Source organism: Schaalia sp. 19OD2882, from assembly GCF_018986735.1.
Classification (GTDB): Bacteria; Actinomycetota; Actinomycetes; order Actinomycetales; family Actinomycetaceae; genus Pauljensenia.
The window spans coordinates 115,344-230,686 of record NZ_CP065521.1 but is presented as its reverse complement, the minus strand read 5'-3'; the positions used below and the strand labels follow the sequence as shown (position 1 = coordinate 230,686).

Annotated in this window: 89 protein-coding genes, 2 tRNA genes, 1 other RNA gene and 1 pseudogene (2 of these 93 cut by a window edge); 44 read left to right on the top strand and 49 right to left on the bottom strand. The window is 68.3% G+C overall.

Annotated features, from left to right (window positions below):
• From I6B53_RS00955 to I6B53_RS00900, 12 genes are all read right to left on the bottom strand, one after another.
• Positions 1 to 1,115, bottom strand: the 5' portion of a protein-coding gene (locus I6B53_RS00955) for a cell wall metabolism sensor histidine kinase WalK (protein WP_253953909.1). The gene continues 718 nt to the left of window position 1, outside the view; only the first 1,115 of its 1,833 coding nucleotides appear in the window; the start codon lies at positions 1,113 to 1,115; the stop codon falls past the left edge of the window.
• The gene (locus I6B53_RS00950) at positions 1,112 to 1,849 is read right to left on the bottom strand and encodes a response regulator transcription factor (RefSeq protein ID WP_216764432.1); all 738 of its coding nucleotides are present in this window, start codon (positions 1,847 to 1,849) and stop codon (positions 1,112 to 1,114) included. The genes I6B53_RS00955 and I6B53_RS00950 overlap by 4 nt, the downstream gene beginning before the upstream one ends.
• A 92-nt stretch (positions 1,850 to 1,941) precedes the next feature.
• Positions 1,942 to 2,538 (bottom strand): recombination mediator RecR, encoded by a 597-nt coding sequence (gene recR, locus I6B53_RS00945; protein WP_216764431.1) that lies wholly within the window; start codon positions 2,536 to 2,538, stop codon positions 1,942 to 1,944.
• A gap of 6 nt (positions 2,539 to 2,544) precedes the next feature.
• Entirely contained in the window at positions 2,545 to 5,721 is a 3,177-nt protein-coding gene (locus tag I6B53_RS00940) for a DNA polymerase III subunit gamma and tau (RefSeq protein ID WP_216764429.1), read from the bottom strand.
• Between the two features lie 146 nt (positions 5,722 to 5,867).
• The gene (locus I6B53_RS00935; protein ID WP_216764428.1) at positions 5,868 to 7,616 is read right to left on the bottom strand and encodes a sodium:proton antiporter; all 1,749 of its coding nucleotides are present in this window, start codon (positions 7,614 to 7,616) and stop codon (positions 5,868 to 5,870) included.
• Positions 7,617 to 7,738: 122 nt separating this feature from the next.
• Positions 7,739 to 11,761, bottom strand: a complete 4,023-nt coding sequence (locus tag I6B53_RS00930) for an SdrD B-like domain-containing protein (protein ID WP_216764427.1) — start codon at positions 11,759 to 11,761, stop codon at positions 7,739 to 7,741.
• Positions 11,762 to 12,002: 241 nt separating this feature from the next.
• Positions 12,003 to 12,098: signal recognition particle sRNA small type (ffs, locus tag I6B53_RS00925), an RNA gene on the bottom strand.
• Between the two features lie 175 nt (positions 12,099 to 12,273).
• Positions 12,274 to 16,860, bottom strand: coding sequence for an SdrD B-like domain-containing protein (locus I6B53_RS00920; protein WP_216764426.1), 4,587 nt, complete (start codon positions 16,858 to 16,860; stop codon positions 12,274 to 12,276).
• A gap of 398 nt (positions 16,861 to 17,258) precedes the next feature.
• Positions 17,259 to 20,273 (bottom strand): SdrD B-like domain-containing protein, encoded by a 3,015-nt coding sequence (locus tag I6B53_RS00915; protein ID WP_216764425.1) that lies wholly within the window; start codon positions 20,271 to 20,273, stop codon positions 17,259 to 17,261.
• Between the two features lie 270 nt (positions 20,274 to 20,543).
• Positions 20,544 to 20,628: transfer RNA gene (locus I6B53_RS00910), tRNA-Ser, on the bottom strand.
• A gap of 109 nt (positions 20,629 to 20,737) precedes the next feature.
• Positions 20,738 to 21,493: a glutamine amidotransferase gene (locus I6B53_RS00905; protein WP_216764423.1), complete on the bottom strand. Its 756-nt coding sequence runs from the start codon at positions 21,491 to 21,493 to the stop codon at positions 20,738 to 20,740.
• A gap of 73 nt (positions 21,494 to 21,566) precedes the next feature.
• Entirely contained in the window at positions 21,567 to 21,998 is a 432-nt protein-coding gene (locus I6B53_RS00900) for a hypothetical protein (RefSeq protein WP_216764422.1), read from the bottom strand.
• A gap of 173 nt (positions 21,999 to 22,171) precedes the next feature.
• Here I6B53_RS00900 and I6B53_RS00895 point away from each other — a divergent pair, with 173 nt between their 5' ends.
• Positions 22,172 to 23,548, top strand: a complete 1,377-nt coding sequence (locus I6B53_RS00895; RefSeq protein ID WP_216764420.1) for a uracil-xanthine permease family protein — start codon at positions 22,172 to 22,174, stop codon at positions 23,546 to 23,548.
• Between the two features lie 29 nt (positions 23,549 to 23,577).
• Here the strand turns inward: I6B53_RS00895 and I6B53_RS00890 are convergent, their stop codons facing one another.
• The 5 genes from I6B53_RS00890 to I6B53_RS00870 form a co-directional block, all read right to left on the bottom strand.
• Complete coding sequence (locus I6B53_RS00890) at positions 23,578 to 24,234, bottom strand: LytR C-terminal domain-containing protein (protein WP_216764419.1); 657 nt, start codon at positions 24,232 to 24,234, stop codon at positions 23,578 to 23,580.
• Between the two features lie 109 nt (positions 24,235 to 24,343).
• Positions 24,344 to 25,570 carry a hypothetical protein gene (locus I6B53_RS00885; RefSeq protein ID WP_216764418.1) on the bottom strand — a complete coding sequence of 409 codons (1,227 nt, stop codon included), beginning with the start codon at positions 25,568 to 25,570 and terminating at the stop codon, positions 24,344 to 24,346.
• 117 nt (positions 25,571 to 25,687) lie between these two features.
• Positions 25,688 to 26,374, bottom strand: coding sequence for an anaerobic ribonucleoside-triphosphate reductase activating protein (locus I6B53_RS00880; protein WP_216765263.1), 687 nt, complete (start codon positions 26,372 to 26,374; stop codon positions 25,688 to 25,690).
• A 65-nt stretch (positions 26,375 to 26,439) separates the two neighbouring features.
• Entirely contained in the window at positions 26,440 to 28,281 is a 1,842-nt protein-coding gene (locus I6B53_RS00875) for a ribonucleoside triphosphate reductase (RefSeq protein ID WP_253954047.1), read from the bottom strand.
• Between the two features lie 494 nt (positions 28,282 to 28,775).
• Positions 28,776 to 29,906 carry a phosphatase PAP2 family protein gene (locus I6B53_RS00870; RefSeq protein WP_216764416.1) on the bottom strand — a complete coding sequence of 377 codons (1,131 nt, stop codon included), beginning with the start codon at positions 29,904 to 29,906 and terminating at the stop codon, positions 28,776 to 28,778.
• Between the two features lie 372 nt (positions 29,907 to 30,278).
• On the opposite strand from I6B53_RS00870, the gene I6B53_RS00865 reads away from it, so the two are divergent.
• From I6B53_RS00865 to I6B53_RS00855, 3 genes are read left to right on the top strand one after another with little or no spacing between them, the layout of a single operon-like run.
• Entirely contained in the window at positions 30,279 to 30,707 is a 429-nt protein-coding gene (locus I6B53_RS00865; protein ID WP_253953908.1) for a YbjN domain-containing protein, read from the top strand.
• Positions 30,704 to 31,309, top strand: a complete 606-nt coding sequence (locus I6B53_RS00860; protein ID WP_367880386.1) for a YbjN domain-containing protein — start codon at positions 30,704 to 30,706, stop codon at positions 31,307 to 31,309. The genes I6B53_RS00865 and I6B53_RS00860 overlap by 4 nt, the downstream gene beginning before the upstream one ends.
• Positions 31,303 to 33,936 (top strand): DEAD/DEAH box helicase, encoded by a 2,634-nt coding sequence (locus I6B53_RS00855; protein WP_216764414.1) that lies wholly within the window; start codon positions 31,303 to 31,305, stop codon positions 33,934 to 33,936. The genes I6B53_RS00860 and I6B53_RS00855 overlap by 7 nt, the downstream gene beginning before the upstream one ends.
• 263 nt (positions 33,937 to 34,199) lie before the next feature.
• Here I6B53_RS00855 and I6B53_RS00850 read toward each other — a convergent pair whose 3' ends face one another.
• From I6B53_RS00850 to I6B53_RS00825, 6 genes are all read right to left on the bottom strand, one after another.
• Positions 34,200 to 34,598, bottom strand: coding sequence for an Rv3654c family TadE-like protein (locus tag I6B53_RS00850; protein ID WP_253953907.1), 399 nt, complete (start codon positions 34,596 to 34,598; stop codon positions 34,200 to 34,202).
• The gene (locus I6B53_RS00845; protein ID WP_216764413.1) at positions 34,595 to 34,921 is read right to left on the bottom strand and encodes a hypothetical protein; all 327 of its coding nucleotides are present in this window, start codon (positions 34,919 to 34,921) and stop codon (positions 34,595 to 34,597) included. The genes I6B53_RS00850 and I6B53_RS00845 overlap by 4 nt, the downstream gene beginning before the upstream one ends.
• A gap of 35 nt (positions 34,922 to 34,956) precedes the next feature.
• Entirely contained in the window at positions 34,957 to 35,232 is a 276-nt protein-coding gene (locus I6B53_RS00840; RefSeq protein ID WP_253953906.1) for a DUF4244 domain-containing protein, read from the bottom strand.
• A gap of 187 nt (positions 35,233 to 35,419) precedes the next feature.
• Positions 35,420 to 36,712 carry a type II secretion system F family protein gene (locus I6B53_RS00835; protein ID WP_216764411.1) on the bottom strand — a complete coding sequence of 431 codons (1,293 nt, stop codon included), beginning with the start codon at positions 36,710 to 36,712 and terminating at the stop codon, positions 35,420 to 35,422.
• Positions 36,709 to 37,989 (bottom strand): TadA family conjugal transfer-associated ATPase, encoded by a 1,281-nt coding sequence (locus I6B53_RS00830; RefSeq protein WP_216764409.1) that lies wholly within the window; start codon positions 37,987 to 37,989, stop codon positions 36,709 to 36,711. Before I6B53_RS00830 ends, I6B53_RS00835 begins: the two co-directional genes overlap by 4 nt.
• Positions 37,986 to 39,008, bottom strand: coding sequence for a hypothetical protein (locus I6B53_RS00825; protein WP_216764408.1), 1,023 nt, complete (start codon positions 39,006 to 39,008; stop codon positions 37,986 to 37,988). Before I6B53_RS00825 ends, I6B53_RS00830 begins: the two co-directional genes overlap by 4 nt.
• A 175-nt stretch (positions 39,009 to 39,183) precedes the next feature.
• Here I6B53_RS00825 and I6B53_RS00820 point away from each other — a divergent pair, with 175 nt between their 5' ends.
• Entirely contained in the window at positions 39,184 to 39,984 is an 801-nt protein-coding gene (locus I6B53_RS00820; protein WP_216764407.1) for an HAD family phosphatase, read from the top strand.
• A 20-nt stretch (positions 39,985 to 40,004) separates the two neighbouring features.
• Here I6B53_RS00820 and I6B53_RS00815 read toward each other — a convergent pair whose 3' ends face one another.
• Positions 40,005 to 40,832 (bottom strand): hypothetical protein, encoded by an 828-nt coding sequence (locus I6B53_RS00815; RefSeq protein ID WP_216764406.1) that lies wholly within the window; start codon positions 40,830 to 40,832, stop codon positions 40,005 to 40,007.
• An 84-nt stretch (positions 40,833 to 40,916) separates the two neighbouring features.
• On the opposite strand from I6B53_RS00815, the gene I6B53_RS00810 reads away from it, so the two are divergent.
• The 3 genes from I6B53_RS00810 to I6B53_RS00800 all read left to right on the top strand — a co-directional run bounded on the left by I6B53_RS00810 (position 40,917) and on the right by I6B53_RS00800 (position 45,734).
• Positions 40,917 to 42,002: a hypothetical protein gene (locus I6B53_RS00810; protein WP_216764405.1), complete on the top strand. Its 1,086-nt coding sequence runs from the start codon at positions 40,917 to 40,919 to the stop codon at positions 42,000 to 42,002.
• Positions 42,003 to 42,158: 156 nt separating this feature from the next.
• A complete protein-coding gene (locus I6B53_RS00805; RefSeq protein ID WP_216764404.1) occupies positions 42,159 to 44,876 on the top strand; it encodes a hypothetical protein in 2,718 nt (905 codons plus the stop codon).
• Between the two features lie 174 nt (positions 44,877 to 45,050).
• Complete coding sequence (locus I6B53_RS00800) at positions 45,051 to 45,734, top strand: Crp/Fnr family transcriptional regulator (RefSeq protein ID WP_216764403.1); 684 nt, start codon at positions 45,051 to 45,053, stop codon at positions 45,732 to 45,734.
• Positions 45,735 to 45,937: 203 nt separating this feature from the next.
• On the opposite strand, the gene I6B53_RS00795 is transcribed toward I6B53_RS00800, so the two are convergent.
• Together I6B53_RS00795 and I6B53_RS00790 are read right to left on the bottom strand one after the other, a co-directional pair.
• Entirely contained in the window at positions 45,938 to 46,102 is a 165-nt protein-coding gene (locus I6B53_RS00795) for a DUF4177 domain-containing protein (protein WP_216764402.1), read from the bottom strand.
• Positions 46,103 to 46,169: 67 nt separating this feature from the next.
• Positions 46,170 to 46,505, bottom strand: coding sequence for a WhiB family transcriptional regulator (locus I6B53_RS00790; protein ID WP_216764401.1), 336 nt, complete (start codon positions 46,503 to 46,505; stop codon positions 46,170 to 46,172).
• A gap of 217 nt (positions 46,506 to 46,722) precedes the next feature.
• Between I6B53_RS00790 and I6B53_RS00785 the strand changes: the two genes are divergently transcribed.
• The 8 genes from I6B53_RS00785 (at position 46,723) to I6B53_RS00750 (ending at position 55,699) form a co-directional block, all read left to right on the top strand.
• Entirely contained in the window at positions 46,723 to 48,834 is a 2,112-nt protein-coding gene (locus I6B53_RS00785) for a transglycosylase domain-containing protein (RefSeq protein WP_216764399.1), read from the top strand.
• Between the two features lie 88 nt (positions 48,835 to 48,922).
• Entirely contained in the window at positions 48,923 to 49,930 is a 1,008-nt protein-coding gene (locus I6B53_RS00780; protein ID WP_253953905.1) for a metallophosphoesterase, read from the top strand.
• 132 nt (positions 49,931 to 50,062) lie between these two features.
• Positions 50,063 to 50,136: transfer RNA gene (locus I6B53_RS00775), tRNA-Pro, on the top strand.
• Positions 50,137 to 50,608: 472 nt separating this feature from the next.
• Positions 50,609 to 51,580, top strand: a complete 972-nt coding sequence (locus tag I6B53_RS00770) for an ABC transporter ATP-binding protein (RefSeq protein WP_216764398.1) — start codon at positions 50,609 to 50,611, stop codon at positions 51,578 to 51,580.
• A gap of 63 nt (positions 51,581 to 51,643) precedes the next feature.
• Positions 51,644 to 52,627 carry an ABC transporter permease gene (locus I6B53_RS00765; RefSeq protein ID WP_216764397.1) on the top strand — a complete coding sequence of 328 codons (984 nt, stop codon included), beginning with the start codon at positions 51,644 to 51,646 and terminating at the stop codon, positions 52,625 to 52,627.
• Positions 52,628 to 52,819: 192 nt separating this feature from the next.
• Positions 52,820 to 54,055: a sensor histidine kinase gene (locus tag I6B53_RS00760; RefSeq protein WP_216764396.1), complete on the top strand. Its 1,236-nt coding sequence runs from the start codon at positions 52,820 to 52,822 to the stop codon at positions 54,053 to 54,055.
• A complete protein-coding gene (locus tag I6B53_RS00755) occupies positions 54,052 to 54,735 on the top strand; it encodes a DNA-binding response regulator (protein ID WP_216764395.1) in 684 nt (227 codons plus the stop codon). The genes I6B53_RS00760 and I6B53_RS00755 overlap by 4 nt, the downstream gene beginning before the upstream one ends.
• A 40-nt stretch (positions 54,736 to 54,775) precedes the next feature.
• Complete coding sequence (locus tag I6B53_RS00750) at positions 54,776 to 55,699, top strand: YwiC-like family protein (protein WP_216764394.1); 924 nt, start codon at positions 54,776 to 54,778, stop codon at positions 55,697 to 55,699.
• 50 nt (positions 55,700 to 55,749) lie between these two features.
• Here the strand turns inward: I6B53_RS00750 and hisC are convergent, their stop codons facing one another.
• Positions 55,750 to 56,811: a histidinol-phosphate transaminase gene (hisC, locus tag I6B53_RS00745; protein ID WP_216764392.1), complete on the bottom strand. Its 1,062-nt coding sequence runs from the start codon at positions 56,809 to 56,811 to the stop codon at positions 55,750 to 55,752.
• 68 nt (positions 56,812 to 56,879) lie between these two features.
• Positions 56,880 to 57,272 carry a phage holin family protein gene (locus tag I6B53_RS00740; protein WP_216764390.1) on the bottom strand — a complete coding sequence of 131 codons (393 nt, stop codon included), beginning with the start codon at positions 57,270 to 57,272 and terminating at the stop codon, positions 56,880 to 56,882.
• 173 nt (positions 57,273 to 57,445) lie between these two features.
• On the opposite strand from I6B53_RS00740, the gene I6B53_RS00735 reads away from it, so the two are divergent.
• From I6B53_RS00735 to I6B53_RS00715, 5 genes are all read left to right on the top strand, one after another.
• Positions 57,446 to 58,420: an ABC transporter ATP-binding protein gene (locus I6B53_RS00735; RefSeq protein ID WP_216764389.1), complete on the top strand. Its 975-nt coding sequence runs from the start codon at positions 57,446 to 57,448 to the stop codon at positions 58,418 to 58,420.
• A 62-nt stretch (positions 58,421 to 58,482) separates the two neighbouring features.
• Entirely contained in the window at positions 58,483 to 59,292 is an 810-nt protein-coding gene (locus I6B53_RS00730) for an ABC transporter permease (protein ID WP_216764388.1), read from the top strand.
• 88 nt (positions 59,293 to 59,380) lie between these two features.
• Positions 59,381 to 60,637, top strand: coding sequence for a sensor histidine kinase (locus I6B53_RS00725; protein ID WP_216764387.1), 1,257 nt, complete (start codon positions 59,381 to 59,383; stop codon positions 60,635 to 60,637).
• 100 nt (positions 60,638 to 60,737) lie between these two features.
• Positions 60,738 to 61,397 (top strand): response regulator transcription factor, encoded by a 660-nt coding sequence (locus I6B53_RS00720; protein WP_216764386.1) that lies wholly within the window; start codon positions 60,738 to 60,740, stop codon positions 61,395 to 61,397.
• Between the two features lie 126 nt (positions 61,398 to 61,523).
• Entirely contained in the window at positions 61,524 to 62,726 is a 1,203-nt protein-coding gene (locus I6B53_RS00715; protein ID WP_216764384.1) for a histidine kinase, read from the top strand.
• A gap of 15 nt (positions 62,727 to 62,741) precedes the next feature.
• Here I6B53_RS00715 and I6B53_RS00710 read toward each other — a convergent pair whose 3' ends face one another.
• From I6B53_RS00710 to I6B53_RS00680, 7 genes are all read right to left on the bottom strand, one after another.
• Positions 62,742 to 63,482: an HNH endonuclease family protein gene (locus tag I6B53_RS00710; protein ID WP_216764383.1), complete on the bottom strand. Its 741-nt coding sequence runs from the start codon at positions 63,480 to 63,482 to the stop codon at positions 62,742 to 62,744.
• A 144-nt stretch (positions 63,483 to 63,626) separates the two neighbouring features.
• Entirely contained in the window at positions 63,627 to 65,042 is a 1,416-nt protein-coding gene (locus I6B53_RS00705) for an amino acid permease (RefSeq protein ID WP_367880406.1), read from the bottom strand.
• 276 nt (positions 65,043 to 65,318) lie between these two features.
• Entirely contained in the window at positions 65,319 to 66,092 is a 774-nt protein-coding gene (locus I6B53_RS00700) for an SOS response-associated peptidase (protein ID WP_216764381.1), read from the bottom strand.
• 6 nt (positions 66,093 to 66,098) lie between these two features.
• A complete protein-coding gene (locus tag I6B53_RS00695; protein WP_253954046.1) occupies positions 66,099 to 66,788 on the bottom strand; it encodes a trimeric intracellular cation channel family protein in 690 nt (229 codons plus the stop codon).
• Positions 66,789 to 66,847: 59 nt separating this feature from the next.
• On the bottom strand, positions 66,848 to 67,987 hold the full coding sequence (locus I6B53_RS00690; RefSeq protein WP_253953904.1) for a VIT1/CCC1 family protein: 1,140 nt from the start codon (positions 67,985 to 67,987) through the stop codon (positions 66,848 to 66,850).
• Between the two features lie 11 nt (positions 67,988 to 67,998).
• A complete protein-coding gene (locus I6B53_RS00685; protein ID WP_216764379.1) occupies positions 67,999 to 68,325 on the bottom strand; it encodes a YtxH domain-containing protein in 327 nt (108 codons plus the stop codon).
• A 67-nt stretch (positions 68,326 to 68,392) separates the two neighbouring features.
• On the bottom strand, positions 68,393 to 68,950 hold the full coding sequence (locus I6B53_RS00680; protein ID WP_216764378.1) for an ASCH domain-containing protein: 558 nt from the start codon (positions 68,948 to 68,950) through the stop codon (positions 68,393 to 68,395).
• A 117-nt stretch (positions 68,951 to 69,067) separates the two neighbouring features.
• Between I6B53_RS00680 and I6B53_RS00675 the strand changes: the two genes are divergently transcribed.
• The gene (locus I6B53_RS00675; RefSeq protein WP_216764377.1) at positions 69,068 to 69,838 is read left to right on the top strand and encodes an alpha/beta fold hydrolase; all 771 of its coding nucleotides are present in this window, start codon (positions 69,068 to 69,070) and stop codon (positions 69,836 to 69,838) included.
• A 189-nt stretch (positions 69,839 to 70,027) separates the two neighbouring features.
• On the top strand, positions 70,028 to 71,503 hold the full coding sequence (locus tag I6B53_RS00670) for an RNA-binding domain-containing protein (protein ID WP_216764376.1): 1,476 nt from the start codon (positions 70,028 to 70,030) through the stop codon (positions 71,501 to 71,503).
• Between the two features lie 25 nt (positions 71,504 to 71,528).
• Here I6B53_RS00670 and I6B53_RS00665 read toward each other — a convergent pair whose 3' ends face one another.
• Complete coding sequence (locus I6B53_RS00665) at positions 71,529 to 72,710, bottom strand: PfkB family carbohydrate kinase (protein WP_216764375.1); 1,182 nt, start codon at positions 72,708 to 72,710, stop codon at positions 71,529 to 71,531.
• Between the two features lie 145 nt (positions 72,711 to 72,855).
• Between I6B53_RS00665 and I6B53_RS00660 the strand changes: the two genes are divergently transcribed.
• Positions 72,856 to 73,053 (top strand): hypothetical protein, encoded by a 198-nt coding sequence (locus I6B53_RS00660; protein ID WP_216764373.1) that lies wholly within the window; start codon positions 72,856 to 72,858, stop codon positions 73,051 to 73,053.
• A gap of 184 nt (positions 73,054 to 73,237) precedes the next feature.
• Here the strand turns inward: I6B53_RS00660 and I6B53_RS00655 are convergent, their stop codons facing one another.
• Together I6B53_RS00655 and I6B53_RS00650 are read right to left on the bottom strand one after the other, a co-directional pair.
• Complete coding sequence (locus tag I6B53_RS00655) at positions 73,238 to 74,446, bottom strand: macrolide family glycosyltransferase (protein WP_216764372.1); 1,209 nt, start codon at positions 74,444 to 74,446, stop codon at positions 73,238 to 73,240.
• Positions 74,443 to 74,673, bottom strand: a complete 231-nt coding sequence (locus tag I6B53_RS00650; protein ID WP_216764370.1) for an AbrB/MazE/SpoVT family DNA-binding domain-containing protein — start codon at positions 74,671 to 74,673, stop codon at positions 74,443 to 74,445. The genes I6B53_RS00655 and I6B53_RS00650 overlap by 4 nt, the downstream gene beginning before the upstream one ends.
• 102 nt (positions 74,674 to 74,775) lie before the next feature.
• Here I6B53_RS00650 and I6B53_RS00645 point away from each other — a divergent pair, with 102 nt between their 5' ends.
• The 3 genes from I6B53_RS00645 to I6B53_RS00635 all read left to right on the top strand — a co-directional run bounded on the left by I6B53_RS00645 (position 74,776) and on the right by I6B53_RS00635 (position 81,867).
• Positions 74,776 to 76,038 carry an alanine and proline-rich secreted protein Apa gene (locus I6B53_RS00645; protein ID WP_216764368.1) on the top strand — a complete coding sequence of 421 codons (1,263 nt, stop codon included), beginning with the start codon at positions 74,776 to 74,778 and terminating at the stop codon, positions 76,036 to 76,038.
• 258 nt (positions 76,039 to 76,296) lie between these two features.
• Positions 76,297 to 81,345, top strand: a complete 5,049-nt coding sequence (locus tag I6B53_RS00640) for a DUF3418 domain-containing protein (protein ID WP_367880405.1) — start codon at positions 76,297 to 76,299, stop codon at positions 81,343 to 81,345.
• Between the two features lie 60 nt (positions 81,346 to 81,405).
• Positions 81,406 to 81,867, top strand: coding sequence for a SprT-like domain-containing protein (locus I6B53_RS00635; protein WP_367880385.1), 462 nt, complete (start codon positions 81,406 to 81,408; stop codon positions 81,865 to 81,867).
• On the opposite strand, the gene I6B53_RS00630 is transcribed toward I6B53_RS00635, so the two are convergent.
• The 3 genes from I6B53_RS00630 to I6B53_RS00620 are packed head-to-tail and all read right to left on the bottom strand — an operon-like array spanning position 81,857 to position 86,984.
• Positions 81,857 to 84,595 carry a transglutaminase domain-containing protein gene (locus tag I6B53_RS00630; RefSeq protein ID WP_216764365.1) on the bottom strand — a complete coding sequence of 913 codons (2,739 nt, stop codon included), beginning with the start codon at positions 84,593 to 84,595 and terminating at the stop codon, positions 81,857 to 81,859. The genes I6B53_RS00635 and I6B53_RS00630 overlap by 11 nt on opposite strands.
• Positions 84,588 to 85,997 (bottom strand): DUF58 domain-containing protein, encoded by a 1,410-nt coding sequence (locus I6B53_RS00625; RefSeq protein ID WP_216764364.1) that lies wholly within the window; start codon positions 85,995 to 85,997, stop codon positions 84,588 to 84,590. Before I6B53_RS00625 ends, I6B53_RS00630 begins: the two co-directional genes overlap by 8 nt.
• The gene (locus I6B53_RS00620; RefSeq protein ID WP_253953903.1) at positions 85,998 to 86,984 is read right to left on the bottom strand and encodes a MoxR family ATPase; all 987 of its coding nucleotides are present in this window, start codon (positions 86,982 to 86,984) and stop codon (positions 85,998 to 86,000) included.
• Positions 86,985 to 87,339: 355 nt separating this feature from the next.
• On the opposite strand from I6B53_RS00620, the gene I6B53_RS00615 reads away from it, so the two are divergent.
• Positions 87,340 to 88,473 carry a 6-phosphofructokinase gene (locus I6B53_RS00615; protein WP_216764362.1) on the top strand — a complete coding sequence of 378 codons (1,134 nt, stop codon included), beginning with the start codon at positions 87,340 to 87,342 and terminating at the stop codon, positions 88,471 to 88,473.
• Positions 88,474 to 88,570: 97 nt separating this feature from the next.
• Positions 88,571 to 89,119, top strand: a complete 549-nt coding sequence (locus I6B53_RS00610; protein ID WP_216764361.1) for a phosphoribosyltransferase — start codon at positions 88,571 to 88,573, stop codon at positions 89,117 to 89,119.
• 68 nt (positions 89,120 to 89,187) lie between these two features.
• Here I6B53_RS00610 and I6B53_RS00605 read toward each other — a convergent pair whose 3' ends face one another.
• The 4 genes and pseudogenes from I6B53_RS00605 to I6B53_RS00590 all read right to left on the bottom strand — a co-directional run bounded on the left by I6B53_RS00605 (position 89,188) and on the right by I6B53_RS00590 (position 92,054).
• The gene (locus I6B53_RS00605) at positions 89,188 to 90,126 is read right to left on the bottom strand and encodes a hypothetical protein (RefSeq protein WP_216764360.1); all 939 of its coding nucleotides are present in this window, start codon (positions 90,124 to 90,126) and stop codon (positions 89,188 to 89,190) included.
• Positions 90,127 to 90,239: 113 nt separating this feature from the next.
• Positions 90,240 to 90,704: pseudogene (locus tag I6B53_RS00600) on the bottom strand (low molecular weight protein-tyrosine-phosphatase); the annotation flags it as partial.
• A 52-nt stretch (positions 90,705 to 90,756) separates the two neighbouring features.
• Entirely contained in the window at positions 90,757 to 91,491 is a 735-nt protein-coding gene (gene mtnN, locus I6B53_RS00595; protein ID WP_301554146.1) for a 5'-methylthioadenosine/S-adenosylhomocysteine nucleosidase, read from the bottom strand.
• An 89-nt stretch (positions 91,492 to 91,580) separates the two neighbouring features.
• A complete protein-coding gene (locus I6B53_RS00590) occupies positions 91,581 to 92,054 on the bottom strand; it encodes an S-ribosylhomocysteine lyase (protein ID WP_253953902.1) in 474 nt (157 codons plus the stop codon).
• A 505-nt stretch (positions 92,055 to 92,559) separates the two neighbouring features.
• Here I6B53_RS00590 and I6B53_RS00585 point away from each other — a divergent pair.
• The gene (locus tag I6B53_RS00585) at positions 92,560 to 93,606 is read left to right on the top strand and encodes a hypothetical protein (protein WP_216764358.1); all 1,047 of its coding nucleotides are present in this window, start codon (positions 92,560 to 92,562) and stop codon (positions 93,604 to 93,606) included.
• Between the two features lie 234 nt (positions 93,607 to 93,840).
• Positions 93,841 to 95,682, top strand: a complete 1,842-nt coding sequence (locus I6B53_RS00580; RefSeq protein ID WP_216764357.1) for an L-serine ammonia-lyase, iron-sulfur-dependent, subunit alpha — start codon at positions 93,841 to 93,843, stop codon at positions 95,680 to 95,682.
• Here the strand turns inward: I6B53_RS00580 and I6B53_RS00575 are convergent.
• Positions 95,669 to 95,986, bottom strand: a complete 318-nt coding sequence (locus I6B53_RS00575) for a hypothetical protein (RefSeq protein ID WP_216764355.1) — start codon at positions 95,984 to 95,986, stop codon at positions 95,669 to 95,671. The two genes, I6B53_RS00580 and I6B53_RS00575, sit on opposite strands and share 14 nt — an antisense overlap.
• A gap of 52 nt (positions 95,987 to 96,038) precedes the next feature.
• On the opposite strand from I6B53_RS00575, the gene msrA reads away from it, so the two are divergent.
• The 6 genes from msrA to I6B53_RS00545 all read left to right on the top strand — a co-directional run bounded on the left by msrA (position 96,039) and on the right by I6B53_RS00545 (position 104,028).
• Positions 96,039 to 96,548 carry a peptide-methionine (S)-S-oxide reductase MsrA gene (msrA, locus tag I6B53_RS00570; RefSeq protein ID WP_216764354.1) on the top strand — a complete coding sequence of 170 codons (510 nt, stop codon included), beginning with the start codon at positions 96,039 to 96,041 and terminating at the stop codon, positions 96,546 to 96,548.
• Positions 96,549 to 96,651: 103 nt separating this feature from the next.
• The gene (locus I6B53_RS00565) at positions 96,652 to 98,703 is read left to right on the top strand and encodes a hypothetical protein (protein ID WP_216764352.1); all 2,052 of its coding nucleotides are present in this window, start codon (positions 96,652 to 96,654) and stop codon (positions 98,701 to 98,703) included.
• Positions 98,704 to 99,185: 482 nt separating this feature from the next.
• Positions 99,186 to 99,794 carry a 2-oxoacid:acceptor oxidoreductase family protein gene (locus I6B53_RS00560; protein ID WP_216764350.1) on the top strand — a complete coding sequence of 203 codons (609 nt, stop codon included), beginning with the start codon at positions 99,186 to 99,188 and terminating at the stop codon, positions 99,792 to 99,794.
• Positions 99,787 to 101,073, top strand: coding sequence for a pyruvate ferredoxin oxidoreductase (gene porA, locus I6B53_RS00555; RefSeq protein WP_216764349.1), 1,287 nt, complete (start codon positions 99,787 to 99,789; stop codon positions 101,071 to 101,073). Before I6B53_RS00560 ends, porA begins: the two co-directional genes overlap by 8 nt.
• Positions 101,070 to 102,395 (top strand): thiamine pyrophosphate-dependent enzyme, encoded by a 1,326-nt coding sequence (locus I6B53_RS00550; protein WP_216764347.1) that lies wholly within the window; start codon positions 101,070 to 101,072, stop codon positions 102,393 to 102,395. Before porA ends, I6B53_RS00550 begins: the two co-directional genes overlap by 4 nt.
• Before the next feature lie 7 nt (positions 102,396 to 102,402).
• On the top strand, positions 102,403 to 104,028 hold the full coding sequence (locus I6B53_RS00545; RefSeq protein WP_216764345.1) for an NAD(P)-binding protein: 1,626 nt from the start codon (positions 102,403 to 102,405) through the stop codon (positions 104,026 to 104,028).
• Positions 104,029 to 104,104: 76 nt separating this feature from the next.
• Here I6B53_RS00545 and I6B53_RS00540 read toward each other — a convergent pair whose 3' ends face one another.
• Positions 104,105 to 104,785, bottom strand: coding sequence for a TetR/AcrR family transcriptional regulator (locus I6B53_RS00540; protein WP_216764343.1), 681 nt, complete (start codon positions 104,783 to 104,785; stop codon positions 104,105 to 104,107).
• A gap of 361 nt (positions 104,786 to 105,146) precedes the next feature.
• Here I6B53_RS00540 and I6B53_RS11205 point away from each other — a divergent pair, with 361 nt between their 5' ends.
• Genes I6B53_RS11205 through I6B53_RS00510 form a run of 7 tightly spaced genes read left to right on the top strand, consistent with a single transcriptional unit; the run spans position 105,147 to position 113,909 of the window.
• Positions 105,147 to 105,278, top strand: coding sequence for a hypothetical protein (locus I6B53_RS11205; RefSeq protein WP_301554136.1), 132 nt, complete (start codon positions 105,147 to 105,149; stop codon positions 105,276 to 105,278).
• A 4-nt stretch (positions 105,279 to 105,282) separates the two neighbouring features.
• Positions 105,283 to 107,406 carry a YcaO-like family protein gene (locus I6B53_RS00535; RefSeq protein ID WP_216764342.1) on the top strand — a complete coding sequence of 708 codons (2,124 nt, stop codon included), beginning with the start codon at positions 105,283 to 105,285 and terminating at the stop codon, positions 107,404 to 107,406.
• The gene (locus tag I6B53_RS00530) at positions 107,399 to 108,511 is read left to right on the top strand and encodes an iron ABC transporter permease (RefSeq protein ID WP_216764341.1); all 1,113 of its coding nucleotides are present in this window, start codon (positions 107,399 to 107,401) and stop codon (positions 108,509 to 108,511) included. The genes I6B53_RS00535 and I6B53_RS00530 overlap by 8 nt, the downstream gene beginning before the upstream one ends.
• Positions 108,508 to 109,290, top strand: coding sequence for an ABC transporter ATP-binding protein (locus I6B53_RS00525; protein WP_216764339.1), 783 nt, complete (start codon positions 108,508 to 108,510; stop codon positions 109,288 to 109,290). The genes I6B53_RS00530 and I6B53_RS00525 overlap by 4 nt, the downstream gene beginning before the upstream one ends.
• Before the next feature lie 12 nt (positions 109,291 to 109,302).
• On the top strand, positions 109,303 to 110,337 hold the full coding sequence (locus I6B53_RS00520; protein ID WP_216764338.1) for an ABC transporter substrate-binding protein: 1,035 nt from the start codon (positions 109,303 to 109,305) through the stop codon (positions 110,335 to 110,337).
• Positions 110,338 to 110,364: 27 nt separating this feature from the next.
• Positions 110,365 to 112,164, top strand: a complete 1,800-nt coding sequence (locus I6B53_RS00515; protein WP_216764337.1) for an ABC transporter ATP-binding protein/permease — start codon at positions 110,365 to 110,367, stop codon at positions 112,162 to 112,164.
• Positions 112,161 to 113,909 (top strand): ABC transporter ATP-binding protein, encoded by a 1,749-nt coding sequence (locus I6B53_RS00510; RefSeq protein WP_216764336.1) that lies wholly within the window; start codon positions 112,161 to 112,163, stop codon positions 113,907 to 113,909. The genes I6B53_RS00515 and I6B53_RS00510 overlap by 4 nt, the downstream gene beginning before the upstream one ends.
• Positions 113,910 to 113,929: 20 nt before the next feature.
• Here the strand turns inward: I6B53_RS00510 and I6B53_RS00505 are convergent, their stop codons facing one another.
• Together I6B53_RS00505 and I6B53_RS00500 are read right to left on the bottom strand one after the other, a co-directional pair.
• Positions 113,930 to 115,036 (bottom strand): glycerate kinase, encoded by a 1,107-nt coding sequence (locus I6B53_RS00505; RefSeq protein ID WP_216764335.1) that lies wholly within the window; start codon positions 115,034 to 115,036, stop codon positions 113,930 to 113,932.
• A 139-nt stretch (positions 115,037 to 115,175) separates the two neighbouring features.
• Positions 115,176 to 115,343: the final stretch of a GntR family transcriptional regulator gene (locus I6B53_RS00500; RefSeq protein WP_216764334.1), read on the bottom strand. Its footprint extends 525 nt past the window's final position; only the last 168 of its 693 coding nucleotides appear in the window; the start codon falls outside the window, past its right edge — the gene reads right to left on this strand; it ends in the stop codon at positions 115,176 to 115,178.

The window sequence follows — 115,343 nt, the reverse complement described above, 5'->3', positions numbered from 1 at the left end:
AGCTGCGTGTAGCCCTGGATGGAGGCCAGTGGCGTGCGCAGTTCGTGTGAGGCGTCGGCGACGAATTGACGCAGGGTCCGCTCGGACTCCATGCGCGCTTTCAGGGCGCCCTCGACATTGTCGATCATCGTGTTCAGGGCGTGCCCCACGTCCCCGACCTCGGTTCCCGGGCGCGCCAACGAAGGGTCCAGGCGGGCGAAGGGCTCGATCTCTTCGGAGCGCAGGTCGCGTCGGCCGATCCCACGTGCCGTCGAGGCCACGACGTCCAGGGGGCGCATCTCGCGCTTGACCCACCAGCGGCCGACGAACAGGGCGATGAGCACGACGACGACTGCCACACCCAGGTCGGTGGCCAGCAACTGGGTCATCACCCAGTCGGTCTTGCCCAGCGACTGCCCGACCACCACGATCGCACCGTCGGCGGTTTTCAGTGCCGCGACCCGGAATGCTCCGTGGCCCTCCAGGTGGACGGTGCGCACCCGGCGGTCGGTGGGTTGGGCGAGCAGTGTCTGCTGGTCCCGGCTGGAGATGGGCACGATCGAGAACTTGTCGACCACACCCGCCGTGACGACCCCGTCGTAGCTGACCAGTTCAAGCAGACCGTCATTGGCTCCTGGGCCACCGAGTCCCTGCGGGGCGCCGCCGCTCGGCGGATGGTCGCCCCACTCTTCGCCGGGCGCGACTTGGCCACTGGAACCCTGTCCGCCGCTTCCTTGACCATCGTTTCCTTGGCCCGGCGTACCGGGCGCTGCGCCCTCTGCCGACTGCGTCCCTGCGGAGTCGGCGCCCTGCCGGCCGCCGGGCCGGCCCGCTTGCCCGCCCTGCCTCGTGCCGCGCGTGGACTGGCCGGCATCCGGCCCCTCGGCATCCTGGGAGGCGGCAAGCGCCTCGTCCGAGATGGATCCGGTTCGGCCGATCGCGTGGGTGACGGAACGCTCCACCTGAGCGATGGTCTCGCGGACACCGTCATCGACTTCACGTCCCATCCACCCACGCATGACCAGGACCGCGGCGGCAGCGGTGATCGCCAAGGCGACGATGACCAGGACGGCCAGGAAGATGCTCAGTCGGTTGGCCAGGCTCTGCCCGCGCCGATGGGGACGGGGCCCGCTCACGACGGGTCTGGGGCGGGACGCAGGATGTAGCCGGCGCCACGCACGGTGTGGATCATGGCAGGACGGTCGCCCTCGATCTTCTTGCGCAGGTACGAGATGTACAACTCGACGACATTGGCCTGCCCGCCGAAGTCGTAGGACCACACGCGGTCAAGGATCTGCGCCTTGGACAGGACGATGTTGGGGTTCTCCATGAGGTAGCGCAGGACCTCGAACTCCGTGTTCGTCAGGAGGACGGGTTCGCCCGCCCGGGTGACGTCATGGGAGTCCTCGTCCAGGACGAGGTCGCCCACGGTGAGCACGTGCCTGACGGTCTGGCTGGCCATTCCCGAGCGGCGCAGCAGGGCGTCGATGCGGGCGGCGACCTCGTCCAGGTCGAAGGGTTTGGTCACGTAGTCGTCGGCTCCGGCACGCAACCCGGCGACGCGGTCGGCGACGGCGTCACGGGCGGTGAGGAACAGGACGGGCAGGTGCGGCCGCTTCTTGCGCAGACGTTCCAGGGTTTCCATGCCGTCCAGGCCGGGCATCTGGATGTCGAGGACGACGACGTCGGGGTCGAATTCGTCGGCAGCGTCGAGCGCCTCCCACCCGTTGGAGGCAGTGCGCGTCTCCCAGCCGGTGTGCCGAAGGGCGGCGGCAAGCAGGTCGGCGAGGAAGACCTCGTCATCGACGACGAGGATGCGCGCGGGAGTGCCGTCGGGGCGGACGTACGGGGAATCGTTCTGGGGGCTCACATGGGTGATTCTTCCATGGTGAGGGCATGCACAGGCAGTGCATTGCCTGTGTGGGCGCTGTGGACCCGGGCCGGCCGGTTGCGCCGGGCGGGTCAGCCGAGTTGGCGTCTGCCTTCGAGGGCGCGCCCCAGGGTGAGGGAGTCGGCGTACTCCAAGTCCCCGCCAACGGGCAGACCGGTGGCCAGTCGCGTGGTCTGGACCCCGATGGTGCCCAGGGTGCGTGCCAGGTACGAGGCCGTGGCTTCGCCCTCGATGTTCGGATTCGTGGCCAGGATGACTTCGGTGACCGCGCCGTCCTGGAGACGTGAGAGCAGCTGCCGGATACGCAGCTGCTCGGGTCCGACTCCGCGGATCGGGTCGATCGCCCCGCCGAGCACGTGGTAGCGGCCGCGGAAGACTCGGGAGTTCTCGATGGCCTGGATGTCCTTGGGTTCCTGGACCACGCAGATCTGCGAGGGGTCGCGGCGCACGTCTCGGCAGATGCTGCAGATCTGGTCCTCGGTGAGGTTTGCGCACACCTCGCAGTGGTGGACGCGGGTGCGCACCGCCTGGATGGCATCCGTGAGTCGGGCGACGTCCTCGGGTTCGGCTTCGAGGAGGTGCAGTGCCATGCGCAACGCGGACTTGGGCCCGACTCCCGGCAATTGGCCGAGTTCATCGATGAGGTTCTGCAGGGCGCCTTCGTACACGCCGTGTCACACTCCCTGGTCGTAGGTGGTGTCGATGACTTTGCCGCCCAGGATCTCCAACACGGCCGGCACACCACTGGTCATGGTGACATCCACGTCCTGGTCGTCGAGGCTGGCGGAGTCGTCCTCGGCGGCACTAGGCCTGTTGTCGGCCATGGGGCTGTGCTGACCCGCGGTGCCGTGCTCGCCCGCACGCGCAGGCCGACCTTGGGAGGCCGGACCCGTGGAACGGCCCATGGCGCGCATTGCGGCCCCACGGCCCCGGGAGTGCGGCGTGTCCTCCCGGCCCTGACCAGCAGGAGTCGCGAATGGGTCGGCGTCGGGGGAATCGTCGAAGGAGACTTCGGCCTGTCCGCCCGGCTGGGCCACGGCCTCGGCCCAACCGTCGGGCCCGGGGGCGCTCCCACCCGCATCCGGCGCAGGACCGGCAACACGGGTGGGGGCCGCGAAGGAATCGCCGCCTCGGCTCCGGTCGAGGCCGTCCCAGTCGGCTTCACCAAAGGGATCATCGTCGGCCGGGGCGGCGTAGGGGTCGCCGACGTCGAAGGGGTCGTCTTCGCCGACAGGTGCTTCGTCGGCGGGGACCACGTCCGCGAAGGGGTCCTCCGGGGTGGGCGGATCATCGACCGGGACGGCGGAGTCGACCCGCAGGTCCTCACGCTCATCGCACGCGGGCAGCACGTCCCCGTGCCCCTGCGCCTCGTGGGAGGGGGAGTGTCCTCCTGCCGCTCGGGCGTGGACGGGGGCGCCGTCGAAGGGGTGCCATTGGGCGTCGGGGTCACCCGGCAGGTAGGTGGCGTAGAGCTCTGCGGGTGTTCGGGCGGCATCGGCCCGGGGGGGCGAGGACGGGGCCGGACCACTGTCCGCCACACGCGAGTCCGCCGAGTCGGTCGCCGCGTGGGTCTGCGAGGGTGCAGTGGCGGGTGACTGGGGAACGGGGGCGGGCTCGGGCCAATGTGCCGATCCGGCCGAGTGCCCGTGGGCGGCCTCCACGGCCTGCGCCATTTCGGGAGCGCGCGGAGCGCGGGAGTGGGCCGGGGCAGGGTCCCGGTCTGCGCGAGCCCGAGAGCCCCCCGCCTCACCGCCGCGTGGGCTCCGGCCTCTCGCCTCACGCCGCGCCTGTGCGGCGGGAACGGGCTGCTGGCCGGATGCTGCTCCGCTCGGGGGCGGATCATTCACGGGAGCCGACGCAGTGGTGACAGGGCGTCCACCACCCGCCTGGCCGACCTGGGCGACGACGCTGCGTCGAAGTCCGGTGACCTCGTAGATCGCGGTGGCCAGGACCTCTCCCCTGCCCGCATTGGTGAAGTGGTCCACGTGGCCGGCCGTGGGCAGCACCAGGACGGCCACCTCGGCGTCCACAGCCCCCAACTGTCCGTGTTGACGGACCATCGACCAAGCGGCTCGGCTGAGGCCGGCCAAGCGCTCGACGACCTCCTCCCACCGGCCACGAAGGACGTCTGCGTCATGACCGATCCCTCCCCGGGGGGCAGGGGCGGGGGCAGGATCCTGGACCGCATCCGCATGTGCCACGGCCGGCTCATCGACAAGCACCGCAGCCTGCGGGGCCCGTTGGTCGTCAACAGGCGGGATTCCTTCAGCCGCAGTGGCCGCAGGCGCGCTGCGTGAGGTGTCCGCCTCACCCACAGGCGCCACGGCCTCGTCGCCCCCACTCTCCTCGGAAGGGGCCCGCGCACCGGCTGCCGCCTGGGAGCCGGGTTCCCTCACCTCCCAACCCGGGGTCGCCTCCGACGCCCACTGGCCGGGAGTCTGCGCCGACTCCTCGGGGGTCGCAGCTGCGAAGGGGCGCCCCTGCGGCTGAGTCCTCGGCTCCGCCGCTGAGCCGGTCCCGGGCGCGCCGGCGCGCGAGGCCTCCCGTGCACGACGGGCCCTTGCCAGCTCTTCACGCGCCTGGGCCGCTCCGAAGCGGCCTCCCTCACCTGACACGCCCGGCCCCACATGGTGACCGGCCTCGTCCTCGAGGGGCGCCCCTCCCCTGACCATCCCGGCCGTGCGGGGCATGGGGGCCGACTGCCCGCCGGGCCCGTCCTTGGCGGAGGGGTCGGCGCCTGCGGCCCAGTTCTGGGCGGGGACCAGGATCCGTCCGAGCAGCAGCTCCAGTTGCAGGCGTGGAGAAGTCGCCCCGGTCATCCCCCGCAGGGCCTCATCCGTCAAGTCGGCCGCACGTGAGAGCTGACGCGGGCCCCAGTTGCGGGCCTGGACGAACATGCGCTCGACCTGGTCCGATGGTGTGCCGGCAAGGACCTCCGCTGCCCCGTCTCCCGCCACGGCGATGATGAGCAGGTCCCGCAGACGCCGCAGCAGGTCCTCGACGAATCGACGGGGGTCGTGACCCGACTCCACCATGCGTTCAACCACCCTGTAGGCGGCGGCTCCGTCCCCTCCCGCCAAGGCGTCGACGCTCTGGTCCAGCAGTGCGGAGTCCGTGTAGCCCAGCAGTGCGACCGCCGTGTCATAGGCGACGACCCCGTCGATCGAACCGGCCATGAGCTGGTCCAGGACGGACAGGGAATCGCGCACGGACCCGCCTCCGGCACGCATGACCATGGGGACGACCCCCTGGTCGACGCGGATGTGCTCCTCGTCGCACAGGTGCGACAGGTAGGGGCCCAGCACGTCGGGCGGCACCAGACGGAAGGGGTAGTGGTGGGTGCGCGAGCGAATGGTGCCGATGACCTTCTCCGGCTCGGTGGTGGCGAAGACGAACTTCACGTGTTCGGGAGGCTCTTCCACCAATTTCAGCAGCGCATTGAAACCCGCGGCCGTGACCATGTGCGCCTCGTCGATGATGAACACCTTGTAGCGGTCGCGCACGGGGGCGAAGGTGGCGCGCTCGCGCAGGTCGCGCGCATCGTCCACGCCGCCGTGGGAGGCCGCGTCGATCTCCACGACGTCCAGCGACCCGGGCCCGCCCGTGGCCAGTTCACGGCAGGAGTCACAGTGCCCGCAGGGGGTGTCCGTGGGGCCCTGCGCGCAGTTGAGACAGCGCGCGAGGATACGTGCCGAAGTCGTCTTCCCGCAGCCGCGTGGCCCCGAGAACAGGTAGGCGTGGGTGACCCTGTTGGCCCGCAGGGCGGCGCGCAATGGGGCCGTCACGTGGTCCTGCCCGATCACCTGGGCGAAGGAGTCCGGCCGGTACCGTCGATACAGGGCTGTGCTCACCCTTGAACTCTACGGCCAGGCGCCCCCATTTGGCGCCCTGCCCCACGGGGTCGAGGGTTTCACCACAGGGACCCCGGGTCAGCGCAGGCCGAGCACCCCCGCCCCGCCCTCGCCGGAGTGCCCTCCGACCTCGTCACCGGGGTCGCTCAGTCCTCGACCAGATCCTCACACCCGGCCCGCAGCGCCTCCAGGCGGATCTCGATACGCGCCTGGTCCGCATCCAGCAGGGCCAGACAATGCGCGTACAGGCCCGCATCCAGGCTCCCCGCGTCGCGGGCATCCAGCACGGTCTCACGTTCGGCGCGGATACGGCGAAGGGCCCATTCGAACAGGGCCACTTTGAGGAACGCCCTGCGCCCCGTCTCCGCCTCACGATCAATCGCGTTGCTGGTCGAGTCCAGAAGGAGGCGCGGGCCCGGATTCACGAAGGGCCGAATCTCCTCGGGCATGGGCACTTGCGCCCCGGCTTCGTGGATGAGGCGGCGAACCTCGTCATGCTCCTCCAGACTCGGGACACGGGCGAGCCTGGGACGCACCCACTCCACGAAGGTCGACAAGGTGGCTCCCTGGAGGATCAGCGAGCCCGCCGCCACCGCGAAGGCGAGAAAGACCAGGACGTCACGGCCCGGGGTGTCCAGAGGCAGGGTCTGGGCGGCGGCCAAGGTGATTCCACCGCGCATCCCCGCCCACCACATGACGGCTCCGTCGCGCAGCCCCAGCTGCGAATCCTCGAAGTACTGGACGTCGGCCATCCGCTTGGCGGCCCGTGCACGCAGGTGTTCGACGGTCCCCGGCTTGACGGGGTCCAATGTGCTGCTGGGTCTTTCACGCAACAGCACGTGCTCGTCCAACCGCCTGGTGTGCGTCTCCAGCTTCTCCCGCTTCTTGGGAAGCAGCCTCGCGGCATTGTGTTTGATGTGGAGGATCAGTGGGACCACCACCAGGAAGCGCAGCACCATGACGGCAAGAATCGTCACCGCCGCCACTGCGAAGACCCAGGGCACGGAGGTTCCGGACAGTCTCAGGCGGTCAAGGAGAGCGTCCATCTGCAGTCCGACCACCAGGAAGACCAGCGATTCGAGGATCAGACCCATGCTCTGCCAGGTCTGACGAGTACTCAGACGCTGAGCGGGCGGCAGGCGCCGGGCAGCCTCCCGAGAATTCACCAGACCCGCCACGACCGCGGCCACCAGCCCGGAGGCGTGGAAGTGCTCGGCGGGAAGGGACGCCAGGAAGGGCACCGTCAGGGAAATGACAGTGCCCGTCGCCGGCTCGTGCGCCATCGAGCGCAGGTGCAAGCCGATCTTTCCCGCGATCCACCCGAAGACCAGGGCTCCGCCGACGGCCCACAGGAACGAGGCGCCGATGTCCAACAGGGTGACCGAACCGACCGTTGCAGCCAGCGCGGACCTCAAGAGGACCAGGGCGGAGGCGTCGTTGATGAGACCTTCACCTTCGAGAATCGTCACCACTCGTTCCGACACGCCCATCTTCTTCACGATGCCGGTGGCCACCGCGTCCGTGGGGCTCATGATCGCGCCCAGGGCGATGGCCAGCGGCAGGCTGATGTCGGGGATCAGCACGTGGAACATCAGGCCGAGCGCCAGCGAGGAGACGACGACGAGGACGACGGAGAGGACGGAGATCGATCCGAAGTTGCGTCGGAAGTCCTTCACGGGCATGGCAACCGCCGAGGAGAAGAGCAGAGGCGGAAGGATTCCGTGAATGATGATCTCCGGATCCACGGAAACCTCGGGCACCTGAGGCAGCACGCCGACGAGGGCACCGATGACGAGCAGGAGGACAGGAGCGACCAGTCCGACGCGTTCGCCCAAGGGTTCGGACAGGGCGATGACGAGCAGGGTGGCCACCCCGAGCAGAAGCAGGGTGGTCATGGGCTCATTGTCCCAGATGGGGGCCACATGTGCTCGTGGCACCAGATCGCGGACGCGGGACAGGCCCCGCCCCCGGGTGGGGCAGGGCCTGTCCGTGCACCTACTCGCTGTTCGTCAGGGCATCAACCCCGGCGCCGACGCAGCGCCATTGCAGCGCCGCCAGCAAGCAGGGCCAGTACTGCGGCTCCAGCCACGACGGAGGTCGGTGAACCGGTGACGGGCAGCTTCGGCTCCTTCGGTGCCGGCTGCTTGGGTGCCGGAGGCTGGTTGGGGGCCGGAGGCTGGTTCGGCGCCGGCGGGACGTTGGACTGGGGGGACTTGACGAAACCGAAGTCCAGGGTCAGGTCCTTGTCACCGTCCTTCGTCAAGGCGGCGGAGATCGCCGAATCGGTGGACGAGTCAGTTGCCGGGTCACCCACATTCGGGGTGGTCGGCTCGTAGCCGGACGGCGCAGTCACCGTCACCACGTACTTGACGCCGTCGGGCGGGACCTCCAGGCCGTCGAAGACGTACTTGCCATCGGCATCGGTGGTGGTCGTCGTCACGGTGGCGCCGCTGACGTTGGTGACCGGCTTGCCGTCGGTGCGGCCAACCGTCAGGGTCACGTCCTTGATGCCGGGCTCGCCGGCGTCCTGGGTGCCGTTCTTGTTGGTGTCCTCCCACACGAAGTCGCCCACGGCGACGGCCGGCTTGATGAACCCGAAGTCGAGCGTCGGGTCGTTGGCGCCGTCGGCGGTGAGGTCCGTCGACTCGGCGGAACCGGTCGAGGAGTCCTTCGCCGTGTCGCCACCGGCACCTGCTGCCGTCGGCGCAAATCCGGCGGGCGCGGTGACCGTGACGACGTAGTGGGTGCCGGCAGGCAGGACCTGCAGGTCGGTGAAGGAGTACATGCCGGTGGCGTCGGTGACGGTGGTCAGCGTGGTGCGGTCAGTGCCGTCGGCGTTCTTCACCGGGGCGCTGTCGCTGCGTGAGATCGTCAAGGTGACGCCTTCGAGCGGCTGGTCGGTGGCGTCCTGGACGCCGTCCTTGTTCGCGTCGAACCAGACGTAGTCACCGACGCTCACGCGCGGGCGGACGAAGCCGAAGTCCAGGGTCAGGTCCTCGTCGCCATCCTTGGTCAGGTCCTTCGAGGTCGCCGAGTCCGTCGACGAGTCCTTTGCAGGGTCGCCCACATTCGGTGTGGTCGGCGTGAAGCCGTCGGGAGCGGTGACGGTGACCACGTACTTGACACCCTTGGGCAGGACCTCGAGGTTCTCGAAAAGGTACTTGCCGTCGGCATCGGTGGTCGTGGTGGAGACAGGGTTGCCGCTGACGTCCATGACCGGCTTGCCGTCGGTGCGGCCGACCGTCAGGGTCACGTCCTTGATGCCGGGCTCGCCGGCGTCCTGGGTGCCGTTGCGGTTGGTGTCCTCCCAGACGTAGTCACCGATGGTGACCTTGGCCTTGACGTAGCCGAAGTCCAGGGTCAGGTCCGAGTCGCCATTGGAGGGGAGCTCCTTGGCCTGGGCCTTGCCGGCCGAGGAATCGGTGGCCGGGTCGCCGACATTCGGCGTGGTGGGCACGTAGCCCTCCGGGTCGGTGACGGTCACGACGTAGGTGACACCAGCCGGCAGGATCTCAAGGTCCTTGAACAGGTACTTTCCGTCGGCGTCGGTCTTGGTGGTGGTCAGGGTGTTGCCCTGGACGTCCATGACCGGCTTGCCGTCGGTGCGCGAGATCGTCAGTGCGACCCCCTCGATGCCGGGCTCACCGGCGTCCTGGGTGCCGTTCTTGTCGGAGTCGACCCACACGTAGTCACCCACGGAGACCTTGCCCTTGACGTAGCCGAAGTCCAGGGTCAGGTCCTGGTCTCCGTCGCCGGGCAGTTCCTTGGCTTCGGCGCTGCCGGTGGACGAATCCTTGGCAGGGTCGCCCGCATTCGGTGTGGTCGGCGTGTAGCCGGCCGGGTCGGTGACGGTGACGACGTACTTCACGCCCTGGGGCAGGACCTCCAGGTTCGTGAACTGGTACTTGCCGGCGGCGTCGGTCGTGGTGGTGGACACCGGGTTGCCCTCGGCGTCCTTGACCGGCTGGGAGTCGGTGCGCGAGATCGTCAGGGTGACGCCCTCGATGCCCTTCTCGTCGTCGTCCTGGATGCCGTCGGCGTTGGTGTCGAACCACACGTAGTCACCCACGGAGACCTTGCCCTTGATGAAACCGAAGTCCAGGGTCGGGTCGCTGGCGCCGTCGGTGGTCAGGTCCGTCGACTCGGCAGAGCCGGTCGACGAGTCGCGTGCCGTGTCACCGGCATTGGCGGTGGTGGCCATGTGACCGGCAGGAGCGGTCACGGAGACCACGTAGTGGACACCGGCGGGCAGCGCCGGCAGGTCGGTGAAGGCGTACTTGCCCGAGGCGTCGGTCTTGGTGGTCGTCTGGTAGGCGCCGCCGTCGAGGGCGGTGACACTGGCGTTGTCGCTGCGCGCGATCGTCAGCGTGACGCCTTCGATGCCGGGCTCGCCATCGTCCTGCAGGCCGTCCTTGTTGGTGTCGAACCACACGTAGTCACCGACGGAGACCTTCTTGTGCTCCGCGGCGTTGGTCAGGTTGACGTTGGTGACGGCTCCACCATCGACGGTGAAGACACCGTTTGCCGTGGTGTCGGTCGCCGCGCCGATCTTGAAACGGGGGTTGTCCCAGCGGATCGTGGGCAGGTCGGAACCTGCCAGGTCCTCGGTCAGTTCGATCTGCGTTCCGGCCGGGAAGGGCAGGGGGTTCGGGAAGTAGGTGGCGGTGCCACCGACGAGCACCTCGATCTCGAAGGGGTTCGAGGCCGGGGCCGTCCAACCGGGGAAGTCGGCCGCGCTCTTGCCGCCGGGCAGGGCCCACTTGACCTTCACCTTGACCTTCGTGTTGGCCGGAACCGTGTTGGCGGCGGTGCCGTCAGCGATCTTGTTGATCGAGAAGGTGCCGTAGCCGGGCTCCATGCGGGCGGTGCCGCCGGCCGCAACGCTGTAGGTGGCCTTGCTGGTCACCGTGGTGTTGGTGTCCTTGAAGGTCGCCTTGTTGGAGTAGGTGCGGGACTGGTCGACCAGGCCGTTCTCGGTGTCCGGCACGGAGGAGTAGCGGATGACGTAGTTGGTGTCCGGCTCCCAGGTGCCGGGGGCGTTCGGGGAGATCTTCAGCGTCATCGTCTTGCGGTCGGCCGACAGCTCGCGTTCGATCGTGAAGGTCGTGTGACCGGCCTCGTTGAGGAGGCGCGCCTTGGAAGTGTCGCTGGAGCCCACGCGGATGGTCGCCGGGGGGACCGGGATGGCCGGGCTGTTGATGATGTCGAGCACGACGGGGCGTTGGTCTGAGAACAGCTGTCCGTCGGAGAGGGTGTCGGTCAGGACAAGGGGCGTCGGGATGGCGCCGCCGTAGACCTCGGCCAACTTGCCGGAGCCGAAGACGACCTTCCAGTTGATCTCCTTGGTGGTGGAGCGAATGCCGTCGTTCTCCTTGACGGGGACGCGAGGACGGTAGGTGCCCACACCCGGGGCGATCGGCTCACCGCCGGGGTTGGGGACCGGTGTGGCGGTTCCGTTGAGGTTGAAGTCCGCGGTGGTCGAGTCGAGCTTCTCGCGAACGTAGGCGGCCAGCCAGCCGTCGCCGACGAGGTTGATGTTGCCCAGCTTCTGGGCGTTGGTCAGCCCCTTGTCGAAGGTGCAGGTGATCCTGGCGGGATCGGTGGCAGTGCGCGCCACGGAGGTGCAGGTGCCGACCTTCATGTCGGTGGTCGTACCCGCGGCCAGGTCGGTGACCGGGGCCATCAGGTCGTAGGGGGCCACGTCGAGCAGCTGGAACTGGGTGGGCAGGCCGAGGAAGAAGCTGTCGCCTTCCTTCGGATTGGCGTTGCGGGCGTCCCACTTCCATGTGATGCACAGCTTCCAGTAGAGGAAGACCTTTCCACTCTGGCCGCAATTCGGCGGGGTTCCGCCGACGTTCCACGCCTGGGTGTGCACGTCGCTGACGACGATGGCGGGGTTCGGCGTGCTGGTGGCGACCGCGTCCTCCGCTTGGGCGGCAGGTGCCTGGGACAGGCTGAGGCCCAAGCCCGTCACTGCAAGTGCCAGTGTCGAAAAAGCGGCGATCAAGCGATTCGTCGCGCGTTTTCTGAAATGAAGCATGGGTTCTCCGTGTCGCTCCGTTGATGCCGGGGGCGTGCGAGCGCGCGCCAAATGGACTCCTGTCCAAGAACTTATACTCACGCGAGCTTCAGGGCAAGCCTCTTCGCCCTCGTGTGGGAAGAAAATCTGGGACACGCCCTCGGATCCCAAAGCCCTTGCGAGCCCTCCGTGCGCCATCTCACGCGCGGGTACCGGTCCACCGAAAAGGGATTCCGCAGCCGATCAGCATTTTGCGCGGAGAACCAAGGATCCTCCGCGCACCCGGCAGCGCGCCCTTATCCTTGCTGCCTTCCGGCCCTGGGGAGGTTCGGACGATACCGTCACGCGGAGGATCGACGACAAGTCTACACGTCGCAGCCCCCCGGTTCGCACTGGCACCTGCAGGCGCACACGCGCCGCATCGCCCTCGTCCCCGGACCTGCTGACGACAAGAGGGCCCCGGGACGTTCGAGGACGTCCCGGGGCCCTTCCTGGCCACTCACCCGGCCGTCAACCAGGTGGGCGCTCCAGCGTCAGGCTCGGCGGCGGCGCAGGCCCACGGCCAGCGCACCCACTGCCAAGGCGACGACAGCACCCACAAGGGTCATTCCGGTGGCAGCACCCGTGACGGGCAGCTTCGGAGTTCCAGGCGTGGTCGGCGGCACCTCGGGCTTGACGAATCCGAAGTCCAGCGTCATGTCCTCGTCCCCGTCGCCGGGCAGCAGAACCGAGATCTCCTTGCCCGTGGAGGAGTCCTTGTCGCGGTCAGTGGCGCCGGCCTTGGTGGGCTCGTAGCCGCTCGGGGCCTTGGTGACCGTGACGACGTACTTCTTGCCCGCGGGCAGGTTCGGGAACTCGTAGTAGCCCTGGCCGTCGGTCACGACCGGCGCGACGGGCACGTCGAACACGTTCGTGACGGGGTTTCCGGCCTCGTCGGTCAGCGTCAACTCGACGCCCTCGATGCCGGGCTCACCATCGTCCTGGACGCCGTTCTTGTTCTGGTCGAACCACACGTAGTTGCCCACCTTGACCTTGGGACGCGGCTTGGCGTGCCAGTCGTCCTTGTCGCTGACAGCCATGCCGGAGGCCACGGTGACCGCCTCGACGGAGGCCGTGTCCGAGTGCAACTTCACCTCGCCCAGCGCCGGCAGGGTGCCGGTGCAGGAGAAGGAGGCCTGCGGAACGAAGACCCACGCGGGATCAATCGTCACCACGCCGGAGGCATCGGCCTCGTACGCGGTCCCGTTGACCGTGCAGACCACGCCGGCAAGGGCCGGCCCGTTCGTGGTGGCGTCGGAGACGACCACCTTGGTCAGGTCCTCCAGGCCGGTGTTGGTCACCGTGAAGGTGACGGGCTGTTCCGCGTCACCCTTGACGACCAGCGCCGTCTCAGCGGTGTCGCGGTCACCTGCGGGCAGGTCGGCGGGCTGGCCGTTGGTCAGCTTGGCCTCGCCGTTGACGAAGCCCACGCCGTCCCAGGAGCCGTCGAACTTCTCGATGTCCACGCCCGGCTTCTCGATGTGGTAGCCGAAGTCCAGGGTGAGGTCCTTCGCGCCGTCGACCAGCAGGTCGGTGGACTCGGCCTTGCCGGACTTCGCGTCGGAATCGAGGGCGCGGTCGTCATCGTCCCTCTCGATGGTGGGAACCATGGCCTTGGGGCCGGTCTTGACGGTGACCACGTAGTGGACTCCCTGGGGCAGGACCTGCAGGTTCTCGAAGAGGTACTTGCCGCTGGCGTCCGTGGTGGCGGTCAGCTCCTTGCGGGCGGTGCCGTCAGGGTCGTTCACGGGCTGGGAGTCGGTGCGGGAGATCTCCAGGACGACCCCTTCAATCGGGCGGTCGGTGGCGTCCTGCAGTCCGTCGCGGTTGACGTCCTCCCACACGTAGTCGCCGACGGCGACCTTGGGGAAGGGCTTCGCATGCCATTCGTCCTCGTCGGTGACGGGTTCGCCACCGGCGGCAGGCGTGGCCTGCACAGAGGCCTTGTCGGCGTGCGCTTCGCCGATGGCCTGCAGGGTTCCGGTGCAGTCGAAGGACGTGCCGGGCTTGAACAGCCATTCGGGGTCGATCGCATCACCGGCCACCTGCGCACCGGCGACGGTGCACATGACATCGACGAGGGCGGCGCCCTGGGTGGTCGAATCGGTCACGCGGACCTTCTTCAGGTCCTCGTTGCCGGTGTTGGTGACGGTGAAGGTGACGGTTGCCTGCGCGCCTTCCTTGAGGACCAGGGCATCCGCGGCGGTGTCGCGGTCGCCGACGGGCAGGGTGGCCGGTTGGCCGTTGCCGTCGAGGGCCGCCCGGCCCACACCGTCGAATGCCACGCCGTCCCAGGTGCCGTCGTACTTCTCGATGTCGATGCCCGGGACTCGCTTGACGAATCCGAAGTCCAGCGTCGGGTCGTTTGCGCCGTCATCGGTCAGGTCCGTGGACTCGGCCTTCCCGGCGATCGCGTCGGAGTCGACGGAGCGGTCGCCACCGGCGCGGTCGGGCGTGGTCGGCTGGAAGCCCTGCGGAGTGGTGACCGCGACCACGTAGTGGATGCCCTGCGGGAGGGCCTCAAGGTCCTTGAAGGCGTACTTGCCGGAGTCGTCAGTGGTGGTGGTCAACTCCGTGCGGGCGGTGCCGTCCCAGTTCTTCACCGGTGCGTTGTCGCTGCGCGACAGCGTCAGGGTGACACCTGCGATGGGCTTGTCGGTCGCGTCCTGCAGGCCGTCCTTGTTGACGTCTTCCCACACGTAGTCGCCCACGGACACCTTCGGGTTGGGGGAGGCGTGCCAGGAGTCCTCGTCGGTGACGGGCTGGCCACCGTACACGGGGGTTGCCTGGACCTTGGCGGTGTCGGCGTGAGCCTGCGTGATCGAGGGCAGTGTGCCGGTGCACTCGAAGGAGGTACCCGACTTGAAGACCCATTCGGCGTCGATGGCGTCACCGGCAACCTGGGCACCGGCGACGGTGCACGTGATGTTGGTCAGAGCATCACCTGCGGTGGTGGAGTCGGTGACGGAGACCTTCTTGAGGTCGGCCTTGCCGGTGTTGGTGACGGTGAACTTCACGGTCGCACCCTGGGCGCCGACCAGCAGCGCGTCGGCCGCAGTGTCACGGTCGTTCTGCGGCAACTTGGCGGGCTGTCCGTCGCCGGACAGGGATGGCACACCGTTGATGAATTCCACTCCGTCCCAGGCGCCGTCGTACTTCTCGATGTCGATGCCGGGGACCAGTTCGACGTATCCGAAGTCCAGGGTCAGGTCCTCTTCCCCGTCATTGACGAGGTCGACTGACTCGGCGAAGCCCGCCTGGGCGGAGGAGTCGTTCGGACCGGTGCCACCGTTCTTCGTCTCGGTGGGCTCCAGGCCCGCGGGGATGCTGGTCGGATCGATGGTCACCACGTAGTGGACGCCTGCGGGCAGGGTCTCCAGGGCGTCGAAGCGGTACAGGCCCTGGGCGTCGGTGGTCGCCGTCAGTTGGGCGCGTGGCGTTCCGTCGGCATTGTTGACGGTGGTCTTGTCGCTGCGCGAGAGGGTCAGCTTCGCGTTGGCGATGGGGACGTCGGTGGCGTCCTGGAGGCCGTTCCGGTCCTTGTCGATCCACACGTAGTCGCCGACCCTGACCGCGCCGGCGGAGCGCTCGGCGGTGTTCGTCAGCTGGATCGCGTTGACCTTGCGGTCAGCGATCTGGAAAGCGGTGACGTTGAACTTCGGCGTTCCCCAGGTGACTCCGGGTTGCTGAGCCTGCGCCGCAGGGTCTTCCGCCAGGTTCACCACGGTGTTCATGGGCAGGGTGATGAGGGGGTCGAAGTAGGTGTTCTTGCCCAGGATGACCTTCATCTTGCCGCGGAAGGTCTTCCCGTCGGCGTCCATGGTGTAACCGGCGGGGGGCGTCCAGTGCGGGTTGTACTGGTCGTAGTTCTTGGGCAGGACGAACTTCACGTCCAGGGTGAAGGTCGACTCCGCGGCCACATGTGCGGCGGCATCACCTTGGACGAACTTGCCGACCTTGAAGGTGCCGAAGCCCGGCTGCATGGACACGGTGATCTCTGCGGCCTCGGTGTACCACTCCTCGGCGTAGGCCTTGTGGTCGGTCGCGCCGATGAAGGCCGAGTTCTGGTACTTCACACCGGCCTTCGCGCCGCCGTCGAAGGTGATCGGAACGGTGATGAAGAAGTTCGTGTCCTTGGGCCACGTGCCGGTGATCGTGATGTCGACATGATTGCCGTCGGCCTGCGTGGTCTTCAGGGTCCAGCCATTGGCGAAGGCGTGCTTGGCGCCGGTGCCGTCCAGGAGCAGGGTCCTGGCGGGAACGCCCTGAGCGCCCGTGGTGAAGGTCGACAGTTTGACCGTGGCGCCGTCTGCAATGTTCAGCGTCTGTCCTTCGCCGAGGACGTCCCGCAGCACCAGGGTGGAGACGGTGCCATCGGTCGTGAAACCGGGCATCTTGCCTTCCATGTAGTTCGAGGAGAACTGGATCTGCCAATTCTTGTCGACCTCGCCGACGTTCTTGATCGTGTTGAGGTCCTTGGTGAATCCCCAGGCGTAGTAGGGCTCGGGGCCGATCGGCTTGTTGCCGGGCAGCGGGACCTGGGTGATGGTGCCGTTGAGGTTCAGGGGAACGGTGGTCGAGTTGGTCGTCTGGACGTTGGAGAGCTTGACCTTTCCAGCGCCCTTGATCTGGTTTCCGTGTCCCGCGTCAATGGCCGCCTGCAGACCGTCGTCGAATGTGCACACCATCCCGGTCTTGCTCACGACACATGAGCCGACCTTTTTCTCACCGCCGGCCGTGTTGGCCTTCATCTCGATGGTCTGGGTGGTCAGGGCGTTGAACACCGGGTCGAATCCGACGCCGAAGGAGTCGCCGACCTTGGGATTGGCAGCCGAAGCGTCCCAGTTGAAAGTGAGGACCGCACCGTTTTGGTAATAGATCGGATTCACGCTCGACTCGTCCGCGGTCAGCAGGGTGGCGTTGGTGATCTTGATCGCCGGATTCGGTGCGGCTTGGGCGGGAATGACCTGGGCCGGCGCGACCAGCCCGGCCACTGCGAGAACGGCGACCAGCACGGCACGCAATGACGCTCCGGTCCACGTACGGGGTGCAGCTCCTTGTGGGGGCGCTGAGACTCGCATCGAAACTCCTTGTGTCGGGACACTCACGCGCATGGGGAACACGGGCGAATCCCCGGTCCGAAGCGCAGCATGAACGCAGGCAGAACCCGCGCATCGTACAGGCCACGATAGTGATCCGATCCGGGTCGGAACAATCCACAGGAGTGCCATTTCTTGTATCGGGAAGCCCAATTCCTCACGGAAGCTACGAGACCTCAGTCACAGGTGGACAAAATGGGCGGAAAGCCACGAGTCGCCCGCCCCCATGATGGTGCGGAAATCGACTCACAGAATGCGCCCCTCATCAATTCCCTGCGAATTCTGGAACAAGCGCGCATGTGCGGAGCGAGATTCTTCACAGGCACACAAGGTGTGACGGGGGACAACGCTTTCGCACGAAAAGGCCGTGCCCGTGGGGCTCAGCGCATGCGGCGACGCATGAGGAGCACCAAGCCGCCGGCGAGTGCGGCCATCACGGCTGCCGCCAGGACGACGGCGGAGGCGGACCCGGTGACAGGCAGCTTCGACGCCTTCTGGCCCTGGGCCCGCTCCGGTGCCGGCTGGACCTGACCCTGGGCGGGCTGGTCGGTCTTCGGTGCGGGCGCGGGGTTCGGCGAGGGCGCCGGGCTCGGCGAAGGCGCAGGTGCCGGAGCGGGCGCAGGGCTCGGCGAAGGCGCAGCAGGTGCCACGAAGCCGAAGCCGAGCGACATGTCCCGAGCCCCGTCCTCGGACAGGGAACGCGAGGTGGCCGAACCGGTCGAGGAATCCTTGTCCGCATCCCCCGCACCGGCAATCGTCGGCTCCATGCCCTGCGGCGTCGCAACGGTCACCGTGTAGGTCTGACCGGCAGACAGTGCAGGCAGCTTGTCGAAGACGTAGGTGCCGTTGTCGACGGTCACGGCATCAGCGACCTCGTGCCCGAACACGTCGGTCACAGGTCCGCCCTGCGGGCCAGTCAGGGCCACACCGACTCCCTTGATGCCGGGCTCGCCCTCGTCCTGGATTCCGTCCCGGTCAAGGTCGTTCCACACAAGACCACCAACCGCGACGGAGGGGGCCGGCCGCGCATGCCACAGGCTGGAGGCCGTCAGCGCCTCGCCACCGCCGGCGGGCACGGCTCGGACGGTGACCCTGTCGGAGTGGGGCGCGGTGATGCGCGGAAGCGCCGCAGAGCAGGCCACACGGGCCTGCGGGCGAAGCACCCACGCGGGGTCCAGCTTGCCCGCGGGGACGGAGACCCCGTCGACCACGCATGAGAGGTTGCCCAAGGGCTCCCCCGCCAAGGTCTCGCTGGTCAGCTGCAGACCATGCAGATCCACGGTGCCGGCATTGGTGACGATGACATTGAGCGTGACACCTTCGGACCCCTGGACGATGTAGGGCCCCTCGGCGCCACTGCCACTTTGAGGACTCGATGATGCGTCCGGGTCGGCGGCCTCGTCCACGGCGGCCCTGGCGACCGGGTCCGGACGCTCGCCGACACGGGTTTCGACCTCGATCCGTGCCTCATTGCGCACATAGCCGAAGTCCAGACTCATGTCGGCGTCCCCGTCCGAGGTCAGGGGCACCGCACGCGCCCGGCCTGCGACGGCGTCGGAGTCCTTGCCGCGGTCGGCTCCGGCACGATCCTGCGGAGTCGGCTCGTAGTGGGCGGGCAGGGAGGCCGCGTCCACCGACACCACATAGCTCACGCCCGCCGGAAGGACCGGCAGGTCGGTGAAACGATAGACGCCTTGAGCATCCGTGGTCGTGGTCGGATCCGTGCGCTCGGTCCCGTCCGAACTCATGACCGCAAGGCCGTCGGATCGCGAGACGGTCAGTCGGACATTCGCGATGCCCGGCTCCAGCTCGGCATCGGCCTGGATGCCGTCGCGGTCGAGGTCCTCCCAGACGCGATCACCGACGCTGACCAGGGCCAGCTTGGAGGCCGAGGTGGTCAGATGCACCTGGGTGACCTTCCGGTCCGCGACGACGAAGGTCCACGTGTCCTGGAACTTGCCGGCGTCGGTGGTGGCCACCGACATGCTCGGGGCCTCCCACGCGACCCCGGCGGGAGTCGAGGAGGGGCGCACCTTGTCGGTCAGAGTCACGCGGGTACCTGCCGGCACGGTGACCAGCGGGTCGACAAGGACGTCGCTTCCCAGCAGAACTCGCATGCTTCCGGTGACCGTCACTGCGTCCTCGCCGATGGTGAAGCCCTTGGGGGCGACCCACGCCGGCGTGTAGGAGTCTGCACGACGCGGCAGAACCATGGTGACGTCCACGTCGAAGGGGTGGGCGTTGGGCACCAGGTAGGCGCCGTTGCCGGTGATGAAGGTGCGCACCTTGAAGGTGCCTTGGCCGGGGGCCATCTGCGGGGTGGCCTCAGCAGCGCCCGTGTACCACTCGGTTGCAGTGGTCTTGAGTGAGGACCCTTCGATCGAGACGGTGTTCGTGTACTTCAAACCCGCCTGGGCGCCACCGACGAAGGTGATCGGCAGCTGCAAAGTGAGGTTCGTCGACGGGGGGAAGGCACCGGTGGCCTCGACGTCCAGGGATCCGTCCGGGTTGACCTGGGCGGCGAAGGTCCAGTCCTTCGCATACTGGTGGCGGTAGCCCGACAGGTTCATGAGGCGGGTACGGGGCGGAACCCCGGGTGCGGCCGTCTGCCAGGTGTTCAGGCGCAGCATTGTCGGATCCGACAGGTCGAAGACCTGACCCTCGCCCAGTTGCGCATGGACACGCAGAGTGGACACGGAACCATCTGTGGTGAATCCTTCGACCTTCTGGGCCAGAAGGTCAGTGGGCAGAGCGACGGCCCACACGTTGTTCGTCTGACCCACCCGCGTGATGGTGAGCAGGTCCGTACCGAATCCCCACTGGTAGTAGGGAGACGGGACGATCGGCTTTCCGCTGGGCAGGGGAACCTCCGTGCTCTCCCCGTTGACAACCATCGGCGCCGTGGGACCCTCCGTGGGTTTCACGGCCTCGACCTTGACGAAGATCGATCCTTTCAGGGTCGCCTTGGCCCCCGTCTCCACAGCCTTGGTCAGACCCTCGTCGAAGGTGCAGGAGACATCCTCCCAGGACACGGCGCACTGACCGACTGACACCTGGCCACCGGCGGTGTTGACCTCCATTGGCAGCTTCTCGCGGTTGACCGCACGGAAGTGGGGAGCGAAGACGACCCGGAACGAGTCTCCTGCGACAGCGGCGGCTTCGGTGGCGTCCCAGTCGAAGGTGAGCTGCGCCGCATCCCACACGAAGATCTGCTTGGTGGCGTCCGCGTCCCCAGCAGCGGCCGGCTTCACATTGGCCACGACCACCTTGGAGTTCACTTCGGCGAAGGCGGGAGCAAGGGAGGCGACACCCGTGAGGACGGCCACGAGGGCGAGTCCGATGAGCGCGACGATTCGCATGCGCAGTGTCGAGTCGCAGGCAAACGCCCTGTGCATGTCGTGTCCTCTCGGAGGTGAGTGTGACGGGATGTGCGGAACGTCGGGAAAGCAACCGCAGGTTGTGCGATGCAGGGACACTTACTCGCACATTGCGTACATGGTACTACCCCGGCTGGTCGGCCAGGACCGCCTTGCGACGAGCCCCGAGCGGCATGGACGCACAGGGCGGGCTGCGGTTGCCGACCGAAGCGACAATGCGACCGCACTCGCCCCACGAGCACGAAGAAGTCCCAGGACACCGACTCGACGTCCTGGGACTTCCCGCTGCGGAGGATGGGGGATTCGAACCCCCGAGGGCTTGCACCCAACACGCTTTCCAAGCGTGCGCCATAGGCCACTAGGCGAATCCTCCGGTGCACTCGCGTGAGCGACGTGCCGGGACAGCTTATACGCTGGCACGCCTCCTGCGCCAACTCGCGGGGTTCGCCAGCACGTGGGTTGGCTCACCGGCCCCGCCCTCGTCAATCCCGGCGGGCGAAATCCCCTTGGGTGCACATGCGAAGGAAGTTGCGGACCAACTGGCCGGCTTGGTGTTCGCAGGACCCGTGACGTCCGACGAGGAGCAGCGACTCGATGTCGTCGGTCCCCGGGTAGCCCGCATCCTCGAATGCCTGCAGGCGTCCGTTGATGGCGTCGGAGTCCAGCTCCGGGTTGAACTGGGTGGCCCAGATGCGCCGGTCCAGTCGAATCACCTGCGCCGGGCAGGAGATGGACCCGGCGAGGACCACCGCCCCCTCGGGCACTTCCTCGACCGCCTCCCGGTGGTCGACATAGGCATGGAACTCGGCGGGGAATCCGTCGAGCAGCGGATCGTGGCGCCCCTGCGGGGTCAGGAGGATGTCAACCATTCCCGGGCCTTCGCGCCACTTGCGCGAGACCACTCCGCCACCGGTGAGTGCGGCGACCTCAGTGCCGAATCCGGTGGTCAGGCAGGGCACCTCATGGTGTCGGAGGTCGTCGAAGATGTGGACCAGTTCCTGCTCGGTGCGCACCTGGGTGGCGGACTTGCGCGCGGCGGGCGTGGTCGTGCCGTAGGGGGATCCGGCGACGAGGACGCCGCGGTAGTCCCGCACGTCGACCTCGGGCAGGCCCAGCATGTCCAGGCGCAGTTGTTCGAGCTCCGACTCCTCCAGGCGCGTGACCTTGAGGAAGGTCTGGTATTCGGCGTCCAGGGCCTCGTCCTCGGGGCGGGTGGAGACAAGCAGGAAAGGTTTCATGTTTCAAGGGTAAGCAAAGAATCGGTAGGGAGCATGTCCCGATGGTCCCAGGTCAACATCAGGCGGCCTCCGGTCACAGGTGGCGGAGGACCAGGTAGATCAAGATCCACAACAGCAGGCACACGGCGCTGATGATGATGGCGGCGAGGGATTGACGGCGACCCACGCCCCCACGGGAGACCGACTGGAACAGGGCGACTCCCCCCATGCCGGCACTGAGGACCAGCAAAGGCGGCAAGAAGATGAACAGGACCGTCAACCACAAAGTGGTTGTCGCCAGAGGATTCCTCGGAGCCGGAGGGCTCCAATAGCCGGGACCGGCGAACACGCGGGAAGGGTCGATGTCCTCAGTACCCGGGAACAAGCCGCCAGAGGGCTGCCCGGAGCCACCTCCGGAGGCACCTGCACGCGCGAAACCGTCTCCGATGCCACGCCGGGCCGCACCCGGTGCCTGGATCGGAGCGCCCGCTGTCGCCTGTGCGGGTGGGACCTCACTGTTCGCCACGTGATCCTCCCTTTCGGTACCGGGCCCTGCTGACCAGGGTGCGGCTCGTCAAGCATGTCACAAGCACCATCGCCCGACATCCGCGTGGGCGGGCAGGGCGCCCTCGCGCACACGGTACCCTGAGATTCCGACCGGTTCATCGGCCACGCCCATCAACTGATCGGAGAGCTCGCATGAGCAACAGCCCGTCCGGAATGCTGACCTGGAAACTCCACGGGGACGGCACCCACATCCCGCCGGGCGAGGTCGTCGCCGCCGGTGAGCGCCTGTCCTGGCCGCGCACCATCGGCATCGGCGCCCAACACGTCGTCGCCATGTTCGGCGCCACCTTCCTGGTCCCGCTGCTCACGGGCTTCCCGCCCTCGACCACCCTGTTCTTCAGCGCGGTCGGCACGCTGTTGTTCTTCCTCATCACCGCCGGACGCCTGCCCAGCTACCTGGGGTCCTCCTTCGCGCTCATCGCGCCAATCACGGCCGTCTCGCAGACCCTGGGCGCCGGCCACGCCCTGGGCGGCGTCATCGCCACCGGCGCGACCCTGGCCGTGGTGGGCCTGGTCGTCCACTTCGCCGGAGTGCGCTGGATCGATGCCCTCATGCCGCCGGTCGTCACGGGCGCCATCGTGGCCCTCATCGGGTTGAACCTGGCGCCCGCCGCGTGGAACAACGTCAAGGAAGGGCCTGTGACGGCCCTGGTCACCATCATTGCGATCTGCCTGGTGACCGTTCTGTTCAAGGGCATCATCGGCCGACTGTCGATCCTCGTGGGTGTCCTCATCGGCTATGTGGCGGCCGTCATCCAGGACGAGGTCGACTTCTCCGCCATCGACAAAGCCGCATGGATCGGCCTGCCCGAGTTCCACACGCCGGCCTTCGACCCATCTGTGTTGGGGCTGTTCCTGCCGGTGGTCTTCGTCCTGGTCGCCGAGAACGTCGGTCATGTGAAGTCCGTGTCGGCCATGACGGGCGAGAACCTTGACGGCCTGACCGGGCGCGCCCTGATCGCAGACGGGGTCTCCACGATGCTGGCCGGTGCGGGCGGCGGTTCGGGCACGACGACCTACGCGGAGAACATCGGCGTCATGGCGGCGACCCGCGTCTACTCCACCGCCGCCTACCTGGTGGCCGCCGCCTTCGGCCTGGCCCTGTCGATGATGCCGAAGTTCGGCGCGGCCATCGCCACCATTCCTCCCGGGGTCCTGGGCGGGGCCGGCACGGTCCTGTACGGCATGATCGGCATGCTGGGTGTGCGCATCTGGGTCCAGAACCGGGTGGACTTCTCCAACCCGGTCAACCTCAACACGGCGGCGGTCTCACTGGTGGTGGCCATCGCCGGATTCTCCTGGCCGGTCAAGTCGGACAACCCCACCTTCGGCGGCATCGCCCTGGGCACGGCTGCGGCCATCGTCATCTACCACGTGATGAAGGCGATCTCGAAGGTCCGCGGCACCTACCTGGAGCAGGCCTCTCCGGCCTCGGCCCCTGCCGGCTCCGAACTGGAAGGGGAGGCCTACTCGACCCGGCACAGGGCGGGAACCGCCGAAGCGGAATGACTGCCGCGGCGCGCCGGACCGCCCCCGGTTCAGTTGCCGGACTGTGAGCCCGACTGGGCCCCCGACTGGCCGGACTGGCCGGCCGCCGCATCCTGCTCGTTCAACGGCAGGCAGGTCTCAGGACCCTTCAGGGCACTGGTGTCCTTCGTCGCCTTGGCCAGTTCCTCGGCCGAGACGGCGCCCGCGTAGAAGGTGCCCAACTCGACGGTCACGGTCTTGTCGGTACCCGCTGTCAGGGCCACCTTCGAGCGGGGGAACAGGCGGGCCACCGTGTACGCGTCATCGACCGCGGCAGGACCCGACTGGATGAGGATCCGTCCCGGGTACTCGGGGCTGGAGTTGCCGGCCTCCAAGGGCTTGTAACCGGCGGAGACCAACATGTCGGTGGCCACCTTGGCAAGGCCCTGCCGGGAGGTCGAGTTCAGCACCTGGACGCGCACGTCGGCCGGATTCGACGGCAGAGCGCCGGGCGTGGGACACGGGGTGTCGCCGACCTCGGCGTACTTGACGTCCGCAGTGAACTGGTCGGGGAAAGGCAGGGGAAGGATCCCCTGGAGTCCCAGCAGACCGGAGCCGACCATCGCCGAAAGGATGCCGAAGGCCACGAGAAAGGTCACGCTCTGTTTGCGCATGCGTTCCCGACGGAACCGTTCGCGCGGACTCTGGGATTCGGACTGCTGACTCACGATCTCCAACCTACTCGACGTGGCGCGCTCGGTCACATGCCGGCGAGGCATTCGAATGCGAGGGACCCGGACACGAGGCCGCCTCGACGTCGACAGGAGGGCCCCCGTCTCACCAGGAGAATTCCTGGACGGGGATCATTCCGCCCTCGCCCTTCATCCATCCGCCCTTGGCCAGAGCCATGGCCGCACCTGAACGCGTGTCCCAGCACGAGACCCCGTCCTGGGTGGACTGGCAGGCGTAGGGCCCCACATGCGCGTATTCGCCGTAGGGCAGGACCGCAGGAGTCTGGTCAGCGCCTTGGCCCCCCTGCTGGCAGGCCAGCCCGGCACCGGAGTTCAACAGGACCAAGCTGGACGAGCCGCCTCCCTGGCAGGCAGGAGAGTTGCTCTTGGCCCATTCCTGCGTGCCGATCGTGCACACGAGGCTCTGCTCGCCGCCCTCGTTGCCGTTGAGGAAGCAGGTGATGTTCTTCGAGGGCGACATGAAGGATTCGGTCTCGTGCGCCCCGCTTGGCGCCGGGTACTTGATCTCATCGGCAGCATCCGACTGCTGCGGGTCGGGGGCGCTGGACTGGCTGACGCTGGGGGCCGGCTGCTCCTGGCCGGGTTTCGGCCCGGGATCGGTGCCGCCCCCCAGTTGACCGGTGAATGCCATGTAGACCAAGGTGACCAACACCACGGCGGCGATGACGAGGACGCCAAGGACCGCCCACAGGAACATCGAACCTCCGCGCCTGGAGGCCTCGGTGGCACTGTCAGGATCCGCGGCGGCCGACGAGGCCAAGGAATCCCAGCCACCACCGGACCATTGGCTGGTCTGCGTCGAATGCACGGCGTCGGCGCGGGCGGGAGCGAAAGCCGGTCCCGTCCCGAATGCACCGACCCCGGCCGCACCGGATCCCGAGGCACCGACTGCGGCAACACCGCCTCCGGCGGCATCCGCACCGGACTCACCGAATCCTGCGGCCGGCGTTTCGGACCACGGGGTCGGGTCCGGGGAGTGCGGAATGCGCGAGACACGTTGGACCACGGGAGGCTGTCCCACTTGGGGCGCCACGGCCGCAGGAAGCTGCTCGGTGGCGGCACCCGGAAGGGTCTGGGGGCCGGCGGGGTTGGCCTGCCGCGAGGCTCGTGCGGCAAGCGCGGCGTCGACAGCGGGGTCCTGCAGGGAGGCCAGCCACTGGAGCAGACCCGGGTAGGCGTTCTCGTGGGCTGCCACCACCGGACGCAGATGCGGGTAGTGGTAGGCGATCTCTCGCAGGGTCGCCGCGTCGGTCGCCGGATTCGATGCCGCAGCCGCCAGCCCGGTCCCCCGGGGGTCCTGAGTGTTGGCCATAGCGTTGGCGCACCTTTCATGGATCGTTGCAAGTACGAACAACGATATCGCCGTCACGTGGGCCGCGCCCCGGGGGTGTGAGTGGTTCCTCAGCCGCCCGCACCACTGGCAGGCGCCTCAGGCGGTTGCGCCGCGGAACACGAAGGTCTCGAAGTCCAGGGCCTCGATCCTGTCCGCCAAGTCCCTGACCTGTTCGTCCCACCCGGGTGCGTCGGCGACGAATCCGGTGGGCGCCCCCGTGGGGCGGGCCTGCTGCAGGGCGAAGACGCGAGCCCCCAGGGCACGCACCCGTCGGGCGACCTCCAGACCCTCCGCAAGTCCCGGACCATTCGGGTGGACGGTCAGCCGCACCTCATGGTCGACCTGCAGGTGGGAAAGGACCACCCCCAAGGACTCCCAAGCCCTTTCCCCCGCACCCGGCCGACCCGCCTCGCCCTCGTAGGAGGGGCCGGGCAGGGCCTTGACGTCAATACCCACCCAGTCGATCAAACCACGCCCCACCAGGTCGGACAGGCGCCCAGGATACGGGCCCGCCGTGTGCAGGCCGACAAGGAAGCCCATCTCGCGCACACGCGCCATGGCCGCCCCCAGCGCCACTTGGCGAGTCGCCTCCCCGCCGGAGAAGACGACCCCGTCAAGCAGCCCATGGCGCCGTCCCAGCAGTTCCTCCACCGACCCCCAGGCCACGACCCCGGGGATGCGCGGGTCGATGATCGCGTGGTTGTGGCAGTAGGGACAGGCCCACGGGCAGCCTTGGCAGAACACGGTGGCCACCAGCTTGCCGGGCCAGTCGACTCCCGACATGGGGGCAAGCCCTGCGATCTGCAGGTCCTCGGGGGCGTTGTGTCGCGGGAAGCGAACCTCAGGGCTCACCCGGCCACCGGCGGGAACGCACTGACCAGCTCACCGTGGGCGTCGGCGGCGGCCTCGTCGAACATCACACGTTCGGCGTACTCGCCCTTCTTTCCCACATTGAAGCTGGACACCGGCCGGAAGTAGCCCATGACGCGGGTCCAGACCTCGCACTCGACGGGTTCGCGCTCGGGGTGGGCGGCAGCACACTTGTCGCAGTGGACGTGTTCGCCCGCCAGGTATCCGTGCACCGGGCAGATGCTGAAGGTCGGCGTGATCGTGATGTAGGGGACCTTGAAAGCGGTCAGCGAGCGCTTGACCATCTGCTTGCAGGCCTCACCCGAGGACATGGCCTCACCCATGTACAGGTGCAGGACGGTGCCTCCCGTGTACTTGCCCTGCAGGACCTCCTGACGCTCCAACGCCTCGAAGGGGTCGTCGGTGAAGCCCACCGGCAGCTGCGAGGAGTTCGTGTAGTAGGGCTGGTCGGCGGTGCCCGCCTGGAGGATGTCGGCGAAGCGCTTGCGGTCCTCCTTGGCGAAACGGTAGGTGGTGCCTTCGGCGGGGGTGGCCTCCAGGTTGTACATGTGCCCGGTGGCCTCCTGCAGTTGGACCATGCGGTCGCGCACGTGGTCCAGCAGGTCGGCGACCATGTCGAAGCCGCGCGGGTCGGTGATGTCGTACTGGTCGTCGGAGAAGTTGCGAACCATCTCGTTCATGCCGTTGACGCCGATGGTGCTGAAGTGGTTGTCCAGGCTGCCCAGGTAACGGCGCGTGTAGGGGAACAATCCGGTGTCGATGTGGTGTCCGATGACCTCACGCTTGAGCTCCAGCACTCCCGAAGCGATGTCGATCAGCTGGTCCATGCGCGCACGCAGGCCGTCCAGGTCCCCCTTGTGCAGGTGTCCCAGGCGCGCCATGTTCAAGGTGACGACGCCGATGGAGCCGGTCAGTTCCGCCGAGCCGAACAGGCCGTTGCCACGCTTGAGCAGTTCGCGCAGGTCCAGCTGCAGTCGGCAGCACATGGAGCGGATCATTCCGGGGTCCAGGTCGGAGTTGATGAAGTTCTGGAAGTAGGGGAGGCCGTACTTGGCGGTCATGGCGAACAGTGCCTGGGCGTTGGGGCTGTCCCAGTCGAAGTCGCGGGTCATGTTGTAGGTGGGGATGGGGAAGGTGAAGACGCGCCCGTCCGCGTCACCGCCACTCATGACCTCGATGAATGCCGCGTTGACCATGTCCATCTCGGCCTGCAGCTCCCCGTAGGTGAAGTCGACGACCTCGTCCCCGATGAGGGGATGCTCGTCGGCAAGGTCGGCGGGGCAGGTCCAGTCGAAGGTGAGGTTCGTGAAGGGGCACTGGCTGCCCCAGCGGCTGGGGACGTTGAGGTTGTGGATCATCTCCTGCAGGCACTGGACCACGTCCTCGTGGCTCATGTGGTCCAGTCGCACGAATGGCGCCATGTAGGTGTCGAAGGAGCTGAATGCCTGGGCGCCGGCCCATTCGTTCTGCAGGGTGCCCAAGAAGTTGACGATCTGCCCGCACGCGGAGGAGAAGTGTTTGGGCGGGGCCGAGGCGATTGCTCCGGGCACGCCGTTGAAGCCCTCCTGGATGAGACGTTTGAGGGACCATCCGGCGCAGTAGCCGGCGAACATGTCGAGGTCGTGGATGTGGATGTCGCCTTCGCGGTGGGCCCGACCGGCCTCGGGGGTGAAGACGCGTTCGAGCCAGTAGTTGGCGGTCATCTTGCCGGCGGCGTTGAGGATGAGACCTCCCAGCGAGTAGCCCTGGTTGGCGTTGGCGTTGACGCGCCAGTCGGAGCGGTCCAGGTACTCCTCCACCGTGGCGACCACGTCGACCATGTGGCCCAAGGACGAGGACGGGGCCGCCTCGCTGCTTCGGGAGTCACGGATCGGGGTGTCGAGGGTGGTGGGGCGGGGGTCCATCATTGCTCCTTCCAGGCCCTGGGGGCTTCACTGCGGCCCCGAGGTCCGTGTGGTCAGAATTCGTACGAGGGCGATGCCCGACACCCGGGGGCACCTGCGCCCACATCTGGGCGGTTGGTGCCATCTTCGGTTGTCGGGCGCACCTCGGCGACGAGGTCGGGGCCGACGCCCGGCCGGTCGAATCCTGACCACTATATATAGTGGCGTGCGAGACGGATCAACCCTACATCTAGTGATCGCGGGGTGCCATGTTCGGAGCCCCTGCGTGTCATGAGTCGTACCGGTCCACTCTCTCCGGGTGGGTGCCACCGGCGGTGTCGTGAAAGGTCATGGCCGCCTCCTCCGATGCGAGGGTGTCCGCAGATCGGCACGAGGGCGGGGCCGCCGCACGGAAGCCGATCGCGACCGGCTCAGTCACGACAGAGACGGTCCACAGAGGCCACGACGATGCCCGTGACTGCGGCGACCAACAGCACACCGGAGGCGGCCAGCAGGTGGGAGCGCACCGGGTCCTGGGCGAGGAACTCGGCGAAACCGTAGCCGGAGGCCCCCGGCATGGACACCGCCATCGGGTCCAGGGCGAACAGGGCGACCGCTCCGGACACGAGGGCCAGACCCGCGCAGGCGAAGACGATCATCGACATGACCTTCTGCATGACGACCGCGTAACGGGTGCGAGACTCCAGCGGAGTCAGGGCAAGCGCCCACGCGCCGGTGACCAGCACGGCGACCAGCACATCGGCCAGACGATGCCATGCCGACACCATGACCGCCACACCCGTGGCCGTCGTCCAGATCCACGCGAACCACGAGGCCACCCCACGCATCCCCGCAGGCGCGACGACCACCAGCGCCAGACACATTGAGGCCGAGACGGTCACATGTCCCGAAGGCAGGGAGTTCGAGACGAATGTGGTCACACCCAGGTCAGGGCGTTCGAGCAGGCACTTGAGGACCTGGGTGGTGACGTTGGCGGCGACGACCATGCCGATCGCCCGCCCGGCCAGCGTGGCCCGCCGACGGGCCACCGCGATGCCGAGCACGACCAGCGCGATGACCGGCAGTGACCAGGGCGAGACCAGACCCATCATGAGCTCACCGAAGCGCTCACCCGCCGGGAGGGACTCGATGACCGCCTCCATGACCAGCGTGTCCGCGCCCTGCCCCCACACGGTGAGCACGGCGATCCACGAGACGAACGCGGCCGCCACCACGCACACCAGTGCGCCTCCGATCCGCCTCTGCAACCGCACCCCGTAGTCCTCAGGGACCTGCGGGGCTTGCGTCGCGCCGGAGGGCGGCGTCGTTCGGGAGCCGGACCGGGGTGTGCCGGTGGAGGAGCCGCGGGACCGTGAGGGGCCACGGGTCCTGCCCGTTGACGAGGGCGGGGCGTCCTCGGGAAGAACCCGGGTCCCGCTGTCCTCGTCCTGCGACGGGGTCGACCTTGGCCTGCGGGAGCTTCCCTCGGCGCGCGAGGACTCGCGCGCCCTCACGCCGAATCCCTCGGGCAGGTCGAGTGTGGGGTCGTCGTCGCCAGCCACCTGTCTCGCCCTCCCATCGGTTCTCGATCCGGCGTCATGCGCACCCGTGCGGCGCCTCATGCACGTCACGCACAGCGGGACCGCGAGCGGCCGACGAGTACGACACGCACAACTGTACTGGCCTTGATCCGCAGGCGTCCGCAGACCCGATCACCGGACGCCCCGGTTCTCTCCTGGCAGAACCCCACCAGGCGGCAACGACCTGCAATGCCCCGCCCTCCTCGCGCACCAACCATCGGCTCACCGTCACCCTTGGGCCATCCGCCCGACACCCGGCGCGAGCCCCGCCGCGCCCCGCAGGAACAGGTCAACTACAGTGGAAGCGCACTTGCTCGTCCGACCCCGGGAGGTCATGTGTCAATCCCGACACCCGTGAGCCCAGCGCGTCTGGAGAGACTACTGACCGGACACGACCTGCGCTTCGGTGCCGAGGACGGGCAACTCATCGTCCCCACCCTCAACGCCCTGTACTTCTGGAACCTTGAGAATCCGAACATCTTGCAGGTCAGGGCGCAATGGCGCGGTCGAGCCGAGGACTCCGACTCCTTCGAGGCCCTGGTCGAGGCCGTCGCCCGGTGCAACTCCACACGCAGTGGCCCGAAGGCCTACCTGCTGCCCTTCCAGGACGGCACCTCCTACGGTCTGAGCGCCGAATGCAATGTCATCACCTCCGCCGGACTCACCCAGGAGCAGATGGACACCTTCTGTGAAACCTCGCTGGAGATGATCATGAGCTTCTTCACCGAGCTGGAGACCCTCAACCCACAGATGGTGACCTGGCAGGACGGGGGCGCCGGATGATGAACACCCTTCACCCAGTACCCGAGGACACCTCCACCCCATGGCCCGCCGACCTGGACCGCGCCCAGCGGACGCTCATCTCGCTGGGAGTCGCCGCTGACGTGTTGGTGCCCGGACGCGCCCTGGGGGCCGTCGTCGAACAGGTGCCTTTCCTGGTGAACATCGACGCCTCCCACCGTTTCCTGTCCGTGCGGGCCATCTGGGAAACCGACATGGACCCGGCCGAGACCTCGCGGTGGATGATCGCCGCCGCGGACAGTTGGAACCGCGAAAAGTACTTCCCGACGATCTACTGGCTGGTCTCCGAGCTGGCAACAGTGCAGGTGTGCGCGGATTTCGTCGTGGACACCCTGGCGGGGATCTCCGACGAGCAGCTGCGTGAGAACCTGCGCGCGGGAATCGCCACGGGGATCAGTGCCATCGACTACATGAAGGAGGCGGCCCACCAGACCCTGGAACTGCCGGTCCTCAAACCTCGTCCGACCGAGCCGACGTCCACTTCCGACAAGGTGTCGACTGCCGGGGGGAGGCCGCTTTCGGGCGAGGTGCCATCGGCCCCGCATTCCGCTGCCCCGTCGGCGCCCCACGGAGCCCGGTGGTGAGCGGGGAGTCCCCCACCGCCGACACCCCCGCCCTCGTCGAGGTCCTGCGCCTCCTCTCATCCGGAGACGACCGTCTGGTCCGCCTGCACCAGATCCCCGCCCGCCCGGGTGAGACCGCCGACTGGCCCGCCTGGGTCCCCGACGAGGTCGCCGCCGCCTGGCGGGCCCGAGGGGTCGAGCGCCCTTGGGCGCACCAGGTCGAGGCCCTCGAGGCGGCCCGCGCCGGCCACGACGTGGTGCTGGCCACCGGCACCGGCTCCGGCAAGTCCTTGGCCGCGTGGACGCCGATCCTGACCGACCTTGTCGACTGCGAGGAGACCGGCAGGATCTCCGCCATCAGGAGACGACCCACCTGCCTGTACATCTCACCCACGAAGGCGCTGGCGGCAGACCAGTTCGCGTCCTTGGAGCGTCTGCTGCGAGCCGCGCCGGACGTCCCTTCGCGCCCCAACCCCCTGCGTTCGGTGCGCGCCTCGACAGCCGACGGCGACACGAGCCGAGAAGCCAAGGACTGGGCGCGCGCCAACGCGGACCTGCTCCTGACCAACCCGGACTTCCTCCACCACGTCATGCTGCCCGGACACGAGAGATGGACCCGATTCCTCGCCTCACTGCGGTGGATCGTCGTGGACGAATTGCACCACTGGCGCGGAGTCACGGGCAGTCACATCTCCCTGGTCCTTCGTCGCCTGCTGCGCATCGCCCGGCGTCTGGGCGCCACCCCCGGCGTGGTCATGCTCTCGGCCACGGTGCGCGACCCGGCCGTGGTCGGCCAGGCCATGACGGGGCGGCCCGGGGTTGTCGCGGTGGATCGTGACACCTCCCCGCAGGGCAGGCGCACCTTGGCCCTGTGGCAGGGGCGTGTGGTCCACGACGAGGACCAGGTCGACATCGAGTCCTTCCTTTCTGCCCTGGAGGCAGCGCGCAGCGACCAGCCGGGCGGACCCGGTACTGCGGGTGGCGCGCCTGCCGTCCTCATGGCGCCGGTGCGGCGCCTGTCCGCCTCCAGCGAGTCCGCGATCCTCACCTCCGCGCTGGTCGAGGCCGGGGCCCGCGTCCTCACCTTCGTCCGTTCGCGTGCCGGTGCGGAGGCCGTGGCCGCCCAGGTGCACGACCGGCTGGCCGCACACGCCTCTCCTCTGGCAGGAAGGGTCGCCGCCTACCGCGGCGGCTACCTGCCCGAAGAACGCCGGGCCCTCGAAGCCGCCCTGAGGGGCGGTGACCTGCGGGCCGTGGCCACGACCTCAGCACTGGAACTGGGACTGGACGTGTCCGGACTGGACGCCACCGTGACCGCGGGATGGCCGGGCACACGAGCCTCCCTGTGGCAGCAGGTCGGCCGTGCCGGTCGCGCGGGCGCCGAAGGCGTCTCCGTCCTCGTCGCCTCGGAGAACCCCCTGGACACCTACCTGGTCCACCACCCCGAGGAGATCCTCGGCGAGGTCGAAGCCGCCGTCACCGACCCGTCGAATCCGTGGGTCCTGGCCCCGCACCTGTGTGCGGCGGCCGCCGAATTCCCCCTGACCGACCCGGATGTGGACGGTGGAGCCGACCTCGCGGACCTGGCCGGGGCCTCGCCCTTGTTGCTGGCCAAGGCGCGTGACCTCCTCGATTCGCTCACCGACCAAGGGCTGCTGCGCAGACGCCCTCGTGGATGGTTCTGGGACGCCACCCGCGCCGAGCGGGCCGGCGACCTCACCGACCTGCGCGGCTCGGGCGGGGACGTGCAGATCGTCGAGGCGCACAGCGGCACCGTCATCGGCACCATCGACAACGCTTCGGCCGATGCGCACGTGTTCCCCGACGCGATCTACGTCCACCAGGGTCGCACCTACCACGTCCTGTCCCTGTCGGCGCTGACGGAAGGGCCTTCGCGGGAGGTCACCCGGCCAAGGGCCACCCCCGTGCCGGCCGTCGACCGCTCCGGCTCGCTGCCGCTGCTGGTCGACCCGGGCAGCGCCGCCTCTCGCCAGCGCGTCGCCACCGTCGAGGAGGTCCGCACCCGCCTGCGCACGCGCGCCAAACAGCATGTGTCGGTCAGCATCCTCGGGGTCGAGGACTCGTGGACCAGCGCGGACGGCGCCCTGGCCTGGTACCACGGCCCGGTCGAGGTGGCCACACGGGTCACCGACTTCGACCTGTTGCGCCTGCCCGGCCTGGAGTTCATCCGCAACCAGGAGCTCTCGCTGCCCACGCACACGCTGCCGACCATGGCGACGTGGTACGTCCTCGGACAGGGCGCACTCTCCTCGATCGGCGTCGACGAGGCCGAGGCCCCCGGCGCCCTGCACGCCGCAGAACACGCCTCGATCGCAATGCTGCCCCTGCTGGCCACATGCGACCGCTGGGACCTTGGAGGTCTGTCGACACCCATGCACGAGGACACGGGGGCGCCCACCGTCTTCGTCCATGACGCCTTCCGCGGAGGCGCCGGGCATGCGCGGGTCGGATTCGACCGCATGGCCGAGTGGGTGCACTCGACCCTGGAGGCGGTGGCGAAGTGCCCGTGCCAGGACGGCTGCCCGCGGTGCGTCCAGTCCCCCAAGTGCGGAAATGGGAACGAGCCGTTGTCCAAGTCGGGTGCCGTGGCGCTGTTGGGGTTCCTCGACTCGCACCGCCCGCAGTGAGCGGGACACGGGCCCGGACCACGGGGTCCTCGATTTCCCAGACAATTCCCAGTCAAGATCGATGAAGCCCCAAGAATCACCTCCTATCTTTGTGTCCATCGAGAACGTGAGGTTCCGCCCCACCGAGGGGGCGAACCGGGAAAGGGATTCATTCGGAGAACGTGCACTGTGTTGATGGGATGTCATGAGGGGCCGGCCTTCGGGTCGGCCCCTCATGGCGTCCACGGGGGCGTGAGCCACACCGTCGGCCCCACGCCCTGGCCTCACTCCTCGGGCCCCGCCCTCGCCCGGGCACGGACCTCGTAGGGAACCCCCAGGACCTGGGCGCCCACACGGACCTCGACCAGCAGATCCTGCCCCACCACGGAGCAGCCCACCACCAGCGCACCATTGGCCGATGCCACTTGGCGCGAGCGCTCGCACGGCTTGTCCCCCACGTCCTCCCACAGGGCGACCACCGCAACGTCGCCACCGGCCAGAGCCGCCAGGTCCGCCACCGCGGCCGCTCGAACCTGGGCGGCATTCGCCTGGCTCACGCCCACCAGGACCGTGGCCAGGGTCAGGGCTGCGGCGAGCACCCCCACGACCATGACGGTGCCGGACCCGCCCTCGTCACCCTGCACGGTCTCGTCCCGGGGCGGCTCGACACCTGCCGCTCTCACGGCACTGCCTGTTCGAGCAGCGTCCTCGCTTGGCACCGAGCCTGGCCGACCGCGCCCAAGCCGAGGACCGACACCGGAACACTCACATCCACACTCACCCACCGATCTGCGCCACTCACGGACACCGAAGCGCTGGCCGCGTGCGGCCCGAGCACCCGCAGGGCGACTCCGGTGGGGTCCGGGCCCCCGACCGACGCCTCCCGGGCTGCGTCCCGGGCGGCTCTGCACGCCTCGGAACGGACAACGCCCGCTCCCACCAGGCCGACGACGAGGGCAAGGACGAGGGCGACCGAGACGGTGCCCACGGCCATCTCGACGCTCACCGAACCGGCCTCGCCCTCGTCCGTCGCTGGCCGATTCACAGTGACAACGCCCTCTCGATGATCCCCTGCAGGGCGGACTTGACCGCCCCGGACTTGAGGATCACCAGCAGCAGACCGGCGAAGCCTGCGGCGGCGACTGCGCCGATCGCGTACTCGACCGTGGTCGAGCCTTCTTCCGGGTCACCGCCCGGTGCCGGAGATGCCCTTCGACGCCGGCGCGCAGCCAGTGCCTCCGCATGTTCCTGCGCCCAGCGACGCATGTCCTCTGCGGCGACCATGGCCGCCATCTCCAACTGTTCCTTCGTTCCCATGGGTCCTCCCCCTGTGCGTTCTTCCTCGAATCCGACGCCACTGTGACGCCGATGCACACAGCCTTGCGGGTGGCTGGATCCAGGGGCCAGAGGGCTCCTTCCTGCCTGTGGACGGGAGCAATCCGCGTGAGTGCACCTGTGCACAAGGTCGGGTCGTCGCCGTCGTCCACAGGCTCACGGACGAATCTCACGGGGAGAAGAGGGGGGAGGAGAGGGTGTCGGCGCCCAGGTGGGCCAGGACCGGGGCCACCCCCAGCAAAACGAAGGCGGGCAGCAGGAACACCCCCAGGGGCAGGACCAGACGCACTCCGAGTCTTTCGGCCTCCACACGCGCCTCCGCAGCCCGACGGGCACGCACCTGTGCTGCGGTCCTGCCCAGCAACGACACCGGCGAGATCCCGTCCGCCCACGCCGCCTCCAGGGCGCGACCCAGGTCCGCGGCCCCCGGATGCACCCCCTGCCACGCCTGGGCCCACGACGCACCCAGACGCACCTGCCTGCCGGCCCGCGCAAGGTTGTCCACCTGCGCCGCCCCACCCAGGGCCTCCAGCACGGAGGGCACCGAAGCCCCGGCCTCCAGGCCCGCCGCCGCCAAGTCGCACAGGAGGGCCCGGTCGATCCCAGGCTCACCCGACACGGCCGCAGCCCTGCGCAACAGGAACTGTGAGACCCCGTGCCCTGCCAGGACGCACCCCACCCCCACGACAAGGCACAGTGTCCCCACCGACCCGTCGAAGAGGAAGCCCACAGGGTCGGCATCCAGCACCTGCGCCCCCACCAGGCCGAGGAACGGCATGGCCGTGAGCGTGCGCGCCGATGTCGCGGGCCCGCTGGCCGCCACTCGACGCGCATCGGCTGCGACCTCCGCCTCGTCGATCCCTTCGGCCACAGTGGTGAGCACCGACGCCAAAGGAGCACCCAACTCGTGGGTGAGAACACATGCCGCCCGCAGGGCGCGCGCCGCCGACATCGCCTCGCGCCCACGCCACGTGCGAGAGCGCCACCAGCGCACGAACTCCGCCCATCCCCGCACCTGCCGGAGCAGCGGGCAATGCGCCAACTCCTCGACGACCTCGGGCACACCGGCACGCACCGTCGTGAAGGCGGGTGCGGCCCCTGCGCGTTCCCACGACTCGCGCCACGCGGCCTCCACGGGCGCGCCGGATTCCAGGCGCGAGGCCACCTCAGTGACCAGCAGGGACAAGGCGGCCCCGTCGGGTGGTGCGCGGTGTCGCCCTCGTTGCCGGGTGCCCGCCGCACTTTCCCGCGTGCCACCAGCACCCGGGCCGGCACCCGCCTGGGCATCCCCCCGCGCGCCATCCACCCACCTGTCCAGCGCCGCCGAGTACCCTGCAAGGTCAATGGCCGGAAGCAGGCAGACCAGTGTCACGGACAGGGCCAGTAGGGCCAGGATCGGGCCACTGGGAGCCCCGACCTGGCCGGACAGGGCCGTCCACCAGGATCCGTCCGCACCACTCATCGCCCCTCACCTGCAACTCCCCTCCGCCGTTTCCCCTCCCACGGCGCGTCGGCCGGGTCGAGGATTCCTGCCAGCCACCCCTGTGAGCGCGCGAGGAAGCATTCGAAGCCGGGGCCGGGTCGCATGACCATGTCGTGGTCGATCTGCAATGCGGGCACGCATTCGAGATGAGCACCCCGGCGGATGAGCACTCCGACCTGACTCACCCGGCGCCTCGTCCCTTCGCCGCTGGAGGCAGCATCCCCACTGAATCGTCTGATCTGCACAATCGCATCCAGGGCCGCCACCGCCTGGGCGGCCAGGGCACCCTCGTCCATGCCCGCCAAGGCTCCCAAGGCCAGCAGGCGCGCGGGCACCGCCTCCACGGTGTTCGCGTGGACCGTCGCCATCCCGCCCTCGTGCCCGGTGTTCAGGGCGGTCAGGACGTCGCGGACCTCCGCACCCCGGCACTCGCCCAGGACCAGGCGATCTGGCCTCATGCGCATTGCGGCCCTGACAAGGTCGGACAGGCACACACCTCCGGCGCCCTGCACATTCGGGCGCCTCTCCTGCAAGGAGACGACATGAGGGTGACGCGGGTGCAACTCGCTGGCCTCCTCGATGCAGATGATCCGCTGGTCGGGCGGCACCAGTGCAAGGAGGGCGCTGAGCAGAGTCGTCTTGCCGGCCCCTGTCGCACCCGAGACCAGCAGGTTCGCCCGCCCTCGCACCAAGGCGGCCAGGACCCGGGCGAGCAGCGGGTGGACGGTGTCCCGTTCCACCAGGTCCTCAAGGCCGAGCGGCTTGCGCGCGCTGGTGCGCAGGGAGACCAGCGTGCCGCTGGCGGAGACGGGTGGTAGGACGGCGTGCAGCCGCACCCCGGCGGGCAGGGTGCCGTCGACGACCGGTGCCGCGTCATCCAGCCGCCTGCCGCAGGCGGCGGCCATGCGCACCGCGAGTGCACGCACTTCGTCCTCGTCCCCGAGCTCAAGGGACACCCTGCACAGGCCGTCACCCCGATCCACCCACGTGTCGACCCCGTTGACGAGGACGTCCGTGACCGCCGGGTCGGCCAGGAGCTGCGCAATACGGGGTCCGACGCCGGCCGCGAGGGCGTCGAGCCTGTCCAGGTCGTCAACCAGTTCGTCGTGTCCGGCTCCGGGTCTGGCCCCCGAGCGGGCGGCCCGGCCGTGCTCTCGTGGGCCGGGGCGGCCGGTGGAGGCAAGCGCACGCAATCCTTCAGCCTGGCCCGATCCCGTCGGAGCGGCCTGCGCGAGCCGAGGAGTCCGCCATGTCATGCGTGTTCCTCCGCCCATTGCCACACCCGCGCCGCGAGCCGCCTTCGCCCCGAAGGGCTGCGCGCCTGCCTCCACACGGGCGGCGGCGCGACCGGGTGGCCCTCGGCTCCGGCGTCCGGAGCCAGGATTCGTTCCCAGTGGAGGTCCTGGGCGGCGATCCCCCGCCCGGTGGCGTGGTCGGCGACGAGAGCGGCCACATGCTGCTCGAAGGCGGGCCAACGGCGCCCCTGGGTGACCACTGCCAGCGCATCGGGAACGCCCCAGGCGAGCAGGGCGGCGCAGGCCTGGGCGGTGTCGGCCCGGCCGGCGGCGCCTGTGAGCACGACCACCTGCGCGGACCTGCAGCGCGCCGCCCGCTCGTCCCAGCGGCCCGCGTCCACCACCACTGGGACCACGGCGGACACCGACTCGACGAGGGCCGCGAGGAGCGGGTCGTCGGCAAGGACTCCCCCGCGCGCATCCGCACCGAGGACCTTCACCCCGTCCACCTGCGGAAACTGGTCGACGATCTCAGGCGGGAAGGAACGCTCCGCCTCTCGCAGCTGCGCCCAGCGCACTCCCCGGCCGACGTCGACAGGAAGGTGTCGAGGCCCGATTCCGGTCGCGTCGACGAGGACGGCGCCTGCGCTTCGGGCGAGGTCACGGGCCAGGCGCGCCCCGTCGCACGTCCACGACCACGTGGCGACGAGCACCACGGGGTGTTGCCCCCTGCCTTCCGATCCCGGCGCCTTCCCGCTCGCGGCGACGAGGACGTCCAGGAGGGCGCGCTCCTCCTCGGGCAGACGCAGGTGCCCACCCGGGCCGATCCTCAGCAGCGCGGTGCCCTCCGGGAGGTACGCGCCGCTGTCCTGCCCGCCTTCCCCGTCCTGGCGCGACCCGAGATCCGCTTCGACCCCTGCCAGAGCCAGCACGCACCCCGCCCACGGAGGCCCCGGGGCCAGGCCGACGCCCACCAGACCCGCCAGACGCTCGACGGCGTCGACCTCGTCAGGGGCCAGTCCGCACCAGCGGACCGGCACGGACAACTCCTTCCCCCATTCCGCATCTCCCATCCCTCCACCCCACATCCCCTCGCCCCGGGTGCGCCACACACGAGGAGGGTGTCTGTGGAAGACTGGTCGCAGCGCCACAGCCTGTGGATGACGACGGCGTCCACCACTGACACCTGCAACAATGCGAAAGGAGACCAGCGGCATGAGCATGATCGGTCGTCCCTGCGCGTCGGCCGCCTTCTTCGACCTGGACAAGACGCTCATCGCCACGGCCTCGTCGATGGCCCTGCGAGACGATCTGTTGCGCGCCGGGATCCTCACCCGGCGCGACCTGGCCATGGGGGTCCTGCTGCACCTGCCCTACCTCATCGCAGGGGCCGACGACGGGCGCATGCAACGCATGGCGAAGTCCTTGGGCGCCTTGGCCCGCGGCTGGGACGCCGTGCGCCTGGAGGAGGTGGTCACCGAGGCCGTCACCACGTCGATCCCGCCCGTGTGCTACTCGGGAGCCCTGGACGAAATCGCCCGCCACAAGGCCGAAGGGCGCGCCGTCGTCATCGCCTCGGCGTCGGTGGAGGAGATCGTCCGTCCCGTCGCCCAGGTGCTCGGCGCCGACCACGCCATCGGTTCCATCGCCGAGATCGACCAGGACGGGCACTACACGGGCGAGGTCACCCACTACGACTACGCGGAGAACAAGGCGCGCGCCTGTGCGGAACTCGCCGCCGAAATGGGCTGGGACCTGGACGAATGCTGGGCGTACTCCGACTCGGTCACCGACCTGCCTCTGCTGGAGATCGTCGGCCACCCCGTTGCGGTCAATCCCGACAAGGATCTCGACTCCCACGCCAGGGAACACGGATGGCAGATCCTCACCTTCCGTCGCACCGAAAGGGTCAAACCCCGCATGCGCCAGGTGGCCGTGCCCGTCGCCGGCCTGCTGGCCTCCGTGGGTCTGGCAGCGGGCCTCTGGTGGCTCCTCTCACGCAGACGAGGGCGCTGAAGCGGCGCCCGGACCTGCCCTCAGCCGAGCGAACCCGCCTGGACGTGCAGGGCCACGTCCTCGCCTTCGCGAACACCCATGAGCAGGGTGCGGCACACGTGGAGGTACCACCGGGCGACACCCTCGACGCCACCGCCGACCCACCCGGCCAGCTCCCTGCTGGCCGTGGCAGGGTCGGTCGCATCGGCCACCGTGGGGACCAGGACGCCGGTCGGGTCGACCCCACGATCCACCAAAACCCACCTGGCCAGCGACGATCCGACCACGGCCGAGCCCGGAGCGAAGACCTGCCTGAAACGGAAGTGGGCGACCAGCGCCGCCGCGGTGGCGGTGGCGGGCAGGGGCGCTCCCAGGATGCGCATGGCGGCGGCAAGGTGGGCCGGGTCCGCGGCAATGGCCACACGGTCGGTCGGCAGATGTCCGTCCTCGACGAGGGCGGAGCACACGTCCCTGTGGACGCCGGCGACCAGCCAGGGCAGGGGGCGTCGCATGGCGCGGGTCGGAGTGCGCGTGTTCAGGGGAGCCATGGAGCAGGCCAGCCCCCACTGGGCGCGCCAGATGCCCACTGCCAGTGACGAGGCCGGGTCGCGCGGGCGACCTTCCTGGTCCATCGTCATCGCCCGCAGGTCGTCGACGCTCGTACGCGCCCCTTCGACCAGCGACAGGGCTGCGGCTTCGCGGACAGCGGCTTCGGCACGCGCTTCCTGCCAGCCGCGTCGCAACCCTTCGTGGAAGCGCAGGCGCACGCAGGCGGCGGCGACCTCGTCGAAGGCTGCGTGCACCCGAGGGTCTTGCGCCGCCCGGGCCAGGACGTCGAGGGGCGGGTCGGCCAAGGCGTCGATCGTCACACGACCACACTATGTCCGGCCCGGCCCGGGCGGGAAGGATGCCGCGCGGTGCGCAGGTGTGGCAGGGGGTGCGAAACTTGAGACATGTCCGACTCCTCCGCACCGAAGCGTCTCGGGCCCGCCGTGCATCCCGTCACCGTGCGCCTTCGCAGGTCCCCGGAGTTCCGCTCGGGCCTGTTCGCCTTGACCTTTTCTCCGGTGGCCCTGGTCCTCATGGGCTCGTCGATGGATGACATCGCGGCGCGCACGGCGACCGGGCTTCCCTTGGCCTCGGTCGAAGGGATGATCGGGATGGCCCTGGGGGCCGTCCTGCTCACCCTCATCGCCGTCAACTGCGACCTGAGTTCGTCCGGCCTGTTCGTCGCCGCAGCCTGCTCGGTGCCGATCGGGTTGTTGCAGTGGCGCGGGCTCCTGTCGATCCCGGGCCTGTTCACGATTCCCGTTTCTCGCGAGGACCTGGCCACTCCTGCGGTCTGGTCCCTGCACCCGTTGATCACCACGACGATTCTCACGGGCAGTGCCTTCGCGGTGTGGCTGACCCACAGAGCCGGACGTTCGGGCAAGCTGAGGCGCAGTTTGAGCAGCAAGGAAAGACCCAGCATGCACCAGTGGATCAGGGCCCTGGTGGCGACCTGTGTCGTGCCGATGACGGTGCTGGTGTTCTTCGTGCTGATCCACATGGCCCCTGCCGACGCCACCCGCGTGGCGGCGCAAGGCATGTCGGGACTGCTGGTGGGACATCAAACGGATGTCGCCTTCGCGATCTTCTGCGCGGTGACCCTGGGGCTGGTTGCCCTGACGGCCCGGTGGTCGCTCTTCGGGCCGCAGTTGGCGGGCTGGGCCCTCATGACCTTGCCCGCCTACCTCTTCCTTCCCGTGTGGGCGACCCTCAGTGGTCGGGTCGTCGCCCCGGGGGACACGACCACGACCCAGGTCTCCTTGGCGGCCCCGATCATCGCCTTGCTCGGAATGGTGCTGGGGTCATCGACCTTGGGGGTGCACTGGGCCAGAAGGAAGTGGCTTCCGGTTGACGAGGACCCTGCCGAGGACGCGCCGGCGCCCCCGTTCGAGTCCGAGGAGGAGGCCGTTTTCGTCGGCGAGGCGCCTCCGCAGGGCGCGCCTGTGGGAGAGGTGATCGCGGTCGCCGAGGACGGGGGCGAACCCTCCTGAACCGCTGCGCGAACTCCCCCACCGGAGGCCCCGGCAGAGCCCCTTTTGCCCCATGTGGCGTCACAGTCCATGGAGTGAAGTCGCGGCGGGCCGGGTGAGCTGCTGACGCACATGGGAGCGGGCCACTATGTTTGGGCTGGAACAGGAGGTCTTCCCATGTCTGAACACGACCACGACGAGTGGACGGACGCCCCTCGTCAGGGCGAAGAGTCGAACGCACCCGAGGGCGATCACCTCCTGGATGCGCCGCATCATGCCGCCGACGTCGTTTCAGGCATCGTGGAGGGGCAGCCACTTGCGGAGGTCGCCGACGAGGACGCCCCTGTCGTGACTCGTCGCCCGGCATTCGACGACTTCCCGGAGACCAAGCCGCACGGGATCCCTCTGGGAGAGTTCACCTCCGCCACGCAGACCCCGGCCGCCGAGGTGGCGGTGCCCGCCGAGGCTCCAGCGGTACAGGTGCACGCCGGCGATGAGACCGCACCCGCCGGGATTCCGCTCGGAGAAGTGAGCGCCACGCCATCCGCACTCGCCCCGCCTGTGGGCGACCAGGGAGAAGACTCCTCGTCGGCGGATGAACACGTGGAGGATTGGGCCGAGGCCCACCACTTCGAGGACCGGCCGACCTTCCAGGCGACCTCCGTGGACGACGTTGACGAGGTCAGCGCCCCTGAGGAGGGGGACACGCTGGCCGAGGAACCCGTTCTCACCTCCGATCCTCCGCTTGCATCCGAGTCCGAGTCGGCCCCCACCTTCGCCGACTCCCCCGAGACGGTGGCCCCGACAGAAGCTGCAGCTCACGAGGTTTCGCTGACAGAGGAAGTTTCGGTGGCCGAGGAATCCGAGGACGGCGAAACCGCTGAGACGAATGGGGCCTCCTGGGCCGGGGGGCCTTCGCAGACCGCCGAAACGGAAGACGCGGCAGAGGTCACCGAGCACTCCCCTGCGCTCGAGGACCACGTCGAGGTCACCTCCGACGAGCAGACCCGAGTCGAGGACGGGGCCGCCCTCGTCGAAACGGAAGGACAGGAGAAGGAAGCGGCCGAGGCTGCACCCGCCGCACCTTTGCCCCAGGATTCCGCCGAAACGGATGGGGTGGCGCCCGCATTCCGGGCCGAGGACGACGATCCCGCAACATCCGGGCCCGCATTCATCGCCCCGGACTCGCAGGATGCGCCGACGCTTGGGGCCGTGGCCGACCCGCCCCTCGTCGAGGAGAGGCCGCAGGAAGCCGGCGTTGAAGGCGGCGACGCACTTCCGGCCCCCGATTCCGAGGAGGCGACCGCTGACCTCCCCGTTCCGGCCGCCGACGCACAGGTGCCCGCAACGCCCCGGCTCGCGACCGCAGACGCGCCGTCCTCCGCGGCGGATGCGCTCGAAGCTACCCCGGTCGCACCTGAGGTCACCGTGGACGAACCCGAGACGGCCCCCGCCGGCCAGGTCGATGCGGCGCCTGCTGGAGACTCCGCGGCAGCCCCCACCCAGGCACCCGCGTCGGAGCCTTCCGAGGCCCCCATCGCCGCAGCTCATGAGGCACCCGCACATCCTGAGCCTCGCCCGACTGCAGCAGAACGGCCCGCGCCCGCCGTCTCCGAGCAGGCCCCCCAGGAAACACCTGAGGAAGCCGCCGCAGGCACCGGGACCGACAAGCCGGTGCGCGAGGCGGTCTCCGAGGAGACTGCGGCCGCGCCCTCACACACCACAGACGAATTCTCCGCCCGGATGTGGGCATCGGTTCGCGACCGCGAACCCGTGCTCACCGGCGAGGAGGTTTCGCTGGTCGACGACGACCCGTCACGCACCGCCAACATCGTGGGCGGCCCCAAGGCGCAGGTCGACGAGACATCCGCCTTCGCCGCACCTGCCCCCGCAGCGCGACCAACCCGCATCCCCCCGATGACTCGCGCCGAACGTCAGAGCCAAGCGGCCGCCCTGGCGGCCGCAGAAGCGCTGGCGGCCTCCACTGCGCCTTCGACCTCGAAGGACACGGATCGAGGCGATGCGCCTGCGGACACGGAAGCTGCGGCATCTTCCGGCAGCACGACAGCCCTTGCAGGGGCCGTTGCGGGAATCGCGGCAGCATCCGCCGCAGCCGCTGCACCGAAACCCACCACCAGCGACGAAGAGATCGCCCGGCGTCGCGAGTTCATCACCGCCGCCCCGGCCGAGGAACAGGACACGCCCGCCCCATGGCGTCGGCGATCGAGCCCTCGTGGTGATGCCGCCGACGCACCGGCACAAAAGACCCCCACCCGCCACACACCCACGCGCCTGGACGACTCCCTTCTCGAAGAGTCCACAGTGGTCCCGGAGATCGCCTCTCGAACGGGTGCTCATGTGGCATCGCTGCTTCTCCTCCTCTTCCTGCCACTGGCGTGGTACCTCGGCGCCGACGCCGGCGCCCGCATGGCGCTCAACCCGCAGGGGCCCGCAGCCACCGGTTTCCTCAACGGCCTGGCGCTGGTCGAACTGACGGCCACGGTGGTCCTGTGCCTCTTCTGCCTGATCCTCACTGCCCGCTCGTCGCTGGGCGCGTGGGTCACGGGCGCCCTGGTCACGGTGGTCGGTCTGCCGTGGGTCGCCCTGCCGAATCTCGTCAAGACCGCCGGTGAAGGGGTGTTCTCCTCACTGGCCGATGGGCACGCCCTTGCCGCGAACTTCGCACACCACCTTCAGTTGTCCGGATACTCCGGTCGCCTTCTCCTGCTGGGACTGGCTCTCCTGGGTGCCGCGATGCTCTCGCACGACGTGAGGCGCAAGGGCCGCCGCGAAGAGTCCCTGCGCGCCGAAGTGGCTCGGGTGGATCCGTCCAAGGCATTCTTCACCGCCGGCGAAAGGCGCCGGGCAGGTGAACAATCGACTCACACCAAGTGAAGCCACACCACGACCGGCACGTCGGTTCACCCGCTCCGCACCCTCAGGGCATAATGGGTGTGACCCGCACGACCGCACTGTCGCTTGGTGGGGTGTGCGCATGGACACGAATCGGTATTCCATGGAGCCGGACCGGAAACACGGTCCGCCCGCACCAGAACGGAGACCTCACACATGATCGGTGACGGCAACTTCATCAGCCAGGTGCCCCTTTTCGGCGGCCTGGACGAGAGCCAGCAGATCTCGCTCCAGCAGAAGATGGGTCAGACGACGCTGCGCCGCGGCGAGACCCTTTTCGACGAGGGCGACCTCGGCGACCGCCTCTACATCGTCACGGAAGGCAAGGTGAAGCTGGGTCACACCTCTGCTGACGGCCGTGAATCCCTGCTTGCCGTCCTCGGCCCGGGTGAGATCATCGGTGAACTCACTCTCTTCGATCCGGGGCCCCGTTCCACCACTGCGACCGCCGTGTCACCGGCTTCGCTGCTGCACCTGGAGCACGAGGACCTCATGGAGATCCTCGACACGAACCCGAATCTGGCCAAGCACATGCTCAAGGCACTGGCCCAGAGACTGCGCAGGACCAACGAGTCCCTGTCCGACCTCGTCTTCTCCGACGTGCCCGGACGCGTGGCCAAGGCCCTGCTGGACCTGGCCGATCGTTTCGGCACTCCCACGGACAAGGGTGTGCACGTGCCCCACGACCTCACCCAGGAAGAACTGGCCCAGCTGGTCGGGGCTTCGCGCGAGACCGTCAACAAGTCCTTGGCGGACTTCGTCTCACGCGGCTGGATCCGCCTGGAGGGTCGGGCGGTCACCCTGCTGGACGTCGACCGACTGGCTCGCAGGGCCCGCTGAGGCGCCTCGCCGACAACAGGTGCACAGCGACGAACAGCACCACCACAGGGGGCCCGGCCGCATGCGGCCGGGCCCCCTCGTGAGATTCGTCCGTCACTCCACGAGATTCGTCCGTCAAGCGATTTCAGGACGAATCCCGGCCCCTGACGGGCCGCGCCTCGGCGCGAGACGGCCGAGACCCGCAGACGCAGGACCGGGACGGGTCAAGCGGATTCGAGAGGACGCTTGAGGTAGGCGACCAGGTTCTCCGAGCCCGTGGGGCCGGGCACCACCTGGACCAACTCCCAGCCGTCAGCGCCCCATTGGTCGAGAATCGCCTTCGTGGCGTGGGTCAACAGCGGAATCGTGGCGTACTCCCATTTCGTCATGGCCAGATCCTAACCATCCACGCCCGCCACGAACAGACCCCCACCCCGATCGCCCCGGGCGCCGAAATCAGCCGCGCACGTGAGCCAGAACCCTGGGAACCTTCGGTGAACGGATCTCCTGCGCAAGCGGGTCATCCGATGTCGACAACCACTCGCCCCAGTCGTCCACGTCCGCATAGTGGCGCAGCATCGCTCGACGCTCACGCTCCGTGAGTCCCCCCCACACACCGAAATTCGCCTCCGACTGCAAGGCATCGGCCAAGCACTCCAAACGAACCTCACACTGCATGCACCGGAGTCGGACCTGACGTTGACCGGCGCCCTGGACGAAGAGCGCATCCGGCTCCTCATTCGCGCACAGTGCCCGGGCAACCCAGCTCTGGTCCTCGTCGACTTGCAACATTCACCCACTCCATCCGGTCGCCTTTGACCCTTCCCTTGTGACCATACACACAGATGGTCACCGAATCAAAGTGGTGTTCACCGCTCGAGGCGGCCTCGAGCGGCGCCCTCGTCACACTCCCACGACCACCACCCCGGCCCCCTCGGCGCACCCACTGTGCGAGGAGAGTCGCAAAACCCCGTGGGACGGCCCCGCCCTCGACACGTATTCTGGATCCATGGCGCAACGGAAACCACGACTGATGAACCCAGCCCAGTTGCTTGCCCTGTTCATCGCGTTCTTCTCGGTCTCCGGACTCATCGGAGTCCTCGGAGCCGGCCTGATGGTCCCCGTGACCGGATCCGCCGCAGCTGCCACGCGGGCTCTGCCGACGATCTTCGAGGACCTGCCCGGCGAACTCCAGATCGTCAGCCCCGCGGAAGAGTCCACCATGCTGGACGCCGAAGGCCGTGTCATCGCGCGCTTCTACGACAAACAGCGCATCGTCGTACCCTCCGACAAGATCAACGACACGATGAAGAAGGCGATCGTTGCCATCGAGGACAAGCGTTTCTACGAGCACAAGGGCATCGACCCCACCGGCATGGGACGCGCCTTCGTCAACAACCTCGCGGGATCGTCCACCCAGGGCGCCTCGACCATCACCCAGCAGTTCGTGCGAAATGCCATGCAGGAGCGCGGCTACCTCGAGGGCGACGCCGACCTCGTCGAGTACGCCACCGAGCAGACCCCGCAACGAAAGCTCCGCGAAGCCAAGTACGCCCTCGCCCTCGAACAACGGATGGACAAGGACGCCATCCTCACCGGATACCTCAACATCGCCCCCTTCGGCCCCACGATCTACGGCGTCGAAGCAGCCGCCCGCACGTACTTCTCCAAGGCCGCTGCCGAACTCACCTACCCCGAGTCGGCCCTGCTGGCAGGACTGGTCCAGTCCCCAGTGGAGTACAACCCGCTGGAATACCCCGAGGCCGCCCAAGAGCGCCGCAACATCGTCCTGGGTGTCATGAAGCAGGAGAAGCTCATCACCCCCGAGGAGCACGACCAGATGGTCGCCATTCCCGTGGCCGACATGCTCAAGCCGCGCCTGGTCAAAGAAGGGTGCTCGGGAGCCAACAGCATCTACGCCTACTTCTGCTCCTTCGCCATCGAGCAGTTCATGAATGACAAGGCCTTCGGGGAAACCACAGCCGACCGTGAACACCTGCTCAAGACCGGCGGCCTCACGATCCGCACCACCATCGACCCGAAGAAGCAGACGGCCGCCTACGAATCGCTGGTCAACGCCATTCCCGACAACGACACCTCCGGGCTGGACACGACCATGGTCTCCGTGGTGCCCCAAACCGGCCAGATCGTCGCCATGGCCCAGAACACCACCTTCGGCCTGGGCGAAGGCCAGACAATGGCCAACTTTGCCGCCGACGGCCACTTCCAGGTCGGTTCGACCTTCAAGGTCTTCACTCTGGTCGAATGGTTCAAGGAAGGCCACGGCGCCTACGAGACCGTCGGTCGGAACAACACCGTCTACGGCAACGGCTCCTTCACCTGCGACGGCGGCCCGATCTACACCGACACCTACGACGTCAACGACCTGGCCGGCAAGCAGGGAACGTACAACGTCATCCAGGCCACCGGCATGTCGATCAACCAGGCGTACGTCAACATGGCGTCCAGGATCGACTTCTGCAAGATCTTCACCACTGCCGCCGACTTCGGTGTCACCGCCGAGGACGGTCAGCCGATCGCCGCCTACCCGGCAAACGTCCTCGGATCGGCCTCGTCCTCGCCCCTGCACATGGCCTCCGCCTTCGCCACCTTCGTCAACGACGGCAAGCTGTGCGCTCCACAGTCGATCCGCACCGTGTCCGACCGTGATGAGAACACGCTCAAGGAATACCAGCCCTCGTGCAACCAGATCATCGCCTCCGACGTGGCCGCGAAGACCGCGACACTGCTCAACCGCGCGGTGAACAGCTACTACACGCAGACCGTTCTGGAAGGCGGACGCCCCTACGGCGCCAAGTCGGGCACGACGGACTACAACTCGAACACGTGGCTGACCGGGTTCACGCCGCAGCTGTCCACCTCGGCTTGGGTGGGGCACGCCAATGCCTCGACCACTCCGGTCAATGACGTGGTGATCAACGGCACCTGGTACGACGCGATCTATGGCGAGTCCTTCGTCGGTCGCAACATCTGGGCACCGTACATGAGCCGCGCCCTCGCCGGCACCGACTTCGTCCCGATCCCCGATGCCTACATCGGGTCGCCGCCGGCGAACAACAACCGCACGAACCAGAACAACAACAACCGCCAGACCCGATGACCTCTCCCGGCCGGCACGTCTGCGACGGCGGGCCCGTGCGGCGCACACGCCGGCCACTTCCACCCTGCTCACCACCTGAGGGGACACGATGGACGAACACATGCTCCCACTGGGACTTGAGGAACTGGCTGCGCGCCCTTCCCTCGCGCCGCGCGCTCTCATCGCCACCGGCCGCGCACTGGGTGTGACCGTCGCCGGACTGGCGATCGCGGGTGCTGCAAGTTTGGCGTGGGGGTCCGTGGAGCGTCGCATGCCTGTCGTGCGTCGCCACGAGGTTGCCGTGCCCGCTCACAGGGGCATTGGCGAGTTGAGGATCCTGCAGATCTCCGACCTGCACATGTACCAGGGGCAGGATTTCCTGGTCGACTTCCTGCGACATGTGGCCGCCACCGAGCGGATCGACATGGTCGTCTCCACCGGCGACAACTTGAGCACGGCCGAGGGGCTGGGTCTGGCTCGGGCCGCCCACGAGCCTTTCCTTGGCCTGCCGGGCGCCTTCGTCCTCGGCTCGAACGACTACTACTCGGCCAGACGGAAGGCGTGGTCGGACTACCTGCGCAGGGACTCACGCGACCACTCCACGGGAATGTCGCCCGAACTGCCATGGAAGGACTTGGTGCACACTCTGCGCGAGGCCGGCTGGCAGGACCTGTCGAATCGCTCGGCCCTGTTGGAGGTTCCGGTGGGCCCGCTTGCCCACAACGCGGTGCGTGTGGCGCTTTTGGGTGTGGACGACCCGCATCTGGAACGCGACCGCTTGGGTGCGCCTGTGCCCCAGTGGGACCAGGACGGCGTGCTGCGCTTGGGCGTCACCCACGCCCCCTACCGTCGGGTTCTCGACGGGTTCGCCGAGCTCGGCGCCGACTTGGTGCTGGCGGGGCACACGCATGGCGGGCAGCTCGGAGTGCCCGGCTACGGGGCGTTGGTGACCAATTGCGACCTGCCGCGCGCCTATGCGAAGGGTCTGCACCAGTGGTGCACGGTGAATGCGTGCACATTGCTGCATGTCTCGGCGGGCTTGGGCACGTCACCGTACGTGCCTTTCCGGATTGCGACCAGGCCGGAGGTGTCGATCCTGCACGTGCGTCCGCTCTGACGACGAGGGCGGAACCTGGCCTTTCCAAGGCGCTGTTCAAGGTACAGCGACAGCTGTGAGATTTGCGTCAGGCCGGGCTGGGGCCTGAGTTTTGGCAGGGTGCTGGCCCATCGCTATACTCAGACAGTCGCACGGGGTGTGGCGCAGTTTGGTAGCGCGCTTCGTTCGGGACGAAGAGGTCGTGGGTTCAAATCCCGCCACCCCGACTCTGTGCGAGAGCCCCCCGGCCACCGGACGGGGGGCTTCGTCTTGTCCGGCTGGTGTCCCGGTGTTCCACTCGTCCGCCATTTCGCACACAATGCTGGCGCTCACGTGAGCCTTGGTGCGTGGAAGGGCACGGGATCGTGGGGCTTTCGTCGACAGTTCGGGGCTGCGTGCGGGCTCATTGTGTGCGCATTGGACCCAAGGCGGGCCCGATGCGCCGACCGCCGCTCTGTCCTTGGCGGTGGCCCGCTCACCGGGCATGACGTTTGTCATCACCAGGAGATGCACAACCCCATCCGAAGCAGTGTGAAGGCGCACTGAGGATCGGCCCGAAGCAGCGGAAGACTTGAGGTGTCAGCGCGCAAGGGCCCGCACGACACGGGTCCACCCGCCGCCCACCGAACTCACCGCCCCGCCAGCCCGGCCGGAACCGCCGACCCGGGCCCACCGGCCCATCACAGTCAGGAGGATCCCATGTCCATCATCGACGTCCACAAAGTCACCCGCACCTACGGCAGGGGACATGACGCCTACACCGCCGTCGACAGCGTGAGCTTCGGCGTCGAACGCGGCGAACTGGTCTCGCTGCTGGGCGTCAACGGCGCCGGCAAGACCTCCCTGCTCGAAGTCCTCGAAGGCATCGCCCCGGCCACCTCCGGACAGGTCCTCATCGACGGGCTGGATCCGCTCAAGGACCGCGAGCTGGTTCGCGCACGAACCGGCATCATGCTGCAGGAGGCCGGCTTCGCCGGGGCGCTGACGGTGGCCGAAACCTTGCGCATGTGGGCCGGGACCCTCACCACACCGCGTCCTGTCGCCGAGGCGCTGGACCTGGTTGACCTTGCCCACCGCGCCCGCGTGCGCGTGCGATCCCTATCCGGTGGCGAGAGGCGCCGCCTGGACCTGGCCATGGCGACCCTGGGCCGGCCGGACATCCTCTTCCTCGACGAGCCGACCACCGGCCTGGACCCGGCCTCACGCCGCCGCACGTGGGAGCTGGTCCGCGCAATGCTCGACCAGGGAACCACCGTGCTGCTCACCACCCACTACCTGGAGGAAGCCGAGGAGCTCTCCGACCGCGTCCTGGTCATGGCGGGTGGGCGGATCCGCGCCCAGGGAAGCCTGCAGGAAATCGTCGCTTCCCAGCCCGCCCGCATCTCCTTCCTGGCTCCACCGCTTCGAGCGCATACGGGTGGGATGCCGACGGGCATCGACGAGGGCGACCTCCTTGCTCTGCCGAACCTGGTCGACAGGGTGCGGTGGGAGCGTGGCCGGGTCCACCTGGCCTCAGGGAATCTGCAGGTGACCCTCAGCGAGCTCCTCCGCTTGGCCGCAAGGCGTGGAGTCGTTCTGGAAGGACTCGACGCCCGCAGTGCCTCTCTCGAACAAGCATTCCTCGCCCTCACCGAGAGCCCCGTCGACCACCCTGTGAACGCGGCCGCCTGAACACACCTGCCGCCGACCAGCACCTACCCGACTCCAGCCACTCCGCCACCGAAGGAGCCCACGATGAACCCCCAGACCTTCACCCCGTCCACCCCCGCCGCACCTGCGACTCCAAGCGCCACGGCATTCGCGACCAGAACCGTTCACGCACCCTCCCGCACATCGGCCACGGGCGCCATTGGCCTGGGTGCGAGACGCGAGGTCTACGCACAGCATCCCTCACGCTCCGCCACGTCGAGTCCCGGAGCGGCCCGGCGCGTCTTGGGCCCCCTGCGTCGCATCGCCTCCATCGCCCGAGCCGAAGTCACCCTGTACCTGCGCAATCCGACGATCGTCGCCACCGCACTGCTGTTGGTTCCGGTCGTGGTCCTGGGCCTGTCGCAGATGATCGGCGGCAGCCTCACCGGCAGCGCCTTCGCCTCCGCAATGATCCAGACACTTGCCGTGTGGGCACTGTGCGTGGGCGTCTACTACAACCTCACGGTCATCTACGTGGCCCGACGTGAAGAAGGTGTCCTTCAGCGCATGTCGACGGGCGAGGCGACCCCGTGGGAGGCGGTCATTGCGGCCGTGGTTCCCTCGGGTCTGGTCGCCCTGGTCCAGGCCGGGGTGGGTTCTGCGGCCATCCTTGCCCTCATGCAGGTCACGCAGATTTCCAACCCGATCCTGCTGGTCGTGGCGCTGCTCGGAGGAATCGTGGTCCTTGCCGGACTGGCCGCCTGGACGTCCTCCTGGACGAGCACCGTCGAGGGCGCCCAGTACTCGACGATGCCCGTCTTCGTGGGCCTGTCCGTCCTGTCGGGCGGTCTGGTCCCGATCAGCTCCATGCCCGAAGCGATGCGCACCTTCTCCTCCTACTCGCCGCTGTGGGCAATGAGCGACCTCATCGACCTGGGTCTGACCGGCTCGAACCTGCTGGACACGGTGACCGACGCTTCCTTCGCCCAGACGTGGGCGGCCGCTTTCCGTCCGGCGATGGTCCTCGTGTGCTGGGCGATCATCGCCTGCGTCCTCGGTTCGAAGATGCGTTTCACCCGCCGTCGGTGAGCGCCAAGCGACCCTTGCGACATTCCCGTCCTCGTCCGCGCGAGGGCGGGAGCCGCGGCGCCGGGGTCCGAGCGCAACCCGCCGACCGCCCCCCGGCGCACGGTCCAGAACCGCCAGGAAGTGCGGGCACAGCTGCACCCGGACTCACGACATGGAAGGCTTGACCCCATGACAGCCCCGGTAGGACCCACGGTGACACGCGTCGGTCAAGGCACTCGAAAACTACGCGACTACACGCTCATCAGCTACTACGCCCTGCTGATCATGTGGCCGTTGGGGATGGCGGGCATGGTTGCGGACCAGCCGTGGGTGAACTGGTGGACCGGAGCATTCCTTGCCTCACAGGCGGTCGAGGCCTTGACTGCGGTGCTCGCCCTGCACCACTGGACCAACCAGATCCTCGAAGGGCGGCCCGGCCCTCGATGGCTGGCTCCTCTGCTGGCGGTCTCCACACTGGCGTCACTGGTGTGCGCAGTCATGGGGCTGCCCACCGACCATGTGCCGATGTCGCCGGTGGCCCTGGCTCTGGGTGTGACTCTCTTCGGAGCATTGCTGGCTCTGAGCCCCTTCTTCAACGTCTCCAAGGCGCTCCTGGCCACCTTTTCCGCCTCGGCAGTCCACTTGCTCGCGGGAATGATCGCCTTGTGGGTCCATCCCGTGGATTCGAGGGCACCTGACGAGGTCCTCGCCCTCGCCGGAACGGTCCCTGTCGGAATCGGCCTGTTGGTCATCATGCCCACCCAGGTGTGGTTCTACAACGTCCTGCGATCGGTGGGGGCGCAGGAGCGTCTGGACGCCATGCGCGCGGACCTTGCGGTGGCCGAGGAACGCCTGCGCATCGCCCGCGACCTGCACGACGTCTTCGGCAGGGCGTTGACGGCGGTGGCGGTCAAATCCGACCTGGCGGCCGCATTGGCCGACGCGGAAGGCGCCCCGCGCGCGGCCAGCGAGTCCCGCAGGGTCAAAGCTCTTGCCGATGACGCCCTCAAGGAGGTTCGCGCCGTCCTGGCCGACTATCGCAGACCCGACCTGGCAAGTGAGTTGGTCGGCGCCAACTCATTCCTCGCGTCGGCGGGGATCACCTGCCGCGTCATCGGGGACGCGCACCTGCCCGACTGGGCCGCCGAGCCCCTGGCGATGGTCCTGCGCGAAGCGGTGACGAATGTCGTGCGACATTCGGACGCCAGCATGTGCACCATCCGTGTGTCCTACGACGAGGGCGGAGCCGGGTTGGAGATCACCAACGACCGCGCACACGCCCCGTCCCCGCAGATGTCGGGTGAGGAGGGCCAGACCCCGTCCTCGGGACTGGAGAGCCTGTCCGCGCGCCTTGCCTCGGTCGGGGGGACACTGAAGATTCGTGGACATGGCGGGTCATTCACCATTTCCGTACGCATTCCGGCCCCCTCGGAAGGAGAGCCCCGATGACGACTCACACTCCTGAACCGGCTCCGACCACTGGCACAGGCGGCGCACCAGATGCGGCCGGGGCGCCGCCCTCGCCGATTCGCGTCCTGGTGGCCGATGACGAAACGCTGCTGCGTGACGCCCTGGAGGCCTTGCTCGGCCTGCAGGGCGACATCGACGTGGTCGCGGTGGCGGCCTCGGGCACGGAGGCGATCGCCCAGATCACCCGCCATCAACCGGATGTGGCGGTCCTGGACCTGCAGATGCCCGGTGCGGACGGCATCGAAGTGACCGAGCAGGTGATCGCCGCCGGCGTGCCGACACGCTGCCTCATCTGCACCTCGCATGCGCGGCCGGGATACCTCAAGCGTGCGCTTGAGGCGGGCGCTCGTGGCTTCGTCCCGAAGACCACACCCGCCAAGCTCATGGCGGAGGTCATCCGCCGTGTGCACAGCGGTCAGCGCTACGTCGACCCGGAGCTGTCGGCCGAGGCCATCGCGGCGGGGGACTCACCGCTCACGCCGCGTGAGGCCGACGTGCTGGAACTGGCGGCCTCGGGCGCCCCGATCGACGAGATCGCCCAACGCGCCTGCCTGTCGCCCGGGACGGTACGCAACTACCTGTCGTCGGCGGCTCTCAAATTGGATGCGCCGAACAGGCACGTGGCGGCGGAGATCGCCCGCTCCAAGGGGTGGATCTGAGCGCGACCGGGCTGAGCCCCGGGTGACTACCATGTCCGCCATGACCGATGTGGACGACATGGCGGCTTTCCGGAACAGACTCACCCGTCTCGCCTCCAAGGGGTGGATCCCCGACCAGCACGGCGCATGGTTCATCACCCTCACGCCTTTGCTCACAGGCATGCTCCTGGGCGTCCCGCATCCCTCACACGGGTGGCTCGTCGCCGCATGGGTGTCGGGTTTCCACTTCTTCAGCGCCGTGGAGCTCCTGGCAAAGACGCCGCGGCGTCGTCGCCCGACGGTGCGTCCGGCAGTGTGGACGTGGTTCACGCTGTCGTGTCTGCTGGGGGCGGGCCTGCTGTGGGCGGCTCCCTCGGTGCTCCTGTGGACGCCCCTGTTCGCACCCCTGGTGGCGCTCACCTTCTGGCAGTTGTGGCGCAGGCACGACCGGTCGCTGGTCACGCGCAGTGCGACCATCCTTGCCTCGTGTCTGACCACTGTGGTGGCCTTCGGACTGGGGGCGCACTGGCGAAGTCTCGACGGCCTGTTCCATGCGGGCGTCGACCAGGCGTTGTGGCAGGTCCTGTGGGGCCCGGACCGGTTGGCCACATGGACCCTGCACACCGGGCTCTTCATCGATGCGAAGCCCACGGGTTGGGCTCACGCGTGGGTCGCCTCCTTCGTGCTGGCCGCCTACTTCCTGGGCACGGTGTTCCTGGTCCGCTCCCTGATCCGAGGGCGCCGCGATGCGCGTTGGGTGTGGGCGACGATCGGGTGGCACCTCGTCACAGGTGCGGGAATCGCCTGGGCAGTCGCCGTTGGCACCCTGCACTGGGCGATGCTCCTGGTGTGGGTGGGTTTGGCGCTGCGCGGCGGCCTGTTGCCGTGGTGGCAGTCGACCCACTCCCCCATCCGCCCGATCCACATCGGTCTTGCCGAGATCGCGTGGACATTTGCCGTCGGGTCACTGCTCATCGTCTCCTGACAGCCTGTCCCTGACGGCCCGCCGCCGGGACCAGCGCCGGGCCGCGGCGTTCACCGGGCAATGAAGGTGCGGGCAACCTCGATCAAGGAGTTGTTGTGCTCCGGCGTGCCCACACTCACGCGCACTCCCTCGGGGAAGGGCCGGACGACCAGTCCCACCTCGGCACAGGCCCGGACGAAGTCGCGGCCCAGGCCCGGCAGCCAGTAGAAGTTCGACTGGGAGTCCGGCACGGCCAGACCCAGCTCCCGCAGTTCGCCGACGACCCGGTCACGCTCGGCCACGACAGCCGCCACCGCCGCACTCATCCCCTGTTGGTCGACCAGCGCTGCAACGGCTGCCGCCTGAGCCACGGAGGACACCCCGAAGGGGACCAGGACCGCACCAATTGCGCTGATGAGGTCCGCATGACCCACGGCGTATCCGACCCGCAGGCCCGCCAGCGCGTAGGCCTTCGAGAAAGTCCGCATGACCAGTACATTCGGGTGCTCGGCGACCAGTGGCACGCCGGTACGCACGTCGGGGGCGGTGGCGAACTCGATGTAGGCCTCGTCCAGGAGGACCAGGACGTCGGCCGGCACCTCGGCGACGAAGTCGGCGACCTGGGTGAAGGTCAGGGCAGGTCCAGTCGGGTTGTTCGGCGTGCACAGGATGACGGCGCGGGCCCCCCGGCAGGCCGCCTCGAGCATGCCCTCCAGGTCGTGGGTCCCGTCCGCCAGCAACGGCACAGGCCGAGGAATCGCGTGCGAGGCGGGCACGGCGATCGGATAGGACTCGAAACTGCGCCACGGGTGGACGACGGTCTCACCCGGCGCGCACACGGCGCCAAGGGCCGCCAGGAGAATCGCGGAGGATCCCGTACCCACGCAGATCTGGTCTTGCCCGACCCCGATGTGGGCGGCCAGCGCAGCCCGCAAGGGTGCAGCCGCGAGGTCCGGGTAGCGGTTGGCGTCGGTCAGTGCCGCGAGCGCCGCCTCCACAACCGCGTGCGAGGGCGGGAAGGGCATCTCGTTCGAAGAGATCTTCGCAGCTCCAGGCAGGGTCCTGCCCGGCACGTAGCGGGGCAGGTCGGCGACCTGCGGGCGGATGGGGACCTGGAGTTCGGGCGTGTCCATGCCTCAGTCCTACCCTGCGGCGAGGTCGGGTGCACTCCCGTCCCACCGGGAGGAGGGGCCCGGGTCGGTCAGTGCTTCTTCTTGCCCTTGTCCTCTCCGAGGAGGGCCACGGTCAGCGCGGAGATGACTGCGGTGATCGTGCCTCCCAGGAGCGCCGTCCCCATGGAGCCGACCTCGAAGGGGACGCCCAGTGACGAGGACGCCCAGCCTGCCGCCATGAACACCAGGGCGTTGGTGACCAGGGCGAAGAGGCCGAAGGTGATGAGGTACAGGGGCCAGGCGAAGAACTTGACCACCGGACGCACGATGGAGTTGACCAGCGTGAGGATCAGGGCGATCGCGGCCAGCAACAACAGGGAGTTCACCAGCGTGGTGCCCTGGGCGATGTGGATCTCGGGCACCAGCAGAGTGGACACCCAGATGCCGAGCATCGTTCCGACAAGTCGAAGGACGAATCTCATGCCCCCATTGTCCCCCGGTCGGCGCTGCGGCGCACACCGCCTCCCGCCACCGGTGCCCTCGGATGGGGCGCCGCCCTCGTCAAGGGTCACGAGCCCACCCCTGACGGATGTCACCGCCACCCACCTTCCACACGACACTGGGCGCCGAGCAGCCACGATTGGATGCTTGAGTCATGGAAAGGAACCGCAACGCCCGCTCGTCGGCGCCCACATCACCTGCCCCCACCACCACCCCCGAATCCGTCCCCGCCCTGTCCGTGACGGGTGTCCGCAAGACCTTCGGCACCACTGTTGCCGTGGACGATGTCACGCTGACGGTCCCCAGCGGCCAGATCGTGGCCCTGCTGGGAAAGAACGGGGCCGGAAAGACGACCCTCATCGACATCGCCCTGGGACTGCAAAGGAGCACTGAAGGACGGGTGCAGCTCTTCGGCGTGACTCCCCGTGAGGCCATCCGCCGCTCCTGCGTGGGAGTGGTCCACCAAAGCGGTGCCCTGTTGGCCGAGCACACGGTTGAGCAGTGCCTGAGGATCTTCGCCTCCACCCACTCCACCAAGTCCGACCTGACCCGCATCATCGAGGAGACCCACCTGACCGGCCTGGTCAAGCGTCCCATCCGCAAGCTCTCCGGCGGCGAACAGCAGCGCGTGCGATTGGCCCTGGCCCTGCTGCCCGACCCGCTGCTGCTGGTGCTGGACGAGCCCACCGCCGGTATGGACGCAACCGCCCGCCGCGAGTTCTGGGCCCTCATGCGCGCCCAGGCCAACCGGGGGCGCACGATCCTCTTCGCCACCCACTACCTTGCCGAGGCCGAAGAGTTCGCCCAGCGCACCGTCATCATGAAGGACGGGCGGATCATCGCCGACGCCCCCACCGACGAGTTGCGGCTCGCAAGCGCTGGACGCCACCTGCGTATTCTCATTCCCGAGCGAACCCGGTCCGAGGCCGCCTCCGCCCTCGCCCTCGTCCCCGGGGCCGCGGACCTGCGGGTCACATGGACGCGGATCCACGACGACGAAGTCGCGGTGCAGGTCCAGGGGCCCGAAACGGATGAGGTCGCCCGCGCCCTCCTGGCCCTCCACGGCGCACACGACCTGGAGATCACCGCCTCCTCCCTGGAGGACACCTTCGCCCAACTCACGGCCTGACACCGGCCCCCACGACTTCCAGACCCCCGGCGCATGCGCACCTCACAGACAAGGATCCGACCATGACCACCACCATCCAGAGCCCCTTGCCCCAACCTTCCGCTGCCACCCAACGCCCGCTCGGCTCCGGGTGGACAGGATTCGGCACACTGTCGTGGTACGCCTTCTGGAAGATGATCACGAACCCCTTCACCATGGGTTTCGCCATCGCCCTGCCCATCTTCATGTACCTCATGTTCGGCGCAGGCCAGGAGTACTCCGACCAGTGGGTCATCAACGGGAACGTGGCCGCCAAGGTCCTGGTGAACATGGCCGTCTACGGGACGATCATGACCAGTTCCTCGATGGGAACGGTCATCGCACTGGAACGCACCTCAGGCGTCTCACGCCTGTACGCGCTGACCCCGGTCTCGCCCTTGTCCATGATCGCGGCACGCACGTTGGCCACGCTGGTCGTCAGCGCCGTGGTCATCGCCATCACCTACGCGGCGGGGTTGCTGACCGGGGCGCGCATGTACACCACCACCTGGCTGGTCTCCTTCGTCGTCATCATCGCAATGTCCATCCTGCCGGTGGTCCTGGGCCTGGCCTGCGCCTTCGCGGTGCGCAGTGACGGAGCCTTCGCCCTGAACAGCGCCATCACCGTACTCGGCTCCTTCGCTTCGGGGCTGTTCATCCCGCTGGAGCAGATGGGCACCTTCTGGAAGACCATCGCCCCCTACACCCCCTTCCACGGTCTGGCCAACATCGCACAACTTCCCCTGTACGGCTGGGAGACCTTCGAGTGGAGCTGGCTGCTCAACTACGTGGTGTGGAGCGTCGTCCTGGCTGGAATCGCCGCCTGGGCCCAGTCGAGGGACACGACCCGCTGACACCGAGTGACATGCCTGCCGTCCCCGGGCCCAATGCCCGGGGACACGGGCGCGATAGGGTTCGGAAGGGAACCAGGAGGACGAGGGCGTGAGGACGAAGTCGACACACGAGTGGCGCGCGGGCGCCGCCTCAGCCGACGCACCCGGTGCGTCGGCGCTCACCCCCGGGGAGACACCGGGTGCAGGCCCGCTGGAGTCGCACGAGTCCCGAGTCTTCTTGGGTGTGCCCGTCCACCGGATCGTCTCCCTGCTGTGGGCCGCCCCTTTCCTGCTATTCCTCGTCTACCCGATGGCCGAGGGCTTCCAGTCCCCGCCGTCGACGCGCGTGGCGGCGATCATCGCCCTGTCCGTGGCCCTCAGCGGGGTGTACATCGTCATCTGGCTGGTCAATGACGCCACCCCGGTGAGTCAACGTCTCACGACGACCCTGGTGGTGTGGCTGGCGCTGCTCCTTGGCCTGCAGGTGGCCCTGACCGCGCTCATCGACCACGGCGGCGGTTGGGGTGGCGTGTACACGCTGTGTTACGTGGCTTCACCTGTCGTCTTCCTGCTTCCGCGGCGCACACTGTTTCCCGGACTCGGGGTGCTCCTGGCCATCGCCATCGTCGAAACCCTGGTGTGGCCGCAGGAGGGTCTGGTTCCCTTGGGGGTCGTCACTGTGACGACCATTTTCTCCATGACGGGCAGGCAGGCCTCCGACCGCCAGCGCATGCGCGAGGTTGAGGCCCAGCAGGCCCTGGCCCTGTCCCAGGAGAGGGAACGCACCCGCATCAGTGCCGACCTGCACGACATCCTGGGGCAGAGCCTGACAGGCATCAGCGTGAAGCTGGACCTGACGGGTCGCCTGCTGGACGCCGGGCGTGTGGAGGAGGCGCGGGCCCAGATCGACGAGGTCACCGACCTGACCCGCACTGCACTGGCCGACGTCCGAGCCGTCGTTGCCGCCAACCGGACCCTGCTGCCCGCCACGGAGATCGACTCGGCCCGCACGCTCCTGGGCGCGGCGGGCGTGCGGCTGGAGGTCATCCGTCAAGGTGAGCCCGCCCCGGGCACGCCCTCGACCCTGGTGGCCCATGTCATCCGCGAGGCCACGACCAACGCCCTCAAACATGCCTCCCCCTCCCTGGTTCTGGTGACCCTGCGTCCAAACGGGGTGCGAGTGGTCAATGACGGGGTGGGCCGGGGACGCTTGTCCGATGTCTTGTCCCCCAGGCGCCCGGCGTCGGAGTTCGCCGCCTCGGGTTCGGGTCTTGCGGGCCTGGCAGACCGGGTTGCCGGCAGGGGCCGCCTCACGTGGGGGCCCGAGGGCGACTCCTGGGTCCTGGACCTCGTGCTCGACGGGTGAGGGGCACCATCGTGATCCCCCACCGGCACATGGGAACCGAACGCAACCACACACTTGAACCGACAGCCCGCCACGGTGGGCCAGGACCCGAGGAGCCTCGATGAGTTCCGACCCGACCGCGACGCGACAGGCCCCGGCAGCAGGCGGCAGTGTTCATGTGCTGGTCGTCGACGACCAGCAGATGGTGCGAGAAGCCCTGGCGACCCTGCTCTCACTGGAGAGCGACATCGATGTGGTCGGACAGGCCGGGGACGGGAAGGAGGCCCTCAAGCGCCTGGGGGAGCTGGGTGGTGGTGTCGACGTGGTCCTCATGGACATCGAGATGCCGGGCCTGGACGGGATCACCGCCTGCGAAGCGATCTGCACACGCCATCCCCGCACCCGCGTCCTCATGCTCACGACTTTCGGGCGGCCCGGCTACGTCCAGCGGGCCCTGGACGCGGGCGCCGTAGGATTCCTGGTCAAGGACGCCCCTTCGGAGCAGCTGGCAGCGGCGGTGCGCACAGTGGCCCGTGGAGGCAGGGTCGTCGACCCGGCCTTGGCGGTGGAGACCTTGACCCGGGGGACCTCGCCGCTGACCGACCGTGAAGTGGAGGTCCTTCGAGCTGTGGCCGAGGGCGGAACCATTGCGGACATCGCGGCGAGCCTTGCCTTGGGGCAAGGAACCGTGCGCAACCACGTGTCGACCATCATGACGAAGCTCGGGGCGCGAACCAGGGCCGAGGCGGTGCGCATCGCCACGGAGGCCGGCTGGCTGTGAGCCCGGGTCCCGCCGGGCCCACCTGCGCCACGCACTCGGCGATGCTCCGGGGTCCTCACATTCCCCATACCTCTGTTCACGCGCAGACTTTCGACCTGTAGGCTCGACCTGTCGGAAGGATTCCACGTGAGCGGCACGCACTTCCCCCCTTCGCTGGAGGACTCACTGCCCAGGCGTCGAACGACGGTCACCAGCCGATCCGAGTCCCTGCGGCGCACCCGCAAGGAGCCGAAGGGACCGTCACGACTGGTCAGTCTCGCGTGGGCCTCCTCCTTCCTCTTCATGCTCCTGGCCAGTGCCGTGACGGCGACGAGTGCCGGCCTGGACGAGCGTTGGGCCGTGGCACTGTTGGTCGAGATCATTTTCTTCGCCGCCGTCTACATCACGTCGTGGCTGGTCAACGACACCGCTCCCCGCTATGAGAGCGGCACGGGCACATTCGTCCTCACCTCGCTGCTCATGTTGGTCCTGCAGGTGGCCGCCGTGTTCACGCACGCGCAATTGGACAGTGCGGGCGGCATCGCGTGGCTGTGCTACCTTGCCGCGACTTCCGCCCTGCTGTCCCCGAAACGCCTGACCTTGCCGTCCATTGCGGTGGTGGTCACCATTGCCGCGGTGGAGACCATGGTGGTTCCGGCCGCCGGCTTCCTGCCTCTGCTGGGCGTGACCATGACGGGCATCCTCACCCTGCTTGCCCGCAATCGCATGGACCTGGAGGTCCAGCGGGGCCTTGACGACCAGCACCGCTTGGCGCTGACCCGCGAGAGGGAACGCACCCAGGCCAATGCGGACCTGCACGACGCCCTGTGGCAGGACCTGACCAGCATTGTCGCGCACTCCGACCTTGCGTGCCGTCTGCTCGAAGCCGATCAGGGCCCACAGGCGCGTCAGCACATGGAGGAGGTCCTGTCGATCTCGCGTTCGGCCCACGACGAGATCCGGCGGGTCGTTTCCGCAACCCGCACTGCGATTCCGGACAGTGAGTTGGAGTCCGCGCGCTCACTGTTGTCCGCCTCCGGTGTGCGTCTTGACCTGATCCGGCTGGGGGACCCGACCCCCGGCACCGCCGCCACCATGTCGGCCCGCGTCATCCGTGAGGCCTGCGCGAATGCCGTTGCCCACTCAAGTCCCTCACATGTGCAGGTGACTCTGCGTTCCGACGGTGTCTCGGTGACCAATGACGGGTACAGCGAGCCTTTGCGACCCCACTACGACCGCGCATCGGCGGGAGCCCTGGCGAAGATCCGCGAGAAGCTGGGCTACCGGGGCAGCCTGACCTGGGGTCCCGATGGTGACCACTGGACAGTGGACCTCGAAGTCGACGAGTGAACGCCGGAGCCGCCGTCACTTTGACGGGCAGGTGAGCAGCGCCGAAGCCAGTGCCTCACGCTCGGCCGCGGTGACGCTGAGTGCCCAGCGGTGTTTGACCTGGATCTGGGTGCGCGCATACGTGCAGTGGAAGGCCGCATCCGGTGGCATCCATTCGTCGGCGGAACTGGCGCCCTTGTCCCGGTTGGCCCGCCCGTCGACTGCCAGCAGGTTCTCCGGGTCGTTGGCGAAACGCTCTCGCGTGGCCGCATCCCACTGCCATGCTCCTGAGCGCCACGCGTCGGCCAGTGCCACGACGTGGTCCACCTGGACCATGTCTGAGGTGCCCGCTCCTCGGGTGAACTCGACGACCGCGCCGGTGTAGGGCTCGGCCAAGGTTCCCGACACCACCACGCAGTCGTTGGTCCCCGCTTTGAAGCGCGGACGCGCCAAGTCCCGGCCGAGGATGTCATTGCGGGTGTCGCACCCGTTCCTGTCCGCATCGGCCCAGCGCTGCCCGAAGGCTTCGCGCTGGTAGGCGGGCGCTGGGCTGCGTACGCGCACCTCCAGGGCTCGCAGTTGCCGTGACCATGAGGTGGTGGGGAGGCGTTCGAGGGCGGGCCGGTCAGGCCCCGACCAGGGCAGCGGCAGGGTCCACCCCAGGGTGCGACCGAGTCCCAGCATGTCTGCCGCAGGCGGCGGCCCCAGTGCCGTGACAAGGGCGACGGCGAGGAAGACCAGGGCCAACACGTCGCCCCGTCTGCCTCTGCCGGACATGTCCACCTCCTTGCCTTCGACCCCCATGGTGCCCCGACCCGCCCACATCTGGACACGGGCTCGGCGCGGGCCTGTGGACGACAAAGGACGTCCACAGGCCGAAGTTCAAGGACCCGCCGGGGAGCGCACACACGGGCCCGCCTGTCAGTGGCGGGCCAACCACCACTGCCGAAGGTGGTGGATTCCGACGACCAGTGCGGTGAGCACTCCCATGGCCAGCAGCTGGGCGCGGCCTTCCGGATTCATGGCCATGAGGACCGCCAGACCGGCCAGCGCGACCAGGACCAGCCACGACGTCCACGGAGCGCCTGGCATCCGGAGCCGTTCAATGCCCGCAGCCTCCAGACGCGAAGAGAGTCGAATGTGGGACACGACGATGAACACCCACGCCACCAGCAGCACCATGCCGACCGCATTGAGGAACCACGCGAGCATCACATCCGGCAGGTACCAGTTCAGGGCGGCCGAGACCAGTGCCAGGAAGACCGAGACCATGACGGCGCGTTTGGGTGTGCGGCCATGCGCGATGTCGCCGGTCCCGGCCTCGTCGCGGACCACGTCGAGCATCGCGGCCCCGGCCTCGTCCACAGGCCCCAGATGCCCACCCGTCTGCGGCGTGGCGGGCCGCCCGCCGGCGCCCAGAAGCCAGCGCACCCCCATGCCCCGCGCCGACAGCGAATACGCCATGCGCGAGGAGGAGTACACATTCGCGCTGAATGCGCTGATCAGCGAGACGAAGACGACCACCTCCATGATCGTTCCGACGTGAGGGACCCCCGCCATGTCCAGGATCGCCGCGAACGGGGAGGTGCGCATCTCCTCGGAATCCCAGGGAAGAAGGGCGACCAGCAGCAGGACCGAGCCGACGTAGAGGACGAGGATGCGTCCGATGACCGAGCGGATCGCGCGGCTCATGGCGGCGCGGGCGTCCTCGGCCTCGGCGGCGGCAATGGTGACGATTTCGATGCCGCCGAAGGAGGTGATGATGGCCAGAAGACTCACGGCCACACCCGGTAGGCCGTTGGGGATCCAGCCCCCGTGCCCCAGGACGACCTCACCCACGGGTGCGCTGCGCCCGGGCAGCAGCCCTGTCACCAGAGCGACGCCGATCACCAGGAAGACGAGGATCGCGGCGACCTTCAGCCCGGCCATCCACGCTTCGATCTCACCGAAATCACCTGCGGCCAGCAGGTTCACGCCGCCCAGGACGACGACGATGACCAGGGCCACCACCCACTGCGGCACCTGCGGGAACCATCCGACGAAGTAGGCCGCCGCGCCCGTGACCTCCAGACCCAGGACCATGATGAGCATGACCCAGTACAACCATCCGACGGTGAACCCTGCCCAGCGACCGATGCCGACCTCCGCGTAGGTCGAGAAGGACCCTGTCGACGGCAGGGCCGAGGCGAGCTCGGCCAGGGCGAACATGACGGACACGGCGATGAAGGCCGCCAGCACGTACGAGATGAGGACCGCGGGCCCCGCATTCGACACGGCGATGCCCGTCCCCAGGAAGAAGCCGGCACCGATCGCGCTGCCCAGGGCCATCATCGACAGGTGTCTGGTCGAGAACCTGCGGGGCCTGCGCCCGCCGACAGTGGCATCACTGTCGGCTGCGGTCCCGGCTGTGCCGGCGGGCGCGGGTGTCCCGGCCGTGCTCCGTTCGAGGATGCTCACGGAGTTCCTTCCTTGCAGGCTCTGCCGGGTGGGCCGAGCCGGTCGTGTGGACGTGCGTCACCGACGGGATTCCCCGTGGTCGTGGTCTTGCGGCCGACCTGTGCCCACTGGGGCGCGGCGTCGGCCGCCCGGTCACTGTAGTCCGGCGGCGGCTCCTCACGCCCACTCGTCAACAGGGCGGACGAGGTCCGGACCCTGGCTGCGCACGTTTCCCACCGCAGTGCCGACAGCGCGCGTTTCCAGCTTGGCCTGCGGAATCCGGGCCATGAGGTGCGCCACCCGGTCCTTGGAGGTGACCATCGGGTCCAGCCACTGGTCCCACGAGTGAGGTGGGACAACCAGTGGCGTGCGCTCGTGGATGGCATCCAGCCCGGGTGGGGTGGCGCGGGTGAGGATCGCGCAGGTGAGCAGCCACTGCCCATCCGGATCCACCGGGTCCCGCCAGGCCTCGTAGATGCCCGCGAAGGCGAAGACGGGGTCGCCCGGACCTGCGGAGATGAACCACGGTTGTTTGCCGCGTCCGTCGGGGGCGCCACCGACCTGCCATTCGAAGTAGCCGTTGGCGGGGACCAGGCATCGTTGGGATCGGATGGCGCGACGGAATGTCGGCTTGTCCAGGACAGTCTCACTGCGCGCATTGATGAGGGGCCGGGTCGACGTCTTCGCCCAGTGTGGAACCAGCCCCCATTGGAGGGGACGCAGTTTGCGCACGGGCGCGGCGGCATCCGGCGTCTGTGCCGACGACGAGGGCGGAGCCATGCGTCCCATGACGACGAGGACCGGCTGTGAGGGGGCGATGTTGTACCTGACCTGCCATGTGGGGTGGGTGTCAGAAGCCGAGGAGGCGGCATCCACGCCTTCGACCAGGTCGATGTCGAAGAGGCCGACCAGTTCGGCGTCGTCGGCGAAGAGGGAGAAGCGCCCGCACATGCTGCCTCATTTCCTGCGGCGCGCCAGGTGGCGAAGGTTCTCGGCGTTGAGTTCCCAGTCGTCGTGCTGGGGCAGGCGCCAGCGTTTCCAGTGGGAGACTCCGGTGAAGGCCGACCCGATGATGGTGGCGACCAGCATTCCGATGGTGGTCAGGCCCGTGTGCCAAAAGGCCACCATGATCCCTGCGGACACCAGAGCGGGGGTGGCGTAGAGGTTGTTGCCGCCGAAGACCTGCGGAACCGAGCCCGCCGAAATGTCGCGGATCATGCCGCCGCCGACGGCAGTCATGATGCCGAGCATGATGGCGGGCATCCACCCGAAGCCGGCCTCCAGGGTCTTGAGGGCGCCTGTGGCGGCCCAGCAGCCCAGGACCGTGCCGTCGGCGACGACCAGGGCGATGCGCCATGGCCGCGAGTCGAACTTCCACAGCATGGCCACTCCGGCACCGACCAGGGCCGTTCCCAGGTAGAAGGGGTCGGTGAGGGCAACCGGGGGGCCGTTGTGCAGCAGGACGTCGCGCAACATGCCCCCTGCCAGGGCAGACATGATCGCCAGGACGGCGAAGCCGACGGCGTCGAAGTGCTTGGTCCGTGCCAGGCGTCCGCCGAGGATGCCGTTGAGCAGCACGCCGAGCAGGTCGATGGCGCGGAACAGGTCGGGCAGGGTCTGGTCCAGACCACTGAGCACGGAGTGCAGCACCCGACCATTGTCCACCACCGGGTCACATGATCCGCACATCGAGGCGAAGGAGCGCCTCAGGCGGCGGAAACCCCGAAGGCAAGGCCCAGCAGGTAGGTGACCAGCGCCGCCCCGTAGCCGATGGCGAGTTGGCGCAGGGCGCGCGGCAGGGGCGACTGGCCCGAGAGCACGCCGACGATTCCACCGGTGACCAGCAGGGCAACTCCGACCAGCGCGGCAGCCACGGCGATCGCCACCGGCCCGCTCAGTCCCGCAAGCCAAGGCAGCAGGGGAACCAGTGCCCCTGCGGCGAAGAACAGGAACGAGGACGACGCCGCCCTCCACGGGGTGCCGATCTCGTCTGCGGCTCCCCGTCCGGCAGCGCCCCCGTCACCCAGGGCGGCGCGTACCGCCAGGGCGCCGGACTCGGTGGTGGCCGGACCCATGACCCGTTCGAAGACGGCGTCGGCGTGGGCTCGTGCTTCTTCGGCGGATTCGCCGCGAGCGCGGAACACCAGGGCCAGCTCATTGGCGTCGACGTCCAGGTGGGTGACGCTGCGGTGCGCCTCTGGATCGGGGATGGAGGCGTCGAGCAGTTCGCGTTGGCTGATGACACTGACCCATTCGCCCGCCGCCATCGACAGGGCGCCCGCCAACAGGCCTGCGACGCCAGTGGCCAGGACCAGGTGGGGGTCCATGCCGGTGGCCGCCACGCCCAGGACCAGCGCCAGGTTCGACACCAGGCCGTCGTTGGCGCCGAAGACCGCGGCGCGGAAGGTACCGGCGAGGGCTTGGCGGGAGCGTGCGGTCAGGGCGCGGACGACCTCGCCGTGGATGTGTTCATCGGCTGCCATCTGTGCGGTGGCGTCGTCGTCGATGTCGTAGCTGGTGCGTTGTTCGGAGCGCTGGGCCATTGCCAGGACGAAGATCGTCCCGAAAAGGCGCGCCAGGGTGGCGCCCAGCAGGACGGACAGGGAGGGGCGGGGGGCCGGCAGGGCGCGCTCGCCCAGAAGGGCCAGCCAGTGCTCTTCATGGCGGCGTTCGGCCTCGGCCAGGGCAAGGAGGACTTCCCTTTCCTCGCCTGTGCGATTTTCTGCAAGTGCGCGGTAGGTGCGCGCCTCCATGCGCTCCTCTGCGAGGTGGCGGCGCCACCTGCGCACCTGGGCCGAGGTGGGTCCCGCCTTGCAGGGGGCGGCGTCGGGCCCCGTGCTCGTCACAGCGTGTCCGCTCAGCGTTCGTTCGGCCCGGTGCCCGTCACGTCGACGTTGACACTGCCGGGCGTGCCTGCGGGGCTGGGGCGCATCTCGCGTTCGGCGGGCATGCCGAAGAGGCGTTCCTTGACGGCGTCGGCGACTTTGTCGGTGACCCGTTCGCCTTGGTCGCGCACGATTGCGGAGATCTTCTCACCCGCCCTGTCCAGGGGCGCGGCCACCACGGGGATCTCACGCACGCGGCGGGCTGCGGCCAGGATCGTCTCGTAGCGCTCACGCCCGGCCCTGGTGCCCAGGACGTACCCGATTCCCAGTCCGACGACCAATCCGAACTTCGTTCCCATGCGTGCCTCCGTGGCTCTCGACGTGCTCGTCAAGCGTAGCGGTGTGGGTGCCGCCGGGCGAGGATGCTCAGGCGCGCCTGCGCGGTAGCTTCGGATACAGGCAGGTGAAGGTCTCCAGGACCATGACGTCGCTGGGCAGCGGATCGGGAAGGGGAGCGGTCGGACGCCCGGTGACCTCGCACAGGAAGTCCCAGTGGGTGCGGCGCCACTCCTGCAGGGAGCGCTCCCCTTCGCCCTCGGCTGCCGCGTGGGCCGCATCGACGTGGTCGAAGGGAACCAGGCGGACCCGGTCCGTGCGCAGCAGTGCGCGGGGCTGTCCTCGGGCGTCGCAGACGATGGCCAGCTCTCCGACGGCGGGCAGCGGAGCACCTGCGGCCTCGTACGCCTCCAGGATCCCGGCGGTGGCCGTCTTGGTTCCCTGCACCACCAGGTCGACGCAGTTGTCGGCGACTTGTCGGCTCAGTCCGAACCGCCAGGCCGGCGGTTCGACCAGGGCGGTGGAGTCGGCTCCGACGACGACATCCATCCGGTCCACTCCGATGGCCCGTGCCGCCCGCAACCAGAACTCGTGGACGGCGGCCTCGTCGATGGGGTCGCAGTCCACACCGGTCGTGGGATCGTCCATGCGTCAATCCTTCCACAGGGACGCGGGCGGGTCGGCGTCCTTGTCACCGGCCCGTCACAAAGTTGCGCTGACCGAGAACGCTTCGTGCACCCGGCACTCACCCGATAGGTTTGACGGATGAGCGACGTGCGAATACTGACCCCGCGGGGCCGGACCTTGGCCGGCACTTTCACCGACCCCGTGGACACCGGTGACGCCGCGGTGCTCTTTTCGCACTCCTTCCTGGCCAACCGGCACTCCGGCGAGCACTTCGACCGTTTGGCCCGCACCTACCGGGGCGCCGGGTACGCGACCTTGGAGTTCGACTACTCCGGGCACGGTCGCTCCGATGACGAGATCATCACCCGCGAGGCCCTGGTGGAGGACCTGCGTGCGGCCTCCGGCTGGCTGGCCGACCAGGGTTTCCCGCGCCAGATCATCCACGGACACTCCTACGGGGCCCTGACTGCTCTTGCGGCGGCTCCGCCTGCGGCGATGACGATGGTCGTGTCCTCGCCGATCCTGGCCTCACGCACCTACGAGTGGGACCGGATCTTCTCCGAGGAGCAGTTGGACGACCTGGATCGCCACGGGGTGACGACCATTCCTGACGACCTGCCGGGGACGCGCCGCAACTTCACGATCTCCAAGCAGTCGCTCATCGACTTGTCGATGGTGGACACGCAGAAGCTGCTTGCCGGCCACCACCGGCCGATCCTTGTCATCCACGACGCGGATGACGTCCAGACGGGCTTGGTCGAGGAGACCACGAAGGTCTTCCACCTGCTGCCTGACGGATCCAGGGTTGAGGTGGTCCACGATGCGCGCTTCGCCTTGGGTGAGCGCCCTGAGGCTTTGGCCGAGCCGGCTCTGGAGTGGGCGAGGTTGCATGTGCCGGTGCTCAGGTGAGCACCGCGGGCGGCGGGGAGGCTCGGGTGCGGGGTCGTCCTCGCCCCCATTTCACAACCGCCCCTTGTTATGAGATAACCACCCTTCGTTATGAGACAACCACCCCCCAAAGGCTCATAACTTGCTCCAGAACGCACATAACTGATGCTGTGATCTCATACTTCGCCACCTTTTGGGTATTATGAATCCATGATCACTTCTCTCGACGACCTGCAGGTGGCTCTGGCCCGTCTGGAGTTGGAACACGGGGACTGCTTGGACCTCGAGGCAAAGACCTTCTCCGAGTACTCCACGAAGGCCATCGCCCCTTCCCTGTGCTCACTGGCGAACCTGCCCGGCGGGGGAACGATCCTACTGGGCGTGGGCGAGCGACCCGATGGCCCTGTGGTGGGCGTGGACTTAGCCCACGACATGGCGAAAAGAGTCACCAACCTCGCCCGGAACGGGTTCAGCACGGAGTTGCAGGTTGACCCGCATGTGCTGCACTTGGGCGACAAGAGCGTCGTCGCCGTCAATGTCCACGAACTCCCTGTCAGCCAGAAACCCTGCATGTGGCAGGGCAAGGCGTACATCCGTCAGTACGACGGGGACTACACGATGTCACTGCAGGAGCAGCAGCAGTTCCTGAGCAGACGTGAACGCCCTCGGGACGATCGCACACCCGTTCCCGGCACTTCCCCGATCGCCGACCTGGACCCGGAAGCGGTGACAGTCTTCGCAGCCTCGGTGCGCCAGTCGACCCCGGCCCTTGCCGACGCCACCGACGACCAGATCCTGCACCGTCTCAATGTCGTGGCCTCATCGGGTGAGGTGACGGTGGCAGGGCTCTACGCCCTTGGCGTCTACCCCCAACAGCATCTGCCTCACCTTGCGCTCACCGCAGCAGTGGAGCCGAACATCGACGCAGGTCCCGAGGCGCGTGCGACCAACCGCAAGGACTTCACCGGAGCTCTGCCTGACATTCTGCGCAGAAGTGTCGAATGGGTGGCCCAAAACTTGGCCAGCACTCTGGTCGTCACGAAAGACGGGCGTACCGACACCGATTTTGCGATTCCTTTGGTGGCCGTCCGAGAGGTCATCGCCAATGCGTTGGTCCACCGGGACCTGTCCGATGCCGCCGCCGGGCGGGTGGTCGAACTGCGGCTGACCTCGAAGGGCATGGTGCTCACCAGTCCCGGTGGGCTCTGGGGACTCTCGGTCGACCAGTTGGGCACTCGCGACGGCAAGAGCGCCGTCAACGAGTTCCTCTACGAGATCTGCCGTCATGCGGGCGGGCCAGAAGGGCGCGTCATCGAAGCGATGGGCACCGGCATCGTCACCACCAAGCGGGTCCTGCGTGAGGCGGGCTTGGAGGCCCCTCGTTTCGTCGACAACGGGGTGCGATTCACCGTCTTCTTCCCCAATCATGCGTTGCATTCCCACGATGACCTCGCATGGATCGGGTCGATCGACGCCGCAGGGCTCAACTCCTCGCAGAGGGAGGCGCTGCTGCGCATGCGCGCCGGGGCCCAGGTCACCAACGCCGACTATCGGACCTTCGCGCAGGTCGACTCCGCCCAGGCGCGGAGTGATCTTCGGGAGTTGGTCCGTCGCGGTCTGGTCGACCGGGTCGGAGAGCGCCGCGGAACTCGCTACGTGTTGGCTCGACCCGGGCAGAACGGTTGAGCCGGCCGCACTCCGGCGTCCTCGTTCAAGACCCGAGGTGGCCCAGCCAATCGCTGACAGTGTCGCGGACCAAGGGGTCCTCACGCCAGGCGCGGGTGCCGAAGCTGGTGGTCGACGCTGCGGCCACCCGTGACGCGAAGGCGATGACGGCACTGGGGTCTTGCAGGTCACGCCCACGATCGGGCAGGGTGGCCAGCGCCCAGCAGAAGGCGCCGTGGAAGATGTCGCCCGCACCCAAGGTGGACACCGCCTCGACGCCGGGAACCTGGACCGTACCGCTGCCGGCGCCCCAGAACCACTCGACCGCCCGGTCTCCGCGCGTACGCACGGTGCGGGTGATGCCGAAGCCTCGCAGGAAGTCCGCGACGGCCGGTCCTGTGGGAAAGTCGAGGAGCGGCGGGCAGAAGTCGGCCGAGACGACGGCCACGTCCACCAGCCCCAGCAGGGGTACGAACCAGGGTTTCCACGACCCGCCGTCGAGGACGCGCAGGTGGGCGGGTTTGGCCTCGAGCATCGCGAAGGGGTCGCCGCTTGCGAGGTCGGGACACGGGCCGTCCTCGTCACTCGCTTCCGTGCCCGCTTGGCCACCCGCACCGCCGCCGTCACCGGGGCGCGGACCCACTGCATCCGGGTGCGTGACGCCCACCAGCAGCACACATTCGGCAAGTGCCGGGTTGTGCCCGTCGACAAGGACGACCTGTGGCTCCCCGTGCGCGGCAAGCGCCCGCTCCAGGTCGGCGGCGGCCGTGTCCACGTCGACCTGCAGGCGGGCGTTCGTCGAGGCGACCATCCGCCCTCCCGGGTGTTCGAGGATCGAGGACAGAGCAGGGGGAAGGTCGCCGATCTCCCCGGCGGGAAGGGCCGTCGCGTCGATCAGGGTCACTCCGGCGGCGTCGAGGTCGGCGCGCACCAAGTCAGAGGTCACTCCCCTGCCGACAGCCGTCAACAGTGTGACGGCTCCGCCCTCGTCGGAGCCGAATCCGCCGCCGTCAGTGCTGCCCAGCCCGCCTTGCGTGCCCGCCCCGGCGCCGAGGGTGGTGGCGATCGACTCCAGCGCAGCCAGGGCGACCGCCGCATTCGTGGCCGGTCCTCCTGCGGCCATGACGTGGGCGGTGGAAGTGACCTTGATGTTCGGGTCGGGCACGTGATCAACCGCGTGGATGACGTCGACAGTGGTCAGACCCGCCAGCAGTGCGTGGACGCTCATGGCCCCATCCTGCACCGTCGACCCCGGTGGGCACGGCCGGTGGAGACCGCGGAGCGCCTGAAACGCTTTCCTCTGACATGGAGGGGACGCGGCCAGGACCGATACGATCGACAGCGGAGACTCGCACCGGGCAAAGGAGACCGCGATGGCCACGGACAAGCGTGAACCACTGAATGAGGGCCAGGATCCGTTGTGGGCGCCCGGTTCCACCGAGGACCAGCTGGAACGCAGTGACGACTTCTTCGCCGCCTACGGTCTGTTCTCCGCGAAGCTTCTCCTGTGGATGCTCGTCGGCGCCGTTACCCTCATGTCCGTCAAGGCACTCCACGACTTCCTCTTCTGAGCCCGACGGAATCGCCGCAGTCCCAAGGTCCATGGCCGGTGGCACACGGCCCACCCGACCCCACGGCGACCGACGAAGGTCCCGCCGTTGGAGACCACCTCCCCCACTGTGGCCCAGCGCACCCGTGGAGCCCTCGTCGGCCTTGCCCGCGACCTGCTCATCCTGCCCTTCGACGCTGCGGCGGTCAGGACTCGCTTCGACGAGGACGTCCCGCCGCTTTCGCACATGCGCCGAGGATCGCATCGGCCGCGCCCACGGCTCCACTGCACCGGTGGAAACCATCCCTGATCCGCTCGGCGGCCCTTCGGTAGGAGGGGTCGCCCAGGAGGCGCTCGACTGTGCGGACGACCTTGTCCGCATCGGTGCCCTTCAGGCGGATTCCTGCACCGACCTGGCGGACGCGCTCGGCCACTCCGGCCTGTTCGCTGGTGCGGGGCAGCATGACCAGCGGGACGCCGAACCACAGGGACTCGTTGACGCTGTTCATGCCGCAGTGCGAGACGAAGACGTCCGCGGCGCCGAGCACGGCGATCTGGTCCACGGACGCGGCAACTGTGACATTGTCTGGCACGGGGCCCAGTGCTGCAGGATCCACCTGGTCGCCCACGGAGAGGATCACCTGGTGGCGGGTCCGCCCGAAGGCTTCGATGCAGGCCCTGTAGAAGGGCGCCATGTCGTTGTTGACCGTACCCATGGACACGTAGACCAAGGTGTCGCGCTGCTTGGTCACCGTGGTGGTCACCGGACGCACCGAGGGCCCGACGAAGCTGAAGTGCTTGGGGAAGGTGTCCGAGGCGGGTTGGAACTCGGCGGAGGTGTACACGACGGTGTCGAGATCCTCGTCGCTGGTCACCAGGTCCATCGAGCCCCGCACGGGGAATCCGGCCTCGCGCAGGCGCCGCATTTCGCGGCGCAAGCCCGGAAGTTGGACGAGGAACTTCACCAGGGCCGGGATGCCCTGTTCCATGATCGAGCGGGCGACATGGCTGTTGAAGGCGAATGTCGTGGTCGAGGTGACCACCGGAATGTCCATCTGGCGTGCCAGCAGGCGCCCCCACACGGCCATCGAGTCGGCCACGATGCAGTCGGGTTGCAGGCGTTCGAACTCTGCGCGCAGGACCGGAGCCAGAGCCAGGGTCGTGTCCACGAGGATGCGACTGGCCAGCGCCAGGTCCGATCCGAGCTTGGCGCCTTCCTCTCGCGTGGGCTCCATGCCGCGCACGTACTGGTCGCACGGGATGAAAGTGGCTCCTGTTCCTTCGATCCGCTCCCGCATGGCTTCGAAGGAGAAGTAGATGACCTCGTGTCCGCGGTGAATCAGTTCACGCACGACTCCGAGGGTCGGGTTGGTGTGCCCGTGGGCGTGGATGTTGACGAATACGATGCGGCTCATCGCTGCTCGCCTCCTTCACTTTGGTCGACTGCGGAGAAGATGTGGGCGATGAAGTCCCCCTGGGCCGCCCGGGGCAGGATCGCCAGTCCCCGCTCCGCATCTCCCAGGACCAGGATCTCCGTTCCGGGCTGCAACCCGAACAGGTCCCTGGCTTCCTTCGGGATGACGAACTGTCCACGTTCGCCGATCTTGACCATCCATGCGTACTTTCCGTCCCCAGTGTTCATGAGGCACCCCCTTCGTATGATAGATCATACCGTTCATACTTGAGTGATGCAAGCGTTTGACGAACAAGGGGTATCGTCATTCGCAGAAGAGACCCACCACACATGTTCCAAGCCATGGTGGACGGGCACCACGACCACGACAAGAAGGCACAGATGACTTCCACGCAGTCACACGAGGCATCACGGGCCAGCCGAAAGGCTGCTTCGATCACCGGGGCGAGCACCCTGCGCAAGGCGATCATCGCGCTTTCCGCATTGACGCTGGCCGGAGCCTCACTCTCCAGCTGCAGCCTCCCTGCAGCCACGACCTCGCAGAGCGAGGCGAACACGGCCCCATCGGACGCCCCGCCCTCGACCTCCCAGAGCGGCTCCGGGGACGAGCGCGCCACCCCCATTCCCAAGGCGCCGGCACCCAGCCGCGAGAAACTGATGGCCGCCACACTGGAAGTGCCCCCCGTCTGTGAGGAGTTCGGACTGCGCACGGAGGCAACCGCCACCTTCGTCAACGGCGTGGCCAAGTCGCCGGTGGACAACCACGCGAAGATCACCCTGTCGGACGTGGTCCAGACCGAATTCGACGGGACCCCGGTGGCGCTGGCCCTCTTCACCTGTGACGGTGGAGGCGCCTACGCATACAACTCACTGGGCGTGTACGACTCGGACATGAAGCTGGTCGGGCGTCTGGAACCGTGGGGAGAGAACCCGGATGCACCCGGATACCGCATGTTCACCGGCGAGATCCACGACTTCACCATGACCAACCTGTCGGCCCGGGGCAACACGCTGACCTTCCAGGTGCCCGCAATCAAGGCCCTGGGCGACCAGACCTTCCACGCCGCACCGTCCAGCTATGCGGCGAACGCCACCCTGGAGTGGAAGGACGGCCAATTCGTGGAGCGTTCGATCGTCTACGACACCCCGGATGGTCGCAAGGTCGTGCCCGACCGGCAGGTCATGCAGATCTTCTACGACGCGATCTCCTCCGGCAAGGAGGCCTCCATCCGCGACATGGCAGACCCGAAGGTCATCGAATTCCTCGACCAGCCCTTCGCCGATCCGAACAACCCTCAGACCGTGCGACAGTCCCTGTACCCGGCGGGCGCGACAGTGGACTCCTGCGTCCTGTACCCCGGCGGCAATGACACGGGATTCGTCGCCCCTCGCAACCGGCCCGGAGTGGCCATCGAGGTCGGGTGGGTGCAGTCCTCCGCCCAGCCCGGTGACTTCCTCTGCGGGATCACACCCGGTGAACAGCAGCGCGGAGCCCTGAAACCATGGGACAAGGGCTACCAGGCGTGGTTCGTCGTCAACAGTCCTGCCGACGGCAAGCCCTTCGTGCGCCAGCAGGTCTTCCTCATCCGCTGACGCCGGGCCCGCAAGGGGCGCCGCACCGGTCGGTAGAATCGTCGGGTGCCTGAACCCACCTGCCCCGGATCCGGCGGATCCCCGCAGCCCGCGCGCCGAGGCGGCCGCAGGGCGGGGCGAGGGCGCCCGGAGCCCGGCACCCGCCAAGGGGGTCGGCCTCGTCACCAGAAGCGAGGGCGCAGACCCCACCACGACCTGGCTCCCGCGTGGAAACCCTTCACGCCGGAGCAACTTGCGGGTCGAGCAGCCTCGATCCCCGTGATCTCCTTCCCGGACCTGCCGGTCTCGGCGCGCCGAGACGAGATCGCCGCCGCCATCCGCGACCACCAGGTCGTCATCGTGGCAGGTGAGACCGGCTCCGGGAAGACCACGCAGCTGCCGAAGATCTGCCTGCAACTGGGGCGTGGCGTCGCCGGGATGATCGGACACACCCAGCCGCGCCGTCTTGCCGCGCGGGCGGTTGCGGACCGAATCGCCGAAGAACTCGGCCAAAAGGTCGGCCGCGACGTGGGGCAGGTCGTCGGCTACCAAGTGCGTTTCACGGACGAGGTCGGCCCGTCCACGCTGGTCAAACTCATGACGGACGGCATCTTGCTGGCCGAGATCCAGTCCGACCCGCTGCTGCGCCGCTACGACACCCTCATCATCGACGAGGCCCACGAACGCAGCCTCAACATCGACTTCATCCTGGGTTACCTGGCGCGTCTGCTGCCCATGCGCCCCGACCTGAAAGTCGTCATCACCTCCGCCACCATCGACTCCGAACGCTTCGCCGCACACTTCGGCACATGGGAAGGGCCTCGCGGGCGGGGCCGCCTCGTCGAGCCCGCGCCGGTCATTGAAGTCTCCGGACGCACCTACCCCGTCGAGATCCGCTACCGCCCCTTGGCCGAGGACGCGCCGACCTCGTACAGCACCTCGTCGAGCACCCGGTCCGGGACGGCAGGCGGAATGGCCACCGGGGCGATCGGCGATTCCCGGCCCGCGGAGCGCACGCCCGCCCGAAGCGGCCCCGACAGCACGAACGGTCCCGAACACCTCGTCCTGGAGGACCCGGACGGCGACCTGCCCACCCTGGGCTACGGGCTGGGCGAGGAGATCGACGTCGAGACCGCGATCTGCCATGCCGTCGACGAATTGTGCAGCGAGGGAGACGGGGACATCCTCGTCTTCCTGCCGGGTGAACGCGACATTCGCGACGTGGAGCAGGCACTGCTGGACCACCTGGGCGATCGCGGCGTACGCGCAGGCGAAAAGCCGCGCGGCACCGGAGCCGGAGCCGTGGAGATCCTGCCGCTCTTCGCGCGGCTGTCCGCCGCCGAACAGCAGAGGGTCTTCGAACCCCACGCGTTGCGCCGAGTCGTCCTGGCCACCAATGTCGCCGAAACCTCGCTGACCGTGCCCGGGGTGCGCCATGTCGTCGACCCGGGACTGGCGCGCATCTCCCGCTACTCGAATCGCACCAAGGTCCAGCGTCTGCCCATCGAAAAGGTATCGCAGGCCAGCGCCAACCAGAGGGCCGGTCGATGCGGGCGAGTGGCCGACGGCATCACGATCCGCCTGTATTCGCAGGCCGACCACGAGTCACGCCCGGAATGGACCGAACCGGAGATTCTGCGCACCTCTTTGGCCTCCGTCATCTTGCAGATGGCGGCGCTCGGGCTGGGCGCGGTCGCCGACTTCCCGTTCCTGGACCCACCTGATCCGCGCGCCGTGAGAGCGGGCATGCAGTTGTTGGTCGAGATCGGCGCCCTCGCCCTCGACCCGCCCTCGCCCCCCCGTACGGGCAGCGGCACCCACCGCCTGACCGCCATCGGACGAGACTTGGCGCGCCTGCCCATCGACCCCAGGCTCGGCCGCATGCTGCTGGAGGCCGACGCCAACGGGTGCGCCTCCGAGGTGCTGGTCATCGTCGCCGCCCTGTCGATCCAGGACGTGCGCGAACGCCCCCTGGACCACCAGCAGGCCGCCGACACGGCACATGCGCGTTTCACGGACCCGCACTCCGACTTCATCACCTACCTCAACCTGTGGCGCTACCTGGGCACCCAGCAGCGCGACCTGTCCAACAGCGCCTTCAGACGCATGTGTCGCGGTGAGTTCCTGCACCACTTGCGCTACCGCGAATGGCGTGACGTCGTCGCTCAGCTGCGGCAGATGGCGCGACCTCTGGACCTGCGCACGGACTCCATCGGGCTGCCCTCGCCCACGGAGGTGGCCGAAGAAGCCCTGCGCGGCGGGATCGCCGAAGCTGCCGCGCGCGCCTGCGTGGCCTACACGCGATCGGCCAATGCGGTCGATGCGGATGACATCCATCGATCACTGCTGGTCGGGCTGCTGTCGAATGTGGGCAATCGGGACCTGGCCAAACGCGACTACCAGGGGGCCAGGGGTACGCGTTTCACGATCTGGCCCGGGTCCGGGTTGGCCAAGTCCCATCCGGAATGGGTGATGACCGCCGAGCTGGTGGAGACCTCACGCCTGTTCGCCCGCACGGTGGCGCGCATCCGCCCCGAGTGGGTGGAGCCGCTGGCCGGCGCCCTGGTCAAGAAGGTGCACTCCGAGCCCTTCTGGTCGGCGTCCAAGGGGGCGGCCATGGTCAAGGAGAAGGTGCTGCTCTACGGGATGACCCTGGTGGCCGAGCGTCCGGTGCTGCTGGGCTCGTTGGGGGACGTGCCGATCGGGGGCGATGGCGGTTCACATGCTGCGATTCCTCTGCCCGGCACTGTGGCGGGCCTGGCCCGGGGACTGGTCGGCTCGAAGGGGCGCCCTGCCCCGACCGAAGTCGACCGCGCCGAGATCCTGGCCGCATTGGCGCTGGCAGAGCCCAGTTTTGACGTGCAGATCTCAGGAGCGGACCATCTGACGCAAGCCGCCCCCGCGGACTCCGGTTCGCAGCCTGCGGCCTCCGAAACAGTTGCCGAGCCGGGCTCAGACCTCGACAGCGCCCTTTCCAACCCGAATCCGCACACAATCCGGGCCGATTCGGACGATGCCACCAGCATTTCCACAGGTCCGCCTTCGCCAAGCACCCGCATTGTGTGCGAAACGGGTGGGGAGGTGCCGCAGAGCACGTCGACCTGGCGGGCACCGACCGCTCGGCAGATCGCCCGCGAAATGTTCATCCTCCATGCGCTGGTGCGCGGGCAATGGCGCGAACGCCACCCCTTCCAGGCGCGCAACGAGGAGGCTCTGGAACGCGCCCGCGAGGTCGAAAGGCGGACTCGCACACATGGGCTCGTGGCCGACGAACAGGCCCGCGCCGGGTTCTTCGACGACCTGCTGCCCGCTGATGTCGTCAGCCCCGGCCACTTCAACCGGTGGTGGAAGCAGGCCAGGCGCGACAACCCTGACCTTCTGTGCTGGACCGAGGCCATCCTGCTGCCACGTGGCACCGGCCAGGACTCCGCCGGCTTCCCCGACCACTGGCACTTCGAGGACATGGAGTTGCCCCTGGCCTACCGCTTCCAGCCCGGTTCGGGCCGCGACGGGGTGAGCATGACCATCCCGGTCGAGGTGTTGGCTCGCGTGCGCGAGGACGGCACGGACTGGCTGGTTCCGGGAATGCTCGAAGAGCTGGTCACCGAGTCCGTCCGCGCCCTGCCCAAGGCCAAACGCCGCCTGCTTGCCCCCGCTCCCGAGGTCGGCTCCCGCGTGGCCGAGTGGATTCGTGGGCGCGAAGCGGCAGGTTGGGCACCCCCCACCGGGAACGAGAACGGCACGGGTGGTGGCCCGGACTCCGCCGGCGGTCGGGGCGCGACCGGGACCACGGGCGCCGCCTGCGATGCAGTGACAGCAGGTGGCGCAGCCTCGGACGAGGACGACCCCATGTCCTTGTCGGCGGCCATGGGGCGCTTGGCGGCCTGGGGGTCTCGCACTGGCGTGGCCAGTCGTGGCCAGTCCGCGTCGAAGAAACCCGCATCCGACACAGCTGTCCCGAAGACGCCCGCGACCGGCGACCACGTGGCCTCCGGGGGCCGATCGCCGCGTCCCACCTTCGCCAAGGCCTTCACCGAGGCGGTGAGGATCCTGCGCGGTGTTGACCTGTCGGCCCAGGATCTGGAGCACATGCGCCAGAACCTGCCGGAGCACCTACGGATGACCTTCGTGGTCGTCGACCGTTCAGGGCGCGAACTTGCCGCGGGCACGGACCTGATCCACCTGCAAAAGTCCCTGGCGCAAAAGGCCGACCACGCGATCCGTTCAGCGGTGCGCACGGCGGTCGAGGAGGCGATGGCTGACGCCGCACGCCGCGCAAGCAGCGGGCGCAAGGATCGTGGCGCACAGGACCGGCGGGGGAAGGCCAACGGTTGCGCCACTTCTTCCCTTGCCACGGAGCTTGCGGACACCCCGGACACCCCCGCATCCGCGCCCTGGCTGGAACATGCCGCCGACCTGCACCTGGACGGCCTGACCGCCTTCCCCAACTCCCCGCTGCCGCGCAGTGTCGAGACTCAGGGCGATGCCATGGTGTTGCGCGGTTTCCCTGCGCTGGTCCCGCAGGGCAGCGCCGCGGCCCCGCGCGCAGGAGTGCGTGTGATGGCCAACCCTGCCGAAGCCGAACGCATGCACCGTCTGGGTCTGGCGCATCTGTTGGCGGCCCGCGTCCAGCTGGCGACGAAGCGGGTGACAACCCGTTGGAGCGGTCGCGAAGCCTTGATGTTGGCCGCCACTTCCTATGGTGACACCGCCGCCCTCGTCGCTGAAGCGCAGGTGGCCAGCGCCCTCGACCTGGTCGACGAACTCACTGCCGATGGCGGCCCAGGCTCCGTCCGCGACGCCGCAGCCTTCGAGGTCCTTGCCCGCCGGGCCCGCGACCTGCACGAAGACCGGGTCCACCAGATCATGGGACACGTCGTGCGCGCCATGGAGGCCCAGGGTGAGGTCCAAGGCGAGCTGCGCGCCCACCCGCAGGACTCCCTGGCGGAGGTCACCGCGGATGTCCGCAGGGTCAACGAAGACCTGGTGGGGCCCGGATTCCTCTCGCGCACCCCGGCCTCGGCCCTGCCGCACTTGGCTCGCTACCTGCGGGCCGGGGCGGTGCGTGTCCGACGCGCCTCGGGCGGCGCGGGCGTGCTTGCCCGCGACCTGGCCGACATGGACCGCATCCACGACCTCGAACGGGCCCTGGCCGACGCGCGCGCCGCCGCCGACGCCCGTCCGCACGACCTGCGCCGCGCCGCCCAACTGGAACAGGTGCGGTGGATGCTGCAGGAGTTGCGCGTGTCGAGCTTTGCCCAGCAGCTCGGCACCCCTCAGAAGGTCTCGGCCAAACGGATCCTGGGTCTGCTCGAACGGGGGGCGTGAAAACAGTGGACCTGGAGGCGGCCCACGCCCTTGCCCGTGCGATCATGGACGCCCACGGCCTTGCCGACTGGGACCTCGCCTTCGACCGCGCGCCGCCGAGCGGGGGCCTGTCACCACGGCGACCGGAGGATCACCCTGTCGGCGCCCCTCACACGCCTCTACGACGAGCCCACCGTGCGCGAGGTCGTCCTGCACGAGGTGGCGCACGCGCTGGTCGGCCCCATGCACGTGCATGACGCGCTCTGGCGCGCCAAGGCCCGCCAGGTCGGCGCATCACCCCGGGCAAGCCTGGACCGGGGGCTGCCGAGTCCCGAAGGAGACTGGGCGGGGACCTGCCCGCGCTGCGGCGCCGTCAAACACCTGTTCAGGTCGCCGCAGCGGGTCGTGTCCTGCGGCAGCTGTTCACGGGTCTTCGACCCGGCGGTGGTCCTGGAGTGGACGTACCGCGGTCACCCGCGAGAACCCGGCCGGCGTTACCGCCGGGAGGCACGTCTCCTGCGCCAGGCGGGCCTCATGCATTGATCCCCGCCCCCTCGTCCGGGGGACGAGTGCGGCGTTCGGGCCTGTCCCGTGGGTGCAGACGCGCCCACCACGGGCCGAGGACGGAGGCCGGCAGCCAGGTGGCGCGGGCGCGGGCCCTGGCGGGGGCGGAGCTTCGCAATGTGCGGAGGAGGACGTCGCGGGTGCGGGCGAGCACGGAAGCCGGCACCGTTGCCGGCACCTGCGCCGATGTCGCCTTGGGGCCCCACAATTGCGCGTCCACTGCTTCCAGCAGTGTGGCCAGGGCGGCCTCGACCTCCGGACCGGCACCCGAGGCGCCGGAAGCACCCGTTGCACGTGGGACACTTGGAGCATCGGGCACTCCCGATCCCCCGAGCGCCCCGCAGGATCGCAGGAACTCCGCCTGGGCCTCCGGCGTGCGGGCGCGGGGACGCTCCCGGGTGTCGGCATCGAACAGGCCCACAGGCAGTTGCCCCAGGTCCACGGCCATGTCGACGACCTCGTCCCACGCGGCCTCGGCCCGCCCTCGCCGGACGGCTTGCGCCCTTGAGCCCCGCCTGCGCGCCCGCACCAGGCGTGGCACGCACACGAACACCCCGAGGCCCACCGCGCCCAGGAGCACGCCGAACACCCATGCGGGTACATGCACGCCCGGGGTGGCGCCCTCGTCGTCAGTCCTGCCGCCGGACCCCGACTGCGCTCCCGTGTCCCCGGGCTGCGGCTGCGCTGCCGACGCCTCCTGGTCGTGGGCCGCCGCCCCCGCAGACTGCTCCTGCGGGGCCGTCCCACCTGCCGATTGCGCGCCCCCGGACTGTGCCGGGTCGGACTGGGGGGTCGCCGGAACGTCCTCACCGGTCTCGGCCCGCCAGCCGGCGCCGCCGGGAGTCGGCTCGAAGGCCACCCAGCCGGCACCGTCGACGTGGATCTCCGGCCATGCGTGCAGGTCACGGCCCACCACCGAGGTCCACGGGCCGCTTGCGGCGCGTGAAGCGTAGCCGACGGCCACGCGGCTGGGGATCCCCAGTGTGCGCGCCATGACGGCAAAGGTCGACGCGAAGTGCACGCAGTACCCGTGCCGGTCGGCCAGGAACGCCTCCATGGACTGGTAGGGGTCCTCCGGGTCGGCGCCGGGCGTGTAGGGCGCCGATTCGTCGTAGGTGAAGCCGCCGCCGGTGAAGAACTGCTCCAGGGCCGCCGCGGCCGCAAGGTCGTCCGACGCGCCCCGGGTCACTTCGGCGGCGGTCCGCCCGATGACGTCGGGCACGCCCTCGGGCAGTGCGAGGTGGCGGGGCAGGTCCTTCGGCTGTCGCCCGGTCGCGGCCGCCTGCTGGTCGGCCGTGCCGAGTCCGGGCGCGACAGGCGTGAGGGGCAGGCGCTCCTGGGTCGATCCCCACAGGCGGTAGGTCTGGCCGCGCTGGGTGACCTGCGTGGCCGAGCGCACCGAGTCCGTGCCGGGCACCCACGCCCACTGGTCCAGAGGAAGTGGCGTGCTGGGGGTTTCGTCGTCGCCGGAGGACTGTGGGGCTCCGGGTCCGGGTGACGACGGCGCCCCAGAGGATTTCGTCGTCTCCGCAGCGCCGGAGGTCGGCAGATCCACCAGCACCGTCGACTGCAAAGTCGGCAACCAAGGGCTGACCAGGCCTTTCGTGATCACTGTGACCGGTGGTGTCAGGAAATCGCCGGGGTTGATTCTCTCGGTCCCCCCATTGGCGGGCAGCATTTCGAGGGCGCCACTGTAGGTGGGGTCCGCACCGGAGCGGGCGGAGTCCAGGGCTTGCAGTTCCCCGTCGGCGACGTCGACGGGCTTCCACCTGCCCCGGTCAAGGTCCGCCAAGGTCGACAGGGTGAATCGGGTGACCTGCCCGTTGGAGACCCCGGAGTATCGGAAGGCTTCGGCGGTGGAGCCGCGCCGCAGCTCCTGGCCCAGTGCCACGGTGACGTCGGGGATGGTGGTGTCCACGGGCGAGGGGACGATTCCTGTCTGGTTCCACGTCTTGTCGCTGGTCGTGGGCAGTTGGGTCAGTGCCCCTGCGGCCAGGACGAGGGCGAGGGCGCCCACGGCGGAGCGCGCACCCCACACGCGTACGGCCCCCCGCGCCCTCTCGGCCCATCGTCGCCCCCACGGGGGCGCCGCCGGTGAGCCGAGGACCAGGAGAAGCATCCATCCCAGTGCCACTGCGGCCAGCACGACCGGGCTCTCGTGGACGCCGGTGACCGCAGGCCGAAGCAGCAGGCCGGCGCTCGGCACCAAAGCGCCGAGCGTGGGCGCTTCGGAGCCGATGTGCAGCAGGACGCCGATCCACACGAGCAGCATGGCGAAGACCAGGATGACGTCTTCGACGGCGCCGGTGAGCACCATGGGCGGCTCCCCGTGGAGCACCGCCGAACGTGCCGACGCCAGTCGACCGGCAGGGTCGGAGTGCCATGCCTCCATGGCGCCGCTGGACCACAGTCTGTGCGCCAGAACTCCTGCGGCCACCGCGCACCCCGCGCTGGAGGCCATCAATGGTCGCTGAGGACTGAGCAGTCGTAGTCCCAGTGCCGGGACGAAGGCGCCAGCCACCATCAGGAGGAGCGCCCATTGCCACGGCCCCGGTTGGAAGACCGCTTCCATGGAGCGCACTGCCGTCGCCCACAGGGCGATGGTGACGATGCCTTGCAGCACTCCGGCGAGTGGCCCCGCAGAGGCACTCCAGCGGATGTCGTGCAGGCCGCCGACGCGACCCCGTCGAGTCGGCGCCTCAGCCATGGGTGCCCTGCCCGGTCTCCTTGGCGCCCGCTCGCGGGTGGCCGAGGGCGACAGTCGCGACGGCGCGCGTGGAGGAATGCGTGCCCGCGTGGCGCGAGGGCACGCCTTCAGGCGTGGCGTGCACCGGCGTGGGCGGCACATGGACCAGGGTCCACAGGGGCGGTGTCATGTGGGCCGGTGGAGCCTCGGCGCAGGTCGAGACGAGGATGCCGGCGGGTGTTCCGTGCAGGGCGTCGAGCAGTTCCCGGTCGATCCAGCCGGTGATGACGAGGCCGCAGCTCGGCGCACCTGCGCCCGGCAGGGCCGAGGAAGAGGCCGGGCCTTTCCCGCCCGGAAGCAGGTGGGTGCCCGGAAGTGCGTGCATGTCGGCGGGGGCCACGTCGACCTCGGCCAGGGCGCGCACCAGCGCGTCGCCGCCGACCCCGCCGTCGCCGACGTCCGTGGAAACCTGTTCTCCGGCCATCGGCGGCAACCTGTCGACTCGGCCAGTCCCCGGACCGGCAGTGACTTCGACACCTCCGAGGAAGACGCGCACGTCCTCGCCGCGCGGCAACCACTCCTCGACCAGACTGCACGCCAGGGCAACCGCCTGCTCGAAGCCCCTGGCCTGCGGCCACGCCTGGGCGCGCGTGTCCAGGAAGAGTTCGCGCGAGACGTGCTCGGGGGCGTCGGGCAGGTTGACCAGCAGGCGTCCCACGCGTGCGCTCTGCTTCCAGTGGACGCGTCTGGGAGCATCCCCTGGCCGGTACTCGCGGATCGCGCCTCCGGCTTCGCCCTCGTCAACGCCGTTCCTGGGGCGCTCGACGGACCCTGCCCGCACGTCCAGGGCATCGGTGGGGACCCGCGCGGGAAGGACCAGGACGTCGGCCGCCCCCCGGCAGCGCCGCGTGAGGCGCCACAGTCCCAGCGGGTCGGTCCACGTGAGGCGACGCAGATGCACGTGCACGTGCCCGCGACTCTCAGCCCGCATGGGCATCGACAGGTGCGCGCTGGCGGCCCCCAGGTGGTGGTCGGTCGTGACCGTGTGACGTCCGGCACGCCCTCCGAAGGTGTCGGGCGCATCCCCGGCCTCGGCATCCGCGGCGGCCTGGTCGATCTGCCATGTGGCCCGCACGAAGGAACGCAGTGGCAAACGCGTGTCCACCAGCGCCTGGACCGTGAAGCCCTCACCCACGCGCGGGGTCGTGGGGCTGGTGTGGACACTGGCCCGCGGCCGCGCCCAAGCGGCCACCAGTGCGACGCTGACCAGGGAGGCGACCACGCAGGCGGCCAGCAGCACGGACAGCAGCAGAATCTCACGCAGGCCGACGACCATCCATGCCCCTGCCAGGACCGGGCTCAGGACCAGCAGGCCCCACCCTCTGGCGGTCGGGCCGCAGTGCGCCCATCGACCTGCGCCCATTCAACGACCTTCGACCGGGGTGGTGGCCAGGACGTCGGCAATGACCTCGGCGGCAACCTGCCGGGCGGCGGCGGCGCTCGCATGTCTACCGGCCGGGACGACGCGGTGCCCCAGGACGATCGGGGCCACGCGGGCCACGTCGTCAGGTTTGACGTGGTCACGGCCGCCCATGGCGGCCCTGGCGCGCGCCATCGCCGCCACGTGCAAGGTCGCACGAGGGCTGGCGCCCAAGGCCAGCCCCGGATGTCGGCGGGTGGCCGCCGACAGGGCCACCGCGTAGGCGACCACTCCGGGCGCCATGTGGGTCGAGGCGACCACGGCCCGCGCGCGCACCAGATCCGCCACCTGGGCCACAGGATGCAGCGCCCGCATCGGGTCCGAGCCGTTCCTTTCGCCGACCATGCGCGCTTCGGCCACCTGGTCCGGGTAGCCCAGGGACAGTCGCGCCATGAAGCGGTCCCGCTGGGCCTCGGGAAGATGGAAGGTGCCTTCCATGTCCACCGGGTTCTGGGTGGCGACCACCATGAACGGGTCCGGCAGCGCCATGGTGCGCCCGTCGACACTCACATGCCCCTCCCCCATCGCCTCGAGCAACGCCGACTGGGTCTTGGGGGTGGCGCGGTTGATCTCGTCGGCCAGGACCACGTGCGCGAAGACGGGGCCCGGGTGGAAGCGGAAACGCTGTTCCACCTGGTCGTAGACGGACACGCCGGTGACGTCGGTGGGCAGCATGTCCGAGGTGAACTGGATGCGCTGCGAGGTTGCTCCGCTGGCGCCGGCCAACGCCAGCGCCAGGCTGGTCTTGCCGACTCCGGGCACGTCCTCCAACAGCAGGTGGCCACCTGCCAGCAGCGTGCACACGGCGGTGGCCACGGCCTCGTCCTTTCCGACCAGGACTGTGCCCACGGCTGCGCACAGGCGTGAGGCCAGGCCCGCTGCGTCAGCGGCCGTCCCACTTCCCACGGCGCCTTCCAGGTCGGCGGACACTTCGCTCCCCTTGAATCCTGCCTCGGGCGGGAGTGTCGGGGACGAGGGCGGGGCCGGCGCGTACGAGGGCGCCGCCGTCACAGGTTGAGCCGATGGTGCAGGTCCGGTTGCGGCAGTGCTGGCCCCTCGCGTCGACGCCCATGCGGGACGAGGTCGACGCACCTGGTCGGACGTGCTCATTCGGTCCTTCATCCTCCTGTGGTCATCGCCGCACCGGGGCGCGGGGCGTCGCGGCGTCGTCGTGTCCACATGCTCCCACGAAGTTGCCTCCCGTGCCGCGCCAGGTCCTCACGGGCAGGCGCGGCGCGCCGGTACTCTGGAGTGTCCCCACTCCCCTTCCGGTCAGGAGCCCACAATGGCGAAGTCGGCACCCCTTCGAGTCGGAATCCTCACAGCCGGCGGCGACAGCCCCGGCCTCAACGCGGCGATCCGCGGCTTCGGCAAGGCCGCCATCGGCCACCACGGAATGGAACTCGTGGGCTTCCGCGACGGAATCCGAGGTCTGGCCGAAGGGCGCACCATGCCGCTCGACCCCCAGGCCCTGTCCGGAATCCTCACCGTGGGCGGCACGATCCTGGGAACCTCCCGCGACAAGGTCCACCGAATGCTGGTGGACGGCGAGGTGCGCGACATGGTGCCCACCGTCGTGGACAACTGCGACAAGCTGGGCATCGACGCCCTGGTGTGCATCGGCGGTGGCGGCACGGCGAAGAACGCCCAGCGCCTGGCCAAGGCGGGCCTGAAGGTCATCCACCTGCCCAAGACCATCGACAACGACATCGCCCACACGGACACGAGCTTCGGCTTCTCGACGGCGCTCGGCATCGCCACCGAGGCAGTGGACCGGTTGCATTCGACGGCTCACAGCCACCACCGGATCATCGTCGTGGAGATCATGGGGCACAAAGCCGGGTGGCTTGCCTTGGGCGCCGGTATCGCAGGAGGGGCGGACATCATCCTCCTGCCTGAGATCCCCTACTCCATCGACTCGGTCGTGACCTCGATCCAGGACCGTGCCGGGCGCGGCCACAGTTTCTCCGTGGTGGCGGTTGCCGAAGGAGCCCTGGACACTGCCGGTGCGGCCGAGCTTGCCGCAGCCGAGTCCCTGGTCCGCGAGGCCGACACCCCGGAGGGCAAGGCCACCGCCAAGAAGCACCGGGCGTCAGTCGAAGCCAGCCACCGCGGCAGGACCTTCGAATTGGCCACCGCGCTGGAGAGGGCCACCGGCCTGGAGGCCCGTGTGACGATCCTCGGATACGTCCAACGCGGAGGCACACCCGACGCCGCAGACCGGATGCTCGGCACACTGCTGGGAGGGGCCGGCGCCGACCTCGTCGCGGAGGGCCGATTCGGTGTCACCGTCGCCGCCCAAGGTCAGTCGGCCGTTCCCGTGCCGCTGGCGGATGTGGCCGGAAACCTCAAGAAGGTGCCCCTGGATCATCCGTGGGTGCTCGCCGCCCGCCACGTGGGCACCTGCATGGGCGACTGACCGGCCGACCACCCGCGAGCACCCACCGCCCGCCGCCCGGGCCGACCGTCCGGCCCCGCCCTCGTCATCCGATCAACCCCATGGAGGAAAGACACCCATGGCCATTCCGACCGACGCCGCCCGTCCTCAACGTGAAGTCCTCACCTGGCAGGGCTTCGGGGATGCCACCCGTGAGCTGGCGCGATCGATCAGCGATTCCGGCTGGATGCCGGACCTCGTGATTGCGGTGGCGCGCGGCGGCTTGCTGCCTGCGGGCGCTCTTGCCTATGCGCTGGACGTGAAGGCGATGGGCACGATGAACGTCGAGTTCTACACGGGGATCGGCCAGACACTTCCGGAGCCGCAGTTGTTGCCCCCACTGATGGATGTGAGTTCGGTCGTCGGGCGCAAGGTGCTGGTGGTCGACGACGTGGCGGATTCGGGCCGGACCTTGAAGATGGTCATGGAATTGTTGTGTGAGCACGGGCTGTCACTGGACGGGTCGCATGCGGTGCCGGTTGAGGCGCGAAGCGCTGTGCTGTACACGAAGCGGCACTCGGTGATCTCGCCGGACTACTCGTGGCGGGAGACGGGTCTGTGGATCTCCTTCCCGTGGTCCTGTCGGCCGCCGGTCACCGCCGAGGACGGTGCCGCCCCCAAGGACTGACCTGCCTGTCGGCCGCGCCGGCCGGCGACCAGCTCACCCCGGCACCTGGCGGCGACCAGCGGCTCGGCTCACCTGGGCGGGCCGAACCACGCCCTGAAGATCGAGTGCACATTGAGGTTGCCCCAGCTGGAGCATGAGGTGGAGCCACCATTGAGCGCAGCTTCGTCCGGCTGGTAGGGCGTGTAGAGGTACAGGTTCACCGTCGCCTGGTTGACGACCGTCAGCTCGCGTGCGCCGCAGGACTCCGCGTGCGCGTACTTGACCGGGGTCGGCACTTGGACGCGCAGCCAGTAGTCCTCCGGATGTGCTTCGTACATGCGGAACTGGCGGGCCGCGTACCACACTTGGGCGGCCAGCCCCTGGTAGCGGGCGTCGCACGGAGCATCATCCGGGCAGCCGTAGCCCATGGCCGCCTCGTAGCGTCGTGCGGTGAGCTTCGACCCGCTTGCGGTCAACAGCCCCTGCTCCTTCTGCAGGAAGGTGAGCAGGACCTGCGGGTTGATGCCGCACCCCTGGGCGCTCTTGTGGATGATCGCCGCCGCGGAGTCACCGGCGGCGCCCTCGAAACCGCCGGGGCAGTACTGGTCGGCGGCGAAACCTGCCGTGTCCACCCGGTATCGGGACAGGCAGGCGACGCCCTTCGACGAGTCCTGGCAGCCCTTGCCCACCAGGGCGATGAAGTCGGCGATCGTCGCCTCGTCCATGGTGGAGGTGTCGTGGAAGACCTCGTCGGAGATGATCCACTCGGGGTCGAAGTCGGTGCCGTCCAGCGCCGGCGCAGGCAGGTCTCGGGTGGCGGTCCGCGTGGAGGTTCGCGCCGACTGTTCGGTGCCTTTCCCCAGCGGTGAACCCGGCAGGACGGGCAGGCCGGACAATCCGCGGATCGCCACTGCCGAGGATGCGACGACCAGGGTGAGGCCAAGCACCAGCGACACCCACATGAAAACGCCTCCCAGCGCCCCCCGACGTCTGTTCGGACGAGGGCGGGTGCGGCGGGTTCGACTCACGCGCCCTCTCCCGCCTCGGTTGGGCCCGAGGCGGCCCTGCCCGAACGGGCGCTCGCGTCCTCACCCGTCCTGTTCGCGCCGTGGCCGCCCTCGATGCCTTTGGCCGCCAGAGCCCGCAGGTGGTCGACCACATGGGGCGTGGCGCGTTCGATGACCTCAAGGGTCTCGACGAAGTCCTGGTGGCCGCCGTACCACGGGTCGGGAAGGTCGCGGTCGCCGGGACGTGAGGCCGGGTCGAACTCGCGGAACATGCGGATGTCGACCTCGGCTCCGGAGCGCTCGCGCAGACGGTTGAGGCTGCGCAGGTGGTACTCGGTCATTGCCAACACCAGGTCCCATTCGCCCAGCTCTTGGGCCCGCACCTGCCGGGCCCTGTGGTCGGGCACGCCGTGACCGGCCTCGCGCAGGACGCGGGCGGCCCGCCGGTCGATGGGGTGGCCGTGTTCCTCGTCCGATACTCCGGCCGAGTCCACGTGGACGTCGAGGTGGGCCGCACGCACGGCCTCGTCCAGCACCTGGTGGGCCATCGTCGAGCGGCAGATGTTGCCGGTGCACACCATGAGCACTCGTAGGGTCATGACGGGTCCTTCCCACAGTTGAAACGGATGGTCGGCCGGAAGCGGCGCCGAGTCAGTACAGCCGCAGGAACTCTCGCACCGCGTCAGCACTGTGCTGGGCGGCGCGGTCGGAGTCCATGTGGAAATCCTGGTCGGCTCGCGGCCCGCACAGGTCGGACACGGCACGCATGGAGATCCAGTCGACGCCTGACGACCAGCACACCTGTGCCATCGCGCAGGTCTCCATGTCGGTGGCCACCGCGTCGGGGAACTCCTGGCGCACAGGAGCGACATTGGCTGCGGTGACGAATGAGTCGGCTGAGACGATCCGCCCTCTGCGCACCGGGTGGTCGATCCGAGCGGGCAAGACTTCCAGCGCCTCCAGCGCCCTTGGCGAAGCGGAGTAGTCCACCGGCATGCGCGGCACCTGCCCGCGGGCGTAGCCGAAGGCTGTGGCGTCGACACCGGAGTAGATCGAGGTGGTGCCGGCCGCCACGTCCCCGACCTCGACGTCCACGTGCAGCCCGCCGGTCGTGCCTGCGGCCACGACGATCTGCGGGTCGACCAGCGTCAACGCACGGGCGGTGGCGCTGGCGGCGTTGGCCAGGCCGATGCCGCCGGTGACCACCAGGACCGGGGCGCCGTCGATGCTGCCCAGCACGAAGGACTGGAGGTGTGCGCCCGCACTGCCCGAGGTCAGCTCGCTGCGCCCGTCCTGGTCCATGAGGGCCAGTACGGGGGCCGCCTCCTCGGCCATGGCGCACTGGACGACGGCGCACACGCGGGGCCGCCGGGGCAGGGCCGGCAGTGCCGGGGTGGCGTGCTCCTTCGGCGAGGACGAGGTCGGGGTCTGCACGTCAGGGACGGACGAGGCCGGAGCTGGTACTGCTTCGGCGTTCACTTGGCCTCCTCAGCCATGACGATCTCCCACTGGTTACGCTTCGCCAAGAAGTCGCGAACGGCCGCCTGAGCGGCCTCGAGGCTGTGGTTGGCACCCCAGCCGCACTGGACCTCGTTGGCGGCGGGAACCTCGGTGGCGGCCAGGATGTCCTCGAAGGAGGCTTGGAGCAGCGGAAGGAAGTCGGCGGCCTCGACGCCGAGCATCAGGGCGTAGAACCCGGTCTGGCAGCCCATCGGGCCGAAGTCGATGAGCTTGTCGGTGTGGTTGCGCATGAGCTCGGCGGTGAGGTGCTCGATGGAGTGCACCGCTTTCATGTCGAGGTGCTCGACATTGGGCTGGCTGAAGCGGACGTCGTACTTGATGAGCACGTCCCCGCCGGGCAGTTCCTTGCGATCGGCGACTCGCACGTAGGGCGCCACGACCAGACGATGGTCCAGGTTGAAGGATTCGACGTTCATGCGTTCAGTCATGACTTCGAGTCTAGGGTTCCGGCTCGGTGCGGCCACTCCCGGCCCACGCGGCGGTCGGGCCGACCGGGTGTCGGCATGCCCCCGCAGACCTCGGCGCCCACTGCCCCGCCCTCGTCACGCCCCCGCACACCGGGCGGCGCGCACCCCTTCCCCACACTCACCGCGGACCTGCAATCACACCCGCGTGCGACAGGCGGCGCATCCACACGCTTTTGCCGGCCCTCGGGCTCTCTGCCGCTGCCTCGACTTCGCGCCTCAACACGCAAGTGGCAAGGCCCTGCGCACACCGGGGCCAGTACGCAGACCGGGCCGGCACACGTGCACGAGCCCGGCCCACGGCCGACCCGGTGTCGTTTCGACCCGGGCCCGAAGACTTTGCCACCCCCGCCTCGCCCCTCACCCCCCACACGCGTGAGGCAACGACATTCCCATGCACTTCGATTGCGTCATCCACAGATGCATCCAAGTGACTTCATGCACATCATGACCGTGACATTCTGTGTCCATGCAACTCAGTCTGGCCGACATTCGGCGAACTCAAGGCACTCACGAACTCACGCGCGCCTCCGCCGATCACCTCGTCAAGCTCAAGCACGGCATCGCACTCTCGGTATGTCCGGAGTGGTGCTCGTACCCGCCGTGGGAGAAGTGGGAGATCATCGCGAAGGCACGGATCCTGGCCGCCTGGTCAGCGCTGGGGCCATCGGTCACCTTCACTGCCCACTCCGCATTGGCCCTGCACGGGCTCACCGGATGGGTCGCCAACCCGGACGTGGTTGTGAGAACCACGAGCCGTTACCCCACGAGCACACTTCCGTCGGTGACCATCGGCACGACCACTGTTCCACGGGTGTTCCTGCGCCAGTCACGAACCAGTCCAGTGACGAAGACCGTGCACTTCGGTGACCTCCGAGTCGACTCCCTCCACGATGTGGCGATCGATTTCGCCGCCGGCGCCCACCCCTTGGAGGCATTCGTCGCCGTGAGCGCCATCCTCCGCAAACTCTGCGGCTTCAATCGCTTCACTCCGGAAAGTTCCGTTCCTCAGGCGAACAACGTACGAAGAAGTCTGCTCGCACTTCTCGAGTCGGCCCCGACCAGGCGCGGCGTACGACGGGCGCACAGAATCCTCACCCACGCGGATCCCGGATGCGAGAACGTGGCCGAAGCCGCACTGCTGTGGGTGCTTCTCACGGTTGCTCCGGAACCTCCGCTCACCCAGTTCGAGGTGAGTCCCCGGGGGAAGCGCTACTTTTTCGACATTGCCTTGCCTGGCTTGAGGATCGCCTTCGAGTTCGACGGCATGGGGAAGATGGGCACCTCCGAGGCCGAGTTCCTGCGGCTGCAACGCGAGATGCTCGATCGGCAGCGGATCTTGGAGCGGGCCGGATGGCGGATTGTGCGGATCCAGTGGCAGGACTTCACCGACTTCGATGCACTGCGTCGTCGCCTTGCTGACGAGATCGGCACGCGGACCGGGCAAGGCCCTTGGTCACAACTGTGGAAGCCGGTCCCGGTTTCGCTCAACGGCCCCGAGCGGCGGTTCCTCTGAGAAGGAGGCGAGGCCGGTGGTCACCGGGTCCACAGGACGAGGGCGAGGCCGCACCTGTCCCATCGGCATGACGCGTTCCACGATCCACCAGTCCGAGCCCACCAAGAATGGTGCCACTCGCTGTCGAGAGGGAGACGAGGGCGAGACCGGCGATCACGCGCCCCGCCCTCGTCGCAGGGCAACCAGGGGACCCGGCGCCACCCCCGAGGGCGAAGCGATGCGAGAATCGTCCCCATGACTCTCCACCCGACACCCGCAGCCGGGGCGATCCCCACGGCCGCGCCTTCGGGCCTGGCCCACGACCTGGGCACCTCCGGGCACACGCAACTCTCCGTCGTCGACCTCTTCCGTGTGGGCATCGGCCCCTCGTCCTCGCACACTGTCGGCCCGATGCGCGCCGGACGCGCCTTCGCCGGAGAGTTGTCGATCCTGCTGCACACGGACGAATCCCTGCCCGGACTCGGCCGCACCCAAGGCGTCAGGGTCCTGGGCAGTGGACCGGCACCGGTCCGCCGGTTGACGATCGAACTCTTCGGGTCGCTGGGAGCCACCGGTCGCGGCCACAGCACCGACCGCGCCGTGCTGCTGGGGCTCGCAGGCCTGGATCCCGAGACGGTCAGCATCGACCAGGTCGAGGGACTGCTGCCCACCATCGCCGACAGTGGCCACCTGAACCTTGCCCGGATCGGCCAAGTTCCCTTCGACCTGGCCGCCGACCTGCGATTCCTGCCCCGCACGGTGCTGCCCCACCACGTCAATGCGCTGACGATCACCGCATGGGGGTCCGGCGGCATCGACGCGGGCGAGCCCCTGCTGCGCCGCACCTACTACTCGGTGGGCGGCGGGTTCCTGGTCGTCGACCTCTCCCCCGATCCCGCGCGGCCGGTTCCCGTCCCCTTGGACCGTTTCGTTCCCGGCTCATGGGACGAGGGCGAGGCGGCGGCCGTTTCGGGGAGAATCGCCAGCCGAAGCGCTGGCAGCCAGGCCGGCCCGAAGGGCGCACACAGGGGCCGGGCCGCCGAATCCTCCGGGGCTTGCGGCGTTTGCGCGACTCCCGGCGGCATGTCGGGCAGTGTCCCCCACCCCTTCCGCACGGGGCGTGAACTGCTCAAGGCCTGCGCCGACTCGGGGCTGTCGGTGGCGGACCTGGTGCGCGCCAATGAAGAGGCTCTGCGCCCACCCTCGCAGGTGGAGGAGCACCTGGACCTGGTGGCCAACACGATGTTCGAATGCGTCGACGCCGGGATCGCGGCCCACGGGATCCTGCCGGGGGGTCTGGACGTGCCGCGCCGGGCGGCGGCGCTGGCCGCGAAGCTCCAGCAGCGGGCCACCTCCTCGCCAGAGGCGGGAACCGGCGCCCTGGAGTGGGCCTCCACCCCTGCGGACCCGATGCGGGCCATGGACTGGGTGAACCTGTACGCCCTGGCCGTCAACGAGGAGAACGCCGCCGGCCACCGGGTGGTCACCGCTCCGACGAACGGAGCGGCCGGGGTGGTGCCGGCCGTCCTGGGCTATCTCACGTCCTACTGTCCGGAGGCGGGCGCCGCCTTCGGGATCGTCAGCCCCAGCGACCAGACCTCGACCATTGCCTTCAGGATCTCGCCGGAAGACACCGACGAGGCCCCGGCCCGTAGGCGCCGCGCAGTCCACGACTTCCTGCTGGCGGCCACTGCCGTGGGGTCCCTCATCAAGACCAATGCGTCGATCGCCGGTGCGGAGGTCGGGTGCCAGGGCGAGGTCGGCTCGGCCTCGGCAATGGCCGCCGCCGGTCTGGCCCAGGCCTTGGGCGGCACGCCCAGCCAAGTGGAGAACGCTGCGGAGATCGCCATGGAGCATTCACTGGGGCTCACCTGCGACCCGGTGGCCGGGCTGGTGCAGATCCCCTGCATCGAACGCAATGCCATTGCGGCGGTCAAGGCCATCAATGCGGCCCGCATGGCCCTGTGGGGCGACGGCCGGCACGCGGTCAGCCTGGACGCCGTCATCGAGACGATGCGTCAGACGGGGGTCGACATGCTCTCCAAGTACAAGGAGACTTCCGCCGGGGGCCTGGCCGTCAACGTCATCGAGTGCTGAACGCTTCGTTGGCCACGGGCCGTCGGCGAGGATCGTCATGACCAGTGTCCGGACCACCCCGAACGCCACGGCCCACACGGGGAACGTTCATGCCTGTCGGGTCCGACAGGCCGAGCATTCCGGCAACCAGCGCCGACATGTTGTTCACGACGTGCATGGCGATCAGCACCTCCAGGCCGTCGGTGCGCACGTGGAGCCATCCGGCACACGGTGCGAAGACGCCGATGTCGACCAGGCCCTTCCGGTCGTGGTCGTGTCCGACCACAGAGCTGGGAAAAGCATCACAGGAGGCAACGCGCCTCATGGGGGACAATGGTGCCGTCCGACGCCCGCTTTCAACTCCAAGGAGCCCACACATGTCCGAGACGCGCACCATCACCCTTGCCGGAGGCTGCTTCTGGGGCACGGAGAAGCTTTTCTCGCTGGTCCGCGGCGTGACGAACACCCAGGTGGGATACGCGAACGGGCCCGCCGAAGGGCCGGTCACCTACGAGCAGGTCTGCGCGGGCTCCGGTCACGCCGAGGCCGTGCGCGTGGACTACGACCCGCAGGTCGTGTCGCTGGCGACCTTGGTGGACCTGTTCTTCGACACGATCGACCCCTTTGCCGTGAACCGTCAGGGCAATGACCGGGGTGTCCAGTACCGCTCCGGCATCTACGTCCAGGACCAAGGGGACCTGGCTGAGGTGGCCGCCCTGGTCGCGGCCCTGGAACAGCGTCTCGGCGCCAGCCCCGTGGCCACGGAAGTGGCCCCCCTGCGCAACTTCCACCCTGCCGAGGACCACCACCAGGACTACTTGGACAAGAACCCTCTGGGCTACTGCCATCTGGGGCCGGCGGCGTTCGCGAAGGCCAAGGCGATCTGAAACGACCTTCGCACCTCCTGAGGGGTCGGATGTACAGTTCCTCGTACGGGCACCCCGGCTCCATCCCTGCCGCGGGTGAGTCCACCAACGCGGAAGGACGGCCATGGACGACAAGACCTCCACGCCCCCGGGCCGTCGTTGGGTGCGCCCCGGCCGCCGGGTTCCCGGCCCCTTGCACTTCGGAGCGGTGGTCGTGGCACTGGCTCTCTTGGCGGCGAGCGCCTGCCTGTGGATGGCCCTGGGTCCCCAGGGGCCCGTGGCGTGGGGAGTCGTCCCGGCCGTGGTCTTCACGTGGGCGTTGGTGCTGCTGGTGCACCAGGACCGTTCCGCTGCGCGTCGACATGTGTGGGGGGACGAGGGCGATGTTCCGTCCACTCCCGTGCCGACGCTGACTGCGTTGCTCACCTCGATCGGCTTGGGCCCGGCTCCCACTCCGGGTGTCACGGATCCGGCGCAGGAGCGCGCCACCACGGTCAAGGGCTCATCTCGACCTCGTATGCGCGAGGTGGCGGTGGGCGCCTTGGTCGTCGCGGTCCTCACGGGGCACTCGTGGTGGACGACCCTGTCGGAGTTGCCGCGAGGCGTGACCTTCCCGTGGACTCTGCTCAGCTTCACCCTGACTGTCACGGCGCACTTGGTCGTGCTGCTCACACTGTTGCTGTCGCTTTCGCGCGCGGATGACGACTGGGCGCGTGAGCGCCCGTGGACCGCATGTGACACCCGGTGGACTGTCGCCATGACGCTGCTGTGGGTGGCCGGCACGATGGGTCTGGTGGCTCTGACCGTGCACGCGCAGACGGGTGTGGCGGGGCTGAGTGCCGATGTGGTGCACACGGCGGCGGCCGCCGCCCCCGCCAATTGGGAGGCCCCGCAGTCGGCCGCCCCCTCGAAGGTCCTGTGGGTGCGCGCCCTGCCGGGCACCGAGTCGGCGGATGCGACCCAGAGTGCGGATGAGTCGACCCCTTCGCAGGTCCTTCCGGGTTCGCGTGGGCCGATCCTGGTCGGCACGCACCGGATCACCGGCTTGGAGGCGGCCACGGGTGAGGAGGCGTGGAGGTGGTCTGTGAGCACCTTGTCCGTCCTGGCCGGCAAGGACGGCACTTTGGCCCTGGTGTCGCCCGACGGCGATCGCCTGGCATTCGTCATGGAGACGAACCTGCGCGTGAACCAGTCGGACCGGCCTGTCGTGCGGGTGCTGGACACGGACACGGGTGAGCTTTTGTGGCAGCGCAGTGTCGGCCATGACGAGCGTCTGGTCGCCATGACCGACCATGTCGTGGCCGTGGGTCGGTCCGCCATCTCCCTTGCGGACGGCTCCGAGGCGTGGCGCCTGACCGACGGGGAATTCTTGGCGGGGACGCATGCCTCGTCCTCGTTGGTGGTCAGGCAAGGCGCTGAGGGTGTCCAGAGCGGGGACGTGCCGCCAAGTGGACAGGTTCGCCTGAACGGCGTGGCTGTTCAAAGTGGTGACGCCCCGCAGAGCAGCGTCGCGGCGGAGGGCGCGTGGCCCGTCCTGGACGCCTCTTTCCGCGTGGTGGACGACCTTGACGGTTCCACGACGAGGACGGGGCTCGGTCCTGTGGTCGCCCCGTCGGTGCCGGGCTTTTCGACCTCGGGGCCGTGGATCCGCCTGCACGATCCGGCCACCGGTGCGAACTCGGCCCTGGACATCGACTCGGGCCAGTCGGCGGCCCTGCAGCCCGGAATTCCCAAGCCCCTGTCGATGGGTTCGGCAACCGGAATGACCTCCATCCCGGTGGTGACCACCGCCCGCGAGCAGGGCAGCTCGGGGGATGCGAAGACGTGGGGAGCCATGGTCATGGACGCCGCGACGGGGAAGACCGCGCCGCTGCCCCGTGGGGGCGAGGTCGACGCGGCCACTGAGACGGGCAAGTTCGTCACGGCGACGACGGTGGTCCACGTGCCGCGTTGGACTTCCCCGACCTTGGACATGGTTTCGGTGGACGGTCGGCGACTGGCCCATTTCTCGATCCCCGAACTTCGGGTGCCCGAGCCCGGCCATCAGTGGCGGGTGCGCGAAGCCTGGTCGACCTCGCAAGGAGTGTTCGCCCTGCTGTGCATGGTCAGGGACGGCGCGCCCACGACTTCGGCCATCACGGGCGAGGGCCCGGTCCTCATGGTTGCCCTGGGCTGACGAAACCGGCTGCACCGCAGGTGCACACTGGAGGCACCGAGGGTCTTGTCCCCGCACTTTGGCGATGACGCCGTTTCGAACTGGCAAGGATTCTTTGGGAGGTGAGCGTGGTGCCGGGGTGGCAGATTCGCCCCGGTCGGAACTCGTGGCCCCTGCGGTGGACGCCCGGGTGCAGCAGTACGGCCTGACAGACCACGTGCGCCGCGCCTGGGGCCGCCGGGGTTCCTGCTGGGCCCGGCGCCGACAAGCTCGTCGAGCTGCTTCTCGATCGGCGTCATGCCCCTGTACGGGTTGTCCTCGCCCTGGATGTGGTCACAAGGGTGCCCTCAGCCCCGTCCTCGACGAAATTGAGAACCTTGAAGGCGCGAATTTGTGCGTTCGGTCACTTCCCGTCTCAGCGGGTGGCCGCCCGCATCCGCACGAAACCGCGAAAAGCTTGAAGAGCCCACGAAAAGCAGGCCCCCACGCCTAGCGTCGGGCCCATGGTCGAAGTGAGAATCCACGGTCGAGGAGGACAAGGAGTCGTCACGGCGTCCGACCTGTTGGCAATGGCAGCCTTCACCGACGGACACCACGCGCAAGCCTTCCCCTCCTTCGGTTCCGAAAGGACGGGTGCGCCCGTCGTGTCCTTCTGCCGGATCACCGATGCGCCGATCCGCACCCGAGAACCCGTCCTCGAACCTGATCTCGTCATCGTCCAGGACCCGACCCTGCTGGCGGTCATGGACGTCTTCGCGGGCCTGAAGCCGGACGGGTACGCCCTCATCAACTCCGGCAAGTCACTGGAAGACCTGGAACTCACTCACCTGCTCGACGGGCGCCCCGCCGGTCGGATCGTGACGATCCCGGCCTTCGAGATCGCCAAGGAGCACCTGGGACGCCCCGTGCCCAACGTCGTCATGCTGGCCGGAGCCGCAGCTCTGACCGGCCTGATCCGCCTGGACTCCATGTCACGGGCCATCCGCGAGCGCTTCCCCGGCAAGATCGGCGAAGCCAATGTCCGCGCGGCCGCCGCCGCCCACGACCTCGTGCGTTCCCGCATCGACGAGGCCGCCACCACCCACGACGGAGCGGAGGACACGCATGCGTGAACAGATCGAAGGTTCCCAGGCGATCGCCAAGGCGGTGGCCGCCTGTCGTCCCGAAGTCATCGCCGCCTACCCCATCAGCCCACAGACCCACATCGTCGAGGCCCTGTCGGCGCTGGTGAAGAAGGGCGATCTGCCGGGCTGCGAGTACCTCAACGTCGAGTCCGAGTTCGGCGCCATGTCCGCCTGCATCGGCGCTTCGGCCGTCGGAGCACGGACCTACACGGCAACCGCTTCGCAGGGCCTGCTCTTCATGGTCGAGGCCGTCTACAACGCTTCGGGTTTGGGCCTGCCGATCGTCATGACGGTGGCCAACCGGGCGATCGGCGCCCCCATCAACATCTGGAACGACCACACCGACGCCATGAGCCAGCGCGACTCCGGCTGGCTGCAGCTCTACGCGGAAACCAACCAGGAGGCCGCCGACCTGCACGTCCAGGCCTTCCGGATCGCCGAGGAACTCTCCTTGCCGGTGATGGTGTGCATGGACGGGTTCGTCCTCACCCACGCCATGGAGATCGTCGACATCCCCGACGAGGCCGATGTCGCGAAGCTCCTGCCCGCCTACGAGCCCCGGCAGGTCCTGGACCCTGCCGCTCCCCTGTCCATCGGCGCCATGGTCGGCCCCGAGGCGTACACGGAGGTCCGCTACCTGGCCCACCACCGCCAGATGCAGGCGTTGGAGTTGATCTTGCAGGTGCAGAAGGAATTCGAGGCCGTCTTCGGCCGCGACTCGGGCGGTTTGGTGCGCCCCTACCACCTGGAGGACGCCGAGACGGTCATCGTGTCGATGGGGTCGGTGCTGGGCACCATCAAGGATGTCGTCGACGAGCGCCGCGAACGCGGCGAGAAAATCGGCGTCCTGGGCATCTGCTCCTTCCGCCCCTTCCCCAGTGCCGCCGTGCGCGAAGCCCTGTCCGGTTGCACACGCTTCGTCAACATTGAAAAGGCCTTCTCCGTGGGCATCGGCGGCATCGTCTCCTCCCACTGCCGAAGTGCCGTGCGCGGCCTGGGACTGGACAACTACGAGGTCGTGGCGGGCCTGGGCGGCCGACCCATCACGAAGGCCTCCCTGCACGCCATGCTCGACGAGCTGGCCGCAGGTGACCTGCCCTTCCAGACTTTCCTGGACCTGGACACCGACCTGGTCGAGAAGGAACTGCAGCGTGAGGCCACCACCCGCCGCTCCGGCCCCACCGCGGAAAACCTCATGCGCGACACCAAGGCCCGCATCGACGCCGTACTGGCTGCGGCCCCGACCAAGGGGGGAGAGACCCGATGACCACCGTCGAGCTGGACATCCCCAGCACCCGCGAAACCGCGATCCCCGTACGCGAACAGGTGAAGTTCTACCAGGTGGGCTCCTACGCGGTGGGCAACCGCCTGGCGGAGGAACAACTGAGATCCCTCCAGTCCGACCCGAACCGCTTCAACACGTTGACCTCCGGCCACCGGGCCTGCCAGGGCTGCGGGGAGGCGCTGGGCGCCCGATACGCGTTGGACTCCGCAATGGCGGCCACCGGCGGCGACCTTGTCGCAGTCAACGCCACCGGCTGCCTGGAGGTCTTCTCCACCCCCTACCCCGAGTCGGCGTGGACGGTGCCGTGGCTGCATTCCCTTTTCGGCAACGCCCCGGCGGTGGCCGCCGGTGCGGCTGCGGGGCTGCGCGCGCTCGGCAAACAGACCCGGGTGGTCGCCCAAGGTGGTGACGGCGGCACCGTGGACATCGGAATGGGCTGCCTGTCGGGCATGTTCGAACGCAATGACGACGTCCTGTACATCTGCTACGACAACGAGGCGTACATGAACACGGGTGTCCAGCGAAGCGGCGCCACACCTCCGACCGCCCGCACCGCCACGACCCAGCCGGTGGGGCCGGAGCCGGGCAACCAATTCGGGCAGGGCAAGGACATGGCGCGCATCGCCATGGCCCACGAGATCCCCTACGTGGCCACCGCAACCGTCGCCGACCTGCGCGACCTGGAGTACAAGGTGACCAAGGCGATGAGCATTCGCGGGGCGCGCTACATCCATGTTCTGGTCCCCTGCCCGCTGGGATGGGGCGCTGCCTCGAATCTCACGGTCAAGCTGGCGCGCCTGGCCACTCAGACGGGCCTGTTCCCCGTCTTCGAGGCCGAGGGCGGTGAACTCACTTCGGTGATGAAGATCCGTCGCCCCGCGCCCGTCGAGGAGTACCTCAAGCCGCAGCGGCGCTTCGCGCACCTGTTCAAGGGCGAGGGCGAGCCGGAGGTCCTTGCCCGCCTGCAGGCCGTGGCCGACAGGAACATCCGCCGCTACGGCCTCATCGAGCAGGAGTCCTTGGACCCCGACGTGCTCGAACGGGTTCTGGCCGCGCCCGAGGACCCGGAGGGACGCTACGAGGCGGTTCTGCGGGCCGCCTCCGAGACCAAGCAGGGGCGCGCGGAGGCCCACCCGGCCACCGAGGAGCAGGATTCTTCGGAGATGTGGGGGCTGAACCGCCGACCGGCCCCGCAGACCCGACCCGCCCACCAAGGTTCGATGGGCCAGTCCTCGTCAGCGCCGGCCCCGGCCTCGTCAACAACGTCGGCGTCGTCGCAACCCGAGACCCCCGGACAGGAGTGAGACGATCATGACTTTGGAGAAGAGCCCCTTTGCGATCACCTTGGGAGTCGGCTCGTCCCTTGCCAACGAGACGGGGTCGTGGAGGTCCGAACGCCCCGTCTACGTCGACCTGCTGCCCCCGTGCAACAAGGCCTGCCCGTCGGGAGAGAACATCCAACAGTGGCTGTTCCACGCCGAGGAAGGCGACTACCAGGCCGCTTGGCGCGAGATCATGGTGAACAACCCGATGCCCGCCGTCATGGGCCGCGTGTGTTACCACCCGTGCCAGACGGCCTGCAATCGCGTGCAGGTCGACGAGGCCGTAGGCATCAACGCCATTGAACGTTTCCTGGGCGACAAGGCTTTGGCCGAAGGCTGGACCGTGCCGCTGTCCAACCCGGAATCCGGCAAACGAGTCCTCATCGTGGGTGCGGGCCCGTCGGGCCTGTCCGCCGCCTACCACCTGCGCTTGGCCGGCCACACGGTCCATGTGAAGGAGGCCGGCCCCATGTGGGGCGGCATGATGCGTTTCGGCATCCCCGCCTACCGACTGCCCCGCGACGTCCTGGACGCAGAGGTCCAGCGCATCGCCGACATGGGCGTGACCTTCGAGTTCAACTGCAAGGTCGAGGACGTGGAGGCCGAAGCGGCCTCCTGGGACGCGGTCTTCCTGGCGGTGGGCGCCCACATCGGCCGACGCGCCTACATTCCGGCGGCCGAGAGCGCCAGGGTCATGGATGCCGTCTCCGTCCTGGCGGATGTGGAGGCGGGTGAGAAGCCTCTGCTGGGGCGGCGGGTCGTTGTCTACGGCGGTGGCAACACGGCCATCGACATGGCGCGCACCGCCAAGCGCTTGGGTGCCGAGGAAGCGGTCATCGTCTACCGTCGCACCCGTGACCGGATGCCGGCCCACGATTCCGAAGTGGTCGAAGCCGAGGAGGAGGGCATCATGATGCGCTGGCTGTCCACGGTCAAGCACGTGGACGGCGACTTCCTGACCATCGAGAAGATGGAGTTGGACGAGAACGGCTTCCCGCAGCCCACCGGTGAGTTCGAGGAGCTCGGCGCGGATTCGCTGATCATGGCGCTGGGCCAGGAGGCCGACTTGTCGCTGATCGAGAACGCCCGTGGGATCGAGATCGTCGACGGGGTCGTCACGGTCGACGACCAGATGATGACGGGTCTGCAGGGGGTCTTCGCGGGAGGCGACATGGTGCCTTCCGAGCGCACGGTGACGGTGGCAATCGGTCACGGCAAGAAGGCGTCGCGCTACATCGACGCCTTCCTGCGGGGCACCACCTACACTCCGGCCCCCAAGCACGAGGATGCGACCTTCGACCGGATGACCCCGTGGTACTACTCCGATGCGCCGCACCAGGTGCGTGAGAAGTTGGAGGGTGCGCGTCGTTCCTCCACTTTCGACGAGGTCGTCCTCGGCCTTGACGAGGGCTCCGCCCTGTTCGAGGCGCGCCGGTGCATGAGCTGCGGCAATTGCTTCGGTTGCGACAACTGCTTCGGCGTGTGCCCCGACAATGCGATCACGAAGATCCGCCCGACGGAGTACGTCTTCAAGTACGACTACTGCAAGGGATGCGGGGTCTGCGTGGAGGAGTGCCCCTGCGGCGCGATCTCCATGGTCCCTGAGCAGGTCTGACCCCGTTCCAGGGGGCGTTCCGGCGGCGCGCACGAGGGCGAGGCTGCTGGCCGAATGTGGCCCGGCCCCGTCCTCGTCATCGTTGGGCGCCGTCGACCAACCAGCGGGCCATGACGGCGGCGATGGCGGCGGCGAACTCTTCTCCCAGGTCGGCGTCGTAGGGCAGGTCCGGGTCCGCTTCGGGCGCGGCAAGCCTTTCGGCTCGGGCACACGCCATCTGCACCTGCAGGCCGTCGGCAAGGGCCACGATGGCTCGGGCAATCCTGCGCGAGGGGGCGTCGGGCCTGACCGTGCCGGCGGCCTTGCCGTCCTCGAAGGCGCGTTCGAGCATCGTGACGGCAGCGCTCAAGTGTTGGGCGAACCAGTCGTGGGCCGGGTGGTCGGTGCTGACCACGGCTCCGGTCATCGCCACGTACAGGGCGGTGCCTTCAACGGCCTTCGCATTGGCGCGCACGGTTTCGACCAGCGCCGAGAGCACTTGGCGCACGTCTGAGAACTGGGAATCCCCGTGCACTTCGATGGATTTGCGGTCGCGCTCCTCCAGGACGGCGGCGAACAGGGCGTCCTTGGACGAGAAGTGGTGCAGCAGGCCGGCCTTGGAGATGTCGGCCGCGTTGGCCACCTCCCCGAGGGAGGTGCCCGCGTAGCCGCGGGTGCTGAACAGGGTCAGGGCCTCGGCAAGGACTCGGGCCCGCTTGTCCTCACTGCCTGCGCGTGGCCGCCCGGGCCCTCGTTTGGCGCCATTGCCCTGGGACATGACTCTCCTTCCTCGGATCAATTCTCGGTATCCATTGTTTCAATTCTCAGTATCCATCGTTCCACATGCCGCGCCCTGTGCAACCCGCACCTGAAGTCGCAACCCCCGGCGACGCTCACCCGTCCCGCCGTCCAGAAGCAGTGTTTCCGCAGGTCAGAGGGTGCAGGTGACAATCAACCGCTCGCAGCGCCGAGGGGTGCCTGAGCGCTGGACGGACCCTCGGCCGGATCCACCGCGGCGACGTCGGCGGGCAACCGGGCCGGGTCCCATCGGACACTACCAGCGGAAGAGGTTTTAGGTTAGACTCACTTTGCTTAGTGCGCACTAAGTTCATGCAGGCATCACATGAAGGAGGCTCACCTTGAGCGACAAGACTGTCAGCGAAATCACTGAAACCAGCCGCGAAGACGCGATCCTCGCGCCCAACTCCAACCACCACCCGGGAATCCACCCGACCTCCGCCTACCAGCTCACCGCCGAACTCGAAGACTGAGCACATGGGGCAGGGAAGCGGAAAGGGCCTCGTCCAACTCTGGCCGTCCGAAAACGGCGTACACGACTCCTGCGCCCGCAGATCCGACGGGGTACTCCTCGGAGGCACCCTCAGTGATCTCGAAGCAATCGGTTGGTGCCCACCCGTCGCCCTTCCGCTCCCCTCCCGTCCCCTGTCCCTCACGATCAACCTTCCCGAGAAGGCCAACCCGATTCTCGTCACCGACCACCCGGCGCCGACCAGCCTCTCCAAGGCCTGCTCACGCACGATGACCACGGCATGCTTCTTCGAGGCCGAAGACCTCTGTGCGGCCACGATCGTCCTTCACTACTCGGCGACCCCGGACCTCCCCGGAGCGATCAAGGTCGAAGAACGCGCTCTGAGCGCCGGAGCATCCTTTCTCGCCCTCTTCGTCCGATTCCCCGAGCTCTACCTCGGCCCACTGTCGAGCCCGCGATTCCCTCATGTGTACAAGCATTTGGAAGCGCGTCTGACCGCAGCGAGCCTCGTCCCCCGGGCAACATCGGCGACGCTACGCCCTCCCAGCGTGGACCTCGTCCGCCAACGCCTGGAGGAGAACCCCGATTCCCTCTTCGAAGCACGCATCTCGCGCACGCGGGGCGAAGGCGCGGCATCCGCGCTGGGCTGGACGACAATCAACATGCTTTCCGCACTCAGGCGCGACCGGATCCTCGTGCCTTGGTTGACGTGGAAAGGATACGAGGACGCGCCTTCGATCATTGACATTCATTCCGATGCGTTCTGCGACGAACTCGCCGGCATCGTCACGCGCCTTCGCACGATCAGCCACCACGAAGCCCTTCCAGAATGCGTGACCACTGTCCAATCCGATGTCACGGACATTCGCGTCATCAGCCAGTGGAGCAACAACACCGTCTGCCAAGGAAGCGCCATCGACGACGTGGACGAGGCACGACGCTCCGCGGTGGGAGAAGCAATCGAACGGTACTGCGTCAATGTCATCAACTCCGATTCCTTCGTCATCGACGACTACGACACCCTCGTGTCCTCGGGCCTTCACCCGGTCGCCCCGGAGAACTTCGTCCTCTTCTCCCCCGATCAGCATGCGCAGCCCGGTTTTCGATTCGCACCCTTCACACGCTCGACACGCATCCCATGGATGCCGGCGCACAACCTCACGCGCGATCGTGAAGAGCTCGTCCCCGTGTCCATGGTTCACGTCAACTACAACCGCACGGGAACGATCCTGGGGGAACCCGTCTCCTCATTCCCTCGGATCGCTCCGGTCCCCTACGCGGGGATCGCCGCCGGACATGACACGGAAGGGGCTCTCGTCAACGGCCTCGAGGAGATCATCGAGCGTGACGCCACCATGATCTGGTGGCACTCGAAGCCGACGATCAATCCTGTTGCGCTTTCCACCAAGAGCGTCGACGAGGTCGTTGAGCAGTTCAAGGCCAAAGGATTCAGCCTCACCTTCTTCATCCTCCCGAACGAGTTCCGCATCCCCGTCGTCGCCGCAGTCCTGCGCAATGACCACCACCGCACCTGCAACATCGGATTCTCCTGCAGGCCGACCCTCGACAAGGCCGCTCTCAAAGCCGTCACCGAGGCCGCCACCCTGTTCGACGGGGCGATCGACCTCCTCAACCCCGAAGGACGGATGTTCACGGCCATCGAGAGGATGGAGTTGTCGCCGAACATGGCGCTGCCCCACAGGCAGGACCGCGCCTACCTGGACACCATCAACTGGGACTACGACTCCGTCCACGACCTCATGATCCAACAGCAACTCAATCTCGATCCCAGGGCGCAGGCAGAACGCTCGCCCCACCTCGACCGCCCGGAAGTCCCCGCCTCCCACTACCCGGTGGACGAAGGCGAGTCGCGCTGCTCGGCCTACTATCGCGACAAGTTGGAGGCAGCCGGGTACGAAATACTCACCGTCGACGTGACCACCCCCGACATCCGAGCGTGTCACGGCACCGTGATGCGCGTCCTCGTTCCCGGCCTCGTCCCGAACTTCCCCGCAGGAGACATCACGCTGGGCCGAGGGCGGATACTCAACGCCTACCACCGGATGGGACTGCACGACAGGGCGCAGACCCCCGACCAGCTCAATCGATTCCCCCTTCCCCATGCCTGAGGTCCCCATCCCCTTGCCCAGCACCGTCGTGGATGAGCAGGAGCGTCGTGAGCGCCTCGCCACGCGGGCCCGCGCCGTGGGCATCGACACCCTCCTCGTCATCCTTCTGCTCACCTCGCTGCTCTTGGCGTGCGGCATCGGAGCGGTCTCGATCCCTCCGGGAGTCACACTGAGGATCGTCCTCGAACACCTGACCCCGTGGGAGTGGAGCATTCTTCCCGCTCCCGGCCCCGTCGACGAAGGCATCATCTGGAGCACCCGTCTTCCGCGCGCCCTCGTCGGCGCCGCATGCGGGGCAGGGCTGGCCATCAGTGGCCTGGCTGCCCAGTCGACGCTCCGCAACGTCCTTGCCGACCCCTACATCCTCGGGATCTCCGCAGGAGCATCAACAGGGGCGGCGGCGGTCATGGTCTTCGGACTGCACACGGTTGGGGGACCCATCCGCATCGGAGTCGGCACAGGAGCCTTCATCGGTTCACTCATCTCGCTCGCCCTCGTCATGGGTTTGGCCAGAAGCGCCGGAAGGCTCACGAACACCCGGGTGATATTCGCCGGAATGGCGGTGAACTTCTTCTTCTCCGCACTCACCAGCCTCATCATCATGCTCGCAAAGGATCCGACGACAACGAGATCCGTCGTCTTCTGGATGCTGGGCTCCCTGGCCGGAAGCCATTGGACAGAAGTCGCCATTGCGACTGCCGCCAGCGGATGCGGGATCCTCGGATTCATCATCATCGGACGGCGCATCGACGCCCTCTCACTGGGCGACGACATCGCACGCACCCTCGGAATCAACCCGAACCGCCAGCGCTTCCTCGTCTTCCTCCTCATCTCCCTCGTCGTCGCCTTCCTCGTCTCGCTGACCGGGACGATCGGGTTCATCGGCCTCGTCGTCCCACACCTGGCCAAACGGATGCACGGAGGAATCTTCAGACGCTCCGCCTTGGCCTGCGCCCTGACCGGCGCCATCATCATCCTCCTCGCCGACCTCGTGGCAAGAGTCGCCGTGGCCCCCGGAGAAATGTCCATCGGCGTCATCACCGCCCTCCTGGGAGCCCCACTCCTCATGCTCCTCATCGGGCGCGATGCAAGGAATGACGAATGACGACCACTCAGTCCCCCGTTTTCCGGATCGAAGATCTCAGCGTGGCGTACGGGCAGACCCTCGCCCTCGACTCCATCAGCATCGACGTCCCCCACGGAGCGATGAACGGCCTTGTCGGTCCGAATGGATCCGGAAAGACCACACTGCTGCGCACGATGTACAGAGGCCTGTCCCCGACCCGTGGGCACGTCCTCCTCAACGATCGGCCACTTGCCGCCCTCAGGCCCCACGAGATCTCCCGGGAAATCAGTGTCGTCGTCCAACAGTCGTTCATCCCTCATCGGATGAGCGTCCTCGACGAGGTTCTACTGGGACGCATGCCTTTCCTGTCCGACTTCTGCCCCTACGACGACCAGGACCGAGCCCTGGCCCTGGAGGCCCTTGAGGCGGTCGGAATGCTCGACAAACGCGACCGGCGCTCCGACGAACTCTCCGGAGGGGAGCGTCAGCGGGTTGTCATCGCCAGGGCTCTTGCCCAGGGGAGCCGGTGCATTCTGCTCGACGAGCCCACGAACCATCTCGACGTCCGCTATCAGCACGAGGTCCTCTCCCTGCTGCGCGGTCTGGGCCGAACCGTGATCGTCGTCCTCCACGACCTCAACATGGCTGCGCGCTACTGCGACCGGATCCATGTCCTGGACGCAGGTCGCCTGTGCGCAGTCGGCACCGCCGAGGACGTCCTGGTCGAAGACACCATCGCCGAACTGTACGGCGTCGCGGTCTCACGGATCGAACACTGCGGAAAACCACAATTCCTCTTCACATCAACCACTCGATAGAAGGAAGTCACATTGACACTCAAATCCCTCCTGCTGGCGATCGCGGCATGCGCAACCCTCGCACTCGTGGGCTGCTCGACGAGCGGCTCCACCACCCCTGACCCGTCGGCGAGCGCGTCCTCGAGCGCCGCCTACCCGATGAAGGCCTCCTTCTGCGGACAGGAGGTCGTTGTCGACCGCGAACCCATGCGAATCATCGGCGCAGGTCGAGAGGGGGTTGCGAACATCATCTCCGCCGGCGCCGCGGAGAAGATGGTCGCGCGCTTCGGCGAACACGGAGCCCTCTACGGCTCCAGGATCGACAGGGAGCTCAAGGCTCTGCCCGGGGTCGAGGAGGTGGCATCGGGCGGCGGACAGGGTCACGGGAGCATCAGCTTCGAGCACGTCCTCGAACTGCGTCCGGACATGATGTACGGATCGGCCCTCGGTGAGGGCGATCTCGCCATCGACAATCTCAAGAACAACCACATCATGGCCGTGATGCCCCCCAACAGTTGCTCATACGCCTTCGCCGACACGTCGAGCAACTTCTCCGATCTCGACGCGATCCCCGCCCACGTCCGCGAACTCGGAGCGCTTTTCAACACGAAGGAGAAGGCCGACGAGAACGCCAGCGCCATGGACAAGGACCTTGCCGCTGCCCGGAGCGCGGGGGCGAAGCTTCCCGAGCTCAAGGTGGCAGGCGTGTACTACTGGGATTCCTCGGACGAGCTCTTCGCCTATGGCGCGAATTCAACGATCCAGGGAGTCTTCAAGGCCGCGAACCTGAAGAACGTCGTCGACCCGGGCTACGACGCGATGTTCAACGGCGCCATTTCACCTGAAGCCATCGTCAAGGCCAACCCGGATGTCATCGTCGTCACCACCGGCGAAAGCGGAATCACCCTTGAGGACTCGATCGCCCGGATGAAAAAGATCCCGGGAATGACGGAAACGACGGCCTTCCGGAACAAGAGGATCATTGAGCTGCCCTCAGGAGCCGCTTACCCGACCGTCGAAGCGATCGACGCCGCTGGCGAACTCGTGAAGGTGCTCTCGGAACACTGAGACGAAGAAGAGGCCCTGGGGAAGACAATGAGCACTCGAAGAGCAGGAGCCCGCCAACGCGCGGTCTTCGACGCAGCAGGAGTCAGCCCGACAATCCTCATTGCACCGGTTCTCACCGGCGTGGCGAGCAGCGGCGCCTTGGTCGCAGGCGCATTCGTCAACTCGATGATCTTCTCCGAGTTGTTGGGGCGGCGCTCCCCCGCAGCGTTGACGGGCCTGATCTGTGTCCTCGCCGCACTTCTGGTCCTCATTCCTCTCCTCGGCCTCTTGCGAGCCCACGTGGTGAACAGGGTCGGCCTGACCCTCAAGGTCAATCTGCGACGAAGGATCCTCGCCGACATCGCAGAGCGAGGGCCCATGCGGCTGAGTTCATCGCGCGCCGGAGCACTCGAATCGCTGATGGTCGACGGAGTCGAAGCCATCGAACCCTACTTCGGCTCCTACATCCCTCAGATCGCGGTCACGGCGCTGACGGCCGCCTCCCTGTGCCTGTGGATCGGCACCGTCAGCCCGATCATCGGCGTGACACTCTTCGTGTGCGCAACAGCCACCTTCCTCGTGCCACGACTGTGGGACCGCGCTCTTGCCGAGGAGGGCCAAGCCCACTGGGAGGCGTACGCCGATCTCAACAGCGACTTCGTCGATGCGATGATGGGGATGGAGACCCTGAAGTCCTTCGGAGCGAGCCGAACCTACGGACGCAGACTTGCGGCGCGCTCGGAGGAACTGCTGCGAACAACCCTGTCGCAACTGCGCGTCTCGCTCGGAGAAACCGGCGCCTCCGCCGCGGTCATGGTTCTGGGCCCTGCCATCGCACTCCTCATCGCTTCTCTGGAGGTCCGTCAAGGTTCCTACGGTGTCGACCGGCTCTTCTTCATCACCCTGTTGTCCATTGAAGTCTTCCGGCCGCTTCGTGACCTCGCCAACGCCTTCCATGCGGGATATTTCGGCTTGAGCGCTGCGACGCGGATTCACGAAGTCTTCCATGCCGAGCGCCCCGACGTCCCCGGCTCGGCTGCCGTCGGGCATGATCGTCGCGCACTGCCAGAGGGCGTTCCTGCCGACATCGAGGCCAGTGGCGTCTCCTACACCTACGAGGGCGCGACCGTGCCTGCGCTGAGCGATGCCTCCGTGCGGATCCCTCAAGGGCGATTCCTCGCGATCATCGGTGGTTCGGGTTCAGGCAAATCGACGCTCATCGGCATGATCCTCGGTCTCGACTCCCCCACCGAGGGGAGCATCACGATCGGCGGCGAGCCCACGACCGATGTCGACATTCCCTCGACGATCTCCCTGGTGCCCCAGTCCCCCGTGATCTTCCCCGGCACCGTTGAAGAGATCCTCGCCGCAGCAGCCCCCACGGCGACCCGGGACGACATGCTCAGTGCATTGACCCTCGCCGGTGCTCACGCACTCCACGAGACCCGAGCCGCCACCACACCCTCGGACACAGGTGCATGCCGTGACGACCTTGAACTCTTCGTCGAAGAAGCGGGAGCCAATCTTTCCGGTGGACAACGACAGCGCCTGGCCATCGCCCGCGCCCTCGTCAAACGGCCACGGGTCCTCATCCTCGACGAGTCCACATCGGCATTGGATTCACACACCGAGGCCCGCGTCCTGTCCGGCGTGCGCCGAGCCTTTCCCGACATGACCCTCGTCCTGGTCACCCACCGCATGGAAGTGGCCGCAAGCGCGGACCGGGTCGTCAGACTCTCCCGCGGAAGGATCGTCGCCGTCGGGCGCCCGGAGGACGTCATCGGCCCCTCACATGAACCCGCACCTGGACCCGCACCCGCGGCTTCGCAAGGAATCGAGCATCGATGAAGCAGACCTTCACGGACCTCATGTCCGTCATGGGGCGACTCCGAGACTTCAGGCGACTGTTCCTCGGATCAGTCCTCGTCATCACTCTTCACCAGATCGCCCTCGTCCTCGTCTCGGTCGTCAGCGTGTGGATCACGACGACATTGGTCTCCGAGAGCCGGCCCCAAGTCGATCTTCTCTTCCTCACCCTCTTCACCTTGGCGATCGTCCACGCCCTGTGCTACCTCTACGACGCGTGGTGGTCCCACCAGCTCGCCTACCAGATCCTCGCGCGCATGAGGATCGACCTGTACGAGGCGATCCGCAGGATTGCTCCACGGGGCTTGTCAGGGCGCAGAACCGGGGACCTGACAGCTGCGGCCATGAACGACATGGAACAGTTGGAATGGTTCTACGCCCACACCGCCCCCGTGGCAGTTGCCGCCCTCGTCAACACGATCATCATCGAGGCGGTCCTCTTCGCCCTCATCGGACCGCTCGCACTGCTCGTGCTCATCTCGGTGGCCCTGCCGATCCTCCTGCCCGCACTGGTCAGCCCGATCCAAAGGGCCCAGGGGGAGAAGGTGCGCGAGGGGCTCTCCTCACTGAAGTCCCTGGGCCTCGACTCCGTTGTCGGCGCACGGGAGCTGTACGCTCTGGGGCAACGCGACGCTCACGCCCGCCGTGTCCTGGAAACGACCGCGCAAGTGCAGCGGGACAAACTCTCACAGGCGATGCGCAAAGGCCTCGAATCAGCCGGGTCCGCCATCGGAGCCACAGTGGTCACCATCAGTGTCCTCGCCGTGCTCACGGGAAGGGTCGTCGCCGGCTCCTACCCCGCACCCCTGCTTCCCGTCGCCGTCGTTCTCATCGGCATGGCGACTCTTCCTGCCGCCTCCCTCGCACAGATGCTCGGCATCATGGGAGAAGTGTCCTCATGCGCCCATCGGATCAACGAAGTCCTCAACGCCCCGGACCCGATCCCTTCCGCCCCGATCCCCTTGCCCCTCGTCGAAGGCGAGGAGGATGCCGCCGTCGCCTCGTCGGTGACCTACTCCTACGAGCAGGAGCACACGCCCGCGCTTGAGGAGGCGAGTCTCCTCATCCCCGAGGGCGCGACAGTCGCCCTCGTCGGCCCCTCAGGATCCGGAAAGTCGACTTTCGCTCATCTCCTCATGCGCTTCATGGACCCGGACTCGGGAAGCATCCGTTTCTCGGGCCGCGACTTGCGAAGCCTCGCCCCCGACGACCATCGGCTCATGGTCGCCCTCGTGCCCCAGAACGGCCACGTGTTCTCCGGGACCATCCGCTCGAACCTTCTGCTCGCCAACTGGGAGGCCGACGACGACGAGATGTGGTCGGCACTGCGGGCAGCCGGGCTCGAAGAATTCGTCAGGGGACTTGGCGGCCTCGACGCGGCCGTGGGAGACCGGGGAACCGCTCTTTCCGGAGGTGAGCGACAACGAGTGGTCCTCGCGCGGGCCTTCTTGCGAAAGCCGCGCCTGCTCATCCTCGACGAGCCCTCGGCCAATCTCGATCCGGAGTTGGAGCAAGAGATCACCGCCTCGGCGACCCTGCTGCGGCGAGGACGGACGACCTTGGTGATCTCCCACCGACGCGCTTCTCTCGTTGACGCCGAGTCCATCTGGGTGCTCGATTCAGGAAAGGTCATCGCACACGGCCCGCACGAGCAGTTGAAGGCCGACAGCCAAGTGTACCGGCGCGTCCTGGCAGACCAGTCGGCGAAATTCCCGGAGCTGGGTTGAGTCCGGGCCGGGTCACGCTCTCAGAGTTCCCGCAATGCCCCTGCCACGGCGGCACGCAGGTTCTTCTGACCGTTGCGCAGTGCCCGGGCCAAAGGCTCGGCCGGGTCACCCACCTTGACGATCCGCACCACCCCGTGCTCCAGGAGCACTTCGGCCCCGTCCTTGATGCGCCCGGCGAAGATCATTGTCGGCACCCCCGCAAGGCGCGCGACCTCGAAGACACCGGCCGGAGTCTTGCCTTTGATGGTCTGTGAGTCCACAGACCCTTCGCCGGTGAATGCCCAGTCGGCACCCTCCATGGCTCCCGCCAGGCCCACGGCCTCGGCGACCAATTCGACACCGGGCACCAGCCGCGCTCCGCACAGTGCACGCAGAGCGAAACCGAGGCCGCCGGCCGCACCCGACCCGGGCATGTCGGCCTCGCCCTCGCGACCGCAGACGGCGGCGAAGTGCCCCAGGGCCGCGTCGAAGCCGGGCTGCATCTGGGGGGTGACGCCCTTTTGAGGGCCGAAGACGGCGGTGGCGCCCTCCGCTCCGGTCAGAGGGTTGGTGACGTCGCAGGCCACACGGATGTCGACACCGGACAGAAGGGCGTCCAGTTCTGAAGTGTCGATGCGTGCCACGCGGGCGAGTTCACCCGGAAGAGGGTCGACGCGGGCCCCGACCTCGTCAAACAGGTGCACACCGAGTTCGACGAGCATTCCCGCGCCGCAGTCGTTGGTCGCCGAACCGCCGATGCCGACGAGCAGTGAGTGCGCCCCGCGAGCAAGGGCGTCACGGATGAGCATGCCGAGGCCGCGGGTGGTCGAGGCTTCGACGCACCGGTCCTCGGGGGCCACCAATTCGATGCCGGCACACGAGGCCACGTCCAGGACGGCTCGTCCTTCCGCCAGCGCGTAGGTGGAGCGGATCGGGCGGCCCAGGGCATCCACGGAGTCGGCTTCCACGCGCTGGGCGTTCCAGGCGGTGGCAATGGCATCGATGAAGCCCTCGCCGCCGTCGGACATGGGCACCAGCAGGCACTGTGCGTCGGGGAACACGTCAGTGACTCCTCGCCGCATGGCTTCGGCCGCTTCCAGGGCGGTCATGTTCTCCTTGAAGGAATCAGGGGCGAGTACGAATTTCATGGGGCTTCCTCGGCTCATGTCTGTCTGCGCTCACGCTCAACGCTAGTCGGCAGAACGGCGGGCGCGAGGGCGGGTGGGCAGGTCCGGCCCTCGTGCACCACTGTGACCCGAAGCGACACCTGCCCGCCGACGGACAGGGTCACTCGTCCTCGTCCTCCATCCGGACCAACAGCTGGTCGATGTGGTCGCACATCGCCTGGCGGGCACCCTGCGGGTCCCCGTCGACGAAACAGCGCAGGATCGCCTCGTGTTCGGCCAAGGAATCCGCGGCATCGGTGACGATCCGGTCCTTGAAGTGGCGCCAGCG

Excerpts from the sequence above, each read along its gene's own strand:
- I6B53_RS00565 (WP_216764352.1), top strand. The coding sequence starts at position 96,652 with ATGGACGACAAGACCTCCACGCCCCCGGGCCGTCGTTGGGTGCGCCCC.
- I6B53_RS00535 (WP_216764342.1), top strand. The coding sequence starts at position 105,283 with ATGGGGCAGGGAAGCGGAAAGGGCCTCGTCCAACTCTGGCCGTCCGAA.
- I6B53_RS00665 (WP_216764375.1), bottom strand. The coding sequence starts at position 72,710 with ATGAGCGTCCACGCACTGCTGGCGGGTCTGACCACTGTCGACGTCATC.
- I6B53_RS00510 (WP_216764336.1), top strand. The coding sequence starts at position 112,161 with ATGAAGCAGACCTTCACGGACCTCATGTCCGTCATGGGGCGACTCCGA.
- I6B53_RS00575 (WP_216764355.1), bottom strand. The coding sequence starts at position 95,986 with ATGAGGCGCGTTGCCTCCTGTGATGCTTTTCCCAGCTCTGTGGTCGGA.
- I6B53_RS00875 (WP_253954047.1), bottom strand. The coding sequence starts at position 28,281 with ATGGTCGACGTGGTCGCCACGGTGGAGGAGTACCTGGACCGCTCCGAC.
- I6B53_RS00805 (WP_216764404.1), top strand. The coding sequence starts at position 42,159 with ATGTCTGAACACGACCACGACGAGTGGACGGACGCCCCTCGTCAGGGC.
- I6B53_RS00755 (WP_216764395.1), top strand. The coding sequence starts at position 54,052 with ATGACGACTCACACTCCTGAACCGGCTCCGACCACTGGCACAGGCGGC.
- I6B53_RS00645 (WP_216764368.1), top strand. The coding sequence starts at position 74,776 with ATGTTCCAAGCCATGGTGGACGGGCACCACGACCACGACAAGAAGGCA.
- porA (WP_216764349.1), top strand. The coding sequence starts at position 99,787 with ATGCGTGAACAGATCGAAGGTTCCCAGGCGATCGCCAAGGCGGTGGCC.
- I6B53_RS00515 (WP_216764337.1), top strand. The coding sequence starts at position 110,365 with ATGAGCACTCGAAGAGCAGGAGCCCGCCAACGCGCGGTCTTCGACGCA.
- I6B53_RS00730 (WP_216764388.1), top strand. The coding sequence starts at position 58,483 with ATGACCACCACCATCCAGAGCCCCTTGCCCCAACCTTCCGCTGCCACC.
- I6B53_RS00735 (WP_216764389.1), top strand. The coding sequence starts at position 57,446 with ATGGAAAGGAACCGCAACGCCCGCTCGTCGGCGCCCACATCACCTGCC.
- I6B53_RS00610 (WP_216764361.1), top strand. The coding sequence starts at position 88,571 with ATGGCCATTCCGACCGACGCCGCCCGTCCTCAACGTGAAGTCCTCACC.
- I6B53_RS00720 (WP_216764386.1), top strand. The coding sequence starts at position 60,738 with ATGAGTTCCGACCCGACCGCGACGCGACAGGCCCCGGCAGCAGGCGGC.
- I6B53_RS00840 (WP_253953906.1), bottom strand. The coding sequence starts at position 35,232 with ATGGGAACGAAGGAACAGTTGGAGATGGCGGCCATGGTCGCCGCAGAG.
- I6B53_RS00670 (WP_216764376.1), top strand. The coding sequence starts at position 70,028 with ATGATCACTTCTCTCGACGACCTGCAGGTGGCTCTGGCCCGTCTGGAG.
- I6B53_RS00830 (WP_216764409.1), bottom strand. The coding sequence starts at position 37,989 with ATGACATGGCGGACTCCTCGGCTCGCGCAGGCCGCTCCGACGGGATCG.
- I6B53_RS00765 (WP_216764397.1), top strand. The coding sequence starts at position 51,644 with ATGAACCCCCAGACCTTCACCCCGTCCACCCCCGCCGCACCTGCGACT.
- I6B53_RS00740 (WP_216764390.1), bottom strand. The coding sequence starts at position 57,272 with ATGAGATTCGTCCTTCGACTTGTCGGAACGATGCTCGGCATCTGGGTG.
- I6B53_RS00525 (WP_216764339.1), top strand. The coding sequence starts at position 108,508 with ATGACGACCACTCAGTCCCCCGTTTTCCGGATCGAAGATCTCAGCGTG.
- msrA (WP_216764354.1), top strand. The coding sequence starts at position 96,039 with ATGTCCGAGACGCGCACCATCACCCTTGCCGGAGGCTGCTTCTGGGGC.
- hisC (WP_216764392.1), bottom strand. The coding sequence starts at position 56,811 with ATGGACACGCCCGAACTCCAGGTCCCCATCCGCCCGCAGGTCGCCGAC.
- I6B53_RS00810 (WP_216764405.1), top strand. The coding sequence starts at position 40,917 with ATGTCCGACTCCTCCGCACCGAAGCGTCTCGGGCCCGCCGTGCATCCC.
- I6B53_RS00615 (WP_216764362.1), top strand. The coding sequence starts at position 87,340 with ATGGCGAAGTCGGCACCCCTTCGAGTCGGAATCCTCACAGCCGGCGGC.
- I6B53_RS00885 (WP_216764418.1), bottom strand. The coding sequence starts at position 25,570 with ATGGCCAACACTCAGGACCCCCGGGGGACCGGGCTGGCGGCTGCGGCA.
- I6B53_RS00800 (WP_216764403.1), top strand. The coding sequence starts at position 45,051 with ATGATCGGTGACGGCAACTTCATCAGCCAGGTGCCCCTTTTCGGCGGC.
- I6B53_RS00770 (WP_216764398.1), top strand. The coding sequence starts at position 50,609 with ATGTCCATCATCGACGTCCACAAAGTCACCCGCACCTACGGCAGGGGA.
- I6B53_RS00710 (WP_216764383.1), bottom strand. The coding sequence starts at position 63,482 with ATGTCCGGCAGAGGCAGACGGGGCGACGTGTTGGCCCTGGTCTTCCTC.
- I6B53_RS00630 (WP_216764365.1), bottom strand. The coding sequence starts at position 84,595 with ATGGCTGAGGCGCCGACTCGACGGGGTCGCGTCGGCGGCCTGCACGAC.
- I6B53_RS00920 (WP_216764426.1), bottom strand. The coding sequence starts at position 16,860 with ATGCGAGTCTCAGCGCCCCCACAAGGAGCTGCACCCCGTACGTGGACC.
- I6B53_RS00860 (WP_367880386.1), top strand. The coding sequence starts at position 30,704 with ATGATGAACACCCTTCACCCAGTACCCGAGGACACCTCCACCCCATGG.
- I6B53_RS00780 (WP_253953905.1), top strand. The coding sequence starts at position 48,923 with ATGGACGAACACATGCTCCCACTGGGACTTGAGGAACTGGCTGCGCGC.
- I6B53_RS00675 (WP_216764377.1), top strand. The coding sequence starts at position 69,068 with ATGAGCGACGTGCGAATACTGACCCCGCGGGGCCGGACCTTGGCCGGC.
- I6B53_RS00590 (WP_253953902.1), bottom strand. The coding sequence starts at position 92,054 with ATGACTGAACGCATGAACGTCGAATCCTTCAACCTGGACCATCGTCTG.
- I6B53_RS00700 (WP_216764381.1), bottom strand. The coding sequence starts at position 66,092 with ATGTGCGGGCGCTTCTCCCTCTTCGCCGACGACGCCGAACTGGTCGGC.
- I6B53_RS00580 (WP_216764357.1), top strand. The coding sequence starts at position 93,841 with ATGACTCTCCACCCGACACCCGCAGCCGGGGCGATCCCCACGGCCGCG.
- I6B53_RS00585 (WP_216764358.1), top strand. The coding sequence starts at position 92,560 with ATGCAACTCAGTCTGGCCGACATTCGGCGAACTCAAGGCACTCACGAA.
- I6B53_RS00625 (WP_216764364.1), bottom strand. The coding sequence starts at position 85,997 with ATGGGCGCAGGTCGATGGGCGCACTGCGGCCCGACCGCCAGAGGGTGG.
- I6B53_RS00660 (WP_216764373.1), top strand. The coding sequence starts at position 72,856 with ATGGCCACGGACAAGCGTGAACCACTGAATGAGGGCCAGGATCCGTTG.
- I6B53_RS00880 (WP_216765263.1), bottom strand. The coding sequence starts at position 26,374 with ATGTCGGGAGTCGACTGGCCCGGCAAGCTGGTGGCCACCGTGTTCTGC.
- I6B53_RS00795 (WP_216764402.1), bottom strand. The coding sequence starts at position 46,102 with ATGACGAAATGGGAGTACGCCACGATTCCGCTGTTGACCCACGCCACG.
- I6B53_RS00895 (WP_216764420.1), top strand. The coding sequence starts at position 22,172 with ATGAGCAACAGCCCGTCCGGAATGCTGACCTGGAAACTCCACGGGGAC.
- I6B53_RS00785 (WP_216764399.1), top strand. The coding sequence starts at position 46,723 with ATGGCGCAACGGAAACCACGACTGATGAACCCAGCCCAGTTGCTTGCC.
- I6B53_RS00560 (WP_216764350.1), top strand. The coding sequence starts at position 99,186 with ATGGTCGAAGTGAGAATCCACGGTCGAGGAGGACAAGGAGTCGTCACG.
- I6B53_RS00820 (WP_216764407.1), top strand. The coding sequence starts at position 39,184 with ATGAGCATGATCGGTCGTCCCTGCGCGTCGGCCGCCTTCTTCGACCTG.
- I6B53_RS00655 (WP_216764372.1), bottom strand. The coding sequence starts at position 74,446 with ATGAGCCGCATCGTATTCGTCAACATCCACGCCCACGGGCACACCAAC.
- I6B53_RS00685 (WP_216764379.1), bottom strand. The coding sequence starts at position 68,325 with ATGGGAACGAAGTTCGGATTGGTCGTCGGACTGGGAATCGGGTACGTC.
- I6B53_RS00530 (WP_216764341.1), top strand. The coding sequence starts at position 107,399 with ATGCCTGAGGTCCCCATCCCCTTGCCCAGCACCGTCGTGGATGAGCAG.
- I6B53_RS00750 (WP_216764394.1), top strand. The coding sequence starts at position 54,776 with ATGACCGATGTGGACGACATGGCGGCTTTCCGGAACAGACTCACCCGT.
- I6B53_RS00915 (WP_216764425.1), bottom strand. The coding sequence starts at position 20,273 with ATGCACAGGGCGTTTGCCTGCGACTCGACACTGCGCATGCGAATCGTC.
- I6B53_RS00505 (WP_216764335.1), bottom strand. The coding sequence starts at position 115,036 with ATGAAATTCGTACTCGCCCCTGATTCCTTCAAGGAGAACATGACCGCC.
- I6B53_RS00540 (WP_216764343.1), bottom strand. The coding sequence starts at position 104,785 with ATGTCCCAGGGCAATGGCGCCAAACGAGGGCCCGGGCGGCCACGCGCA.
- I6B53_RS00930 (WP_216764427.1), bottom strand. The coding sequence starts at position 11,761 with ATGCTTCATTTCAGAAAACGCGCGACGAATCGCTTGATCGCCGCTTTT.
- I6B53_RS00790 (WP_216764401.1), bottom strand. The coding sequence starts at position 46,505 with ATGTTGCAAGTCGACGAGGACCAGAGCTGGGTTGCCCGGGCACTGTGC.
- I6B53_RS00905 (WP_216764423.1), bottom strand. The coding sequence starts at position 21,493 with ATGAAACCTTTCCTGCTTGTCTCCACCCGCCCCGAGGACGAGGCCCTG.
- I6B53_RS00680 (WP_216764378.1), bottom strand. The coding sequence starts at position 68,950 with ATGGACGATCCCACGACCGGTGTGGACTGCGACCCCATCGACGAGGCC.
- I6B53_RS00835 (WP_216764411.1), bottom strand. The coding sequence starts at position 36,712 with ATGAGTGGTGCGGACGGATCCTGGTGGACGGCCCTGTCCGGCCAGGTC.
- I6B53_RS00650 (WP_216764370.1), bottom strand. The coding sequence starts at position 74,673 with ATGAACACTGGGGACGGAAAGTACGCATGGATGGTCAAGATCGGCGAA.
- I6B53_RS00550 (WP_216764347.1), top strand. The coding sequence starts at position 101,070 with ATGACCACCGTCGAGCTGGACATCCCCAGCACCCGCGAAACCGCGATC.
- I6B53_RS00545 (WP_216764345.1), top strand. The coding sequence starts at position 102,403 with ATGACTTTGGAGAAGAGCCCCTTTGCGATCACCTTGGGAGTCGGCTCG.
- I6B53_RS00935 (WP_216764428.1), bottom strand. The coding sequence starts at position 7,616 with ATGACCACCCTGCTTCTGCTCGGGGTGGCCACCCTGCTCGTCATCGCC.